At 59.4% G+C, this 106222-nt stretch carries 110 protein-coding genes, 1 tRNA gene and 1 pseudogene; 57 read left to right on the forward strand and 55 right to left on the reverse strand.

Annotated elements, in window-relative coordinates:
• Window positions 1-219 precede the first annotated feature (219 nt).
• Window positions 220-726 (reverse strand): DUF6444 domain-containing protein, encoded by a 507-nt coding sequence (locus tag NDJ10_RS09870; RefSeq protein WP_296161674.1) that lies wholly within the window; start codon window positions 724-726, stop codon window positions 220-222.
• A gap of 276 nt (window positions 727-1002) precedes the next feature.
• Between NDJ10_RS09870 and NDJ10_RS09875 the strand changes: the two genes are divergently transcribed.
• The 7 genes from NDJ10_RS09875 (at window position 1003) to NDJ10_RS09905 (ending at window position 7484) form a co-directional block, all read left to right on the forward strand.
• The gene (locus tag NDJ10_RS09875) at window positions 1003-1251 is read left to right on the forward strand and encodes an AlpA family phage regulatory protein (RefSeq protein WP_296161676.1); all 249 of its coding nucleotides are present in this window, start codon (window positions 1003-1005) and stop codon (window positions 1249-1251) included.
• A gap of 177 nt (window positions 1252-1428) precedes the next feature.
• Window positions 1429-2391 carry a site-specific integrase gene (locus NDJ10_RS09880; protein WP_296161678.1) on the forward strand — a complete coding sequence of 321 codons (963 nt, stop codon included), beginning with the start codon at window positions 1429-1431 and terminating at the stop codon, window positions 2389-2391.
• A 106-nt stretch (window positions 2392-2497) separates the two neighbouring features.
• Window positions 2498-3703 carry a DUF1173 family protein gene (locus NDJ10_RS09885; RefSeq protein ID WP_296161679.1) on the forward strand — a complete coding sequence of 402 codons (1206 nt, stop codon included), beginning with the start codon at window positions 2498-2500 and terminating at the stop codon, window positions 3701-3703.
• 172 nt (window positions 3704-3875) lie between these two features.
• Window positions 3876-4331, forward strand: a complete 456-nt coding sequence (locus NDJ10_RS09890) for a hotdog domain-containing protein (protein WP_296161680.1) — start codon at window positions 3876-3878, stop codon at window positions 4329-4331.
• A gap of 153 nt (window positions 4332-4484) precedes the next feature.
• Entirely contained in the window at window positions 4485-5789 is a 1305-nt protein-coding gene (locus NDJ10_RS09895) for a hypothetical protein (protein ID WP_296161682.1), read from the forward strand.
• 74 nt (window positions 5790-5863) lie between these two features.
• Complete coding sequence (locus NDJ10_RS09900) at window positions 5864-7225, forward strand: metallophosphatase family protein (RefSeq protein WP_296161683.1); 1362 nt, start codon at window positions 5864-5866, stop codon at window positions 7223-7225.
• An 82-nt stretch (window positions 7226-7307) separates the two neighbouring features.
• Complete coding sequence (locus NDJ10_RS09905; RefSeq protein WP_296161686.1) at window positions 7308-7484, forward strand: hypothetical protein; 177 nt, start codon at window positions 7308-7310, stop codon at window positions 7482-7484.
• 112 nt (window positions 7485-7596) lie between these two features.
• Here the strand turns inward: NDJ10_RS09905 and NDJ10_RS09910 are convergent, their stop codons facing one another.
• Both NDJ10_RS09910 and NDJ10_RS09915 read right to left on the reverse strand, forming a co-directional pair.
• Window positions 7597-7950, reverse strand: coding sequence for a hypothetical protein (locus tag NDJ10_RS09910; protein ID WP_296161688.1), 354 nt, complete (start codon window positions 7948-7950; stop codon window positions 7597-7599).
• Window positions 7947-8231, reverse strand: coding sequence for a DUF6516 family protein (locus tag NDJ10_RS09915; protein WP_296161690.1), 285 nt, complete (start codon window positions 8229-8231; stop codon window positions 7947-7949). The genes NDJ10_RS09910 and NDJ10_RS09915 overlap by 4 nt, the downstream gene beginning before the upstream one ends.
• Before the next feature lie 313 nt (window positions 8232-8544).
• Between NDJ10_RS09915 and NDJ10_RS09920 the strand changes: the two genes are divergently transcribed.
• Window positions 8545-11025 carry an AAA family ATPase gene (locus tag NDJ10_RS09920; protein WP_296161692.1) on the forward strand — a complete coding sequence of 827 codons (2481 nt, stop codon included), beginning with the start codon at window positions 8545-8547 and terminating at the stop codon, window positions 11023-11025.
• Window positions 11026-11253: 228 nt separating this feature from the next.
• Here NDJ10_RS09920 and NDJ10_RS09925 read toward each other — a convergent pair whose 3' ends face one another.
• The gene (locus NDJ10_RS09925; RefSeq protein ID WP_296161694.1) at window positions 11254-12324 is read right to left on the reverse strand and encodes an MBL fold metallo-hydrolase; all 1071 of its coding nucleotides are present in this window, start codon (window positions 12322-12324) and stop codon (window positions 11254-11256) included.
• Between the two features lie 544 nt (window positions 12325-12868).
• Here NDJ10_RS09925 and NDJ10_RS09930 point away from each other — a divergent pair.
• Window positions 12869-13294 carry a hypothetical protein gene (locus NDJ10_RS09930; protein WP_296161696.1) on the forward strand — a complete coding sequence of 142 codons (426 nt, stop codon included), beginning with the start codon at window positions 12869-12871 and terminating at the stop codon, window positions 13292-13294.
• 42 nt (window positions 13295-13336) lie between these two features.
• On the opposite strand, the gene NDJ10_RS09935 is transcribed toward NDJ10_RS09930, so the two are convergent.
• From NDJ10_RS09935 to NDJ10_RS09950, 4 genes are all read right to left on the reverse strand, one after another.
• Entirely contained in the window at window positions 13337-14047 is a 711-nt protein-coding gene (locus tag NDJ10_RS09935) for a hypothetical protein (protein ID WP_296161697.1), read from the reverse strand.
• Between the two features lie 85 nt (window positions 14048-14132).
• Window positions 14133-14465 carry a hypothetical protein gene (locus NDJ10_RS09940; protein ID WP_296161698.1) on the reverse strand — a complete coding sequence of 111 codons (333 nt, stop codon included), beginning with the start codon at window positions 14463-14465 and terminating at the stop codon, window positions 14133-14135.
• On the reverse strand, window positions 14462-14770 hold the full coding sequence (locus NDJ10_RS09945) for a hypothetical protein (protein ID WP_296161699.1): 309 nt from the start codon (window positions 14768-14770) through the stop codon (window positions 14462-14464). The genes NDJ10_RS09940 and NDJ10_RS09945 overlap by 4 nt, the downstream gene beginning before the upstream one ends.
• A 268-nt stretch (window positions 14771-15038) precedes the next feature.
• The gene (locus NDJ10_RS09950; RefSeq protein WP_296161700.1) at window positions 15039-15620 is read right to left on the reverse strand and encodes a JAB domain-containing protein; all 582 of its coding nucleotides are present in this window, start codon (window positions 15618-15620) and stop codon (window positions 15039-15041) included.
• A 464-nt stretch (window positions 15621-16084) separates the two neighbouring features.
• Here NDJ10_RS09950 and NDJ10_RS09955 point away from each other — a divergent pair, with 464 nt between their 5' ends.
• Window positions 16085-16306 carry a hypothetical protein gene (locus NDJ10_RS09955; RefSeq protein WP_296161701.1) on the forward strand — a complete coding sequence of 74 codons (222 nt, stop codon included), beginning with the start codon at window positions 16085-16087 and terminating at the stop codon, window positions 16304-16306.
• A 130-nt stretch (window positions 16307-16436) separates the two neighbouring features.
• Here the strand turns inward: NDJ10_RS09955 and NDJ10_RS09960 are convergent, their stop codons facing one another.
• A complete protein-coding gene (locus NDJ10_RS09960; protein ID WP_296161702.1) occupies window positions 16437-17021 on the reverse strand; it encodes a hypothetical protein in 585 nt (194 codons plus the stop codon).
• An 87-nt stretch (window positions 17022-17108) separates the two neighbouring features.
• The gene (locus NDJ10_RS09965) at window positions 17109-17648 is read right to left on the reverse strand and encodes a hypothetical protein (RefSeq protein WP_296161703.1); all 540 of its coding nucleotides are present in this window, start codon (window positions 17646-17648) and stop codon (window positions 17109-17111) included.
• 122 nt (window positions 17649-17770) lie between these two features.
• On the opposite strand from NDJ10_RS09965, the gene NDJ10_RS09970 reads away from it, so the two are divergent.
• Complete coding sequence (locus NDJ10_RS09970) at window positions 17771-18037, forward strand: hypothetical protein (RefSeq protein ID WP_296161704.1); 267 nt, start codon at window positions 17771-17773, stop codon at window positions 18035-18037.
• On the opposite strand, the gene NDJ10_RS09975 is transcribed toward NDJ10_RS09970, so the two are convergent.
• From NDJ10_RS09975 to NDJ10_RS09985, 3 genes are all read right to left on the reverse strand, one after another.
• On the reverse strand, window positions 17997-18197 hold the full coding sequence (locus NDJ10_RS09975) for a hypothetical protein (RefSeq protein ID WP_296161705.1): 201 nt from the start codon (window positions 18195-18197) through the stop codon (window positions 17997-17999). The genes NDJ10_RS09970 and NDJ10_RS09975 overlap by 41 nt on opposite strands.
• A gap of 2 nt (window positions 18198-18199) precedes the next feature.
• Window positions 18200-18376, reverse strand: a complete 177-nt coding sequence (locus NDJ10_RS09980) for a hypothetical protein (RefSeq protein WP_296161706.1) — start codon at window positions 18374-18376, stop codon at window positions 18200-18202.
• Between the two features lie 1161 nt (window positions 18377-19537).
• A complete protein-coding gene (locus tag NDJ10_RS09985; protein ID WP_296161707.1) occupies window positions 19538-19840 on the reverse strand; it encodes a histone protein in 303 nt (100 codons plus the stop codon).
• A 344-nt stretch (window positions 19841-20184) separates the two neighbouring features.
• On the opposite strand from NDJ10_RS09985, the gene NDJ10_RS09990 reads away from it, so the two are divergent.
• Both NDJ10_RS09990 and NDJ10_RS09995 read left to right on the forward strand, forming a co-directional pair.
• Window positions 20185-20472 (forward strand): hypothetical protein, encoded by a 288-nt coding sequence (locus tag NDJ10_RS09990; RefSeq protein WP_296161708.1) that lies wholly within the window; start codon window positions 20185-20187, stop codon window positions 20470-20472.
• On the forward strand, window positions 20469-20879 hold the full coding sequence (locus NDJ10_RS09995) for a hypothetical protein (RefSeq protein WP_296161709.1): 411 nt from the start codon (window positions 20469-20471) through the stop codon (window positions 20877-20879). Before NDJ10_RS09990 ends, NDJ10_RS09995 begins: the two co-directional genes overlap by 4 nt.
• A 209-nt stretch (window positions 20880-21088) precedes the next feature.
• On the opposite strand, the gene NDJ10_RS10000 is transcribed toward NDJ10_RS09995, so the two are convergent.
• Window positions 21089-26077 carry a DEAD/DEAH box helicase gene (locus tag NDJ10_RS10000; protein ID WP_296161710.1) on the reverse strand — a complete coding sequence of 1663 codons (4989 nt, stop codon included), beginning with the start codon at window positions 26075-26077 and terminating at the stop codon, window positions 21089-21091.
• Window positions 26078-26841: 764 nt separating this feature from the next.
• On the opposite strand from NDJ10_RS10000, the gene NDJ10_RS10005 reads away from it, so the two are divergent.
• The 7 genes from NDJ10_RS10005 (at window position 26842) to NDJ10_RS10035 (ending at window position 31599) form a co-directional block, all read left to right on the forward strand.
• Window positions 26842-27156 (forward strand): hypothetical protein, encoded by a 315-nt coding sequence (locus NDJ10_RS10005; RefSeq protein WP_296161711.1) that lies wholly within the window; start codon window positions 26842-26844, stop codon window positions 27154-27156.
• Window positions 27153-27521, forward strand: a complete 369-nt coding sequence (locus NDJ10_RS10010; protein ID WP_296161712.1) for a helix-turn-helix transcriptional regulator — start codon at window positions 27153-27155, stop codon at window positions 27519-27521. Before NDJ10_RS10005 ends, NDJ10_RS10010 begins: the two co-directional genes overlap by 4 nt.
• Window positions 27518-28411 (forward strand): ImmA/IrrE family metallo-endopeptidase, encoded by an 894-nt coding sequence (locus tag NDJ10_RS10015; protein WP_296161713.1) that lies wholly within the window; start codon window positions 27518-27520, stop codon window positions 28409-28411. The genes NDJ10_RS10010 and NDJ10_RS10015 overlap by 4 nt, the downstream gene beginning before the upstream one ends.
• A complete protein-coding gene (locus tag NDJ10_RS10020) occupies window positions 28404-29258 on the forward strand; it encodes a thymidylate synthase (protein ID WP_296161714.1) in 855 nt (284 codons plus the stop codon). Before NDJ10_RS10015 ends, NDJ10_RS10020 begins: the two co-directional genes overlap by 8 nt.
• 86 nt (window positions 29259-29344) lie before the next feature.
• Window positions 29345-30409 carry a nucleotide kinase domain-containing protein gene (locus tag NDJ10_RS10025; protein ID WP_296161715.1) on the forward strand — a complete coding sequence of 355 codons (1065 nt, stop codon included), beginning with the start codon at window positions 29345-29347 and terminating at the stop codon, window positions 30407-30409.
• Window positions 30406-30939 (forward strand): holo-ACP synthase, encoded by a 534-nt coding sequence (locus tag NDJ10_RS10030; protein ID WP_296161716.1) that lies wholly within the window; start codon window positions 30406-30408, stop codon window positions 30937-30939. The genes NDJ10_RS10025 and NDJ10_RS10030 overlap by 4 nt, the downstream gene beginning before the upstream one ends.
• Window positions 30940-30996: 57 nt before the next feature.
• Window positions 30997-31599 (forward strand): AAA family ATPase, encoded by a 603-nt coding sequence (locus NDJ10_RS10035; RefSeq protein WP_296161717.1) that lies wholly within the window; start codon window positions 30997-30999, stop codon window positions 31597-31599.
• 25 nt (window positions 31600-31624) lie between these two features.
• Here NDJ10_RS10035 and NDJ10_RS10040 read toward each other — a convergent pair whose 3' ends face one another.
• The 4 genes from NDJ10_RS10040 to NDJ10_RS10055 all read right to left on the reverse strand — a co-directional run bounded on the left by NDJ10_RS10040 (window position 31625) and on the right by NDJ10_RS10055 (window position 35523).
• Window positions 31625-32629, reverse strand: a complete 1005-nt coding sequence (locus NDJ10_RS10040; protein WP_296161718.1) for a thymidylate synthase — start codon at window positions 32627-32629, stop codon at window positions 31625-31627.
• Window positions 32630-32640: 11 nt separating this feature from the next.
• Window positions 32641-34794, reverse strand: a complete 2154-nt coding sequence (locus NDJ10_RS10045) for a metallophosphoesterase (protein WP_296161721.1) — start codon at window positions 34792-34794, stop codon at window positions 32641-32643.
• A 264-nt stretch (window positions 34795-35058) separates the two neighbouring features.
• On the reverse strand, window positions 35059-35235 hold the full coding sequence (locus NDJ10_RS10050) for a hypothetical protein (RefSeq protein ID WP_296161723.1): 177 nt from the start codon (window positions 35233-35235) through the stop codon (window positions 35059-35061).
• 27 nt (window positions 35236-35262) lie between these two features.
• Window positions 35263-35523 (reverse strand): hypothetical protein, encoded by a 261-nt coding sequence (locus NDJ10_RS10055; protein WP_296161725.1) that lies wholly within the window; start codon window positions 35521-35523, stop codon window positions 35263-35265.
• A gap of 44 nt (window positions 35524-35567) precedes the next feature.
• Here NDJ10_RS10055 and NDJ10_RS10060 point away from each other — a divergent pair, with 44 nt between their 5' ends.
• From NDJ10_RS10060 to NDJ10_RS10085, 6 genes and pseudogenes are all read left to right on the forward strand, one after another.
• The gene (locus NDJ10_RS10060) at window positions 35568-37628 is read left to right on the forward strand and encodes a ParB/RepB/Spo0J family partition protein (RefSeq protein WP_296161727.1); all 2061 of its coding nucleotides are present in this window, start codon (window positions 35568-35570) and stop codon (window positions 37626-37628) included.
• Between the two features lie 70 nt (window positions 37629-37698).
• Complete coding sequence (locus tag NDJ10_RS10065) at window positions 37699-37941, forward strand: hypothetical protein (RefSeq protein ID WP_296161728.1); 243 nt, start codon at window positions 37699-37701, stop codon at window positions 37939-37941.
• A gap of 81 nt (window positions 37942-38022) precedes the next feature.
• Window positions 38023-38430 carry a DUF2384 domain-containing protein gene (locus NDJ10_RS10070; protein WP_296161729.1) on the forward strand — a complete coding sequence of 136 codons (408 nt, stop codon included), beginning with the start codon at window positions 38023-38025 and terminating at the stop codon, window positions 38428-38430.
• Window positions 38427-38672, forward strand: a pseudogene (locus tag NDJ10_RS10075) (RES domain-containing protein); the annotation flags it as partial. The gene NDJ10_RS10070 and the pseudogene NDJ10_RS10075, both read left to right, overlap by 4 nt.
• Window positions 38673-38749: 77 nt before the next feature.
• Complete coding sequence (locus NDJ10_RS10080) at window positions 38750-39346, forward strand: DUF6088 family protein (protein ID WP_296161730.1); 597 nt, start codon at window positions 38750-38752, stop codon at window positions 39344-39346.
• Window positions 39339-40349 carry a nucleotidyl transferase AbiEii/AbiGii toxin family protein gene (locus NDJ10_RS10085; RefSeq protein ID WP_296161731.1) on the forward strand — a complete coding sequence of 337 codons (1011 nt, stop codon included), beginning with the start codon at window positions 39339-39341 and terminating at the stop codon, window positions 40347-40349. The genes NDJ10_RS10080 and NDJ10_RS10085 overlap by 8 nt, the downstream gene beginning before the upstream one ends.
• 37 nt (window positions 40350-40386) lie before the next feature.
• Here the strand turns inward: NDJ10_RS10085 and NDJ10_RS10090 are convergent, their stop codons facing one another.
• Window positions 40387-41565: a phage integrase N-terminal domain-containing protein gene (locus NDJ10_RS10090; RefSeq protein WP_363318703.1), complete on the reverse strand. Its 1179-nt coding sequence runs from the start codon at window positions 41563-41565 to the stop codon at window positions 40387-40389.
• 1222 nt (window positions 41566-42787) lie between these two features.
• Here NDJ10_RS10090 and NDJ10_RS10095 point away from each other — a divergent pair.
• From NDJ10_RS10095 to NDJ10_RS10110, 4 genes are read left to right on the forward strand one after another with little or no spacing between them, the layout of a single operon-like run.
• The gene (locus NDJ10_RS10095) at window positions 42788-43834 is read left to right on the forward strand and encodes a PRTRC system protein D (RefSeq protein ID WP_296161734.1); all 1047 of its coding nucleotides are present in this window, start codon (window positions 42788-42790) and stop codon (window positions 43832-43834) included.
• Complete coding sequence (locus tag NDJ10_RS10100; protein ID WP_296161736.1) at window positions 43831-44133, forward strand: hypothetical protein; 303 nt, start codon at window positions 43831-43833, stop codon at window positions 44131-44133. The genes NDJ10_RS10095 and NDJ10_RS10100 overlap by 4 nt, the downstream gene beginning before the upstream one ends.
• A 2-nt stretch (window positions 44134-44135) precedes the next feature.
• A complete protein-coding gene (locus NDJ10_RS10105; RefSeq protein ID WP_296161738.1) occupies window positions 44136-44435 on the forward strand; it encodes a hypothetical protein in 300 nt (99 codons plus the stop codon).
• The gene (locus NDJ10_RS10110) at window positions 44425-44955 is read left to right on the forward strand and encodes a hypothetical protein (RefSeq protein ID WP_296161740.1); all 531 of its coding nucleotides are present in this window, start codon (window positions 44425-44427) and stop codon (window positions 44953-44955) included. Before NDJ10_RS10105 ends, NDJ10_RS10110 begins: the two co-directional genes overlap by 11 nt.
• 49 nt (window positions 44956-45004) lie before the next feature.
• Here the strand turns inward: NDJ10_RS10110 and NDJ10_RS10115 are convergent, their stop codons facing one another.
• The 4 genes from NDJ10_RS10115 to NDJ10_RS10130 form a co-directional block, all read right to left on the reverse strand.
• A complete protein-coding gene (locus NDJ10_RS10115) occupies window positions 45005-46261 on the reverse strand; it encodes a site-specific integrase (RefSeq protein ID WP_296161742.1) in 1257 nt (418 codons plus the stop codon).
• A 206-nt stretch (window positions 46262-46467) separates the two neighbouring features.
• Window positions 46468-46956 carry a dihydrofolate reductase gene (locus tag NDJ10_RS10120; RefSeq protein ID WP_296161744.1) on the reverse strand — a complete coding sequence of 163 codons (489 nt, stop codon included), beginning with the start codon at window positions 46954-46956 and terminating at the stop codon, window positions 46468-46470.
• A complete protein-coding gene (locus tag NDJ10_RS10125) occupies window positions 46953-47873 on the reverse strand; it encodes a DMT family transporter (protein WP_296161746.1) in 921 nt (306 codons plus the stop codon). The genes NDJ10_RS10120 and NDJ10_RS10125 overlap by 4 nt, the downstream gene beginning before the upstream one ends.
• A complete protein-coding gene (locus tag NDJ10_RS10130) occupies window positions 47837-48670 on the reverse strand; it encodes a thymidylate synthase (protein WP_296161748.1) in 834 nt (277 codons plus the stop codon). The genes NDJ10_RS10125 and NDJ10_RS10130 overlap by 37 nt, the downstream gene beginning before the upstream one ends.
• A 515-nt stretch (window positions 48671-49185) precedes the next feature.
• Here NDJ10_RS10130 and NDJ10_RS10135 point away from each other — a divergent pair.
• Window positions 49186-49812: an RNA polymerase factor sigma-70 gene (locus tag NDJ10_RS10135; protein WP_296161751.1), complete on the forward strand. Its 627-nt coding sequence runs from the start codon at window positions 49186-49188 to the stop codon at window positions 49810-49812.
• Complete coding sequence (locus NDJ10_RS10140; protein ID WP_296161753.1) at window positions 49809-50015, forward strand: zf-HC2 domain-containing protein; 207 nt, start codon at window positions 49809-49811, stop codon at window positions 50013-50015. The genes NDJ10_RS10135 and NDJ10_RS10140 overlap by 4 nt, the downstream gene beginning before the upstream one ends.
• Window positions 50016-50046: 31 nt before the next feature.
• Here NDJ10_RS10140 and NDJ10_RS10145 read toward each other — a convergent pair whose 3' ends face one another.
• Genes NDJ10_RS10145 through NDJ10_RS10160 form a run of 4 tightly spaced genes read right to left on the reverse strand, consistent with a single transcriptional unit; the run spans window position 50047 to window position 52524 of the window.
• Entirely contained in the window at window positions 50047-50520 is a 474-nt protein-coding gene (locus NDJ10_RS10145) for a DoxX family protein (protein WP_296161874.1), read from the reverse strand.
• A gap of 37 nt (window positions 50521-50557) precedes the next feature.
• Window positions 50558-51343, reverse strand: coding sequence for a DNA-binding domain-containing protein (locus NDJ10_RS10150; protein ID WP_296161754.1), 786 nt, complete (start codon window positions 51341-51343; stop codon window positions 50558-50560).
• Window positions 51340-52236, reverse strand: a complete 897-nt coding sequence (locus NDJ10_RS10155) for a DUF692 domain-containing protein (RefSeq protein WP_296161757.1) — start codon at window positions 52234-52236, stop codon at window positions 51340-51342. The genes NDJ10_RS10150 and NDJ10_RS10155 overlap by 4 nt, the downstream gene beginning before the upstream one ends.
• A 30-nt stretch (window positions 52237-52266) precedes the next feature.
• Window positions 52267-52524 (reverse strand): DUF2282 domain-containing protein, encoded by a 258-nt coding sequence (locus NDJ10_RS10160; RefSeq protein WP_296161876.1) that lies wholly within the window; start codon window positions 52522-52524, stop codon window positions 52267-52269.
• 297 nt (window positions 52525-52821) lie between these two features.
• Between NDJ10_RS10160 and NDJ10_RS10165 the strand changes: the two genes are divergently transcribed.
• The 5 genes from NDJ10_RS10165 (at window position 52822) to NDJ10_RS10185 (ending at window position 59563) form a co-directional block, all read left to right on the forward strand.
• On the forward strand, window positions 52822-53664 hold the full coding sequence (locus NDJ10_RS10165; protein ID WP_296161758.1) for an AraC family transcriptional regulator: 843 nt from the start codon (window positions 52822-52824) through the stop codon (window positions 53662-53664).
• A 102-nt stretch (window positions 53665-53766) separates the two neighbouring features.
• Window positions 53767-55143 (forward strand): glutathione-disulfide reductase, encoded by a 1377-nt coding sequence (gor, locus tag NDJ10_RS10170; protein ID WP_296161760.1) that lies wholly within the window; start codon window positions 53767-53769, stop codon window positions 55141-55143.
• A gap of 581 nt (window positions 55144-55724) precedes the next feature.
• Window positions 55725-56294 carry a carboxymuconolactone decarboxylase family protein gene (locus NDJ10_RS10175; protein WP_296161763.1) on the forward strand — a complete coding sequence of 190 codons (570 nt, stop codon included), beginning with the start codon at window positions 55725-55727 and terminating at the stop codon, window positions 56292-56294.
• A gap of 150 nt (window positions 56295-56444) precedes the next feature.
• Entirely contained in the window at window positions 56445-58595 is a 2151-nt protein-coding gene (locus NDJ10_RS10180) for a bifunctional TVP38/TMEM64 family protein/FAD-dependent oxidoreductase (protein WP_296161765.1), read from the forward strand.
• Window positions 58596-58684: 89 nt separating this feature from the next.
• Window positions 58685-59563 carry a DMT family transporter gene (locus NDJ10_RS10185; RefSeq protein ID WP_296161767.1) on the forward strand — a complete coding sequence of 293 codons (879 nt, stop codon included), beginning with the start codon at window positions 58685-58687 and terminating at the stop codon, window positions 59561-59563.
• Here the strand turns inward: NDJ10_RS10185 and NDJ10_RS10190 are convergent.
• The 12 genes from NDJ10_RS10190 to NDJ10_RS10245 form a co-directional block, all read right to left on the reverse strand.
• Window positions 59560-60219 (reverse strand): CDP-alcohol phosphatidyltransferase family protein, encoded by a 660-nt coding sequence (locus NDJ10_RS10190; protein ID WP_296161770.1) that lies wholly within the window; start codon window positions 60217-60219, stop codon window positions 59560-59562. The genes NDJ10_RS10185 and NDJ10_RS10190 overlap by 4 nt on opposite strands.
• Window positions 60194-60841 (reverse strand): ATP-binding cassette domain-containing protein, encoded by a 648-nt coding sequence (locus NDJ10_RS10195; protein ID WP_296161772.1) that lies wholly within the window; start codon window positions 60839-60841, stop codon window positions 60194-60196. The genes NDJ10_RS10190 and NDJ10_RS10195 overlap by 26 nt, the downstream gene beginning before the upstream one ends.
• A gap of 13 nt (window positions 60842-60854) precedes the next feature.
• Window positions 60855-62528: an ABC transporter permease gene (locus NDJ10_RS10200; RefSeq protein ID WP_296161775.1), complete on the reverse strand. Its 1674-nt coding sequence runs from the start codon at window positions 62526-62528 to the stop codon at window positions 60855-60857.
• Window positions 62501-63676, reverse strand: a complete 1176-nt coding sequence (locus tag NDJ10_RS10205; RefSeq protein ID WP_296161777.1) for an ABC transporter substrate-binding protein — start codon at window positions 63674-63676, stop codon at window positions 62501-62503. Before NDJ10_RS10205 ends, NDJ10_RS10200 begins: the two co-directional genes overlap by 28 nt.
• A gap of 90 nt (window positions 63677-63766) precedes the next feature.
• Window positions 63767-64600 (reverse strand): methyltransferase domain-containing protein, encoded by an 834-nt coding sequence (locus NDJ10_RS10210; protein WP_296161779.1) that lies wholly within the window; start codon window positions 64598-64600, stop codon window positions 63767-63769.
• Window positions 64601-64722: 122 nt separating this feature from the next.
• The gene (locus NDJ10_RS10215; protein WP_296161782.1) at window positions 64723-65052 is read right to left on the reverse strand and encodes an OsmC family protein; all 330 of its coding nucleotides are present in this window, start codon (window positions 65050-65052) and stop codon (window positions 64723-64725) included.
• A gap of 628 nt (window positions 65053-65680) precedes the next feature.
• A tRNA-Ser gene (locus NDJ10_RS10220) sits at window positions 65681-65768 on the reverse strand.
• 27 nt (window positions 65769-65795) lie between these two features.
• Window positions 65796-67103: a tryptophan--tRNA ligase gene (locus NDJ10_RS10225; RefSeq protein ID WP_296161786.1), complete on the reverse strand. Its 1308-nt coding sequence runs from the start codon at window positions 67101-67103 to the stop codon at window positions 65796-65798.
• An 80-nt stretch (window positions 67104-67183) separates the two neighbouring features.
• Complete coding sequence (locus tag NDJ10_RS10230; protein ID WP_296161789.1) at window positions 67184-67852, reverse strand: site-2 protease family protein; 669 nt, start codon at window positions 67850-67852, stop codon at window positions 67184-67186.
• Between the two features lies 1 nt (window position 67853).
• Complete coding sequence (locus NDJ10_RS10235) at window positions 67854-68477, reverse strand: L-threonylcarbamoyladenylate synthase (protein WP_296161790.1); 624 nt, start codon at window positions 68475-68477, stop codon at window positions 67854-67856.
• Between the two features lie 4 nt (window positions 68478-68481).
• A complete protein-coding gene (locus NDJ10_RS10240) occupies window positions 68482-69366 on the reverse strand; it encodes a DMT family transporter (RefSeq protein WP_296161795.1) in 885 nt (294 codons plus the stop codon).
• Window positions 69367-69371: 5 nt separating this feature from the next.
• A complete protein-coding gene (locus NDJ10_RS10245) occupies window positions 69372-70250 on the reverse strand; it encodes a 3',5'-nucleoside bisphosphate phosphatase (protein ID WP_296161796.1) in 879 nt (292 codons plus the stop codon).
• Window positions 70251-70296: 46 nt separating this feature from the next.
• Here NDJ10_RS10245 and NDJ10_RS10250 point away from each other — a divergent pair, with 46 nt between their 5' ends.
• Window positions 70297-70965 carry a DUF599 domain-containing protein gene (locus tag NDJ10_RS10250; RefSeq protein ID WP_296161798.1) on the forward strand — a complete coding sequence of 223 codons (669 nt, stop codon included), beginning with the start codon at window positions 70297-70299 and terminating at the stop codon, window positions 70963-70965.
• A 13-nt stretch (window positions 70966-70978) separates the two neighbouring features.
• Here NDJ10_RS10250 and recJ read toward each other — a convergent pair whose 3' ends face one another.
• Together recJ and NDJ10_RS10260 are read right to left on the reverse strand one after the other, a co-directional pair.
• On the reverse strand, window positions 70979-72703 hold the full coding sequence (gene recJ, locus NDJ10_RS10255; protein WP_296161800.1) for a single-stranded-DNA-specific exonuclease RecJ: 1725 nt from the start codon (window positions 72701-72703) through the stop codon (window positions 70979-70981).
• Window positions 72700-73641, reverse strand: coding sequence for a phosphoglycerate mutase (locus NDJ10_RS10260; protein WP_296161802.1), 942 nt, complete (start codon window positions 73639-73641; stop codon window positions 72700-72702). Before NDJ10_RS10260 ends, recJ begins: the two co-directional genes overlap by 4 nt.
• Window positions 73642-73775: 134 nt before the next feature.
• On the opposite strand from NDJ10_RS10260, the gene NDJ10_RS10265 reads away from it, so the two are divergent.
• The 4 genes from NDJ10_RS10265 (at window position 73776) to NDJ10_RS10280 (ending at window position 77047) form a co-directional block, all read left to right on the forward strand.
• On the forward strand, window positions 73776-75032 hold the full coding sequence (locus NDJ10_RS10265; RefSeq protein ID WP_296161805.1) for a lipoprotein-releasing ABC transporter permease subunit: 1257 nt from the start codon (window positions 73776-73778) through the stop codon (window positions 75030-75032).
• Window positions 75025-75714, forward strand: coding sequence for a lipoprotein-releasing ABC transporter ATP-binding protein LolD (gene lolD, locus NDJ10_RS10270; protein ID WP_296161808.1), 690 nt, complete (start codon window positions 75025-75027; stop codon window positions 75712-75714). The genes NDJ10_RS10265 and lolD overlap by 8 nt, the downstream gene beginning before the upstream one ends.
• 67 nt (window positions 75715-75781) lie before the next feature.
• The gene (locus NDJ10_RS10275) at window positions 75782-76171 is read left to right on the forward strand and encodes a hemerythrin family protein (protein ID WP_296161810.1); all 390 of its coding nucleotides are present in this window, start codon (window positions 75782-75784) and stop codon (window positions 76169-76171) included.
• Window positions 76172-76192: 21 nt separating this feature from the next.
• A complete protein-coding gene (locus NDJ10_RS10280) occupies window positions 76193-77047 on the forward strand; it encodes a TatD family hydrolase (RefSeq protein WP_296161812.1) in 855 nt (284 codons plus the stop codon).
• A 13-nt stretch (window positions 77048-77060) separates the two neighbouring features.
• Here NDJ10_RS10280 and NDJ10_RS10285 read toward each other — a convergent pair whose 3' ends face one another.
• The 4 genes from NDJ10_RS10285 to NDJ10_RS10300 all read right to left on the reverse strand — a co-directional run bounded on the left by NDJ10_RS10285 (window position 77061) and on the right by NDJ10_RS10300 (window position 79957).
• Window positions 77061-77618 (reverse strand): lipocalin family protein, encoded by a 558-nt coding sequence (locus NDJ10_RS10285; RefSeq protein WP_296161815.1) that lies wholly within the window; start codon window positions 77616-77618, stop codon window positions 77061-77063.
• A gap of 13 nt (window positions 77619-77631) precedes the next feature.
• Window positions 77632-78396, reverse strand: a complete 765-nt coding sequence (locus NDJ10_RS10290; protein WP_296161816.1) for an amino acid ABC transporter ATP-binding protein — start codon at window positions 78394-78396, stop codon at window positions 77632-77634.
• Between the two features lie 4 nt (window positions 78397-78400).
• Window positions 78401-79054 carry an amino acid ABC transporter permease gene (locus tag NDJ10_RS10295; RefSeq protein WP_296161818.1) on the reverse strand — a complete coding sequence of 218 codons (654 nt, stop codon included), beginning with the start codon at window positions 79052-79054 and terminating at the stop codon, window positions 78401-78403.
• Window positions 79055-79150: 96 nt separating this feature from the next.
• Entirely contained in the window at window positions 79151-79957 is an 807-nt protein-coding gene (locus NDJ10_RS10300; RefSeq protein ID WP_296161820.1) for an amino acid ABC transporter substrate-binding protein, read from the reverse strand.
• Between the two features lie 219 nt (window positions 79958-80176).
• Here NDJ10_RS10300 and NDJ10_RS10305 point away from each other — a divergent pair, with 219 nt between their 5' ends.
• The 7 genes from NDJ10_RS10305 (at window position 80177) to NDJ10_RS10335 (ending at window position 87491) form a co-directional block, all read left to right on the forward strand.
• Window positions 80177-80878: a spermidine synthase gene (locus NDJ10_RS10305; RefSeq protein WP_296161878.1), complete on the forward strand. Its 702-nt coding sequence runs from the start codon at window positions 80177-80179 to the stop codon at window positions 80876-80878.
• Entirely contained in the window at window positions 80875-82659 is a 1785-nt protein-coding gene (locus NDJ10_RS10310) for a GspE/PulE family protein (protein WP_296161822.1), read from the forward strand. Before NDJ10_RS10305 ends, NDJ10_RS10310 begins: the two co-directional genes overlap by 4 nt.
• A 25-nt stretch (window positions 82660-82684) precedes the next feature.
• On the forward strand, window positions 82685-83176 hold the full coding sequence (locus NDJ10_RS10315) for a tripartite tricarboxylate transporter TctB family protein (RefSeq protein WP_296161880.1): 492 nt from the start codon (window positions 82685-82687) through the stop codon (window positions 83174-83176).
• 1 nt (window position 83177) lies between these two features.
• On the forward strand, window positions 83178-84689 hold the full coding sequence (locus tag NDJ10_RS10320; RefSeq protein ID WP_296161825.1) for a tripartite tricarboxylate transporter permease: 1512 nt from the start codon (window positions 83178-83180) through the stop codon (window positions 84687-84689).
• 5 nt (window positions 84690-84694) lie between these two features.
• Window positions 84695-85606: a DMT family transporter gene (locus tag NDJ10_RS10325; protein ID WP_296161828.1), complete on the forward strand. Its 912-nt coding sequence runs from the start codon at window positions 84695-84697 to the stop codon at window positions 85604-85606.
• 28 nt (window positions 85607-85634) lie between these two features.
• Window positions 85635-86429: an SDR family oxidoreductase gene (locus tag NDJ10_RS10330; RefSeq protein ID WP_296161830.1), complete on the forward strand. Its 795-nt coding sequence runs from the start codon at window positions 85635-85637 to the stop codon at window positions 86427-86429.
• A 75-nt stretch (window positions 86430-86504) separates the two neighbouring features.
• Complete coding sequence (locus tag NDJ10_RS10335; RefSeq protein ID WP_296161832.1) at window positions 86505-87491, forward strand: Bug family tripartite tricarboxylate transporter substrate binding protein; 987 nt, start codon at window positions 86505-86507, stop codon at window positions 87489-87491.
• Here the strand turns inward: NDJ10_RS10335 and NDJ10_RS10340 are convergent.
• Window positions 87478-88158: a YceH family protein gene (locus tag NDJ10_RS10340; RefSeq protein ID WP_296161834.1), complete on the reverse strand. Its 681-nt coding sequence runs from the start codon at window positions 88156-88158 to the stop codon at window positions 87478-87480. The genes NDJ10_RS10335 and NDJ10_RS10340 overlap by 14 nt on opposite strands.
• Window positions 88159-88170: 12 nt before the next feature.
• Here NDJ10_RS10340 and purN point away from each other — a divergent pair, with 12 nt between their 5' ends.
• Entirely contained in the window at window positions 88171-88764 is a 594-nt protein-coding gene (gene purN, locus NDJ10_RS10345; RefSeq protein WP_296161836.1) for a phosphoribosylglycinamide formyltransferase, read from the forward strand.
• 23 nt (window positions 88765-88787) lie between these two features.
• On the opposite strand, the gene NDJ10_RS10350 is transcribed toward purN, so the two are convergent.
• From NDJ10_RS10350 to NDJ10_RS10370, 5 genes are all read right to left on the reverse strand, one after another.
• Window positions 88788-89621 carry a hemerythrin family protein gene (locus NDJ10_RS10350; protein WP_296161838.1) on the reverse strand — a complete coding sequence of 278 codons (834 nt, stop codon included), beginning with the start codon at window positions 89619-89621 and terminating at the stop codon, window positions 88788-88790.
• 97 nt (window positions 89622-89718) lie between these two features.
• On the reverse strand, window positions 89719-90924 hold the full coding sequence (locus tag NDJ10_RS10355) for an ABC transporter permease (RefSeq protein ID WP_296161842.1): 1206 nt from the start codon (window positions 90922-90924) through the stop codon (window positions 89719-89721).
• Between the two features lies 1 nt (window position 90925).
• A complete protein-coding gene (locus tag NDJ10_RS10360; protein WP_296161844.1) occupies window positions 90926-91663 on the reverse strand; it encodes an ABC transporter ATP-binding protein in 738 nt (245 codons plus the stop codon).
• The gene (locus NDJ10_RS10365) at window positions 91660-92973 is read right to left on the reverse strand and encodes an efflux RND transporter periplasmic adaptor subunit (protein ID WP_296161845.1); all 1314 of its coding nucleotides are present in this window, start codon (window positions 92971-92973) and stop codon (window positions 91660-91662) included. Before NDJ10_RS10365 ends, NDJ10_RS10360 begins: the two co-directional genes overlap by 4 nt.
• A gap of 26 nt (window positions 92974-92999) precedes the next feature.
• Window positions 93000-94388: an efflux transporter outer membrane subunit gene (locus NDJ10_RS10370; RefSeq protein ID WP_296161847.1), complete on the reverse strand. Its 1389-nt coding sequence runs from the start codon at window positions 94386-94388 to the stop codon at window positions 93000-93002.
• A 149-nt stretch (window positions 94389-94537) separates the two neighbouring features.
• Between NDJ10_RS10370 and NDJ10_RS10375 the strand changes: the two genes are divergently transcribed.
• The 3 genes from NDJ10_RS10375 to NDJ10_RS10385 are packed head-to-tail and all read left to right on the forward strand — an operon-like array spanning window position 94538 to window position 98405.
• Window positions 94538-95809, forward strand: coding sequence for an RsmB/NOP family class I SAM-dependent RNA methyltransferase (locus NDJ10_RS10375; protein WP_296161850.1), 1272 nt, complete (start codon window positions 94538-94540; stop codon window positions 95807-95809).
• A 21-nt stretch (window positions 95810-95830) separates the two neighbouring features.
• Window positions 95831-97021 carry a fatty acid desaturase gene (locus NDJ10_RS10380; protein WP_296161852.1) on the forward strand — a complete coding sequence of 397 codons (1191 nt, stop codon included), beginning with the start codon at window positions 95831-95833 and terminating at the stop codon, window positions 97019-97021.
• A 16-nt stretch (window positions 97022-97037) separates the two neighbouring features.
• Window positions 97038-98405: a sodium-dependent transporter gene (locus tag NDJ10_RS10385; RefSeq protein ID WP_296161854.1), complete on the forward strand. Its 1368-nt coding sequence runs from the start codon at window positions 97038-97040 to the stop codon at window positions 98403-98405.
• 113 nt (window positions 98406-98518) lie between these two features.
• Here the strand turns inward: NDJ10_RS10385 and NDJ10_RS10390 are convergent, their stop codons facing one another.
• The 4 genes from NDJ10_RS10390 to trxB form a co-directional block, all read right to left on the reverse strand.
• Window positions 98519-99586, reverse strand: coding sequence for an ethylbenzene dehydrogenase-related protein (locus tag NDJ10_RS10390; protein ID WP_296161855.1), 1068 nt, complete (start codon window positions 99584-99586; stop codon window positions 98519-98521).
• Window positions 99587-99899: 313 nt separating this feature from the next.
• Window positions 99900-100070, reverse strand: coding sequence for a 50S ribosomal protein L33 (rpmG, locus tag NDJ10_RS10395; RefSeq protein WP_105728403.1), 171 nt, complete (start codon window positions 100068-100070; stop codon window positions 99900-99902).
• A 54-nt stretch (window positions 100071-100124) separates the two neighbouring features.
• Window positions 100125-100358 (reverse strand): 50S ribosomal protein L28, encoded by a 234-nt coding sequence (gene rpmB / locus NDJ10_RS10400; protein ID WP_078363766.1) that lies wholly within the window; start codon window positions 100356-100358, stop codon window positions 100125-100127.
• 171 nt (window positions 100359-100529) lie between these two features.
• A complete protein-coding gene (gene trxB, locus NDJ10_RS10405; RefSeq protein ID WP_296161861.1) occupies window positions 100530-101480 on the reverse strand; it encodes a thioredoxin-disulfide reductase in 951 nt (316 codons plus the stop codon).
• Between the two features lie 64 nt (window positions 101481-101544).
• Here trxB and NDJ10_RS10410 point away from each other — a divergent pair, with 64 nt between their 5' ends.
• The 4 genes from NDJ10_RS10410 to NDJ10_RS10425 form a co-directional block, all read left to right on the forward strand.
• Window positions 101545-103884, forward strand: a complete 2340-nt coding sequence (locus tag NDJ10_RS10410) for a DNA translocase FtsK (protein ID WP_296161863.1) — start codon at window positions 101545-101547, stop codon at window positions 103882-103884.
• A gap of 65 nt (window positions 103885-103949) precedes the next feature.
• Window positions 103950-104633 carry an outer membrane lipoprotein chaperone LolA gene (lolA, locus tag NDJ10_RS10415; protein ID WP_296161867.1) on the forward strand — a complete coding sequence of 228 codons (684 nt, stop codon included), beginning with the start codon at window positions 103950-103952 and terminating at the stop codon, window positions 104631-104633.
• A 26-nt stretch (window positions 104634-104659) separates the two neighbouring features.
• Window positions 104660-105112 (forward strand): AAA family ATPase, encoded by a 453-nt coding sequence (locus NDJ10_RS10420; protein ID WP_296161869.1) that lies wholly within the window; start codon window positions 104660-104662, stop codon window positions 105110-105112.
• The coding region (locus tag NDJ10_RS10425; protein WP_296161871.1) for a replication-associated recombination protein A at window positions 105105-106222 on the forward strand (1118 nt) is incomplete at its 3' end. The genes NDJ10_RS10420 and NDJ10_RS10425, both read left to right, overlap by 8 nt.

Consider the following 106222-nt stretch of genomic DNA (forward strand, 5'->3'; position numbering starts at 1 on the left):
AGTACGGTCACAGGTTCTCTCCTTCTATTGAGCAAGAGCTGCATGAGTTGGTCATCGCCCATAGCATCTTGCGTTGACAAATTGGTTCATTCCGCAAGCAGGTACTAACAAGCACCCCCAGATCGAAGTCTAATGCACATTAGGTGATTTTTGCCGCCAAATGTTCGTCTCTCGGTGCTGGGGCATCAAAAATAGTCCAGATTGCCGAGAGCACCCTGCTTATTCAATTTCTAGCGCTGCGGTGCACTGCACTGACACAGCATGGTTTTGATTGAGGTGCACCATGGCGGCCTGTGCGCGTGGGCCATATTGCACTGTGGCGTTGACTGCGTCAGGGAACTCCCCGGTATGCACATGGACACAACTGCAGATCGATCGCATGGCGCGGTGTTCGGTGACTTCATATGTCACGGTCGGCAAATCAAAGACTTGGCGGGTTTCAGCCACATACGCAAACGGCAGCTTGCCTTGACACGCTTGGCAATGGTCTGGTACGTCGTGAATAACGATTTCGTCGGGCTGTGCCACACATTGTGACAATGTGTTACCCGGGTGTTCCTTGTGTCCACCCGTTGGATTCTGACCTGCAATACGCAAGGACTTCGGCGCGGGTTTGTTCATGCCGTCGCTTGATGGGGGCTTGCTGGAGTTGCGACTATTCATCTTGCGTTGCGATTGCAACTGCTTGACGGCTTCCTGCAATACAGTGATCTGCTCTTGCAGCATCAAAATCAGCGCACCGTTCTCGGCATGGCTTAACTGATTCAGGCTTGATGGGTTTTGTATTGCGTTGGATTATCGACTATCGCCTCAAGGTGGGGGGTGAGTAGTTACAACAATTGCGATAAATTGCAAACATTTCTTCTGCCGCACGCGATGACGGGATTGCCTGACTGCGGGAGTTTTTTTACAGCCTCAACGGCATGCGCAATCCTGCCCTAGCGCAGCCGTGACAGTGCGGGTCAAGTCCTTCCACGGCACATACCGTGAAGAGGCCAGATCATGCCAAAACAAATTTCGTCTTCCACCGCCACTGCGGTGACCTCTTCCATTTCATCGCCTGTGCCAGTATTGCCAGAGACCGGCTTTTTGCGGCAGCCGCAAGTGTTGGTGTTCGTTCCCATTTCAAAGTCTACTTTGTGGAGACGTATCCAAGCGAAGTCCTTTCCGGGGCCCGTGAAACTTTCGGCTCGCGCCACGGTGTGGCGTGCCGAGGATGTTCGGCGCTGGATTTCTGAGCAAGGACAATGACTGCTATTGCGCCCAACGAATGACGCTCGTGCCGTGCCTTGGGGAATGCGGGGCGACTCCGAGGGTTTGGCGCCGAGCTCGGGGTGGCGCCGAAATCCCCCATCTTTCCTGGCAATTTGGCCTGGCGACTCCAGATGAAAAGGTTGAGCATCAAAAAAATCAGGAGGCGTAATCTGTATGAGAAAAAACACCAAACCACATGATCGAAATCAAGACATGGCCGGCGAAAACGAAACGGCAATGCAATCCGTTGGGATGCTCAAAGCAGTGATCAGCGGCGAGACATATGAGGTTGTCGCCGCCAGGTTTGGCAAATCGCGTACCGCCGTCGAAAGACGTATCAAAGTTGTTGCGGCTCAGTTGAGCAAGGTGGTGGGAATTCAGGGACTCAGCGAGGAAGGTGCCGCTTTTGTTCGCCGTCTTCGCATGCACCGGGGTGCTATTCTGACGGCGCTGGAGTCTTTCGAGCCAGGCTCAGCTGGCAGGCCTCATGATACCCGCATCCTCTCTAGCGAGGAAATTGCGCAGGCAGTGTTGCGCATCAAGGGTCGAAGCAGTCGGCCTTGGCATGACATTGCACTGTTCTACTTGCTGTTTGCCACAGGAGCCAGGCCTCTGGAGATTGCTCGATTGGAGGTGCGGGACTACCTTGATGCTGACGGCCGCGTGCGGCGGGAATCGCAGCTGCGCGCTGAAGTGGCCATCACCAAGAAACCCCGGTCTTTGTATTTCACCAGCACTCGACTTGACGAGGTACTGACGCTCTATTTGCAGGAGCGGCTGGCACTGAACTTGGGTGTGCATACGGCCGAGACTTTCCGAGGTCTCGATCCCGGCAGCCGCCTGTTCCTGTCCGCGACGGGTGAAGGTTTCAGGATTACACCTTATGGAAAAGAAGGGCAATTGCGCTTTCTATGCCGCCCCATCCTGGAGACCTATGACAAGCTGTTCCGGTACGCCGAAATCAAAAACGTGTCTGCACGATCAGCACGACGTACTGTGGTGTCCCGACTGTATGAACGCGGTGCCGATGAAGACCAGGTCGGACTGCTGTTGGGTATCAGCGAGCGCAGCGCCGTGCGTGCGCTGCTTTCTCGGCCCAAGCCAACCATTGATGATCTTGTTGACGAACTGATCTGAGGTACCGGGCTCATTCAGTGTCGAAGTCTCGTTGCATTTGACCTTGCATTCATTGGTGCTATAGGCCCTAGGCGATCCAACGTGGTGGCGAAGGAGCTTGTCAAGCATGAACATTCAGCGTTTCTCCATCAAGGGCTGCATTCTTGGCGTCGACGACCCAAAGTTGCAAGCGACACTCGCGCAGATTCACGAGACACCAGAACGTCCCCGCTGCCTGTGCGTGCCGGGCGGCGTGGAGATGTACGTGGCGCACCACCGGCAGTTTGTGATCAAACGCATGCCAGAAACGGGAAGCCAGCACCACCCTGGTTGCCCATCCTACGAACCTGAATTCCGGCAGTCCGGTTTGGGCGAATTGGTTGGCGAAGCGGTGCTTGAATCCGAGTTGGGTTCCATAGAGCTGCGAGTTGATTTTCCGTGGACAAGGACCACAGGACGAGGCGTGCCACGCGGCGAGTCGCAGGACGCGTCCGAGGTGGAAGTGCCACGCCGGCGCATGAGCCTGCGGGCGTTGACGCATTTCCTGTTCGAGCGCGCGGGATTCAATCGTTGGAGTCCGGCCATGGAAGGCAAGCGCAACCAGGGTGTGCTGCACAAGTACTTGCAGGAGGCTGCCGAAAGCATAGTGGTCAAAGGCGTGGCGCTGACTGAGAGGCTGTATGTGCCCGAGCCCTTCAGTGAAGCCGGCAAGGCCGCAACTGCCCAGCGACGTCGCGAGAAGCTGGCGGTATTGCGGCCCCGGGTGGGTCTAAACCCGTTGGCGCTGGTGATCGGCGAGTTCAAGGCGAGCGATGTGACGCCACTGGGGCGCCGGGTGTGGATCAAACACATGCCGGATGCGCCGCTGTTGATGGCAGCCAAGGCTTGGGAACGGATCGAGCGGGTGTTTGCCCCTTTGTTTGAAGCGCGGGATGCCGACGTGGGCCAGAAGGTGCGGCTGATGGTGGTCGCCCTGATTCGTGCACGCCGCGAGCATACCTATGAGATCGATGTTGCGAGCCTGATGCTGACCAGCGAGCACTGGATACCGGTTGAAGGTATTCACGAGTTGCCCTTGGTCCAAGCCCTGGTGGATCAGCAGCGGCGTTTCGTCAAACCCCTGCGTTACGACGCCAGGAGTGCAGCAAGTTTTCCGAATGCTCTTTTGTTGGACGCAGGCGCGTCGCCGGTTCCCTTGCATGTGGTCAGCGCCTATTTGGATCCGAAAGAACAAGCGGCCAAGGCACTTGCTCTGAAATCTGGCGATGACACGCAGTGGATATGGCGCACGAATGAATCGATGCCGGAATTGCCAGCCCGAGCGCGTCCATAGCGCGCTGGCAGACTCCCGGGCATCGGGTCGTGCTGTGCCGTAGGTAGTGCTTCAGCCGATGCCGAAACATCGCTTTTTTCGCGCTGCTTGTTTCTGGAGCGTTTCCTGTACATCCGTGAACATCGTGCTGCTTCGGTTGCCAATGCAACCCCAACCAACCCGACAGCACTTTATGAATCACCAACAGGTAAGCGAGATATGTTTCGAAGAGACCTACACCGTGCCAATCGATCAGACGGCACGTTCACTGTTCACCCGTTTACCGCATGGGAAACACTATGCCGAGACGCTCATCGAGTGTCTGGCCACCGGGTACCTGATCGCGGTTGTCGAGTCAATTTGCATCCGGGAGATGCAGCTGCAGATCGATCCTTCGGCGGAGGTGGTTGTCGGTCGAACCATTCACCTTGAGCATTGTGGCCCGATACCGCCCGGCGCAACGATTCGTCTGCAGGGCTGGGTAGAACGGCTGGGCCAGCGTAGCGCCACGTTTTGCATCAGGGCTTACGACGACCATGAACTCGTTTGCGATGGCAAGGTGACGTTGGTGGCGGCAGACCGTGCATCGATGGAGTCAAAAATTGCGACCAAGGTAAACGATCTTCTGAAGATTGACGTCGTTTCATAGAGGCAGAACAGCCCGGGAGCAGGTGTCTACTTACGAATCGATGAATTGGGCGCTGCTTGCGCCCCACCACGTCAGACAAGCCGGTTGACACAGCCGTTTTGCACGAGAGCATGAATCAGCGAATTCTTTCGCGATTCATGAAGGAGTGCATCCATGTCGAATGCAGTGGTCAAGGTCAATGGCAGCCAGGCTACGCTGCCCACCGTGCTCGGGCAAGGCCTGGCACGGATTCCTACCGGCGGAAAAATCCGCGCCGGTATTAAAGTTCTGACGGCAAAGGCGGCCGCACACCCCGATGCCCGCGCTATTTACGAGCGGGGCATGGCGGAGGGCGAATCGTTTATCCAAATTGAACAGGCGCTTGCCGCAGCACTGCCCCAGCTGAAAGCCCCGCTCATCCCCAAGAACGTGTCCTGGTTCACGGTTCGTGGCCAGGACTTTTCTAACCCAGAGATCGCCCGCCAGATTCTGGAGGCTCACAGCGAAGACCGAGGTGATGGCATCAAACGCCTCTACCGTTTTCCGGTGGTATTTCCCTCCGACTTTTGGCAGGTGGTGATGCCCCACGAACTGGCGGCCTGGGGTGCGGCAGAGAAGCGCAACTGGTCTGAATACTCGCCGGATGGCCGTGTGCGCTACTGCAAGCAGCATGCATCCGTGCCGTTTGATGACACCGGCAAGCGGGTGATTCGTCTGTTTGGCGGGCGCAAGACGATATTGCGTGAGCAGAACGGTGGTTTGTGTGACCCGGAATCCTGTAGTGAATACCAACTTCGCCAGTGCAACCTGACCGGGCGTTTCCTCTTTTTCATCCCGGGCATCCGCTCGATCAGCGCCTTCGAGTTGCATACGAACAGCTTTTACGCCATGAACATGGCGATCCAGAAGTTCGAGACCATCAGCTTCCTGCGCGGAGGGCGTATCTCGGGTTTTCTGGATAGCCAGCGCACGCCGTTTTATTTGACCAAGAAGCTGATGGAGGTGGCGCGTATCGACGAACAGGGCAGAGCGGTGCGGGTGCCGCAATGGATCATTGATCTGGAAGCCCCCGTCGATGTGACGGCGTTGATACGCCACAACGAGGATGAAGGTGCTGTCATCGTGCAGGCTCGGCAGGCGGTTCAGGTGCTGGAAGGTGCCAAGGGTCTGGAAGACGGCGCTGCAGTTGCCAATCAGATGTCCCCAGCAACAGAGCCAGCCGATAGCCAACCCGATGACAAGGTAGATTGGAAAGATATCGCCGTGAAAGGGCCGACGTTCGAACAGGTCAGTGATCGGGCCAAGTCGTATGGCATCGATCGGACCCAGTACGAAGCCTACGCTAACCAGCGCTGGGGCCCTGGCTGGCGCTTGAATGCTTTCGGTCGCCAACGCGCTTATGACGAGCTGGAGCGTTATCGGAACGACCCGAAGGGCTATCTCGACAAGATCGACTGCGCGATACGGGGGCGGGCGTGAGCGGGCAGGAGTCCGTCAAGACCGCGTTTGGCTCCGAGCACGCCCTTGATGATTTGGAAATCAAGGGGAAGCTGTTGAAGCCTTCACATATTTACCAGACACCCGTTCAGGAGTTCGCCATGATCCGTATTGCCCAGTTTTCTGATCTTCACTACAGCGCCAAGAATCTGGTCGAGGCTGACCGGTGCTTTCGCCATGCAGTGGACCGCGCCATCGCTTTGAAGGTCGACGCTGCCGTCGTGTCCGGCGACTCGACGGACCATGCGCTGGACCTGCATTCACCCGCAGTGGAGCGCTTGGCGCGCAACATCCGGCGTCTGGCTGACCATTGCCCGGTGCTGATGCTGCAGGGCACGTTCTCGCATGAACCGCCAGGCGCCCTGTCTATGTTCCGGCTGTTGGGTGGACGCTACCCGGTGCACGTCGCCGACCGGATCGGTCAGGTGGGGCTCACGGCTGACGGGCGTTGGGTGGCGTCGGAAGACTGGCAGTTCATAGTCCTGCCTATTGGGTTGCGGGCCTTGTTTTCTTGCGTGCCAACGGTGAACAAGGCGGCTGTGGCGGCCACCGTGGGTGCCAGCTCAGCGGCAGAAGCTGTGGGGGAGCATCTTGCCCTGCTGCTTCGTGGGTTCGCAGCCAGCAACCAGGCGGCACGTGCACAGGGCCTGCCCACCATCGGGGTGTCGCACGGTACGGTGTTTGGTTGCATTTCAGAGCATGGCGTGCCCATGGCAGGCTTTGACCACGAATTCACAACCGGCGCGCTGTTTGCCGCAGAGGCTCAAGCCTTCATGCTGGGCCACATTCACCGGCATCAGGCCTGGGAGAACAAGACTGCGGCGTTTGAGGGCAGGGCGGGACATCAGTGCATCGCCTATCCCGGCTCCATCGGGCGCTTTCATTACGGCGAGGAGGGTGAGAAGGGCTTCCTGGTATGGGACATCGGCGCGGGCGAGGTGCGCTTCACGCTGGAGCCCACGCCGGCGCGCCGTACCCTTGACATCGTGTTTGAAGGCAAGCCCGATCTGGCCGGGCTGCGTGAAGCAGTCGAGCGGGAAGGCATTGCCGGGGCCTTCGTTCGGGTGCGCTGGACCGTGGCCGACGAGGATCGGCACGAAGTGGACCGCACGGCGATGCAGGCACTGTTGGCGGGCGCAGCGGAAGTCAAGCTCGAAGGACGCATCGTGCCGGTGGTGCGCACACGGGCGGCGGGAATCTCCCAACTTGCCAGCCTCGCGGACAAGGTGCGGGCTTGGGCCACATCTACTGAAGCGAAGCCCCAGCCGCTGCTCGATTGCCTTCAGGTGCTGGCAAGTCAGACGCCAGAAGCGATTGCCGAGCGAATCCTGTGCTGGACTGCGGTGCCCGCAGCGGAAGTCATGACGGAGTTGTCATTGACCGAAGACGCAGAAGCGGAGTCCGCACTGTTGTTCTGACGGGGCCACCCAAGGCGCGAATGGACTTGAACAAAGCCCATCGTGCGCGAGACTGGTTCCATCCTCTATATGGAGCACGATCATGCAAGTACTTTCACTGACCCTCAAGGGGTTTCGGGGCATCCACGATGGTTTGGGGCGTGATGAACTGAGCCTGGACTTCGAACGGTTGGCCGATGGCGCCGAGCTGGTCGCCATCGCTTGCGCCAATGGGCGGGGCAAGACCACCGTTATGGACAATATGCATCCCTTATGTTGATTTTGGTGTGTCAACACAGGACATCTGTCACCTGTGGGCCGACTCAGAATTGCACCGACACATGCTGCGCATGCGAACCGTAACTTCCCTCCTCAGTGTCTTGGTTGCCCGCTCAAGCCGCCTTGAGGTACATGTCGATGTGCATGGAGGTGAAGGGGCACACCACGCCGCCACTTTCGGTACGTTCTACCAGGCCTAGTTCAGCCAGCGTCAGCACGTCCTCATGCACGCGCTTCACATCGCGCCCCACTGCACGGGCCAGTTCCCGCACCGATAGTTCACCCTTACCCTGACAAGCCCGGACAATCTCCCAGCGCTTCTCAGAAAGCTGACCGAAGAAGTGACCAGGGCTCTCAAAGTTTAAGACTTCGCCTTGATAGGTATCGGCCTTGGCTAACTGCCCCGACGCGCGCAAAGCAGCTTGCCAGTCCGATTGCATGGTGATGGTGAGGTAACGATTCATCATGGTGCTCTCCGGGCGGCGACTGCCGCAATAAAGTCTTCAACCAACTGATCTACACCGACAAAGGCGTACGGAAACTCCTGTCCGTCGAGATGACAGTGGTCACCTTTGCCACGCTCATTGTCAAAGCCAACAACGCGCACGCCATTCAGGGCATACACCGCCCGGTATTTGTAGCCATGCTCTGTGGGCGGCACCGGCGCAGGAACCTTCCAGACCACCAGTTCAATCACCCCGCCTTCGGGTGTGATGTTCTTGAACTTGGTAATCAATCGCGCTTGCATGTTGGCAATTATGCCAACAACAGGGCCGATGGTCAATACTTCGAGGGATGCAAGGGAGCCAGTTGGCCCAGGGGTAGGGCGTGCAAGTCTTTATTGGTCAATTTATCGGCCGGCCGACGCCTTGTGCAGCTCCGTTCAATGACGAGCGCCCACTTTCCGTCAATACCTCTGGCTGTTGAGGGCCCCTTGCAGATTTTTGCCGAGGTCACGCCTCGACCCGGCGCAGTCCGAGGCCCCCGATTCCGCCATCATTGGACTTGATAAAACCGCTGCCCATGAGATTCTGATCGGACCTTCACTTTTAAGGCCAACCATGCAACCTCTCTCACTCACCCTCAAGGGCTTTCGCGGCATCCGCGATGGCCTGGGTCTCGATGAACTCACGCTGGACTTTGAACGCTTGGCTGACGGCGCCGAATTGATCGCCATCGCCGGTGCAAACGGAAGCGGAAAAACCACGATCATGGACAACCTCTCGCCGTTTGCCACGCTGCCGAGCCGCGCAGCGATGGCGGGGTCGGGTGGTTTCTCCTACTACGACCATGTTTATCTACCCGAAAACGAGAAAGACCTGACCTGGGCGCACGAAGGCCGCAGCTACCGTTCGCAGGTGGTCATTCGGCTCAACGGCCGACGCAAGACCGAAGCCTTCCTGCACGTGCTCGACGACAGCGGACGCTGGCAGCCAATGCGCCTCGACGACGGCACGGTGTCCGATGGCAAGGTGGAGACCTATACGCGCTGCGTAGAAAACGTCTGCGGTAGCGCCGAGACGTTCTTCACTTCCGTGTTCTCGGCCCAAGGCAAGCGGCAGCTCAACACTTACCGGAACGCCGAAATCAAGACCTTGCTCGCCGACCTGCTCGGACAGGAGGAAATCCGTGCCCTGGGACAGAAAGCGTCGGAGACGGCTCGGCTGCTCAAGGCCGGTCTCATGGCAATCCGACAGGAAATGGCCGGATTGGACGTGGAGGGTGAGCAGCTGAGCGCCGAACAGTATCGGCTCGGCAGCGCGGCTGACCGGGTTACCCAGGGGCTGGCGGTGCGCCTGGAGGCGCAGCACGTGCTCGATACCGCCCAAGCAAGACATGCGCAGTTGATGGCCGGGCGCGAGCAATCGCGGGCCACCGAGGCGCGTCGCGTTCAACTGGTGGCCGAGCGCCAATCCGTGGCCGACGTTGGCTCGCAGACCGAAAGCGCGCTCAAGGCGCAGGACAAGGGAGAGGGCCTGCGTCTCGAACGGCTGGATCAGCGCATTGCCGACCGCGTGCAGCAAGAGCGTACCCGGCGTCAGTCTCTGGCGCAATCGCGGCGGCGATGTCTGGAAATACTCGCCGGGGCCGACGCGGTGCGGCGTGCGGGCAAGCGCCTGCCGTTGGCCGAGCGGGTGCTGTCCCTGCGCAGCGTGCGCACCGGTGCGTGCCGCCTGCAAGCGCAACGGCTGACACAGAGCCAGGGAACTGAGCGCCTGATCCAACAGAAGGTGTCCAGCATCGAGCGGGATGCGGGCCAGGCCGTACTCAAGGCCGACGAGCTTGTCCATCGGTTCGGACTGACCGGGGAGGTGCCTTGTGCTGGAACCGATTTGCAGGGCCGGTGCCGGTTGCTCGGCGATGCGCACGAGGCGCAGGCTCTGGTTCCCAGCGCCCGGGCCCAGATCGTCCACCTGACCCAGGAGAAGGCGCAGGCGCAACGCGACCTGGCCGCTGTCCGCCGACAGAGCGAGGCGCTGATGGGGGCACCACGGGCATTGGCATGGGCCGAGCACCTCGAAGCCATTGCGCGAGACCGCGTTACCCGTCTGTCCGTGCTGGTCGCGAAGGCCGGAGAGTGTGCACAGGCGCAGATGACGTTGGCCGATATTGCACAGGAACTGGCTGCGCTGGGGCACAGCGACGTAGCAGCCAACGGCGCCGAGACATCTGAGGAACGGACCGAACGCCAGCAGATTGCTGCGTCGCGGCGAGCGATTGCGGAACAGTCGGAGCGGCAAGTTCGGCAATCGAGTGCGGCGCTGGCTCGCCTGGATGACGCCCTTGCGGCGCTGCCGACAGCGTATGACGAGCAACGGCTGGTCCAGGCCGCGAAATCATTGTCGGATGCCCGCGCTGAGGTGGCTTCAACCGAACAGTCACACCTGGCGGCCGTGCGGGACGCGCAGAATCTGGAAGCACTGTTGCAGCAGTCGGTCGCACTGGCCACCCGGCGAGAAAAGGTCGATGCGCGCAGGGCCTATGTTGAAAGCGAACTGGGCAACTGGAACCTCTTCGCGCGCTGCATGAGCAACGACGGCTTGATCGCGCTGGCGATCGATGACGCCGGCCCAGCGCTGTCGGTACTGGCCAACGACCTGCTGCTGGCGTGCTATGGGCCGCGCTTTACGGTGTCCATCCACACCCTGCTGGAAACTGCCAAGGGCGAACAGAAGGAAGGCTTCGACATTGTGGTACACGATGGAGAGACCGACGACAGCAAGAGCGTGGGCCTGATGAGCGGCGGCGAACGCACGTTCGTGGAGGTCTGCCTGACTCGCGCGATCGCACTGTACCTGGCGCAGAACACGGGGCGGCGGTATACGACGCTGTTCTCGGACGAGGCGGATGGCGCGCTCGATCCAGAGCGCAAGCGCATGTTCATGGCGATGAAACGCGAGGTATTGCGCCTGGGTGGCTACGAACGCGAGTTCTTTGTCTCGCAGACGCCGCAACTGACGGCGATGGCGGATGCTGTGATCGATCTGGATACGTTGAAAGTCGGGGCCCGGGAGTCAGGATGTGTCGCCGCTGCAGTCTGAACCATTCCGGGCCTACGCGGGTCAACCGATACCCGCGCGTGTTGTGCTTCCCGTCTGTGTCGCCATCGGAGCGGTCTGTGCTGAATCGAGATCACCTGCGGTTTGATGTTGCGATGCACTTGGGCGATCTCGCGTTCACGTCGCTTCAGCTGCATCCGGCTTTCCTGCCAAGCGCGAAGTAGTGGTCGACCAGCGCAGTCAGGATTTGACAGGCTCCCAAGTCGTCGATCAGCGCATCTGATACCGGGCGACACCGGTCTCATCCAGCTCGATTTTTGCCTCGCCGCGATGCAGTAGATAGTTCAGACAGGCCAGGCTCTCGCCCGTGGCCAGGTTCAACAGGCTGCCGTCGGTCTCGCCGATACTGCGCCCAAACAGGGCGGCAAACACATCGATCGCGCGCCTGGGTTCTTTCAGGGTGTGGCGCAAACGGTCCAGTGTGCGCTCCTGCGATGCTGCCAGGTAGTGCAGCCGGGCGTGCAGGCCGCGAAAACAGTCGTTGTGAGATGGCAAGACAAGCACATCGTCGGGCACCTCGCGTTTGATCTTGGCCAATGACTCCAGCCACGCACGCATGGGGTTGGCGTCCGGTTCGGTGGGGTGGACGGATACATTGGAGGAGATGCGGGGCAACACCTGGTCACCCGAGATCAATAATTTCAGATCGACGCAGTACAGGCAGGCGTGCTCGGGCGAATGACCGGTGCCAACGATAACGCGCCAGGTGTTGGCGCCGATCCTGATCTCTTCGCCATCCTGGATGCGCCGATAGCTGTTAGGCAAGGCATGGATATATTTGCCAAAGTTACCAAAGCGGGCCTGGTAGTTTTCTATGGCACTGCTGCTCCAGCCAGCACTGTGGTAGAACGTGACACCATCCTCGGGCGCCTCGCGGCCCGTGTCGGCAGTTAACACGCGGCAGTTCAGGTATTCCAGCTGGGTCATCCACAGACGGCAGTTGAATTTTCGCGTCAGCCAGCCTGCCAGTCCGATATGGTCTGGATGCATGTGGGTGCCAAAAACTCGCGTCAAAGGGCGCTGTTCGTTTGCATTGGCAAATAAATCGCGCCATGCCGCCACGGTTTCGTCGGTACGCATGCCGGTGTCAACCACGGCCCAGCCATCGTCGTCTTCGAGCCCCCAGACATTGATGTGATTGAGCGCCATGGGCAGTGGCATGCGCATCCAGACCACGCCGGGCGCGATCGCGATCACTTTGCCAGCTTCAGGCGGCGATGCGAATGGATAAATGAGTGTCGGCTTCTCAAGCCTGTCGCGTTGAAGCGAGATGTCAGTCATAGGCGGCGACTTTCGCAAGAATCTATCAGAAGGGCAATAGTACCTGTGTTGGTACGTCAGTGTCCTTGCATCCATTGCGAAGGGGGCAGTGGTGGTTCAGCGAGTGCGCTCCCGCAGGAGAGAAGCGGTCCAATGCCTTGGGTGACTCGGCATAACGAGTGTTTGACGCGGGCAGTGGCCTGTATCTGGTCCTAAACTCTGGGCGGCGCTATGCCACGCTATTCTCTGATGAGTCCGATGGACCATTGGATTCTGAGCGCAAACGCATGTTCATGGCGATGAAACGGGAAGTCTTGCGTCTGGGCGGCTATTAACGGGAGTTTTTTGTTTCACAGAGGCCAGAGCTGACGGCCATGGCCGATGTGGTGATTGACCTGGATGCGCAGATCAAGTCAGCGCATGCGGCGCAATGCCTGACCGTTTGATGCGACATCCCAACTTCAGGCTTGGTTTCACTTTTGGCAAAATACGCACAAAGAATTTATCAGCACATCGCGATGACAAGGGAGCCTGTTTGACACCTGAACGATTTCACACCCATTCCATGGGGCCGGATGAAGCGGCCCTGCGCGCTGCATTCCTCCACTGCAGCGCGCTGATGCGACAGCGCAATAGCGCGAACATGGGTTTGGCGGTCCACAACAAAAGCAATCTGGACGGCGTTGTGCGCACCGTCTTCGGCGACAGCGTGGTCAAGGTGCTTGACCGGGACAACAAGCTGGACCTGAAAGGGATCACGATCCACCTGCTGACCGAGAAAATCCAACTCCGCAAGCTGGAAGGTCCGGTCGTGGCTGCCTTCGTTGACCCCCACAAGCTGGACAAGATCGTGTCCAGCGCAGGGGTTACCGACATTGTTTTTGTGCCATGGGCGGCGGAAGAGCTTCCGATCTATTTGGCAGAGCATCCTTTGTCGCAGGAGATTTTTCGCACGCCACCACTCGACGAACCGGTACCCACCATGGTGTGACTCGATGACGAGTGGCTTGTCGGGCATTGCTCTGTTATTGCGCTACTGAAAAATCCGCGGCTCTATCGTTTCTCCCCGCATGAACGCAATGTAGGCGCAGGCCTTGCCCATGTCTTTGAATTGGGCAATCACTTCATTGAGATGAATGACGGCCCAAGGGCGCTCTGGGGTGTCCGATGGCTGCAGGCTGAGGTCTGGCTCCCGGTAGGCAGAGTGACGGTACAGCGTCCGCCCAGATTTCCAGTCGATGATGTTCAGCACGCAAGCCGTGAGAATGGAACCGCCGCCCGACTCGCCTTCTTCTACCAGCAGAGGGACTTTGAGACTACCGCCTGAGCGGCCAATCTTGCCGACCACGTCATATTCATTCAACCACGGTTCTCCAGTGAGGGTGTTGCCCAACACGAGCCGCACTTTATCGCCTGTCCGACGCCGAGATTCAAGGACGGCAGCAGCTTTGGGATCCGTTCCCGGGTCAAAGTAGGTCTGACGGGTCAGGGCTGAGCGGGACCACGCCGAAACCGCATCCTCGTACTTCTTGTACCCGGCGAGCGCCGCGTAATCGTTCGGGGTGAAGAACAAGTCGGCTCGGTTCAGGCGCTGCGCAATCTGATTCGCATGATCGCGGGCATTGTCGAAACCAAAGCAGCTGTAGCCATAGTCGGTGGCGATCACGTACAGTTTCTGCTCGGTGTTGAGGGTAACCTGCTGGGTCGAACGTTCCTTTCCCAGCAGGATGTTGTCAGTTTGCATATCTTGCTCCAAAAGAAACAGGGCGTCGGCCTTACAGCGCGACGCCCTGAGTGACTTGAGACCACCTTGTGGTGGCCGATAAGATTCATCCGGCCAGCAGCACCTCGGGTGGCTGGTTAATGTGGTGTCGGACCATGCGGTTGCCGACATGGAACAACTGGTCCAGGTACACGGCTTCCAACAAGCTGTCGGGTACCTCGATGCCCAGTTCAATCAGCTTGTCCGACACCGTGTTGATATCGGTCCAGTCGCGTTGGGGCTCATGGAGACTGCTGTAGAGGACACATTCCTCCGCTGCAACGCTCGCGTGTTGATGACTCAGCACCTGCAGGAAAAGATCGTTCAGCGGTCGGTCATAGCCGGCGATCACCACGACTTCGTCGCCTTGGTAGCGCGTGCGGACAGAATGCTGACTCACAACGCCTCTCCTGGGATGCCGAAGACCGGAAGCCCATCAATGACGGCCGAATCGGCATCGAACTTCAGCCAGACGATACCGGCCCGTTCCGCCACTTCAAAGACGGCCGCCAAGTCGGCTTCCGTCGGGATGTCGTAGCGCGGCGAACCGACATAGACAAAGCCGCCATGTGCGGTGGGGTAGGCGTTGACCGAGAGGTCGTTGCCCATCAACTTTAGGCGTGTGGCTGGCGTCAGGTGCGTACTCGACAGTGCCGCCAGGGGCTCGGCCTGCTGGCGCAAGCTGGTGACAGTGGATTCATCCATGGGGGACTCCTTGGGGTTGGGGTGATGGGCTCGCTGCACGGCGGGCACGGGACGAACGGCTGAAGTCCATGCCGCAGGCGCGGCAGCGAAACCAGCGCAATGGGCCGAGTTGGCCCAGCAAGGCCCCGAAGTCCAAACAGACGGGGCAATGGGGTGGTGTAGATGCAGGCATCGTTTCTCCTTCATGACATTGAAGGACTCACTAACCCCGCGAGGCTGGTGAGCCCCTCGGGGTAAGAATTCCTTGACGGACACTCAGGTCAAGGCGTCAGATCAGACCGCGTTCGGAAAAACTGAGTACCGTGCCGCCCGCCACAATCATGTGGTCGACCACGCGCACGTCCACCAGGCTCAGCGCCTGCTTCAGCGTCTGCGTCAGGAACTCATCTGCGCGACTGGGCTCCGCATGGCCGCTGGGATGATTGTGCGCAACGACCACGGCAGCGGCGTTGCGGGAAATCGCACCCTTGACCAATTCCCTCGGATAAACGCTGGTCTGAGTCAAAGTGCCTCGGAACAGTTCGACGGCCTCGATCAACTGGAGTTGGGCGGTCAGGTACAGCACCAGAAACACTTCGTGCTCCAGGTTCGCACAGTGCAGGCATAACCAATCCCGCAGCACCTGTGGCGTACCCATGACCGGACCAGTGCACATCTGCGCTTGCAGGTCACGTAAGAGCAATTCGCGGGCCACACCGAGTTTGCGGCTGACTACAGAATCGTTGGCAGCTACCCCTTGGTAGGCTGATTCACTATCACCTACGTGGGGCGCGGTTGCAATGAAATCCCGGGTCGGCGGCGCGAGCAACTCTCGGACCAGATCGGCGCGGGAAAGAAAGGATGGATTCAAGGCGTTCTCCTCTATGGTTAAACAGAAAAGCGGAAACGCCGATCCCGAAGGGAACAAGGTTCCCGCTCGGGATGCGCATGCCAGGGCATGCGCGGTTGGTAAGGCAGGTGTCGACTGCGACGCCGGCAAAGACCGGATGAGCACCCCACGATGGAGTGCACAGAGATCACCTGCAGAGTCTGGCGCAGTGATGGGCGGGGTTCAAGGATGGCCGCCACTACACCACCGGTAAATGTCACCAAAGCCGGAGAGATTTGGGTGGTGTGTTCCGGGGGGCGACTGACTGTCATCGGATGCGTTGCATGGGCGCGACGGGTTGTTCCAGATGGGGCGCCACTCGCAGTGGCGTGACACTGACCTGTGACTGTGGTCGCGGTGGAAATATCTTTATAGCCCACCCCGTAAAACCAGAGACATGCGCGTCAGATTCGGCCAAGATACCCGAAAAACCCATTGAATGGGGTATGACCATGATTCGACTCAACGACCAGATTCGCCTGACCCGCAAGGAAATTGAAGTGTTTACCAAGATCACCGATATCGAACCGGTGGACATTCGCACCTTGGGCGACCTGGAGGCCTATGTCGCACGGTGCAAAGCGCATTACTGGGGTGTTTCGGAGCAAACGGAGTTTGTCCACTGGCTGATTGACCGGGAATACCGGCAGTGCCGCCAGGTCGCATAGCGATGGTGGCTGGGTGGTGTTGCCAGTCCGCGCTCATCGCAATTCAGTATCAAAGATGAGCCTGCCCCACCCCGAAGGGCAAGGCAGGTTCCACGGGGCGTAGCAGGGATACGCCGGGTACGGGACACTTTCAGGCGGCCTTGAGCATCAGGCCGAACAGCTGTTCAATGCGCGAAGCATCGCCCAGTTGCATTGCCTGGCAGACTTTTTTGACGATCGGATCCACCGAAACGTCAACGACATCAGCCGCTTCAACGGTTGCCAGCGCGGCACCCGTTGGCGTCAGCACTTTGAGGGCACCTCTGCCGTTGGTCCAACTGGCTTCGATCGCATGTCCGCGATGGGCATCCAGGCGATCAAGAACCAACTGGACGCCAGCGTCGAAGGCCTCCAGCGTCACGACGTCTTCCAGATCACCGCACGCACGGCTATAGAAATGGACCTTGTACGCCACAGGCGCCAGCGCCTGAATGTCATCAAGACGCAAGTCTGGCATCAGAAAGACAGGCGTCTCAGTCGCACTCACAGGTGCCACCGTCTGGTCTTGTGCAAGGCGGTCCAGTTTCAGCAACAGGGCGTCAGCGTGGTTACGGTCTTGCAGCACGAGCAGGGTGCGCATGGCGAGGATCTCCTGCGTCATGAGTCGCAATTCCTGGACGATGGCGCGTTCAGCGCGTGCCTCGATGGCACGCAGGGTATCAGCAATGGATGTCATGGATGAATTCCTTTCAAAAGGGATGCCGCCAAGCCCCAAGGCAAGTCGACGGGATGGGTTGACGTGCAGCCCACAGGTGTTGACAAATCAGGCCGCCTTGCGGGCAGCCGGGGAAGGGGCCGAATCACTGGCCTGCGCGGTCGCAGCAGCAGGTTCTGCCGGCTCGCCCGTTCTCTGTTGACGGAAGTCCGCCTGCGCCGTGGCAAAGGTGGGCTCTTGGGTCAACTGCCTGGCTTTGGCCATGGCAGGCTCTTTGCCGACATCTCTGCCGGTCTCGGGCAGGCACTCGACGACGATGTCGCCGCTCTGGCGCAGACTTCGACGCCATGCGTTCGGCCATTGGACGAACAGCTGCGTGAACAGCCCACCGCAAAACCAGCGTACGAACATCCCAATCCGTTTGTTGCGCGCCTGTCGGACCTTGTGCGTGCGCAAGGATTCCTTGCAGCACAGGTACAAAGCCAGATGGGAGCGCTTCATGTCGGGATCGGAATCCAGTTGGGCCAGCACTTCGGTAGCGAGGGCAAGGTCGTTGCCAACACGCTTGTAAAAGCTGACCCAGGCTCTTTCTTCCTCGTGCTCGATGCTGGGGCGCTTCGTGCGAGGATGGGGTTTCTCAAGGGACATGGTGTTTCTCCAGATGAAAGAGGGAACACCTTTTCCCCGGCGGGGAGACGGTGGACTCCCCGAGGGCTTGCGAAGATACATGCCACTGATAAGCTCAGTGACAAACAGGAAAGGCCCACACCATGTTTCGTGCAGGCAGCGCGGTAAGGTTCACGCCCAACGAAGTCGAGGACTACCGATCACTCGGTATCGACTTCGCAGGGACGCGAACACAGGACGACATCGAACAGGCGCTGGGCCGGTGGGCCCAGACGCTGTCCGACGAACGTCCTGATCTGCTGGACAAGATCGTCCTGGAGATGGCGAAGGCCAAGGGCGTGCGACTGCCCGCATCGCTGGACCTGGTGGTCAGCGACTTGCCTTCTGCCGGTTCTCCCGGGCAATCCTGATCCAACGGTCGGCGATTTGGTCCAGGTAGACCAGATCGTCGGGCTCAATCTCCCCAGCCTTCCTCAGCCGAGCGATCACTTCCTTGACCAGTTGTGGGTCATCCTTGGCGAGTTGAATCGCCATGGCGGCTACGCGCTTGCGGTAAAGACTGGCCAGCATGGTCAGACTGCCGAAGCACAGGCTTCTACAACCGATGCGTTCTGTTCGGAAACAGACCGGTACGGTTTCAACAATGCGGCCACCACTGGCTTGCGAACCGCGAGCATCCGGGCAAGGCCGGATCCTCCCAGTAGCACGCCAATGGGGCGCGTTTCTCTTTTCACAGGGACTGCGAACATGGTGCTCTCCTTCAGGGTCAGAAGGGGAACACCCATCCCCGGCGGGGAACTTGGAGTTCCCCGTTCGGGAATGCTCGGGCCATAGATGGCCGAGCAGCTTGGTGGCGACACCTTTCGGTATGCCATGAAAACGAAAACCCCCGGTTCTTTCGAACGGGAGCCTTCTATCGATGCCGAACTGCAATGACATGCAAGATGTCACCGCGCACGGCATTGCATGCCGTCAAGCCCGAGGGTTTAACGGCAAGCACAGTGGTCAGCCTGGGGCTGAACGGATCACGAAGCCATGCGCATAAAGCGTATGGCCTGACCAGGCGAAAGCCCGGACTCTTTCAAAGGCAGGTAACGACTGCGACGCCAGTCAGACTGGACTTCAGGAGGACAGGAATCCTCTGATGAAGGCTGTACAGGCGCGATGCCCACGGATAGCCCTTGCAGTGTGGCTCGGGAGGCGGCGAGTGATCAAGGATGTGCCGCAACAGACGGGGCGATACCACCCCGAAGCGCCCGCAACATTGGGTGCTTTTGGGTGGTGCATGACAAGCTCGACAGATTAATTGACGGATACCGACCCTGTGTCCGGGTGTTCATGCAACGTACCTCCGGTTTCGTCACTGGCAGTCTCTGGCCCGGCTTCACCGTGCCGCCTCCCCACCCGCCCGGGTTGCCCCGGCATCTGACGCATGACCTTACAGCTTTGCATGTCCTCAATCACTCACTCTCGTTCGGTCCTTCGTCCTTTTGGCTTGGCCTCATCAGCCACCGACTCGAACTACTACGACCTTTGCTGACTTCTCGCTCCAGCCTGCGCTGTCGCCCTTTCAGGCACAAGGCGAGATCTCCCTAGGTAAGAACGCACTCCTTCATTGCACAACCGCCGGATCTACGCCACTTCGCCTTGATCACGAGAGCTTCGCGGTTTCTGGCCCGCTCGCCCTGCTTGGCAGCGCCTTCTATCCGGTTCTTGTTCATCAGCTCGCAATTTATGCTCCACGCCTCCTTCCCACACTCGGTCACCCTCATGCAGTTGCGCTTCACTTCGTTCGTCGCGATCAACTTACGGCGGGACTTGCACCCGCAGGAGTGCGCCCATGCTGGGCGCACCAAAAGAAAAGGCCCCGAGGGGCCTTTCATATTGGGCAACAGAGCCGCGTATCCAAATTAATTCTTCGCAGTCCGCTTTGCCTTCTTGGCGGAGGCCGCCGCTTTAGGAGCAACCGTTGCCTTGGGCGCTGCAACAACAGGCGCAACCTTCAGTGCGGTGCGTTGATCACGCAGGGCGTTGATTTCGGCTGCGATCTTGTTTTTACGCTCGGTCAGCTTGATGTTTGCCGTCAGTTTGGCAATGGCCTTGGTTGTCTTGGACACAGGGGCCTTCGCAGCGGGTTTTGGCGCCTTCGCGGGAGCCGTTACCTTCTTTGTTGTCGTCGCAGCCTTGGGAGCCACTTTCTTCGCAGTTGCCATTTGTATTCCTATTTTGTTATCTGGCGAATCTATTTTTGCCAGGCAAGTATTGCCCTCAATATTTTGATGCTCTGGAATTTACGTGTCGTCTATGGAGACTGACATGGATTCAATCCAGCTGGTAGATAGTCTTTGCATTGGCCGACAGGAAGATTCAACTGTTCAAGCTCAGGCGGTTCGTGGCGACGGGTCTGCTTTCGCAAACGCATGAGGATCCGGGCTGGTTGACGCGGCAATTCCGGGAAATGAACATCCGCGATGTGGACGACGGGTGATAGGCTAGACCTTGACAAGGAATGCCTTTTAAGATATCTTAAAGATATTCAAAACAAGGAGATTCCATAATGAACACCCGTGCCGCTGCCGACCAGATCGCCTTCCGCTACCGTACCGTCGACAGCGCCACGGGCGTGACGCGCGAAACCGCAAAACGGGTGGCGGAACGCCTGGGCGTTGATGAGACTCAGGCTATCCACATTGCACTGCACACAATGGCCGTCAAGCTGCTGCCGCAGTATGATGCGGATGAGGGGCCGCTGACTGCCGCCCAAGTTCGTCAAATCAAGAAGCGTGTCCCGCAGGGCAAAAAGCGTTCGGTACGCTCCAGCCTGTTTGAGGCCGAGTTGGCATGATGCCTCAGTGGTGGGGCGAACCTACTGCTGGCGAAATTGTTTGGTGCCACTTTCCCGACGATGTCAACCCGCGCCCGAAGCCACGGCCAGCGCTGATTCTGGCGGTATTTGATGACGATGCGCCGCAGTTTCACGTTCGAGTTGCCTACGGTACCAGCCAACGCACGACTACCCTGCACCGAGGCGAATTCACCATCCTGCGTGACCGCAATCTGGCGGCTTATGATGCAGCGGGTCTCAGCTATGACACCAAGTTCGATTTAAAGCAAGCGCTCGATCTGGCATACACGACAGAGTGGTTCTCGGTGCCGCCTGCGGCACCACATGGCCAGACGCCCAAGCTTGGCACCTTGCATCCTTCGCTGGTGCGCGCTGTGCAAGCCGCATTTCAGGCGGCCAATGGGTGAGTCAGGGGGGCTGACGGTCGGCATTGGTTGATCGCTGTCGAAAGTTTTGCAGCTCGTTCTCTGGGCATGCCCAATTTACGGGCAGGCCAGTCGTACCATTGCCAGACGCGGGTTGTCGGCTTGCCGGGACCTGCTTGTCCACAGCCTCTGTGGATAAACAAGCACAAAAAAAGACCCCCATCGCTTTTCAGCCATGGGGGTCAACTTGATCAAGCTGCCTGTCGCACCTCTTCGGCATCAACCTTCGCGCTGCCCGCTTCATCCTTGTCCAGATCAAGCTGCTTGAGCAGCTCTCGCTGACGGGCGAGCAGATTCACCAGACGGCCTTCGTGTTCAAAGGTCCGAGCCAGCTCCAGCCGGATGTCTTCCAGCCGCTTGCGCCGCACCTCCAATTGCACAACTGCATCGGTGTGGTGCTTGACCACCGATTCCAGCGCCGCCATCAGTGCGGCCACGAGGGCGGGCCCTGTTTGGTACGGTTCGGCGTTGTACAGGCAATGGCCTGACAGGTACAGGTTGGGCACTTCCTCGCCGCGTGCCGCAAGGATGCCCAGGTCAAATCCGCCAAACCGGCCGACCACCCGTTCAATCATCCGGGTGCCGGTACGAACCTCTTCTTTCGCTGTTTTTACCAAGCCCCGCAGGACTTCCCCTACGGCATCCGGTCCGGTGACGGGGCGACCCGCCAGTTCGAGGCCAATACCCTGCATGGTTTGCGGCTCAACCCGCTCCACGTCCTGGGCATACAGCGCAATCTTTTTCTCCAGCGCTTCGATCATCATCGGCAACCGGCCCACTTCGCTTTCGTTGGCATAGCGCTGATTGCGCCATACCGAGAAGAGCGTCGAGAGTTTGGCCACTTCCGCATCTACCCCAGCTTTTTCGATGACAAGTGGATTGCCGGACGCCAGGGCTTTCACCTCGGCATACGACAGCGTCGCCAGTTCCACGTCCTCCAGTGAGCGGATACCCTTGTCGCCCTTCATCACCTGGGCAATAAAGCGCGCCTTGGTCTCCAGCGTCTGCCACAGGTAGGCATCGAAGCTTTGTTCCGTCACGTACCTGAATATCTCCACCTCCTCACACTCGTTGCCCTGACGCAGGATGCGCCCCTCTCTTTGCTCGACGTCACAGGGACGCCAGGGCGCATCGAGGTGGTGCAGGGCGCACAGCCGGGTCTGCACGTTGGTGCCGACTCCCATCTTCGCCGTCGATCCGAGCAGCACCCGGACTCGTCCGTCGCGCACCGCCTTGAACAGCGTGGCCTTCTGGATGTCGGTGTCGGCATCGTGCACGAAGGCGATGTCCTTGTCAGGCAGACCTGCTTCGATCAGCCTTTGCCGCAAATCGTCATAGACGCTGAACCCTTTGTCCCCCTTGGGCGATGACAGATCGCAAAACACCATCTGGGCACCGCGGAAGTCCGTACTCCTGCGCCAGATGTCCATCACCTCACCTACGCAGGCGGCCACCTTGCCCTTGGTATCAAACTTGGCCAGCGGTGCCACCAGCCGGAAATCTAGCGCAGCCTTGCGGCCGTCCGTGGTGATTGCCAGCATGTTGTCATCCTGCGGTTTCACGTGTCCGCTGCGGATGGCCTCCGCCCGCAGCACCAGCGTTTCCACAAAGGCCTTGAGTGCCTGGCTGGCCGGGCAGGCCACGATGCGTGCTTTGCCCCCGCGTAATGGCGGGACTGGCAAGTTCAGCATTTCCGCCGTGCGGATGTCGGCCACTTCACCAAACACCGCCATCAACTCGGGCACATTGATGAACCGTGCAAACCGCGTGTGCATGCGGTATCCACTGCCATCCGGTGCAATCTCCAGCGCCGTGACGCTCTCGCCGAACGTGGCGGCCCAGGCATCGAACTGCTGCAAGCCCAGTTCCTCCAGGCGATTGGGCTGCAGGTAGCGCATCATGGTATGGATCTCCGCCATGGTGTTGGCCACCGGTGTCGCCGTTGCGAACACCACTCCGCGCTGCACATGCCCATGGATTTGCATGGTGTAACGGGTCTTCAGGAACAGATCGAATGCCCGTTCCGAGCTGGTCAGGGGCAAACCCGCGACCCGCGTCATCTTGGTGAACCGGTACAGGTTCTTATGTAAATGCGCCTCGTCCACGAACAGGCAGTCAATGCCCAGCAGTTCCCAGGTGAGGAGATCGTCCTTTTTCTGGTCCGCCAGCAATCGTTCCAGCCGGGCCTTCCAGTTCTTCTTCATCGCTTCCAGTTGCTTGACGATCCGGTTGGACTTGTCATTGCTCTTTTCAGCGCGGACGGCCATCTCTAACTCATGAATGATCTCCTTGATAAACGCTTCAGTGAATTGCGGCGACATCTTGATGCGCTCAAAGCTTGAGTGCGTGATGACCACTGCGTCCCAATTGCCTGTGGCGATGCGCGACACCAGCTCGCGCCGACGGTCGCCCTCCAGGTCTTCCTTGCTGGCCATCAAGACCGAGGCATTCGGGTAGAGCCGAACGAATTCTGCCGTGTATTGCTGCAACATGTGGTTCGGGACCACATGGCAAGGCTTGGTGACGAAACCCAGCCGACGCAGCTCCATGCTGGCGATCACGCACACCGCCGTCTTGCCGGCGCCGACCACATGGAACAGTCCGGTGTTGCCGGACTGCACGATGCGCCAGACGGAATCCAACTGGTGCGGGTGCAGCACGAAGCATCGGGAGAACCCCGGCAGCTTCAGGTGGGAGCCATCGAACTGCCGTGGCCGGGTGGCGTTGAACAGGTCGTTGTAAATCCGGCACAGCTTTTCTCGCCGCACCGTGTCCTCAAAGGCCCAGCCCGCAAAGCGGTCTTTGATCAGGCCCAGTTTCTCGCGTGCGGCCAGCGTTTCATCAGAGTTGACGACATACCTGTCCGTCTCGGGGTCCGGGTCGCGTACCGTGGGCACCTGCACGTTCAGTGCGCATTGCACCAGTTCGATGCCGTTCATGCGCGAGGTGCCAAACTCCTGCGTCACCTTCACATTCTGGCGCGCTTCCCACTCGCCATAGCGCACTGACCAGGCTCCGGCCTCGGCCGAATAGCTGACCTGGCAGTCCTTGAGCTCCAGAACTTCCTGGACGAAAGCCTCGACGTCCATGGCGGGAATCCAGACCGCGCCCAGGCGGGGTTCGATGGACGCTGGCGGCAGGTCTTCGGGTTGCACCTGTTCCAGCGCGTCGATATTGCGCCGGTAGGCGCTGCCCGACATCACAGCCTGCTTGAGCTTGGCCTTCACGTTGCCCGACAGGTAGTCGTCGGCGGTTTTCCAATCGCTATCCGCTGGGTCAAGAAAGACCTGTCCGGCCTCGGCCAGCGCCTGCAGCACAGCATCTTCGGGCGCGGCCAGCAATCCGGCCATGTAGGCGGGATCAACCCGGCCACGCCATTGGATGGACGCCGCCAGCGCCTCGGTCGGTTCCCCCGCCGTGGTTGGCTCCACTACCCGTGTCAACGTACGCCGTGTGAACAGCGCCGCTTTCTTGGCGGTGTCCGACTCTTCGTCGTAGTGCTCCAGCGACAGCAGCAGCGGGTAGTCCGGGTCGCGCCGGAACGCCAGCGCATTGGCCCGGGTGCTCAGGCAACCGTATTTCGTGATGAAGCGGTCGTAAGTGCCGTTGAGCAAAGCCCGCAGATGACCCAGTCGCCCGTCCTTACTTTCGGACAACTGGGCATCCAGCAGCGAACGAGCGTAGTCCCGGATCGCGCACATGCCGGTGATCCGGCCTCGTTGTGTGGCGTTGAGCTGGTCATGCACATCGACCATTTCGCTGCCTTCGACCCGGTGCACCCGCCCCTGGTGCAGGCAGTAGCTGCCGGGACGGGCACCGGGTTCGGCGGGTACCACCACGCGCAAAGCAACCGGTTTTCTCAGCTGAGCTTGATAGACATCAGACGGGAGCAGGGCCACCCGTTCGGGTAACGTGGCTTCCAGATCACCGTCGAACACCGCGACCGGCACTTCGTCGTAGCAGTTGCTTTCCTGCCGGATTCGGCCGATGCAGAATTCCGGGTGCTTGGCATACCAGGCATTGATCTGCAGGTATTTCTGGTAACACTGCGGGTCGCGCAGTGCCTCGGGAACGAGGTTGAGGTCCAGCCAGGTGTCGTCGACTGTCTCGGCCCGCTGTCGCTTGCGCAGGAACAGGATGTCGGTCTGCACTTCCGTGGACGCAATGCCTGCGAAGGCACCCCGTGGTAGCCGGATTGCACCCAGCAACTGGGCTTGCGAACCCAGGTAGCGGCGCACGCTGTCATCTTGTGCATCCAGCGTGTAACTGGTGGTGATCAGGCATACCAGTCCACCGGGCCGAACCAGATCCAGTGCTCGGCCAAAGAAGTAGTTGTGGATGCTGAAGCGGGCGTAGGGCCGGTTGCTCACGTCGGCGACCTGGTATTTGCCGAATGGCACGTTGCCGATCACCAGGTCGAACCAGTTGTCGGCGAGTGGGGTCTTCTCGAAAGGAGAAATCCGGACGTCCACACTGCCCGGCGCATACAGCGCCTGCAGCATCTGTCCAGACAAATGGTCGATCTCGACTGCTGTGACGCTGCTTTGCTCGGCGATGGCCGTTGGCATCGCGCCGATGAAATGACCGATTCCGGCAGCGGGCTCCAGAATGCGCCCGCCACTGAATCCAAAGCGCTGCACGGCCTGCCAGATGGCCTCAATCACGTGGACTTCGGTGTAGTGGCTGTTGTTGACCGACGCACGGGCGGATTCGTACTCATCCGGGGTCAGCAGTGCATTCAACTGACGCGCACGTTTGGCCCAGGCCGCGTCTTCGGCTTCGAGGTTGAAGCTGGCGGGCAAGCCGCCCCAGCCGGTGTAGCGCAGCAAGGTGCTGCGTTCGTCCGGGGTAGCCGGGCGATCCTCGGTGTCAATTTGTCGTAGTGTCTTGATCGCTGCCAGGTTCGTCTCGAACTTGGTGACGCTGCCGCCCAGATTGTGCAAGTCGGCGCAGATCAACCGTGGCCACAGGTTGCGGGGTGCTGTTTCTGAGGCGCCGTTGACTACACGCCAGTTGACACGCTGACGGGCGGGTTCGACCGACTCATCAGCAGAACTTTCCTCCATTGAAGAGGCCAGTTTAGAAACCGACGGTTCGGTCTCGGTGAAAAGAGCTGCAGGCTCGGACGGCTCCGGATTGAACCCGGGTAGCCATAGGGACGGCGCGGTATAGCGTGCCATGGGTGTGTTCTCCAAAAAATAGGGGGAACACATCCACCCACTGGGAGACGTGCTCCCCGGTGGGAAGGAATGAGAGGGTCAGGAATGACCACCCGTGTGTGAACGCGAGCACGCCGGGCTTCCGGAGAAGCGGCGGGCTCAATAGACTAAGCAGGAAAGAAATAGTCGACCGTCGGACGACGGCAGACGAATGACTCAAGTGGGGGTAAGAACCCAGGTGCGAATGACAGGCGCTGGGTGGAACGCCAACAGGGAAGGCGGGTAACGACCGCAACGCCTGAGCAGACTCAGGAGAGCTCCGACGAGCGCGCTTTGGCCGAGGCCAAGGTGCGGGATCAGTGTGTCATCAAGCTGGGTTTGTTGCGGAGCTTCACGTGAATTGCCTCCGAAATAGTTGACGCAAATGGCGGTTTGCTGGTGGTAGGCTTGCTACGAGGACTTAGCCTGTACGAGCTAGGGCCTATTTGTTCAGGAAATCACAGCATTGTCGAATCGAATGTGGTAAATCGCGCTGAGGGAGGTATTGCACGCATCGGTTCACTTCGTTCACGCGATGCCGGTGGCTGCGCGTGAACCTATGGAGGAGATCGCTTCGACCGTCAACCCTGTTGCCAAGGTATTTGGCGGTGATGTGTTGAAGACCGCAACGTGGTTCGAAGAGAGAAACCCGTTGTTTGGAGATGTAGTACGAACAACTAGTTTGCGTATATTTGGATTTGTGGTAAGATAATCTTACGGCTGGTAAGTCCAGCGTGGAGACCTGAATGGACGCGAACTTGGTACATCAAAAACTGGTTGAAGTGCTTCAATCAATCCAGTCATCCAGTGGGCTTGACTGCCCGTCAATTGTTGGCACGACAAAGCCGCTTGAGAGCCTTCCGAAGTTTGACAGCAAGATTTGGCCGGTAGCAATCGGTATGCTCGCGGCAGAACTGGGGATCACTATTGCCGATGATGTGAATATTTTTCGACGTGAAAAGAGTTGCATCGCGTTGACCATTGATGAAACTGTCGCTATGGTCATCGCCCTGGCCCAAGCACAAACTCCTGCTGAAGCCAAACAGGCAAATGCGTCATGACTGAATCACAAGATTCCAAGCGTGCTGTGATTGCGACACGCCTGCGTGAAGCAAGAAAAATGGCAGGCGTATCGCAAGGCCAGGTCGCAAAGCTGTTGGGGATGCATCGACCGACCATCTCGGAGATCGAAGCAGGCAATCGGAGGGTATCGGCCGAGGAGCTTTCCAAGTTCGCCGAAATGTATGACGTTACTGTCTCCTGGTTGCTTGCAGAGACTGCTGACCAACTCGAAGTGGATGATCCGCGTCTGCAACTGGCGGCCAGAGAGCTTAGCAAACTCAAGCCCGACGATCTAGACCGACTCCTTCGGCTATTGGCATCCATGCGCGGTTCGGACTCAGATGATGGAGGTTCTGCCACATGAGCGCTTCACATCAATCCTCACCCATGGCCGAGGCTCGAAAGCCGCTTGTCATGAAAGGAATGCAGGCTGCTATAGCAGCACGAACTAAAGCTGGCATTGATCTCAAGAGTCCGACCTGTATTTACGGTTTGTGCGAAAAGCACAGCGTCACCGTGCGCTTCAATGACATCAATATGGAAGGCATGTACGACCGTACGTCTAAGCCACGTATCCATGTGTCGGCTTTGCGGCCGCTCGCAAGGCGTGCATTCACTTGCGCCCATGAATTGGGCCACCACGTGCTTGGGCATGGTTCCACAATTGATGAGTTGCAAGAAGAGCAGTCAAAAAGCGTGGAGCGACCAGCGAATGAGGTCCTCGCTGATGCTTTCGCTGCGTTTGTACTCATGCCAACTCTGGGGCTACGCGAGGCATTCTCCAAACGTGGCCTGGATCCAAATAAGGCTTCTGCCGTTGACATGTACGCCATAGCGTGCAATTTCGGCGTGGGACAGTCGACATTGGTAAATCATCTTGCTTACGGAATCGAGATGATCAGCTCGGCTCAGCGAAACCAATTGGGGAGAGTTACGCCGAAAATGATTCGAACGCAATTGTTGGGCGAAGTGGTGTCTGAACCGTTAACGGTAGCTGATCAGCACTGGAACTCAGCTACGCTAGATGCGGAGGAGGGGGCTCTTCTGCTACTACCCACAAAGGTGGTTGCCGATACTACGATGCTGATGCCTGAAAGGGATCTGGCGGTTGGAAGACTCTTCAGAGCAATACAGCCCGGAATTACGCGCGTCGTAATTCCGGGCACGCCGTGGGCCACATACGTACGGGTCGCTCGTCGGCAGTACGTGGGGTTAGCCCGATTTCGCCACTTGGAGGATATGACCGATGACTAAAAGACAAGCCCCTATAACGGGTCCGCTGCTTATTGACGAATCAGACTTGTCGAGAGCCTGGGCAAAGGCCGTGCTGCACGTTGTAGATCACGCAGGTACCGAAATATCACCACTTATTCTCAGCCTGACTGGCTTTGACGATGCTGGTAATCCAGCTGAATCACAATCTGTGCGCATAGCATTGGATGCATTGTTGCTCGCAAAAGGATTGCGAAATGTTGAAGATGTAGCATTCACCATATTCCCGCAGCGCCTTTGGACGGTTGCGCAAGGTGATCGGGCCCGTCTGTTCAAGTATTACCGTGAAGCCTTTCCTAGATACCAGGCAATGAACCCGAAAGACAACCGCCGTGGTTTGTACTTTGAACGACTGACCCAGTACAAGCGAGGGCCCTGCGACGGCAATCAACTCGAATGGATACTCTCACAGTTCAACGACCGTGAAGGCGTGCGACGATCCATGTTTCAGGCAAGCGTGTTTGACCCAGAGCGAGATCACGTTGCTGATGCCCAACTGCAGTTTCCCTGTCTGCAGCATGTCACATTTGAACCAACAAAGGGAGGATTGGTGATCAATGCGTTCTATGCTACGCAACAACTTTTTGTGAAGGCTTATGGGAACTATCTCGGGATTGCACAGCTTGGCGCCTTCATGGCGCACGAAATGCACATGAAATTGACCCGGATGAACGTGATTATTGGGGTTGCAAAGATTGATCAACGTATCTCCAAAACCGATCCAGCGTTAGGGCCGTTGCTCACTGTTGCTCGCGAGTGTGTATTCCAAAAAACACTAGAAGCCGCAGTGGCAGCAGCGGAAGTTCCAGTTGTTGAGAGGGTAAATTGAAGCACGTAGCAAGTGAGCGCACGGTCATCTGCAAGGCGCCAGATTCACCTGCTATAGCCCAAGTGCAATCCGCACCGCCGTCACATATGTCCCCGCTCAAGTTGAGCGTGGTGTACGACAGCTACTGGCGATTTGCGGTCGAGCGGCAGAACGTCTACTTTCGCCGACTAGCCCATGAACCAGAGCCGTGGACCAATGACCCCATTATCTCCGTGCACAAATTTACCAATGCGTACCGGGCATCCGACAGGGTCAGTCAATACCTAATACGCAACGTTATTTATAGGGATGACTTGCCAAGTTCTGAGTCGGAAGTGCTCTTCCGGACTATGCTCTTCAAGCTCTTTAATAAAATTGAAACGTGGGAACTTCTAGAACACACCTTCGGAGAAATCACGTTTAAAAACTACAAGTTTGAACACTACGATAGAGTTCTGAGTCAGGCAATGAAGGCAGGTGGACGCATCTACTCGGCTGCGTACATCATGCCGCCAGGAGGGTCGGCATTTGGGCATTCCGCGAAGCATCAGAACCACCTGTGTCTACTTGAAAAGATGATGGCCGATGATCTCGCGGGTCAGCTACACAAGATGCGCAGGATGCAACCGGCATTTGAACTGCTAAGAAGCTATCCAACGATCGGGGACTTTCTTGCCTACCAGTTCGTCACTGACATTAACTACACTGAGATCACGGACTTCACCGAAATGGATTTCGTTGTGCCGGGCCCGGGCGCGCGCGATGGGCTTAAAAAGTGTTTTGTAGATGGCGCTGGCCTCAATGACGCTGAACTCATACGCCTCATGGTCGACAATCAAGAGCGAGAGTTTGAGCGGTTGGGAATTCAATTTCAGTCACTGTGGGGGCGCAGACTTCAATTGATCGATTGTCAGAATCTATTTTGCGAAGTTGATAAGTACGCGCGTGTTGCTCACCCCGAGGTATCAGGCATTTCTGGACGAACACGCATCAAACAGAAGTTTTCACCAACGGGTTATCCAGTAAGTCCATGGTATCCGCCGAAATGGGGCATCAACGACAAGATACAGGCGCAGCTTAAGCTTGCCGATCCGATTCGTAATGATCGGAAACCCGGCAGCCAAGCAATGAGCGGGCGTCAAGCAATGCTTAAGTTGGAAAGCGGATCATGAAATTCAATAGCAAAAAGCTTGATGACCGTGAGCGCATCGGTCGCATGACCTCTACTGGGATTTCCCTCGTACCGCGACGTCATATCAAGCACAAGTTGAGGGGGCGATCGCAAACTGACAACACTCAAAAGTCCATGTCTCGACATGGCAATTTGATCGGTCATGGCCTGGATGTTGTCGACGTCGCGGAGTTTTCCCGTTTGCTACGCCTGCCTGCTTGCGCATTCTTAGACCGCTATTTCACGGAGTCCGAACTATTTGCGGCGGGGGAAGGTGTGACCCGAACAGAAAGACTAGCTGGGCGATTCGCGATCAAGGAAGCGGTGCTTAAGGCGTTGTGTATTGGGTGGGGAGACGGCGTCTCCTTTACCGACGTCGAAGTCATCACTCATACTACGGGTGCGCCCTCTGTCGTATTGCATCGCAAGTTAGAGGATCTGCAGAGAGAACGCCACATTGCCGGTTGGCTTGTGAGCTCAAGTCACACAGACGTTGTCGCAGTTGGCAGTGCTATTGCGTTTGGCATGTGAACGGCCGTTGCTGAGACAGAAAAATTCCTCGCGTATCAATTTGAGCATCGGATTTGCATGAAAAACGACGGAGCGCTGTATGTGTTTGAAGGGCCTGATTCGGTCGGAAAGACTACATTGGCCAGACTCCTTACGGAGCAGTTAGTAGCACGCGGTGTTGACTGCGTTCACTTGGCTTTCCCAGGAAATGAAATCGGTACTGTGGGAAATTTAATTTATAGGCTCCATCACGAGCCTCAGCAATTTGGAATTGACAGCTTGTCTGCCACGGCACTTCAAATGCTGCATGTTGCCGCCCACGTGGATGCCATTCAAACCAGAATTCTTCCAGCCTTAGCACTTGGGAAGACCGTCATTTTGGATCGATTTTGGTGGTCGACAGATGTTTATGGCCAACTATGCGGTCTAAATAATACGTTGGTGGAATCGATTATTGCGCCGGAAAAGCATATTTGGGGTGAGACTGTTCCCACTGTAGTTTTCTTACTTGAGCGAAACGCACCATTCGAGTTTCCGGTGTCGGATTACTGGCGCAGATGTACAAGTCTGTATTCACACCTAGCGGATGCGCAATTGGAAAAGCATCGCATTGTTCGAGTGAGCAATGAAGGTGAAATTAGTACGCCACTGTCCATCATCATGCAAGCGGCCATTGCGTGATTCGGTTGAGGAAGTAGAAGTTTTCCTAGCGCTCGGAGCATCGGACTAACCACGCACGCCAAGCCTCCTGAAGTGTAGGATTGAAGCATTTATTGGCGATGATGTGCATTTCATCAGCCCAGGATCGTCGACGAGCGGTATCGGCCGCGACCACATGCATGTAATTGGTCCAGCCCGTGCAGAGTCCAAGCGAATCAACGATGTTTATCAAACGAACTGGCGTTAAAAGGTCTGATCTCATTTCATTCATTGCATGCTCCAAAAGAGGAAGAGTTCTATTGAATTCTTCTCTTGATAGTGCGAGCGAGTCGGTGCTAGTACCGATAGAGGGGACTTCCGACATGGCGCAGCGATCTGCATCATGGTCATACAGGTGCAGGCTGTCGGACACTAGTAAAAATGAGCCGATTCCGACACCTAGCCAACCAGCGATGACTTCCTGCAATGAAGTGAATTGCACAAAGTTGTGGGGAGTGCCAAGAAAAATGTCATTGCTCCGCATGACTTGTAACCACTCGAGTTTTTGTGACCGGATTTTAAGCAGACCCATTAAGTTGCATGGAATATCAGGGTCGCGGCTGGTGCCGTCGGGTAGTGGTAAATCAACTTTACTATCCCAAATCTGAAGTACCGCTTGCCGGGACTCCGGGTTTGCCAACAGGACCTGGTAGACGCGCTCGATTTGATCCAAGCCGAAATGTGTGCGCAATCGAGCGCCGTACGCACCATGATAGGTCTCACCGGATCCGGCGTATTTTGGCAGTGCGGGATTCCAGAAGTTTAAAAAACTTGAATCATTTTTCCCAAGCAAGATCCAAATCACTTCAGCGATTGCAAAGGCTGGGTTGATCGCGGGGCGACGCGACAGTACCCATCGTTGTCGTGGATCCTTGATGCACAGACCACAATGCAATAGCTCACGCATAGGTCCTAGTCGGCTTTCCTCCAGACTCGACTGGTCTGATTGAATCTTAACTAGTGCTTTGCGCCATACGTCATCAGCCGTTATACCTTCAAAATAATGAAACATTCTTGAGGTCCTCAGGCAAGACTTGGTGAAGTCGAATCGGACTGTTCACTTGTCGGCAATGTAGCCTGCAATTTCTTCAGCCATTGCGCATTGCGTGTTTTCCATTTTTTGAATTTCGCATTGGTCTGTGGGGCGCTGAAATCCTCATTATTCTGGCGAATTTCTTTGAGGGCCTCAACTATCTGTATGGGGCCATGAGCAGCAGTCAACCACTGCTCAAGCAACTGCAAACCTTCAATTGCAACAGGGTTCCCATCTTGATGAAATCCATTGGTCGCGTGTTCTAGATCAATTAGGCAGCGCTTCCAATACTTGACACCATCATCAGTTGAGGCCGCTGATGTATCGGCAAGGTAAAGCGCTATTTGCGCGATACGAACTGGATGACTGTCGACCCATTGATCAATGAGAGGTACTGCAACCTTTGTTGGCTGTCGAATGTCGTCGCTTAACCGTGGATATGGAGTGATGGTTGTAATTTTTCCAGGTTTCAGTTGTGTTTCAGCTAGGACTTCTTCCTGAAGGTAACGAAGCTCGGCAACGTTGACCGGCCACCAGTGATTGAATTCCTGCGCACGGTAGTACCCGATGCAATCCAATTCCAAATTTGGCCGCAGACAGAATTGGACTAAACAGAACGAAGCAAAGGAAATTTTTGGCCCAAAATCCCGCCCCGGATCCACCACAAGCGCGATTGTTTTGCTGGTCGGTTCCTTGCTCTTAAGGAGTGTGATGATTCGCTCTATTTGATCAATATTTCCGCCGAACCGCTTAAGGCGGCTTCCATGAATATAGGGGATCCTGCCGTCCATTCGAGATGTCGGCTGCTGCCACCACTTGACTGTTTCTGTAAACCATTCATCCCTTTCGTTGTCATCACCACTGTAGGGGTAGGCAAAAGGAAACGAGCAAGTGCCAGGGGACTCAAATTCAACGGTGCAGGCAATGGATCTTGTTGGATACTTTGCAATCGATTGAATTGACCGCGCATAGACCTTATCCACAGAATCACCATAGATGCTGATTGGCCCCATTGACGCGGGATCATTTTCCCAAAGTTGAATGGGCTTAAGTTCGCTGGACTTTATTTTTTGCCCAGCTTTGCCTATTTCGTAATTACGGATATGGCAGGTCGGTGCATTGGGGATGTTCTTAACTGAAATTAGACGCACGGGCGTGTCCGGCTCTGTACTCGTAGGGCCGAAAGATCCACCAGATATTGTCAGTAGCCGATGTGGACTTTCGATGCCCCCGTCTCGAGAAGTTGGGTATATGTGATCGAAATGTGCTGTCGCGTGATGTTTGTGACCATGGACCACAATATGGAATCCATGCTCCAAGAGAACCTGCCTCAATGCGCCAAGGTTTGTGATGTCTGCACCTGCCTTAAATTCTTCTCGGTCACTTACCGGCAAAAGGTGGTGATGTAGGACCGCTATTCGAAGTGGGATGTCTTGGGTAGCGGTTGCGAGTAGCTTAATCGCCGACAACTGGTTGTTCGATATTCGCGCCATGTCGTAAGACGTCAGTTGCTCCAACGCTTCCATCAGTGGTTTTGGATCCGTTTGTGTGGCCAGAAAGTCTTGTAAGGTTTTGACGTCCTTGTTTTCCGTGGCGCTCAGGCGTATTTGGGACCAATTGGAGCTGTTGATGGGGAATACCGCCCATTTCCTATCTGTCCCAACTAAGACATGCTTATCGAAATCGAGCTTACCTATATCGTGTATTCCGTCCAAGAACGGAACGATTGAAGCCTCACCTGGTGTCATCCATGCGGACTGGAATAGGCGGTATCGTTCAGCCGTGTTCGGTTTGGTTCCAGAAACAATATCGTGATTGCCTGGGGTAGCGACAATTTTTCCAGCATCTATACCTGATTTTTCGAAATGCTTTAGTAGCATGTTTCGAAGGGTCAGTTGCCCATCTGGACTACCTTGAATCGTTCCATCTCCAGAAAAGACTATCGCATCTAACTTGGTCCCACTTGCTTCCAAAGCATCGGCGACCGCTGCAAGTGTTTTTTCTAGCACCTCCTGGCGCAGTGGTTGTTCTACGTCAGCTCCATGCAATTTGATATCTTTTTCTTTGTAGTCCGTTTTGTTTGACAGGTGACAGTCTGTAACGTGCAGAAAGTTTAGATTTTCGACTGAGTGCCGGTTGTCCATGAGCAAGATCATCCTTTGGTTGATTGCGTGGCGTTGGGCAAGCCTCCCCTTCACGCTGGTGCATGTGTTATCCAATTTGGTTGAAGTATGGCCGAAAATGGAGGGCGCGGTGGTCCTGTTTCATAGATGATTTTCAGTGAGGCGCACTGGTCAGCTACTTCAGGCAAAAAATGCGCGATACACATGGTGCGAATGGTGTGTTTTGCGGTGGTCTATTGTGATTCCTCAAGCGGGGTGTAAGGGGATCGGTGGGGTGACCGTGATTCAACTCAAGTGCAAATTGACCAGTCGGAGCAGGGGCTGCGGCAGGGTCTCGCTTGGCTCCGCAACGAGCTGTTCGGTCGGTCCTTTGTTCCAGCACAGTTCGCCTTTCGTATCATCGAACCACAGCAACGCCTCTTTGAATGTGCGTTGCTGGCGCGGAAACGTGACCATTTCCACGAACTGCAGCGTGGTGACCGTCGCTGCCTAGATCCACAGCCATTGGTAAACCGTGGCTTTGGTCGAGAGCGCGGATTGGTCGAGCCGTTTTATTTCCGCAAGATACCCTTGTAGTGCGGAAAACAGGAACAGGACTTCGTACAGCGGCGGCATGGGCAGGGCGGCGGTGGTGCGGAGCAATGCGGAATTCAGGCTGAATTTTGTGACGCGATTTCCCGCGCAACATGCAGCGATGCTATCGCACTGAAGGGCTTGAAGAACGCGCAGCGCATGAGATTCTGAAGGCATGGACAGCACGTCGCTGGTCCCTTTTTAACCCTTCAGGAGTCTCCATGAAATTCTCGAAAGCCGAAATCGAAGCCGTCATCGAAGCATCGCCCCGCACCACCATCCCCTTCAACAAGCTGATCCTGTCGGAAACTTACCAGGCCCGCTCGGCTGGCAGCACGTCGAAGATGAGCATTGCCGAACTGGCGGCATCCATCAAGGAAAGTAATGTCCTGCAAAACCTGATCGTGGTGAAGGGCGCACGCGGTCTGTTCGAGGTTTGTGCAGGTGGTCGCCGCCTTGAGGCGCTAACCCTGCTGGTTGCCAATAGTGACATTCCAGACAACTATCCCGTGCCTGTGCTGATGGTGCCTGCCGACAAGGCACTGATCGCCAGCTTGGCGGAGAACTGCTTCCATATCCCGCTCCATCCCGCCGAGGAATACACCGCCTTTGCCAAGTTGACGGCCCAGGGTAAGTCGGTCGAAGACGTTGCCGCCGCCTTCGGTGTCACACCTCTGGTGGTCAAACGCCGCATGAAGCTGGCCACGGTCTCTCCCCAATTGATGGCTCAGTTCCGGGCCGACAAGATCGGTCTGGACTGCCTGATGGTGCTGGCTTCGGTGGACGACCACCACAAGCAGGAACAGACCTGGTCTGGTGTGCCGACCTGGAATCGCCGTCCCGACTACCTGCGCCAATTGCTTACACAGGGCGAGATTGAGTCTGACAGCGACCCCGTCGCCCGGTACGTGACTGTCAAGGCTTACGAGAAAGCCGGTGGCACCCTGCGCCGCGACCTGTTCAGCGACGACGACAAGAAAGCCTACCTGCTGGATGCAGCACTGCTGGAGAAGCTGGCCACCGACAAACTGCAGAAAAAGGCGAAGCAGGTCGCCGCTGATGGCTGGAAATGGGTCGATGTCCGTGTCCGCTACAACTACGACGAGTTTGTCAAGTACGGCGCACTACGAAAAACCCGGCGCGAGCCCTCCGGACAGGAAGCCGCCAGCCTCTTGGAATTTGAAACCCGACTGGCTGCGTTGAACGACCAGATGGAGGCACTGGCCGAAGCAGAATCGGATGAAAGCGATGAAAATGGCGAATACGACAAGCTCGAAACCGAGTCCGAGAGCTTGCAGGCCCAGATCAAGGCACTGGAAGACACCTTCAACGTCTGGCCTGCTGACCTGATGGTCCAGGCTGGATGCGTGGTCTTCGTTGGCAACGATGGCACAGTGGCCCTCAAGTGCGGTTTGGTTCGTCCCGAAGACCGCAGCGACATGGCGCAGGCGGCGCGGCTGGCAGGCGAGGGCGCTGATGATGAATCGCTGGTGTCACTGCCTTCACCCAAGACCCGCCCAGTCCATTCCGACAAGCTGATGCGCCGTCTCACCGCCCACCGGGTGGCCGCAGTCCAGGCCGAACTGATTGACCGCCCCGACGTGGCGTTGGCCGCGATCACTGCCCATTTGGCCGTGAAACTGCTGGTCGACGGTTTCCGCCGCCACTACGGCAGCGACGATGTTTTGACGATGAGCGCCACCAACACCCATGCAAGTCTGCCGTCCGAAGCTGATGACATGAAGACCAGCGCAGCATGGCAGAAGATGGACACCGAGCGCGCAGCCTGGGCGGCTCGACTGCCGGAATCGGTAGATGCAATCTTTCCGTGGGTGCTGGCGCAGGAGCCCATCACTGTGCAGCAATTGCTGACCTTCCTCATTGCTTCGACCGTCACCGGTGTCTACGGTGTGGAGCGAAGCAAGCAGAGCACCGATGCGCTGGCTGTTGCATTGGGACTGGACATGAGCAAGTGGTGGTCGGCCACCGGCCCATCGTATTTCAACCACGTGTCCAAGGGCCGCATTTTGGAGGTCGTGACCGAAGCCGTCGATGCCAATGCCGCCAGTCCGCTGGACACACTCAAGAAGGATGCAGCCGTGACAGGCGCCGAACAGACCGTGGCGGGTACGGGCTGGTTGCCCACCGTGCTACGGGTCGGGATGTCTGAGAAGGTCAACCCGTCTGGAGATAGCGACGAACCGCCTGTGGCAATTGGCGAAGAGCATGTGGAACCGGACGGCGCAACACAGTGGGCGCAGGAGCCCGCGTTGGCCGGGTAACCAGAAGTCGGCAGTCAGCAACCCTGCGGAGGTTTGCCCAGGCGGACTGACACGGGGAGCGTGTCAGACCATGAGTTTTGAACTGTTGCAACGGAGGTTTCAAATCATGCAGAGAAAGTGGAACGTGCACGTGATCCGGGAAGGCCGGTCGCAGTACATCGGCGAGGTGAGCGAATCCAGCGAGGAAATGGCGCGTTGCGCGGCGCTGTCCCGGTTCGGTGTTGGCGCGGACGAGATCGACACCGAGGAGTCTCCGCCGCGCTGCGTGGCGATCTACCCCGATGACGACTTCGAGGTGTCGCCCGCAGCATAGGGCGATAACCACAATAGCCGTAGTGCGTCATAAGTGCAAAAATAGTGCATAATTTGACTGATAATCGTATAGGAAGAAAGTATGTTCCCTGCAACCCTTCAGGTTTCTCCTGCCTTGAGTCACGGTTTCGATGGCTTCATTGATTTCCTGCGTGACCAGGAAGCGGGGGCGTCTACGCTGTCGCCGAAGCGATTCGGCGACGTGTTGAGCATCGACATCCAGACGCTTGCCACCCAGGCACACGTCCATCGCAACACCATCAGCCGGGCACCGGCATCGGAGAGCGTGCAGAAATTTCTGCGCGAGGCGCTGCGCGTAATGCGCGCGGCCCATGACCTGTCCGGCGACGTCACCCGCGCCATCTTTTGGTATCGCAACGAGCCCTTGCCCCCGTTTGGCTACAAGACAGCAGAGCAACTGGTATCGGAAGGGCGCACTGAGGATGTTCTGCGCTATGTGGAGTCGCTTGAAGCGGGTGCCGCAGGATAAAGCTGACCGCGTTGGCCGACGTCACGGCTTACCGGATGCCTGTGCCCCGATGGGCCGTTGCACCAACCAGCGGGGCGGGGGCGGCCAAGCATGGCGGGAGGGCCAACCGACCCGGCGTGGAGGCACTCTATCTGGCAATGGAGACGGAAACGGCCGTTCGCGAATACCAGCAGGTTTCCACGCTGCTGCCTCCGGGCACGTTGACGAGTTACCGACTGACGGCAGCGCCGGTGGTCGATTTCTGACCTGCTTTCAAACACTGACGTCTTGAAAAGTGTCAGAAATAAGAAGATAATTCTACCAATTAAGAGCCATCGCCATGCAAACCCTCGCCAAACAAGTACTGGAGCACGCCTCCCGGTTGCCGGAAGGCACGCCTTTGGCCGCCAAAGAACTGCTGCACCTGGGCAGTCGAGCTGCGGTGGACCAAGTGCTGTCGCGTCTTGTGGGTCGCGGTACTCTGCTGCGCGCAGGCCGAGGCATCTATGTCCTGCCCGTCGAGAGTCGCTTCGGCACCCGTGCGCCTTCAACTGTCAAGATGGTTGAGGGTCTGGTAAGCCAGCGCGGGGAAACTATCGTGTCTCACGGCGCTGCCGCTGCCAATGCGCTGGGCTTGACCACGCAGGTGCCAATGCGGGCGGTATATCTCACATCCGGGCGCAGCCGCCAGTTGAAGCTGGGCGCACAAATGGTCGAGTTCCGGCACGCGCCGATCTGGCAATTGATCTTTCCAGGTCGAGCTGCCGGTGATGTGGTGCGAGCATTGGCCTGGTTGGGGCCAGAAAAAACCGCTGAGGCGATTCGGAAGTTGCGTTCCAAATTGCCATCGTCCGAGTTGGAAGAGGTCGCCTCGGCACGCGCCCGCCTGCCAACCTGGATGGCCCAAGAGGTCAGTGCTCTGGTGGCCCATGGTTGAGTTTTTCCAACTCTCCTCCGCAGAACGCCTGGAAGCGCTGAATACGGCAGCCAACACATCCGGCATTCCGCCGCACTTGCTGGAAAAAGACATCTGGGTGATTTGGACATTGCAACACCTCTTCACTGGCCCTTACGCGCAGCATCTCGTTTTCAAGGGCGGTATATCCCTGTCAAAAGCCTACGGTGTTGTCCGTCGCTTCTCCGAAGACGTGGACTTGACCTATGACATCAGGGCCATCGCAAGTGATTTGATGGGCGACACGGGTTCGCCGTTGCCGGCCAGCAAGAGCCAGGAAAAGAAATGGAGCAAAGAAATCCGTGCGCGCCTGGCAAGCTGGGTTGATGCCGAGATCGTGCCCCGGCTCAAGCAAGACCTTGCGTTGCAAAGTTTACCGGCAGTGGTACGGGCCGAGGGCGACAAAGTTTTTGTTGATTACGAACCGTTGACCAAAGGGACGGGCTATGTCCCACCGTCTGTCATGCTGGAATTCGGTGCCCGCTCCACGGGTGAGCCCAGTGAGCTACGCACCATCCGCTGTGACGCGGCCAAGCATCTACAAGGAGTCGAGTTCCCCACTGCAACGCCACAGGTCATGCGGGCTGAGCGAACCTTTTGGGAAAAGGCCACGGCTATTCACGTCTTTTGCGCCCAGGGTGAGTTCCGTGGCGGTGACCGCTTCGCGCGTCACTGGCATGACGTGACCCGGCTTGACGCTGCCGGTTTCGCGAATGCCGCCATCGCGGACAAGGCACTCGCTCAAGCAGTTGCCGATCACAAGAGTATGTTCTTCGCAGAGAAGAACCCCAAAGGCGATGTCATCGACTATCACGCGGCCGTCTCCGGTGGGCTCCAACTCGTACCGGGTGACGGGGCGTTGGCCAAATTGGCCGCTGATTATCAGCATATGGTCGATGATGGTTTATTCCTTGATGACGTCGAACCTTTCGAGGGTTTACTGGCGCGATGCCGAGTCATCCAGCAGAAGGCCAACGCAACCTGATCACCGGAATAGAACGCCATCCGAAAAGACCGCCACTTTATTCTTGCGGATGTGAATTGGTTTCTTTTCTGGCCGCTGATCTACCAGCGCCCTGTTGATTGACCGACGCAGCTCCCAGATACGCCCCCGAAGCTCGAATCCGCGCATGTCCTGCCAGTTCGGACACGGCCCGTCTCGCCGCCAGGTCCAGATCTGGCGGCAGCGGCCCACCGCCTCGCACCGGCGGCGGTTGACCCGTCTGGTCGCCGAAGAACTGGATCAAGACTTCATGGCGTAGGCCGTGTGCCGTCACGCCCAGTTCCCGAAACGTGATCCCGAATTTCTCCAATACGTAGTCAAAGCGCCGCAGGTTCTGTTTCAGATCATTGGCAGGGTCCCCCAAATAGGCATCCCGGTTGCATACCAGGCCTTGGGCGAGATCGACCGCCGCCAACCGGGCAGGGCTGTCCAAAGGTATAAAGCGAACCCGCCCGCCCTTGCCCTTGATCCTCACATACCGATCCGCTGCCTTGCTGTCGATGGGTAGTCCCGTTTCGCGGAAAGGCAAGACGTGCTCAAAGGGCCGGAACTGGATGGACTCCTTGCGTCGCAGCCCCATGGCATTGATCAATCGCAGCGAAGCGCCGACATACCGGTCGTAGGCGCAGACCCGCTCAATGAGTTCCTCAATATCGATTCCGGCGGCAGACCAGCTCTTGTCCCGCTGCGCATATTCATGCCGCTGGTATTCCTCCAAGCTCAGGCCGTAATGCGCTGGCCCCCGCACAAAGCCATGCTTGCCCATCCACATGCCCAAGCCGCGTAGGAAACTCAGGTAGGTTTGAATCGTGGCAGGGGCCAGATGCTCTTTTTGCCAGACTTGCACCATCGCATGAATGTGTTTCTGTCCCAGGTTGCGTGGATCGGGAATCGTGTTGAACCCTGCTTTGGCTTTCAGGTCACGAAAGAACCGCCGAAGGAACTGGGCGCGTTCATAGCGCGTCTTGTGGGAAACGGTTTTCTCCAGCGAGGTGTGCAGGGTGTTGAAGAGTTCCAGCAGTACCTCCAGCACTTTGAGTGGTGGCGCCTTGCCAGGCTGGTAACACGCGAGAATTTCTTCGGTGGTCTTGCCGGCCCACTGTAGGCGGCGCACGGGTTGACTGGCTGCCATGCGGCCAGGACTTACCGAGCCTTGAGGTCGGCGAAGAGAAGTTTCAAAAGAAGGTCTGTTTTTCATGGCGTTATGTTCCAGGGTCGACCGCTCGCCGCCCGAACGGCCAGCCGGTATTGAAAATTGCGTGGAATCCCAAGGGGGTCGCCTGTCGGGCGGATTCCGTCGCCCAGCAGGTCAGTGATCAAAAACTCTGGCGCCGCACCCGACCACCGATGTGCGGCACCTACCCAAGGTTTTGCCAGCCAGCGCTTCTGCGCTGGCCAGCTCGGTCTTCCTTAAAAATGAAACATGTGATCCGTCCCACCTGTGCATTTCTACAACCATGGGGTTGGCGATGCCCACCCACCTCAAGGGCGGCAAAGGGCATCCGTGACAAGGTCAAGCCCTGCACGTACTGATGGATCAGTTCTGGATTCGTAGCGCCATCCACTCGCATGGGTCCACCCCTGACCGAAAGTCCAGGGCGGTGCCGAGTTTGTGAGCGGGAACGCGCGGGGAGCCTAAAGAGGCAAACACAACCGCGCGATGCGTAAAACGCGTGCTCAAAGGATGGCGGGAACAGGGGTGCGGCATCAGGTGCCGACCGGGTGCTCGAAAACCGTGGCGCGTTTCAGGGAACGCCCAGCGAAAAGTGCTGGCAAGGCCACAAGGGGTTGCACTACAAAAAAAAACGAGGCCATCACCTCAGGGGTTGATAGCTAATTCCGGTTCAAGGACCGGAGTTTGGGGCAGGTAACGACTGCGACGCCTTGCGCTCCTCGATGGAGCAGGGCCAGGACGGCCCTCGGAAACCTGTAGTTGACGCTGACCCAGAGGATGAGTCAAGCAGGCGTGCCGGAAATGGTGTTGATTTCCCGGTGGTTTTGGGTGGCGATTGAACGACCGGGATGTGCCTGTGAGCCGAGTTTATTGTCCCGAAGGGATTGAAAGTGAGGCTGCATGCGGGCTTGACAAGGGAAATTGCTGCCTCTGGTCTCGGACGGGACCTTGACCGGGTTAATGGCCGGTTCGCAGGGCTGGGCCACGGAAATAGCACAAATCGGCGTGATCCGCGCAAATCACGCCCTTGACAGCTCGGTTTGCGGTGAGACCGTGGTTCGACACGCAGTGCTCTTTCAAGGGGCTGACGAAATGGTCTCATTTCAGTGCGAACTGACATCGCTGTATTTAGACCCAGGCCAGACCTGATCCCGAAATCGGACGGTTTGAAGGGGACTTTTGCGTGGATGGACGGCATCGGGCCACCGATGCTGATCGACCTGTAACCCTGAATTGGAGTCTTTTTATGGAACTGATCATTCGAGCCGTGGACGTTGGCTACGGCAACACCAAGTACGTCGCGGGTATCTCCGGTGACGACATCCGCTGCGCCAGTTTTCCTTCACTGGCTTATCCCTTTCCGCGCGACCCATCCACCACCCTGGGTGCGGATCGCCGCAAAACCGTCGCCATCCCGATTGGCGGGATGTTCTACGAGGTGGGGCCGGACGTGATGCTGGCCGCCGACACCTTTCGTGCCACGCAGATCCACGACAACTTTATTGACACCCCGGAATACCTGGCCCTGGCACGTGGCGCACTGCGCATGATGAAGGTCGACACCATCGACCTGCTGGTGGTGGGGCTGCCGGTGGCCATGTTTGCCTTGAAGAAGGCCGCACTGGAAAAATTGATGACTGGCCCCCACGACGTGGGCAATGGCAAGACCGTGTTGGTGCGCAAGGCGCTGGCCATGGCCCAGCCCAACGGAGCGTTGATCGACTATGCCTCGCAGCATGACAAGGTGGTGGCAATGGAGAACGAGCATAGCCTGGTGATCGATCCTGGTTCGCGCACCTTCGACTGGCTAGTGGCGCGGGGTATGAAGTTGTCGCACAAGCGCAGCCATTCAGTTAACCGCGGGGTATCGGACATCCTGCAGGTCATTGCGGATGACATCAGTGCAGAGATTGGCCGACCTTACAACCAGTTGGACGCCATCGATCTGGCCTTGCGCACCAACAAGAATTTGATGATCTTCCAGCGAACCTACAGTCTGGCACGCATGAAGCCGGTGGTGGAAAGTGTCACCAAGCAGGCCGTGGGGGCGATGATGCGCCGTATCGGGGAGTTCTATGACGTCCAGCACGTCATTCTGGTGGGCGGTGGTGCTTTTCTGTTCAAAAAGGCGGTGAAGGAGGCGTTCGCGACGCATCAGATTCTGGAAGTGAAAGAACCGATGTTCTCGAATCTGCGGGGTTACCAGATCGCAGGTACGAATTACGCCGCCACAGCGATGCAAAGTCCCGGCCGTGCGGCTCGCACAACGCGATTGGAAGGAGAGGGCGCATGAGCCGGGACCAAGAAACAAACAGTGAGCCGGTGCGTCTGCTGTTTGAGATGACGCGGGAGGACAACCCGCGCCTCTACGACGACCTGATCCGGTTCAACAAGGGCACGAAGCGGGTGAACCGCTTGCGCTTTTTGGCTCATGAGGGGTTGATGGCACAGAACTGGATGCTGATGCCGGTGGCGGGTACCTTATCTCAAGCGACTGCATCAGCGTTGCACGCGCCCTCGAAGGTCAATCCCGCCGTTGCAGGGCATGTCGTCCAGGCGTTCGATGTGCCAATGCTCGATGGGGATGACTGATCATGGCGCCAGTGAAGAAACATGGACGCCGGAGAGCGTCAGTCAGCGCGTCAGAACTGGCGCAGATGGGCGTGTGCGAGCGGCTGGTGGTGTTTGAACATCGCTATGGCAAGCGGCGAACCGTTGAACAGCAGCAGGCAATCAAGCGCGGACGACGGGCGCACGCGCGCTTTTATCGGGAGGGGCATATGGACTGGACCCGCTGGTGGCGTTATTTCATTGTTTTCCTGATATTTGGGCGCTGGCTAACTTTGTGTGTCGCGAAGTGGTTTCAAGTCAGGAAACCGCATCATGAGACTTGACCATGCAGCCGTTATTGGCGTGGGCGCGCTCGCGCTCGTCCTTTGGTGGTGGCGCAGCAGGTCAGATCCACGCCGGGCAAGGTTGCCGCCAGAATTGAGAAGCGCCTGCCTGGTCTATTCGGAACGGTTGTTCAAATCCGCCGGGCCAGTGTCAATTTCTGCCAGGGTGGATAAGGTTTATCGCAATGCGGCAGGTGTGTTGGTGCTGGTTGAGCTGAAAACCAGGGAGAAGAATCGGACGTATCAGTCGGATGTCATTGAATTGTCGGCGCAGCGCGTGGCATTGATGGCACATACGGGAGATGCTGTCGCGGATTTCGCCTATATTGTGATTGAGCGGCCAGATGGCTTCCGAATGGGTTGTCATCGAGTGAGGCTCATGGCACATGCTGATGTAATTTCTCTGGCGATAAGGCGAGGGGATCTGTTTGCTGGGAAGGTTGAGCCTCAGGCCATCTGTTCATCGGGTCTGTGTCGGAAATGTGCGTTTGTTCGACCGTGTGATCCGCCTTGGCGGTGAATGATCTGGCGCATGTCAACCCGCAGACATGCCCATCTTGATAATTGCGTCACGCTACTTTTAAGGGTACGACATTCCAAGGCGTCCCACTTTCGCAAGCAGCGATGAAAGCGGCCCATCGCTCCAATGCGACCCTGCGTTCGGGAATTTCTTCCCGAACGTCGTAGATCGCTTCCATCCCTTTTAGGGTATGGTTCAATGCAATTTCGGATATCTCGCGCGAGATTCCCATGTTGCGCATGTGTCCCTTGGCGGTGCTTCGCGTGTCGTGTGGGGTGAACTTACGGATCTCGATATCGCCCCGTTCGAATGCTCTTGCGATGGCCGCCCAGAGTGTTGTTTCGCCAACGTGGATATCTCCAAGCCGTCTCCGCCTGCGCTCCACACGTGCAGGCAATATCCATGGAGAGTCACCAGCGAGATCCTGCAGGTCTTTGAACCAACCGACAACGGTTGGCGTTAGCGGCACGAGGAAGCCGTTTCGTGTCTTGACCGACTCATCGGGAACCCACCAGGTTCCACGGTCTAAATCAATGTGCTCCCACCGGGCCTTCGCCAGCTCAACGGACCGTACGCAGGTTGCCAAGAGAATGCGAAAGGCCAGGGCATTCTCAAGGCCAATGTCATCGATATTGGCGAGTAGCGTGCGGAGCTCTTCCTCGGTAAGCATCACACGCTTGCGAACAGGGGGGCGCTGCCCCATCAAGGCAACCAAGTCAATACCAGCTGTCGGATTGGAGTCAATCAGACGTTTGCCGCAAGCATGCGCAAACAACAGTTTGCACGAAGTCAGGATACGCTTTGAGATGGTCCAGGAGCGTTTGGCCGATTCCAAGACGTGCACGATTTCTGCCGGGGTGACCTGCTGTACTTCGAGGGAGCCGAGCTTGGGCAGGATGACCTTTTCGAAATCCCACTTGCGGTAGTAGATGGTTCCTTCGGCGAGATGGGGCGTGACGAGTTTTTTTCCTTTGTAGTCAGCTATGAGTGCGCGGACGGTCCATGCCATCTTGGAGCGCATCTTCTCAACTTTTTTCTCGACTGCCGGGTCGTTGCCTTTGTCGACTTCCACGCGATTTGCGCGTGCAAGTTGCCGTGCCTTCGCAAGCGAAAGGTCAGGGTAGTTGCCGAGTGTCAGTTCTTTGCGCCGCCCAGCACCTGTCCGGTAGCGAAGCACCCAACTGGCCGTGCCTGAGTTTGAGAGTGTGAATGTCAGGCCGCCGCCATCCGAGCGAGCGAGTGGCGCGCCTTTGTTTATCCAATGTCGTATCTGGACATCGTCGAGCAGGTTGACTTGAGTTCCCATGGTGATGCTTGAGGTTGGGTAGCTGGTAGCGTCAGTATAGACGCTAGCTACCCACCTAGCTACCCATTTTGGCCGTGCTTCAATGAAACGTCTTGGGATGGAGTTATTTGTAACTTATTGATAAATATATGTATTTAGCTTTATTGTGGGATTTCTTGAGCCTATATGGGATGCTAATTGATGTTCCAGGTGGCTAGTTTCATGGTTCAAGTCCCCTTTTGGTAGGTCACAAAACTGTAGCCCAGACCCGTGCTGCCAAGGTGGGATTCGCGGGCAATTTCCTTCCACTCTGGTCCAAAACTGGGTGCCAAGGCATCACCCTCAAAATCGGCATCAAGCTCGGTCACGACCGCAGTGCTGGCCAGCGCCAGCGCCTGGGCGTAGAGCTCGGCGCCACCGATCACCCAGGCCGTGCTGTCAGGGGGGCAGGCGGCACAGGCGGCTTCGAGGGAATTGGCCACCACCGCGCCATCTGCCGTCCAGGCGGGCTGGCGCGTCACCACCACATTGAGGCGCCCGGGCAGGGGGCGGAATCTGGGCGGTAACGAGTCCCAGGTTTTGCGGCCCATGATCACCGGGCAGCCCAGCGTGCTGCGCTTGAAGTGCGTCAGGTCCTCGGGCAGGTGCCAGGGCAAGGCGTTGTTGTTGCCAATGACACCATTGCGGGCACGGGCCAGGATCAGATTCAGTTTCATAAGGTTTTCACGGTTGGGCGCGGTGGCAGCAGCACGGCAGCAATGGCGCCCATGACGCACAGTACCGCCACCAGGTCTGGCCAGCCGGGTATTTCGTTGACGATCAGGGTCGCGCTCAGGGTGCCCACCATCGGCACCGCCATCACGCTCATGGCGCTGGTGGCGGGTGGTAAATGGCGGGCCAGGCCGAACCAGATGACCTGGGCAAATCCGTAGTTGATGAGTGCGCCATAGGCAAGGCTGGCCCACACCGGGGCAGAAAATTGCCAGCTGGGCCAGGGTTCAAGCACGGCCGCAAAAAGCCACAGGCAGATGCTGGCCAGAACCAGCATCCAGACCGTCAGCGTCTCCATCGGGATCGTCAGGCGCATCCTGCGCATCAGCAGGGTACCAGCAGCCCAGCACAGGGCGGCCAGCTCCATCCAGACAATGCCAAGCGGTTTGCCACGCAATGCCGTGAGTTCGTTGAAAGTGAGCAAACCAATGGTCAATGCCACTGCCACCATGGCAAAGACAATGCGCCGGGTCAGTTTTTCCTTGAACAGCAGCACACCCAGCAGCACGGTCCAGATGGGCATGGTGAAGCCCAGAATGGCGGCGCGTCCGCTGGCGAGCTCTTTCACACCCAGGATCGACAGCGTGTGCCAGCCCAGCATGTTGGGCAGCCCCAGGGCGATGATGCTGCGCCATTCGGCATGTTGCGGCCACATGCGCACGCCTTTGAACCGGTAATAGCTGTACAGCCACAGGGCACCAAAGCTCATGGTGATGGCGCGAAAGTACAGCGGTGAGAGCTCGCGCAAGCTGTACTTCATCATGGGCCAGTTGATGCCCCACATCAGCGTGAGGGCAACCAGGCCCCAGATCTGGCGGCGGCTGATCACACCGCCACCGGGGCCTTGATGGCGGGGTGGCACTGGTAGCCATTCACCGCAAAGTCTTCATAGACGTAGTCAAAAATCGAGGTCGGCCGGCGTTTGATTTCCAGCGTGGGGTAGGCAAACGGCTGGCGGCCCAGTTGCAGTGCCACCTGTTCGGCATGGTTGCTGTAGATGTGGCAGTCGCCGCCGGTCCAGATGAAGTCGCCGACGTCCAGGTCGCATTGCTGCGCCACCATGTGCGTCAGCAGTGCATAGCTGGCGATGTTGAAGGGCACGCCCAGAAAGATGTCGGCACTGCGCTGGTACAGCTGGCAGCTCAATTTGCCTTTGCCGCCCAGTTCGGTTGCCGGAGCCACGTAGAACTGGAAAAAGGCATGGCAGGGCATGAGCGCCATCTTGTCGAGTTCGGCCACGTTCCAGGCGCTGACCAGCATGCGGCGCGAGTCCGGGTTGCTTTTGAGGGTCTGGATGACCTGGCTGATCTGGTCGATGTGACCGCCGTCCGGCGTTGGCCAGCTGCGCCATTGCACGCCATAGACCGGCCCCAGGTCACCTGTGTCGGGGTTGGCCCATTCGTCCCAGATCGTGCAGCCGTTGTCTTGCAGCCATTTGACGTTGGAATCACCCCGTAAAAACCAGAGCAGCTCAACGATGATGGCGCGCAGGAACACCTTTTTGGTGGTGACCAGCGGAAAGCCCTGGGCCAGGTCAAAGCGCATCTGGTGGCCGAAGACACTCTTGGTGCCGGTGCCAGTGCGGTCGGACTTGAAAACACCATGGGTGTCCACATGGCGCAGCAGATTTTCGTATTGGGAGCTGTGTGATTGGGACATGACAAGAATAAGAAAACACTTTTTAAAGTTAACGTGAAAGAACAGCGTCATTGCGAACGCAGTGAAGCAATCCATGACTTCCGACGGCATGGACTGCCGCGTTGCGCTCGCAGTGACGGGTTTTCTTTCATGATTCGGGGCAGCTTGGAGGCCATGACACTTGGTGCGCCATGTTAACGGAGATGCCCTGCTGCGTTGCGGCTGAAAGCAGACGCTCGCCTGGGTCAGCAAACTTTTTCCCGCTATGCACCAACGTGTCTTGTCACGGCATGTCGTTCGCGTCGAGGCAGGCCTGCGGGTGTAACAAACCGGCTTGTCGTCACGACTAAGTGGCATGCCGTCAAAACAGAATGCACCCATGAAAAAAAGAGACTGGTTTGGGTCGGCGGGTGATTTGGTCGATCTTTCTGAGTCCTTGATGCGTAAAAATTTCCTGGCTTCAGGCAGTACTTTCCCTACGGCAAAGCAAGCTACAGTGCGGTCAGTAATGAATTGACACCACGGGGAAATCAATGATGGGGACTTTGACAAATGAAGGCACGACTCCGGCGGCGTCCGAAGCATCCATCCTGACTGACGCGGCATTTCTGACTGACTTGCGGCGTCAGATGCTGAAGTTCGCCACGCTGCAACTCTCCAACAGCCATGCGGCAGAAGATGCCGTGCAGGAGGCGCTGGTTGGTGCGTTGAAAAATGCCAGCTCTTTTGCTGGCCGCGCCGCCTTGAAAACCTGGGTCTTTGCAATCTTGAAAAACAAGATTGCGGATAACTTGCGACAGAAACAGCGCATGGTCGATGCCAGCAGCCTGCTCAGGGAAGATGAAGAAGACGAAGACTTTTCTAAGCTCTTTGATCAAAAAGGCCACTGGCAGGCCGATGAAAGGCCAGCCACCTGGGGCAACCCGCAAGACGCCTTGCATCAAAACCAGTTCTGGAAAGTGTTCGAGATATGTCTGGAAGCGCTGCCCGGCAACCAGGCCCGGGTGTTCATGATGAAAGAATTTGTCGAGCTTGACGCAAATGAAATTTGCAGCACGGTGGGCATCACCACCACCAACCTGAATGTGATGTTGCACCGATCACGCCTGCGTCTGCGGGAGTGTCTGGAGAACAACTGGTTTCTGAAGGAAGAACGCGCATGATGAACTGTGAAAAAGCCACCCGATTGATTTCCGAGTCGCAGGAGCGGACGCTGTCGCTCACGGAAACCATCAACCTGAAGATGCACGTCATGATGTGCGCGGGGTGCAAGAACTTCAGCCTGCAAGTGCCGTTTCTCCGCAAGGCCATGAAGGCGTATGCCAGGGGCTTTGACGAAGGTCGGAATGACGAAGTCAAAAAATAGAGCTGGTACGGCTTCCTTGTGGCCTGGGGAGCTACTGGAAATGCTTTGCAAGCCAGTGGTCGAGCGACAGCTTGCCCGGCCCGTGCACCATCAGGTACAACAGCACGGCGGCCCAGGTGCCATGGGTGGGGTAGGCATCGGGGTAGACAAACAGCTGGATCGTCATCGTCATACCCAGCAAAGCCAGGGCTGACAGGCGGGTGGCCATGCCGAACAAAATCAGCAGCGGGAAAAAATGCTCGGCAAAGGCGGCCATGATGGCGGCCATTTCGGGTGGAATCACGGGCAAACGGTATTCATCCCTGAACAGGTCGACCACCGAATCTGACAGACGCGGCCAGCCCAGAGTGAATTCGCGGCTGACGATGTCGATCTCAAGGCCCTGTATTTTCGTCTGGCCCGACTTCCAGAACACCGCTGCAATGGAGAAGCGTGCGACAAACGCCAGCAAGGTATTGGGAACGTGCGTGCAGAGGCTGATGAACTGGCGAATCAGTCTGGGCATGAGCCCGGCATCAGCCACGGCTGTGGCGCTTAATGATTCAGTGCTTGTGTTCATGGCAGGGTACTCCGGTGATGATCTGGGTAATGAGCTGCCAGCGCAGCAACAAGGCCAGGGCGTGGCTTAAATCAAATTCGGGATCAATACCGCTTGCCGTATCCGTGGCAGCCATCACCGTCTGACCGGTTTGCAGGGCGCTGACAAACGTCGCCGAGCTGGTGACCAATGCCTGGGTGACCACGTCGAGCCCGTTTCTGAAAACCAGCGCTGCCTGCGCTTGATCCGGATCAACTGTTGAGAGGCATAGCGTGCCCTGATGCGCTGCCCACAGCGAAAAAACGGCAAACCGGGACTCAATGAGCTGCACCGAGGGGTGCAACATCAGCTGCAAAGAAGTCAATTTGTCCGGATCAGCGAGCGCAGACTGCAGGGCTTCGACTTGAAGTGGGTCCACATCAGCCGCGTGATAGGCCAGAACCCGCGCCATTTCAAGGCGCGCCACATCGGCCAGATATGGCACCGAAGCGGCGGGCGGGAAGGCGCCCGCAAAATCAGCAAAGTCGTGTCCATAAAACGCCATCAGGCGCGAGCGTGGCGGGTTCGCCTGGATAAATACCTGCGCCATGGCCCGGAAAAATTCTTCGCCCACCAAAGCCTGCACGACGGGAAAGGTGTCGGCCAGTGCGTCAACCAGGGACACCATGACGTTGTTGCGATAGACCGCGAAACGCGTTGCAGGGTCAGAGCCGTTCCAGGTGCTCAGGCCACCGGGGCAAGGAAGCTCCGGGTTCAGCAGGGCAGCAGCAAAAGCGCTTTGACTGCTCATGCCGTCACCTCTTCGGTGCGCAACGCAAGCAACTGCTGATCGGCCAGGTGTGCCTCGGCCAACAAAACCGGCCAGGCCGGCACATCGTTGTCACGCTCCAGCAGGGTGGCCACCGGGCCCGTCAAGCCCAGCGTGAAGGCATACAGGTCCCACACCGCTTGGGCGACGGGCGCGCCGTGGCTGTCAATCAGCAGCAGGTCGCCGTTGCCATCTTGCGCCCGGGCAAAACCAGCGAGGTGAATTTCACCCACTTGCGCCAGCGGCAGCGCGCGGATGGCGGCGTGCGCGTCACGCCCGTGGTTGATGCTGCTGACATAGACGTTATTCACGTCCAGCAACAGACCGCAGCCGGTGCGGCGCAGCACCTCACTCAAGAAAGCGGCTTCGTCCCAGGTGGAGGCCGTGAATTCCAGGTAGGTGGCCGGGTTTTCCAGCAACATGCGCCGGCCCAGATGTGACTGGACCTGGTCAATGTGATCACACACGCGCTGCAAGGTGGCGGTGTTGTAAGGCAGTGGCAGCAAGTCGTTCAGGAACGCGGGGCCGTGGCTGGACCAGGCCAGATGCTCTGAAAACGATTGCGGCTGGTAGCGTGCCAGCAGTACCGCCAGCGCATCCAGATGGTCCATGTCCAGCGCTGCATCGGCCCCGATGGACAAACCTACCCCATGAATGGAGAGCGGGTAATGTGCGCGAATGCGGCTCAGGTAATGGTGATGGGGCCCACCGGGCACCATGTAGTTTTCGGCGTGGACTTCAAAAAAACCAATATCTGGCTGCGTCGCCAATATCTCCTGAAAATGTGCGGGCTTCAAGCCCACACCGGCCCGCGCGGGCAATGACTTGGCGCGAGCGCCCCGAGACGGCAATGCCATGTTGACCGGGCTTGTCATGTCAGGCGCTCCGCTTGCAGTTCGGGAAGATCAGGCCTTGACTTCCTTGAAGGCCTTCAGCTGGCCAAACCCGGTGGGCGAGGTTTTGGACACTGTTTTTTCACAAGTGCCTTTTGGAACCAGCGACCAGGCATTGCCCTGAAAATCAATTTTCGATGTGCCTGCGCAGGTTGTGCCGGCACCGGCGGCGCAATCATTTTTGCCTTTCAAGGCAACGCCGAAGCACTTGTCCTTGTCGGCCATTTGCGCGGCGGCAGGGGTAGCGGCAATGGTCATGGCGGCGCTCATGGCCAGAGCCAGGCCGGCAGCGGATACGTAACGTGCAGTGGTGGTCTGAGCTTTCATTTTGAATGTCCTTTTACAAGTTAAAACGTGGGTTGGGTGCAGCACGGAACACGGCTTTTGTTCTGCGCTGCTTCTGTAGTCGTGGGCTGGCGCTGCTTTCTTACAGTCGCGGTTGATTTCTTGCCATGACGGCCCCATGGTTTTTTCTTGTTGATCGACATACCCGAACTTATCGGCAGATACGATACGAAAAGTGTTTAAAAGAATCACATGGATAGCCATTCGTATCAAAATCACGCCATGGACAAACTCACTTCCCTGCTCTCGCATTTTTCCCTGCACGCTGGTGTTTTCTATACCGGCAACATCTGCGGCATCCACGACTTTGCGCAAGACAGCGCGCGTGGACACATTCATCTCATCAAGCGCGGACCGGTGCACGTCATTGGTGTCAGGCAGGAAAATTTCGAGATCACCGAGCCTACCTTGTTGTTTCTGCCACGTCCGGATACGCATCGACTTGTGGCGGATGACCGTACCGGGGCCGACGTGGTGTGCGCCACAGTTCAGTTTGGCGGCGGCGGCCGCAACCCCATTACCGATTCATTGCCCAATGTGGTAATGGTCAGGTTGACGGCACTGGCCGGGGTCGAGGCGCTGCTGGGCCTGATGTTTGACGAAGCCTTTGCTGAGCACAATGGGCGCCAGGCGGTGCTGGACCGCTTGTGCGAAGTGCTGATGATCCGCCTGCTGCGCCACTGCATTGAACAGGGTCTGACGCAAGGCGGCACCCTGGCCGGGCTGGCCGATACTCGGCTGGCCAAAGCGCTTGCCGCCATGCATGCTGACCCGGCACAAGCGCGTGATTTGTCCAGCATGGCGGCACTGGCCGGCATGTCGCGTGCCCGCTTTGCCGTGCGATTTCGTGCGGTTACCGGCGAAACGCCAGCTGACTACCTGGCGTCGTGGCGTGTCATGACGGCGCAGGGTCTGCTCAAAAAGGGGCGGCAACTCAAGCATGTGGCTAACGATGTGGGCTACGGCAGCGCCAGTGCGCTGACACGGGCTTTTGTGCGCAAGCTGGGCTGCTCGCCCACTGAATGGCTCAAAGGTGAGCAGGAAGCCCGGACCAACCCGGCCTGAGACGCTCGACCCCTACAACGAGACGCCGGGTTTGGATTCCTTCACCCGGTCTGTCATCATGGCGGCATCCCGCGCTGCGGCGCATAGCACCTCAGGAAACAAATGACTTCATACGACTATCAACTCTTTGTCATGGGCGGCGGCTCGGGTGGTGTGCGCGCAGCGCGCATTGCCTCCAGCCTGGGCGCACGCGTGGCCATTGCCGAGAGCTTTCGTTATGGTGGCACCTGCGTCATTCGCGGTTGCGTGCCGAAAAAACTGCTGGTCTACGCGGCCCACTTTGCCGAAGACTTTGCCGATGCGCAGGGCTTTGGCTGGACGGTGCCGCCCGCAGAGTTTTCCTGGCCCCAACTGATCGAGGCCAAAAACAAGGAAATCACCCGCCTGAGCGGGCTGTATGAAAACAACCTGAATGGGTCCAGGGTCGAAGTAATGCATGGTGCAGCACGCCTGCTGAATGCGCACACGGTGGCGGTGAACGGGCATAAGATCACGGCCGAACACATCCTGGTAGCCACTGGCGGGACACCCTTCATGCCGCAAATTCCGGGCATTGAACACGCCATCACTTCCAACGAGGTGTTCGATTTGCCGCAGCTGCCGCGGCGCGTGCTGATTGTCGGTGGCGGCTACATTGCGGTGGAATTTGCCGGCATCCTCAACGGTCTGGGCGCGCGGGTCACCCTGTGCTACCGGGGTGAACAGGTGTTGCGTGGCTTTGACGACGACGTGCGCGCGCACCTGTTTGAGGAGATGGTCAAAAAAGGCATTACCGTGCTGCTGCACCAGGACGTCACGCGCATCGACAAATTGAACGATGTCAGCCTGTCCGTGTCAGTCACCGGCATACAAGGCATACCGCTTGAAGTGGATGCCGTGCTGTACGCCACCGGGCGTGTGCCCAACACCCGGGGCCTGGGTTTGACCGAAGCCGGCGTGGCGCTGGACGAGGCGGGCGGCGTCAAGGTGGATGCCTTTGGTCAAACCAGCATCCCCAGCATTCACGCGGTGGGCGATGTCACCAACCGCATTGCGCTGACACCGGTGGCCATACGGGAAGGCGCAGCGCTGGCCAACACCCTGTTTGGGCCAACTCCCGTAAGCGCTGACCTGACCACGGTGCCGTCGGCCGTGTTCAGCCAGCCGCCCATCGGCACCGTGGGACTGACCGAGGTACAAGCATTGGCCCGGTATGGCGAAATCGACATCTACCGCAGCACATTCCGCAACATGCGCCACACCCTCTCGGGACGCGACGAACGCACCCTGATCAAGCTGGTTGTGGACACGGCCAGCCAGCGCGTGCTGGGCGCGCACATGGTGGGCGCAGACGCACCCGAGATCATCCAGGGCCTGGCCATTGCGATCCGCATGGGGGCCACCAAAGCCGACTTTGACGCCACCGTCGCGCTGCACCCCTCGGCGGCCGAAGAATTTGTGACCCTGCGCGACAAGATCACCCGTCAACGCGAAGCCTGAACAAGCTTCGGCGCAGAACCGCGTGCACGATCAGCAGCAGTGCAGCAGCCCGAATGCCGCCGCCTGAGCCGCGTTCCGAACTCAAGTGGGTGAATTCATGGGTGGTGCCGCGGCATCGTCGGAATCATCACACGGATCAAGCGTACCGATGTTCGTGCCCATCCTGTGAATCAGGTTGAGCTGTTCTTCCACATGACGGCAATTGCCACACATGCTCAGGTGAACCTGCAGCCGAAGCTTGTCAATCAGGTCCAGTGGTTCGTATGAACGTACCGCTGGGAACATTACCAAAAGGGGGGAGCCGCGCTACCGCAATGCCAACATGAATTATTGCTTATGAAAATTCCCGGTATCACCGGTCATTCCGGCATGGGCAATCTGTCGGATGTTGCAGCCATTGCCGTTTTCATACTCCGCAATGCGGCTGAGCGTTGACATAACTGGAACGGTTAAACACTCAAACGAGACGTTTGGTCCACGCCAAACGCTTCCGCTTGCCTAACATTGGCTATCGCGAAATGAGCCAGGAAATTCCTCTTTGGCACTTTGGTTTTAGCGTTGTTCAACAGGAGAAACTTGCCATGCCCACGACCCCAATTGTCAAAAATCTGCAGTCGATTAACCATGCCCAAGCCCAGGGCAAACCAAAGGAAATTCTCGACCTGGCCCTCAAGCAGGTCGGCTTCATTCCCAACATGTACGCCAACATGGCCAACGCGCCGGGCGTGCTGAGTACCTACTTGCACGGTTACGCTTTGTTCCGTGGTGAATCCGGCCTGAAGCCGGCCGAGCAGGAAGTCGTCTTTCTGGCGGTCAGCCAGGTCAACGGCTGCAACTACTGCACCGCGGCGCACAGCATGATCGCGGACAAAATGTCGGGGGTACCTGCCGATGTGCTCAAGGCCATTCGCGCGCAAACCGCCATTCCCGATGCCAAACTGGCCACGCTGTACGCCACCACTGTCGCCATGGTCAACAGCCACGGCCAGCCCAGCGCCGAGACCGTGAGAACCTTCCTGGCCGCGGGCTACCAGGAAACCGACCTGATGTACCTTGTGCTGGCCATTGCCGTCAAGACCCTGAGCAACTTCAGCAACCACCTCTTTGCCACCCCCGTGGACGAGCGCTTTGCGGCCTACAAAGTTGATTGAGAACTGCCGCCCATAACCCACGGATTTGTGCCTGAAAGTTTCGAGCGGTTCATCGGCTCAACAGCGCTGTTCCTGCTTGTTGGTCGGGATTTTTGTGCTGCTGTGCTGGCAGGCATTGCCTCTGGCAAGTTGGATGAAAATGGGCGACCCATGAAAAAACTACTGATTCTTGTCACCGCTGCCCTCCTGGCCTTCGGCTTCTTTGCCCTTGAGCTGGACCAGTACCTGACCCTGGACGGCATGAAAGCCAGCCTCGGGCAATTTGAGGTGCACCGTGCCGCGTCGCCTCTGGGTGTGGGTCTGACGTTTTTCGCTGTGTACGTGCTTGCCACTGCGCTGTCGCTGCCGGGAGCCGCCATTCTGACCCTGGCCGCTGGTGCCCTGTTTGGTCTGTCCATGGGCACCTTGATCGTGTCGTTTGCGTCCAGCATCGGGGCCACACTGGCGTTTCTGGCATCGCGCTACCTGTTGCGTGATGCCGTTCAGGCACGTTTTGGCAATCGCCTCAAAGCCATCAACGAAGGCATGGCCAAAGAGGGCTCCCTGTATTTGTTCACCCTGCGCCTGGTACCCGTATTCCCGTTTTTCCTGGTCAATTTGCTGATGGGCCTGACGCCCATTCGTACCCTGAGCTACTACTGGGTCAGCCAGCTGGGCATGCTGGCGGGCACATTGGTGTATGTGAATGCGGGCACTGAACTGGCCAAGGTCACCAGCTTGTCGGGGATTGTGTCGCCCGGCCTTTTGCTGTCTTTTGCACTGCTCGGCGTTTTTCCCATGCTGGCCAAAAAGTTCATGACGATGTTGCAGGGGCGCCGGGTCTATGCCAAATGGCAGCGCCCGCAAAAGTTTGACCGCAATCTGGTGGTAATTGGCGGTGGCGCGGCAGGTTTGGTCACCGCCTACATTGCAGCAGCCGTCAAGGCCAGGGTGACGTTGGTGGAAGCGGACAGGATGGGCGGCGACTGCCTGAACTACGGCTGCGTACCGAGCAAGGCCCTGATCAAGTCCGCCCGCATTGCCAACCAGATGCGCCACGGTGAAAACTATGGCTTGAGCGCGGCTGAGCCCAGGTTCAGCTTCAGCAAGGTGATGGCCCGCGTGCACCAGGTGATTGCCACCGTGGCGCCACACGACAGCGTGGAACGCTACACCGAACTCGGCGTGGAAGTGCTGGCAGGCCATGCCCGCATCGTCGATCCCTGGACGGTCGAGATCACATTGAACGATGGCGGTACCCAGCGCCTGACCACACGTGCGATCGTGATTGCTGCCGGTGCCCGCCCGTTCGTGCCGCCCTTGCCGGGTCTGGATGAGGTTGGCTTTGTGACCAGCGACACGCTGTGGGATGAATTTGCCAAGCGCGAATCGCCGCCAGCGCGTCTGGTGGTACTGGGCGGCGGGCCGATTGGTTGCGAACTGGCGCAGAGCTTTGCCCGTCTGGGCTCCCAGGTGACACAGATCGAGATGGCACCGCGCCTGATGATCCGCGAAGACATCGAGGTCTCCGATCTGGCCCGCGAATCGCTGGCACGGGACGGTATTGACGTGCTGACCGGCCACAAGGCCTTGCGCTGCGAGCGTGAGGGTGAGCGCAAGTTCATCGTCGTTGAACACCAGGGGCAGGAGAAACGCATCGAATTCGATGCCTTGCTGTGTGCCGTGGGACGTGTTGCCCGTTTGCAGGGTTATGGCCTGGAAGAGCTGGGCATCCCGACCCAGCGCACTGTCGTGGTGAACGACTACCTGGAAACGCTCTACCCCAACATCTATGCGGCCGGCGATGTGGCGGGTCCGTACCAGTTCACCCACACGGCCGGCCACATGGCCTGGTACGCAACAGTGAACGCACTGTTTGGCGACTTCAGGAAGTTCAAGGTGGACTATTCCGTAGTGCCCTGGGCCACCTTTATTGAGCCCGAAGTGGCCCGTGTCGGCCTCAACGAACAGGAGGCGAAAGAAAAGAATACCCCTTATGAAGTCACCCAATACGGCCTTGACGACCTGGACCGCGCCATCGCCGACGGTACGGCACACGGCTTTGTCAAAGTGCTTACGGTGCCGGGCAAGGACCGCATTCTGGGTGTGACCATCGTTGGCGAACATGCGGGCGACCTGCTGGCCGAGTTCGTGCTGGCCATGAAGCATGACTTGGGCTTGAACAAGATTTTGGGCACGATTCACACCTACCCGACACTGGCCGAAGCCAACAAATACGTGGCCGGTGAATGGAAGCGCGCCCACGCACCGCAAAAGGTGCTGGCCTGGCTGGCGCGCTTTCATGCCTGGAAGCGGGGCTAGCCAAACCATGAAGTGCTCTACCATCGTGCCGTTCTCAATGAAGCCTTGGCCGTCCACCCCTGCCCCTTCGTCAACCTGAGGATTCATCCATGTCCGCCATCCGTCTGGCCCTGCTCACCCTGGTGACGATGCTGTGTTTTGCCGGCAACTCCGTGCTGTGCCGGCTGGCGCTTCGGCAGACGTCCATTGATGCGGCCAGCTTTACCACGGTGCGCCTGGTCTCGGGTGCCTTGATGCTGGTTTTGCTGGTTTATGGCCGGCATCACTTTCGGGGCGTGGTGTCCGTCGCATCAGGCCGCATGAACGGTTTAGGTGGCAACTGGCTGTCTGCGCTGGCCCTGTTTGTTTATGCCGCTGCCTTTTCTTTTGCGTACCACAAGCTGTCAACCGGCATTGGCGCCTTGCTGCTGTTTGGCGCGGTGCAGGCCACGATGATCCTGACCGGCTTGTGGCTGGGTGAGCGGCTCAACACCCGCCAGGTGATTGGCTTGCTGCTGGCCCTGGCCGGGCTGGTCACCATCCTGTCTCCCAGCCTGGAAGCGCCACCCCTGGGGAGCGCCTTGCTGATGCTGGCCTCGGGTGTTGCCTGGGGCGTGTATTCGCTGCGCGGGCGCGGTGTGGCTGACCCGACGGGCGAGACGGCCGGGAACTTTTTGCGGGCCGCACTCATGTCGGCGCTGCTCAGTGGGGTGCTGCTGGCGCAACAACAACTTGATACTTTGGGCCTGCTGTATGCGATGCTGTCCGGGGCGGTGACCTCTGGCCTGGGTTACGCCATCTGGTATGCCGTGGTGCCGCGGCTCACCAGAACCCGCGCGGCCACGGTGCAATTGAGCGTGCCGGTGCTGGCGGCACTGGCCGGTGTGCTGTTTGTGCAGGAGCCCATCACCCTGCGCTTGCTGCTGACCTCGGCGGCTGTGCTGGGCGGCATTGCCCTGGTGGTACTGAACAAGCACACCGCAGTTTAGGGCTGCCTTGGTGAACCAGGCTTCGGCGGTGTCGGCTTGAACAGACGGATGCCTGCCGAAATCCGGCTCACCGTGGTGAGTGCGCACAGCCCGGCAAAGCCATAAGCCAGCACGTCAAACCAAGTAGGCACCAGACACATCAGCACAAAGACCGCGATGGTCTCGGTACTTTCGGTTAATCCACCAAGGTAATAAAACCCCTTGTTGGGATAAGCCGTGCTGCTGTTCCCGCGTTTGGCTGCCAGCACGGCAAACGCCAAAAAAGTACAGCCGGTGCCGATGAAGCTGTAAATCAACACGGCCGATGGCAAGCCGTTGTGCGCCGGATCGGCCAGGGCGAACGCTAACGGGATGGCGGCGTAGAACAGAAAGTCCAGCGAAATATCCAGAAAAGCGCCGCGATCGGTGGGCTGGGCTTGCCGTGCCATGGCGCCATCCAGGCCATCGGCCAGGCGGTTGAGCATGATGCTGACAATGGCCCACTGGGAATGGCCCAGCGCAATCAGGGGAATGGCCGAGAGGCCGAGCAGAAAGCCGCCCCAGGTCAGCTGATCGGCGCGCAAGCCGACCGCGATCAGCTTGCCGGCCAGACGCTGCAAAGGCCGCTGCAACGCGGAGTTCAAGGCGCGGTCAAACATGCGCTTGCTGCCAGTCACTGATTTCAACCACCCGCCCGCCCGGCGGCACATCGGCCGGGTCGTGGGTGACCAGCAGCGTGGGGATGCGTTGGTGCGTAATTTGGGCAAAGACAAAACTGCGAAACTGCAACCGCAAGGCCGCGTCGAGCTTGGAAAACGGCTCGTCGAGCAGCAGCGCCTGCGGCTCGGCCAGCAGCGTGCGCATCAGGCTGACACGGGCGCGCTGCCCGCCCGAGAGCGTGGCCGGGTCACGATCATGAAAACCATCCAGCCCCATCTCGGCCAGTGTTTGTGCCACACGCTGGCGCCGCGCCCGGGCACCGGTGAATCTGGCCGGCAGGGCAAAAGCCAGGTTTTGTCCCACACTCAGGTGCGGGAAAAGCAAATCGTCCTGAAACAAAATCCCAATGCGCCGCGCCTCGATGGGCAAGGTGTCGCGGCGACTTTCGTTCAGCCATAGCTCACCCGTGGCGGCAAAGGCCGGGTCCAGGTCACCGATCATCCAGTTCAGCAGTGTTGATTTGCCTGAGCCAGAAACCCCGGCGACGGTGACGATGTCTCCGTTGTCGACGACCAGGGACAAGTCCGCAAAGAGCGATTTGCCGCCAAGCGAGAGCGTCAGGTTTGATATTTTCAGCATCGTGTTGCCTTCATTATCGGAGCTCCTTGCGCTGCCGGCTTGCCCAGTACGGTAGCAGCGCTGCCAGCGCGAAACCGGCCAGTGGCAAGGCAATTTGCAGCAGCGCCTGGACCGCCAGCACGCGCCGGTTGCCGCCTGCGCTCAGGGCGACGGCCTCGGTGGTCACGGTGGCAAAGCGGCCACCGCCAGCAAACAAGGTTGGCAGGTATTGCGCCACACTGACGGCAAAACCCACCGCCAGCGACGCCATGATGGGGCGAAACAGAATCGGCCATTTCACACACAGGCAAGCCCGCAGGCGGGAACAACCCAGCGCCCTGGCACTGCGCATGAGGCGCGGGTCAAACGCGCGGTAGGCACCCATGAGCGTGAGCACCATGTAAGGCAGCACCCACAGCAGATGGCTCCAGACCAGCGCCACGGCGGTGCCATCCAGGTGCAGGTGCAGCAAGGCGGCGTACTGCCCCGCCACCAGAGGCAAGGCCGGCACGATCAGCGGCAGGTACAGCAACGCGTTAAAACGCTGCGGCCCCCACTCCAGCCAGACGAGCACGGCTGGCAGACACAGCAGGCTGGCCGCCAAAGCGAGCCAGAGCGTGGTCCAGAAAGGCGCCCAGTCGGCCTGTTGCCAGCTTTGCAGTGACACGGCTTCGGGCCACAGCGCCGGGAAGAACCAGGCCTGCGCCACCGACCAGAGCAGCAGCACCGTCACCACCGCATACCCCGTGAGGAACAGCGGTGTATGCAGGTTCAGCCAGGGCCACATGGGCGCCAGCGGGCGCAAGGGTTTGCGCTGGCCCGTGGGGTAAGGCCGGCACCGCTGCACCAGCCACCAGAGCCCGCGCGCCGCCAGGGCGCCAAGCAGCAGCATGGCCAGCAGCAGGATGGCGGCGGCGCTGCCCCTGGCTTGCAGCGCGGCGTCGGGGTCGGTCAGCCAGCGCCAGATCAGCACCGCCAGCGTTGGCGGGGTGCCTGGCCCCAGGATGATCGCCATGTCGACCACCGACAAGCCATAAGCCAGCACCGCCACCATCGGCCAGACCAGGCGCGGCAACAATTGCGGCCACAAAATCAGGACCCAGGCTTGCACCCGGTTGTACCCCAGCGACCGGGCCATCACCATCTGGCGCGCCACCGCTTGCTCACCCAGCACCGCCGCCAGCACCCACAGCAAAAACCAGCTCTCCTTGATGGCCAGCGCGAGCGCCAGACTCAGGCCATGGGGGTCTTGCACCGTGACCCAGTCGGGTGGACTGCTCCAGCCCACCAGTTGCGCCACCCCGCGTGCCAGCCAGCCAGAAGGCGCCAGCAAAAAAAACAGGCCCACCGCAAAGGCAGCATGGGGCACCGACAACAGCAAAGGCAAGCGCCGCTGCAAGCTGAGCCACAGGGCACCCGGGTAATGCAGGGTGGCCAGCAAGGCGGCAAAGCTGCACGCCAACGCCGTGCCCAGCAGGGTCGATGTCAGCGTGGTGCGCAAGGCTTGCGGCCACTGGGTATCCAGCCACAGGGCGTGCCACACGGAAGGCTCGGCGGCGGGCAGCAAGGCCCACCAGAGACCAGGCAACAAGGGGCCAAATATCAGCGCGACGGGCAAGGCAGCCAGCCATTGGCTGGGCCAGCTGTCACGGGCGTGAATGGGCTGCGGCAAAGGGCGCTCTAGCGTGTGCCGTAGCGTTTCAGCCACTCGGCCTCCAGCGCCTCCACCCAGCTGGCGTGTGGTTCAGCCAGCGTGGGCACGGCCTCGCTCAGTGCGCCTGGTGCCGTCTTGCGGATCAGGGCTTGTGACGCGGCGGGCAGCTTGCTGACATCAAGCACCGTGCCATCGCCCCAGACGCTGATGTCGGCCTTGCGGGTTTGCGCCTCGGCTGACAGCAGGAAGTTGGCAAACACCTGGGCGCCCGCCTTGGCCTTCGCGTTGACGGGAATAGCCACAAAATGCACGTTGCCGATAGTGCCGCCAGTAAAGCCAAAACTGTAGGCGCTGGTGGGCAATTGCTTGCTGGCGATCAGGTTGGCCGCTTCGTTGGGGTTGAAGGTCAGCGAAACCTTAAGCTCGCCATCGCCGAGCATACGGTGCATTTCCGCGGCACTGGCGGGAAAGCTTTTGCCATGGCGCCACAGGCTGGGGTGCAACTGGTCCAGATAGGCCCACAGTGCTTGCGTTGCGCTAGCGAACGCCCCGGGACTTACCGCTTGCTGCAATAGCGTTTTGTTGGGAGCCAGCTCCAGCAGCAGTTGCTTGACGAAGGTGGTGCCGTGAAAATCAGGGGGTTTGGGGTAACTGACGCGCCCCGGGTTGGCTTGGGCAAAACTGAGCAAGTCGGCCGCAGAGCGCGGCGGCACTGGCGTTTTGGCGCGGTCGGCAATGAACGTGAGCTGCGCCGTGCCCCAGGGTGACTCATAGCCTTCGGTGGGCACCGAAAAATCGCTGTGCACCGGCTTGTTCAGGTCCACCAGGCCCCAGTTGGGCAGGTTTTGCGCCCAGGGGCCAAAGAGCAGGCCCTCATTTTTAAGCTTGCGGAAGTTCTCGCCATTGACCCACATCAGATCGATCGAGCCATCGGTCTTTCTGCCGGCCGCGACTTCGGTCTGCACCCGCTTGACCACTTCTGCGGTGTCGGAGATTTTGACGTGGCGCACGTCAATGCCGAAGCGTGTGTTGACCTCTTTGGCCGCCCAGGTGAGGTAGGCGTTGGTGGCCTCACTGCCGCCCCAGGCATTGAAATAAACCGTCTGGCCTTTGGCCTCGTTCTGAATCTGTGACCAGTCGGCGTGGGCCAATAGGGACACGCCCATGCTGAGTGCGAGGGTGGCGAACCTTGAAAGCTTCATGCAGGAGAACTCCAGAAATGGTTGATTTTCATACATGGTCGGGGCCGGCACCCAAAACCTTACACCCGGCGATTTTCAACCCGCTGTCGTTCACGCTTTCTTTTCGGCAACTATCTCAATCGGAGCAATCATATTGCGAGAAATGTTCTCGATCATATTTTTGACTTTGATTGGCGCAGTGCTACCCATAAGTATATGTAGACCCAAGGGAGGAGGGCCCTTGGCGTTCGCTACCTTTGCCTGAAGCTGCGCGAAGAATTCAAGCGCAAAGTCACGTCTGTTCCGTTCCGCGATGACCTTCAACCCCGCACGCTCCAACGCAGCTTTGTATGCCGCCACCGAGGCCAGGGAACTCCCTTCTGGCTCCGCCGCCCACGGCACCGGAAATGTGAGTTCGCCGTCGTTGACGCGCATGACGTCGTAGATTCCGATCTTCGCGCCTGGCCGTACGACCCGATGGAGCTCTGACATCAGGAGCTCCTTGTCCGCGATGTTCATGCCGACATGCAGCATGTACGCGCGGTCGAATGTCTCATCCGGATGGGGCAATGCGGTGGCGTTCCCGACCTGGAGGGTGATCTTGTCGCTCAACCCGACCCATGTGCACAGCACATTGCCTGTCTCCACATACTCTCGTGTCAGATCCACCCCGGTCACCCGGCACCCGTATGCGTGGGCCGCGAACCGGCTCCCTCCGCCGAGGCCGCAGCCCACGTCCAACACGTGATGGTTCGCACCAATGTCGAGTTGATCAAGGAAACTCTGGGTTGCAACTCTTGCGCCGATATGGAACTCATCCACAGGCCCCAGATCGTCGATGTTGACACTGGCGACGGTCTTCCCAAGTTTCGCAATGCCGTCACTAATGGCATTGAGAAGCCCTCCATGTGTGTAGTGGCTCGCTACCAATTCTTCGTCTGTCATGGATGTACTCCTTTTGACTTTTGATTTAGCGACGGCGCCCATTCGACGCAGAGGCCTTCTGGAGACCAAGATTTCCTACTTGGGTCACCGATGATGGCTTCTCTGACACATCACGTGTCCCGTTAGGCGTCACTGCGCGCCAAACCCGATGTGGTGAAGGTCGTCTTGACCGGTGGGGGCGACTTGAGCGTCTGCTGAACAATGCAACACCGCTTCGCTGCCAGTTTCAGCTTCTCAAGCAACTCTGGCGGCGTGCCCTCTTTGGCTCTGAAGTGAATGTGGCGGGCCATTGTCTGGAAACCGACCGGCACACTCGGATCGACAGCCATGGCGCCGCGTACATCGACGGTGGCGGTCACGTTGACCTCCAGGCTGGTGAGTTCAATACCGAGCAAGTTGGCGACCAGACGCATGGTCGAATCCTGGCAGGCAGCCAGGGCAGCGCACAGCATGTCTCCGGGGGGCCGTCATGCGGCCCCCCGACGGCAGCATGCGTGCCAATGGGCACGAGTACGCCACAACCCTCCATGGGTTCGACTCTTGAGTGGAATGGGTCGGCTGGCAAGTCGCCGCAGGTCCGCGCATGATCGGTGACCAGTGCGGCGGCCGGCGTCACCTTGTAGGTGGCTCTCAGAGGCTTCTGCGCAGCATAGACGATGGCTTCCATGCAGACTCCTTTGGTTTGTGAGGCCTGACGAATGCAGACGACAAAACCCGGTCGATACATCCTGGTTTGACAGATACATCTGTTGAACAAAAACCCAGAAAACCGTTTGCGCATTGGGTTTGCGAGCCATACGCGGTACGAAAAAACGGATATGAATTTTTCATATAACCCGGTTCTCCCTTGTTGCAGTCAACTTACTTGCTTGACCAAGTGCGTGAGCGGATTCGGTATTTGCACTATAGCCTCAAACCGGGAAAGCGCTTATTGCTGTATTGGATACGTTTTTTCATACGTTGGGGTGCGGCGCATGGCTGACATCCAAATCCAGACGTTTATTTCTGCTGGGCAGGATCACGGGATGGCAATCGCCAAAAAGAAAACCCCAAGTAAATCAATTACTTGGGGTTGAATATTGGCGGAGAGAGTGGGATTCGAACCCACGGTACCTTGCGGTACGCCTGATTTCGAGTCAGGTACATTCGGCCACTCTGCCATCTCTCCGCGAAGCCGCGAATTGTACAGTGCCGACTAGCCTGGTTTGGCTTCCTTGGCAATTTGCAGGGCGTGCAAAGCGGCCGCAATGTCAGATTCTGTGACATCCGGGCCTTTTTCCAGCGCCACCGGGCTGCTGTGCAAGGCGGTGATGCCCGCTGTCTGCAGGGCGGCAATGGTTTGTCCGGCCACTTTGGGTGATGCAAAGGCGCCGCTTTGCAGCAGCAGGTGGCCTTCGGCGCTTTGCAGCTTGAAGTAAAACTGGCCGTCGCTTTCACGGTATTGCTTGAACACGGGCAGCGCCACTTTCACCGTTTTGGCGGTGGTGCTGGCATGGGTTTGCAAGGGGCGCAGACCGACGGCATGGCGTAGCTGGCCCATGAACGGGGTGGCGATGGCGCGGGCTTTGGCGGCTCCGGCCTGCAGGATGGCTTCAATTTTGGCCGGGTTGTCTATCAGGGCCTGGTAGGTCGCACGCATTGGCGCAATTTCCTGGTCAATGCGCTCAAACACCAGTTGCTTGGCGTCGGCCCACGAAATGCCCTTGGCATAGGCCTGGCGCAGCGCTTCGGTCTCGGAGGCATTGGCAAAGGCCTGGTAAATCTGGAACAGCGCCGAGCCTTCCACTGCCTTGACCTCGCCGGGCGGGGTGGAGTCGGTCACGATGCTGCCGATGAGTTTTTTGAGTTGCTCGCGCGGCGTGAACAAGGGGATGGTGTTGTCGTAGCTCTTGCTCATCTTGCGGCCGTCGAGGCCGGGCAGGGTGGCAACATGGTCTTCAATGGCCGCTTCGGGCGCCACAAAATGGTCGCCATAACGGTGGTTGAAGCTGTGTGCCATGTCGCGCGCCATTTCGATGTGCTGCACCTGGTCGCGTCCCACCGGCACCTGGTGCGCTTTGAACATCAGGATGTCGGCGCCCATCAGCACGGGGTACATGAACAGGCCCACATTGACATCGGCGTCGGGGTCGTTGCCGGCGGCCGTGTTTTTGTCGACTGCCGCCTTGTAGGCATGGGCGCGGTTGAGCACGCCCTTGCCCAGCACGCAGCTTAAAAACCAGGTGAGCTCGGGGATTTCAGGGACATCGGACTGGCGGTAAAACACCACCTTGTCTGGGTCCAGGCCGCAGGCCAGCCAGCTGGCGGCAATTTCCAGCGTGGAGCGCTGGATGCGTGCCGGTTCGTCCACCTTGATCAGGGCGTGGTAGTCGGCCAGAAAGTAAAAACTCTCGACGCCAGGGCGCAAGCTATGGCGTACGGAAGGGCGCACCGAGCCCACGTAATTGCCCAGATGCGGGGTGCCCGAGGTGGTGATACCGGTCAGAAAACGTTCGATACGCATGGAAAAAAGTTGAATGAAAAGTCAAGAATACATGGACTGCCGCGCTGCGCTCGCAGTGACGAAGTCTGGGTTCATCGCGTTCAGCCCACCAGCCAGGCCAGCGGGGTCAGCAGCAGCTTGATGAGCTGGTAGGTCAGGCCCATCAGCGGGCGCAGCCACAGGTTGCTGACCACGCCGGCCAGTACCAGCGCCATCACAATGAAAAAGCCCCAGGGTTCCACGCGCGACACCAGCATGGCCTGGCGGTAGGGCAGCAGCCCCACCAGGATGCGGCCGCCATCGAGCGGCGGCAGCGGAAACAGGTTGAACACTGCCATCACCACATTCACCAGCACGCCGCCTTGGGCCATTTCAAGCAGAAACGGCTCGTTGATGTCAGCGCCTCGAAACAGGTACAGCAAGGCGCCCCAGACCAGCGCTTGAAAGAAGTTGGCTCCCGGCCCGGCCAACGCGACCCAGACCATGTCGCGCTTGGGGTTGCGCAAATTGCCAAAGCGCACCGGTACCGGCTTGGCGTAACCAAACAAAAAAGCGCCCGAAGTGGCGAAGTACAACATCAGCGGCATCAGGATGGTGCCCACTGGGTCGATGTGCGGCAGCGGGTTGAGCGTGACGCGCCCCAGTTGGTAGGCGGTGTTGTCGCCAAAGTGTTTGGCGGCGTAGCCGTGCGCGGCTTCGTGCAGGGTGATGGCCAGCAACACCGGAATGGCGTAGAGGCTGACGGTTTGGATCAGGTGGGCAAAGTCCATATCAAAGGCCCAGGGCGGCCAGCGAACCGCGCCCCTCACGGATAACGACGGGTTCGCCGCCGGTCAGGTCGACCACGGTGGTGGGTTCGCGTGGGCAGGCGCCGGAGTCGATGATGGCGGCAATGCGGCCCTTGTAATGGACGCGGATCTCGTCGGCATCGTTCATGGGTTCAAGCTCGCCCGGTGCGATTAGGGTGGTGGCCAGCAGTGGCGTGCTGTAGAGTGCCAGCAGTTCCTGCAGCACCTTGTGCTCGGGCACGCGCAGGCCGATGGTCTTGCGCGACGGGTGGCTCAAGCGTCGCGGCACTTCCTTGGTGGCTTCCAGGATGAAGGTGTAGGCGCCTGGTGTGGCCGCCTTGATCAGCCGGTACTGCTGGTTGTCCACCTTGGCGTAGTTGGACAGCTCCGACAAGTCGCGGCACAGCAGCGTCAGGTGGTGCTTGTCATCCACGCCACGGATGCGGCGCAACTTGTCGGCGGCAGCTTTGTCGTCCAGATGGCACACCAGTGCGTAGCTGGAGTCGGTGGGCACGGCCAGCACCTCGCCTTTGTCCAGCAGGGCGGTGGCCTGTCTGAGCAGGCGCAGTTGCGGGTTGTCAGGATGGATTTCAAAAATTTGCGGCATGGCGTTATTGTCGCAGTCCGGCGGCCTCACGGGCCGACAGCATGGCGTTGCCCACACCGCTGGCAGCAATCACGGCAATCCCGGCCCAGGCCAGGCCGTCGGGCACATGGCGAAACACCAGCCAGCCCAGCACCGTGGCAAAGGCGATTTGCATATAGAGGTAGGGCGTGAGCACCACGGCATTGGCGCGATTGAAGGCGCGGATCAGCATCAGATGGCCAAAAGTGGCCAAAAAACCGACCATCACAAACCAGTACCAGTAGCTCAGCAGGGCGGCGCTGTCCCAGCTGAACAGCATGATGGGCGTCATCACCAAGGCCCCCACCAGACCGGTATAGAAGTGCGTGGTGTAGGGGTTTTCGTCGCCGCTGAGTCGGCTTGTCAGTACCTGAAACCAGGCGTAGGCGATCACCAGAACCACCGGGAACAAAACCGCCCAGCCAAAGACCTGGCCCCCTGGGCGCACCACCAGCAACACTCCCAGCAGCCCCAGACTCATTAACACCCATCGCCTTGGCGACACGTGGTTTTTCAGTGACCAGGCGGCCATGGCGACGGCAGCCATGGGTGAGAGCATGACCATGGCCGTGAATTCACCGACAGGCAAATACTGCAAGCCATAAAACCCGCAGGCGCTGGTGACCAGCAGCAGCACCCCGCGCAGCATCTGAAAGCGCGGATTTGGCGTGGCAAAGAGGCGGGCTTTTTGTACCGGGAAACGCAGCGTGAAGGTCACCAAGGCTTGAAACGCGTAGCGAAACCAGAGCAGCATGAGCAGGGGCACCAGTTGGGTGGCGTGCTTGGTCACCGTGTCACCCAAGGCAAAGGCGAGTGTCGCCAGAATGATCAGAAAAATACCGCCGGCCTGCCGGCTTTTCCAGAATGACATGGGGTTCAGGCCTGTGCTGGAATGGGGGCGCGTTGGATGCGATCGGCCAGCAAGTCCCACACCGGTGTCAGCTGGACCGGCAGGTCCGGCAAGGTGCCGAGTTCGGTGCGGCTTTCATCCGGGCTGTGAAAGTCGCTGCCGCGCGAGGCGGCCAGGCCAAACTCCAGTGCGATCGCCGCGTAGTTGGCGCTCTCGGCGGCTGAATGGCTGCCGGTGACCACTTCGACGCCTTGCCCGCCGTGTCCCTTGAATTCGGTGAACAGCGCCAGTTCTTCGTTGGCGCTGAATTTGTAGCGCGCCGGGTGGGCAATCACGGCCATGCCGGCGGCCTGGGTGATCCAGCGCACCGCGTCTTTCAGGCTGGCCCAGTGGTGCTCGACAAAACCCGGCTTGCCTTCGGTGAGGTATTTGCGAAACACCTCGTAGGTGTCTTTGCAGACGCCTGTTTCCACCAAATAACGGGCGAAGTGGGTGCGTGAGATCAGGTTGGGGTTGCCGACGTATTTCAGGGCGCCCTCAAAGGTGCCCTGGATGCCGACACGGGCCAGGTCGGCGGCCATTTCCCGGGCCCGCTGCGAGCGCCCGCCCCGGGTTTGCTGCAAACCCTCAGCCAGTGAGGCGTCGTTGACATCAAAACCCAGGCCGACGATGTGCACGGTCTGGTGCAGGAAAGTGACCGAGATTTCAACCCCGCTCAGGTAGTCCAGCCCGCAGGCGGCTGCGGCTGCGGCAGCACGGGCCTGGCCGCCGATTTCGTCGTGGTCGGTCAGCGCCCACAAGGTCACGCCCTGGGCTTTGGCACGCTGGGCCAGTTCTTCGGGGGTGAGGGTGCCGTCAGAGACAACGGAATGGCAATGCAAGTCGGCGTTCAGGGGGGCGTTCATGATCTGATTCTAGGGTGACTGGCAAAATGGGTTCATGTATGAATTCATGACCACGCACGCAACCGATCTATTGTCTTTTGTGGCCTCGGCCTGCATGGTGCTGCTGTACCAGCATTACTTGCGATGGCGCACCCGGCGTGACCCGGCTTCCAGTGCCCAGGACGTCATGCTGGCGGCACGCGCGGCCTGGGTGGAGAGTGTGATGCGCGAGCGGCGCGATATCTTGGCGGTGCAAACCTTGCGCAACTCCACCATGTCGGCCAGCTTCATGGCTTCTACTGCCGTGTTGCTCATCATTGGTGTGCTCACTCTCAGTGCGCAGGGCGACAAGCTTTCCGGGACCTGGCATGCGCTCAATTTTCTGGGGCGGGCGGGAGCAGAAATGTGGCTGTTCAAACTTCTGATGATGTTGTTTGACCTGTTGTTTGCGTTTTTCTCATTTTCCATGTCGGTACGGATTTTTCACCACATCGGTTATTTGATCAACGTGCCACTGGACTCGGCCAATGAAGCGGTTCAGATCAGGCGGGTCGGGGCGCAGCTCAACCGGGCCGGCATTTACTACCGCATCGGCATGCGTTCTTATTACTTCACGGTGCCGCTGTTGTTCTGGTTGTTCGGGCCGCTCTGGTTGCTGGGCGCCACGATCGCGACGGTATTTTTCCTGTTCCACCTGGACCGGGCGCCCCGGCGCGATACCGACCTGATGGGATAGCCCCGGCGCAAGCTCAGAGTTCGGCTGCCTCGACAAGAAAACGCACCCGGCGCTCACCGCGCCAATTGTCCACGTCCAGCCGGAACGCCAGTTTGACGCGACTCGGCAGCGGCTCGGTGTGGCCAAACCAGATGCCGTCGACCGGTTCACCGCGGTGTTTCAGCTTGAGTGACAGGTGTTTTTCAGCCACCAGGCGCTGCGACACCACTTCGAGCTCTTCGCTGAAGGTCGGTGCCGCAAAGCCCTGACCCCAGACTTCGTGGTGCAGCGTGTCCACTAGGTCAGGGCGGCGGTATTCGGGCTTGAGTGCGCCGTCGGTGTCGAGGCGGCGCGTCAGGGTGGCGGCATCGAGCCATTCCTGGGCGACCTCGCTCAAACCCTGCTCAAAGCGGTCCAGCTGGTCTTCGTTCAGGGTGCAGCCGGCCGCCATGGCGTGACCGCCAAAGCGCAGCAACACGCCAGGGTGGCGTTTGGCCACCAGGTCGAGCGCGTCGCGCAGGTGGAAGCCGGGAATGGAGCGGCCCGAACCCTTGAGTTCGTGACCGTGACCGGCGGCGCCACTGCTGGCAAAAACAAAGCTGGGGCGGTGAAACTTGTCCTTGAGGCGCGCGGCCACAATGCCGACCACGCCTTCGTGAAAGTCGGCGTCGAAGACGCAAATGGCCGGCGGAGCTTGTGTCGTGTCTTCAAACAGCGACTCGGCCACGATGAGCGCCTGTTCGCGCATGCCGCCTTCAATCTCGCGGCGTTCGCGGTTGATGGCATCGAGCGCTTTGGCCAGCTCCAAAGCGCGCCCGGCGTCGTCGGTGAGCAGGCATTCAATGCCCAGGGTCATGTCGGACAAGCGCCCGGCGGCGTTGATGCGCGGCCCCAGGGCAAAGCCGAAGTCAAAGGTGGTGGCGGTTTTGACTTCACGCGAGGCCGCTACAAACAGGGCCGCCAGCCCGGCCGGCAGCGCCTGGGCGCGCACCCGTTTGAGCCCTTGTGCCACCAGGCGGCGGTTGTTGGTATCCAGCTTGACCACGTCGGCCACCGTGCCCAGTGCCACCAGCGGCAGCAGGGTGTCCAGTTTGGGCTGGTTGTGGGCGTTGAATAGCCCGCGCTGGCGCAACTCGGCGCGCAGCGACAGCAGCACGTAGAACATCACGCCAACGCCGGCGATGGATTTGCTCTCGAAGCTGCAGCCGGGCTGGTTCGGGTTGACGATCACGTTGGCGTCGGGCAGTTCAATCCGGCCATTGCGCAGGGCCGGCAAATGGTGGTCGGTCACCAGCACCTGCAGACCCAGTTCGCGGGCCCGGGCCACACCGTCGAAGCTGGCAATGCCGTTGTCCACCGTGATCAGCAGGTCGGCGCCGCTGGCCTTGACGCGTTCGGAAATCGGCGGGGTCAGGCCATAACCATCCTGTACCCGGTCGGGCACGATGTAGTCCACATGCCGGGCACCAAGCAGGCGCAGGCCACGCAGGCCGACCGCGCAGGCGGTGGCACCGTCGCAGTCGTAATCGGCCACGATACAGAGTTTTTTGTCATCACGAATGGCGTCGGCCAGCAGCAGCGCCGCCTCGCGCGTGCCCTGCATGCTGGCGGGGGGCAGCAATTTGGCCAGCGCATCGTCCAGTTCCTGCGGGTTTTGCACCCCGCGTGCCGCATAAAGTTGTGCCAGCAAGGGATGAACGCCAGCCTGCTCCAGCGCCCAGATGGTTCTGGGCGGGGCGTCTCGGACCATGATTTTCATAATTGTTCGAGTGTGCCCTGGATCGGCGGGGGGTTGAAAAGTTGCCTGATTTTTTGCTTCAGGGTGGGTGGCTGGTGAACCCAGCTTTGGGCGTGACGTTCGCCGCACAGCGTGAGCTGGACCGTGTCGCCACGGACTTGGGCGTCAAGCAGTTGTCTGATCTGGCTGGCGTCAAGTTGGTGCCAGGCGCTGGCCCAGCCGGTCCAATCGTCCTGGAGCGCAGGCTCACGCAGCGCAGTGACAACGACAGGCCGGGCAGAAGCCGGGCCGGATAGGCTGACCGGCGCGCCGGTGCCGCTGAACCAGATGGCGTTGGCCGCCAGGGCGCCGCGTCGCTCGCGGGCATCGTTGACCGGGTGGGTGTAGAGCAGCATCTGCATTTCGCTGACCAGCCGGATCAGCCCGCTGGCCTGGGCCGCCGTGGGCATCCAGGGTGACAAATTCCGACCCAAAACGCGGTCGGGCGAGGCGCTTGGCAGGCCGTCTAAGACCGCCCCGTGCGCCAGCCAGCGCCCGGGCTCATGCGGGTACAGCGTGATGCCGTCCTGTGCAAAAAAAGGTTTCATGGCGACCAACAGGGTGTCTGACTCTTCGGCACTCAGATCCTGCATCGGCAGCTGGCGCATGGTGACCTCATGCGTCGTGGCCTGCCAGTGGCACAGCGTCACGAAAGCCCAGGCGCCTTGCAGGTGCGCCAGCTCCGGGTATTTCTGCGCCTGCAATGCAGCCCAGGGAATCAGCCCGTCGGACACGGCCAGTCCCAGGGCACGGGCCAGTGCGCGTTCGTGCGGTGGCGACCAGCTGAGCTCGCCGCCCTCGTCCAGCGCCTCCGCGTTCAGGCGGCTGATCAGCTTTTGCAGGTTGGGTACTTTCAGCGTGGCCAGCGTGGCCTGGCAGCCTTCGGCATGGCTGGCGGCATAGGGAATCAGCAGGTGCATGGGAAGCGGCGGCTTAAGCCGGAAGGTACGCGAAGTCGCATGGTGCTGTCCTGTCAAATGAGTCTGGCCCGCATTATCCAGGAGAGTTGGCTTGGGAGTCCGATGGCCTTCGGCTGCAATGCCACAATGCGGGCATGCAACTCCCCTATGAACTCATTCTTGGCTGGCGTTATACGCGGGCCGGCCGCGCCACCCGGCGCAACGGGTTTATCTCGTTCATTTCGGGCGTCTCGATGCTTGGTATTGCCCTGGGCGTGGCGGCCTTGATCATCGTGCTGAGCGTGATGAACGGTTTCCAGAAAGAGGTGCGTGACCGCATGCTGGGCGTGGTTTCGCACATCGAGATTTTTGCTCCCAACGGTGAGGCCCTGCCCGATGCGGCGCGCACGCTGACACAGGTTCGCGCCAACCCGGCCGTGATTGGCGCGGCCCCTTTCATTGCCACCCAGGCCCTGCTGGCCAGGGGTGAGGACATGAAAGGGACGCTGGTGCGGGGCATTGATCCGGCGCGTGAGGGTGAGGTGACCGATCTGGCGTTGGAACTCAAGAACACCGGCTTGAACCGCTTGATTCCCGGCGAGTTTGGCGTGGTACTGGGCGCCGAACTGGCGCGCAGCCTGGGGGTGATTGCGGGTGACAAGGTGACGCTGGTGGCACCCAGCGGCCAGGTCACGCCCGCCGGGGTGGTACCGCGCCTGAAGCAGATGACGGTGGTGGGCACTTTTGACTCGGGCCATTTTGAATACGACTCGGGTCTGGTGCTGATGCACATCGAGGATGCGGCGCGCATCTTCCGGCTCGAAGGCCCCAGCGGCGTGCGTGTCAAGCTGCGCGATCTGCACCAGGCCCGGGAGGTGGCGGCGCAATTGGCAGGCAGCCTGACTGACAACTTGCTGATACGCGACTGGACGCGGCAAAACCGGACCTGGTTCGCTGCCGTGCAGCTCGAAAAACGCATGATGTTCATCATCCTGACGCTGATCGTGGCAGTGGCGGCTTTCAACCTGGTCAGCACGCTGGTGATGACGGTGACCGACAAGCGTGCCGACATCGCCATTCTGCGCACGCTGGGCGCCAGCCCGGCCAGTATCATGGGCATCTTCGTGGTGCAGGGTGCCATGGTGGGCGTCATTGGTACGCTGGCTGGCCTGGCGCTGGGTTTGGGCGTGGCCTTCAACATCGACGTGATCGTGCCGGCGCTGGAGCAGTTGCTGGGGGCCAGCTTTTTGCCGCGTGACATCTACCTGATCAGCCGCATGCCGAGCGACCCACAACAGGCCGACATCGTTCCGATTGCGGTGATTTCCCTGGTGCTGGCCTTTGTGGCCACGCTGTATCCGAGCTGGCGTGCCAGCCGCGTCAACCCGGCAGAGGCCTTGCGTTATGAGTGAAATTGTGCTGAGCGCCCGGGATTTGACGAAACGCTTTACCGAGGGACGGCTCGATGTGACGGTGCTGCAAGGTGTGGACCTGGACGTGCACGCAGGCGAGACGCTGGCCATTGTGGGCGCTTCTGGCTCGGGCAAAAGCACTTTGCTGCATTTGCTGGGCGGACTCGATGCGCCCACCACGGGTTCGGTGCTGCTGCATGGCCAGGACCTGGCGCGGCTGGGCGAAGCCGAGCAGGGCCGTCTGCGCAACCGGTACCTGGGTTTTGTCTACCAGTTCCACCACTTGTTGCCTGAATTCAGCGCGCTTGACAACGTGGCCATGCCGCTGTGGATCAGGCGCATGGCGCACGCCGAGGCCGCGCAGATGGCCACCCAAATGCTGGCCAGCGTGGGTCTGGCGGAGCGCTTGCAGCATCGCCCGGCCGAACTCTCTGGTGGCGAGCGTCAGCGCGTGGCCATTGCTCGCGCGCTGGTGACGCAACCGGCCTGCGTGTTGGCCGATGAGCCCACCGGCAACCTGGACCGCAGCACCGCGCATGGTGTGTTTGACCTGATGCTGGAGCTGGCGCGCACCCAGGGCACGGCATTCATTGTGGTCACCCACGACGAGGCGCTGGCAGCCCGCTGCGCCCGCCAGCTCCGGCTGGTGCAGGGCAAATTGACCGAAGGCAGTTCGTTGTAGCCAACCAGGTCAAGGTTTTTTTATTTATCATTTGCACGAAGCAAACATGTTTTTTTGAGGTGTCAGGATGGCGCTTGAATGGCAGACAAGTTACAAAATTGGCGACGCCGACGTCGACGCCCTGCAGGAAAAACTGTTCGCGCTGACCAATACCTTTCTCGCGTCCGATGACCTGACGGTCTTGCGCTCCACCATCGTCAGTTTGTGCAAGCAGGCGCGGGCCCAGTTCGAGCGCGAAGAGGCCTTGATGCGCCGCGTCAACTTTCCCGGACTGGAAGAGCACCTGGCGCAGCATCACACGCTGCTGGACCGCTTGATCGGTCGCAGCATGGATGTGGGCAAGGGCTATATGAACAAGCCGGCCATTGCCGCGCTGATGCAGGACTGGTGCGAGCGCCATGTGCCCGAAGAAGACGCCCGGTTGCGGCAGTTTCTGGCAGCGACCCAGTCTGCTTGAGCCGTGCGGTTGGGCGTCATGATGTTCATCGACACCCACTGCCATCTGGATGCCCCGGAATTTGGTTCAGCAGGTCCGGCTATCCGGGCCGAGGCTGCACGCCATCAGGTGGCCTTGTGTGTGCTGCCGGCGGTCGAGATCGCCAATTTCGAAGCCGTGCGCACACTGGCCCAGGCTGGCGGCGATAGTTACGCGCTGGGCATTCATCCGCTGTACGTGAAGTCGGCGCAAGACGAGGATCTGGACCGGCTCGACGCCGCGCTGCAGCGCTACCGGGGCGACCCGCGCCTGGTCGCGGTCGGTGAAATCGGGCTTGACCTGTGGGTACCGGAACTGTGCATTGAACCCTTGCGCTCACGTCAGCAACACTTCTACCTGGCGCAACTCAGGCTGGCGCGCCAATACGGTTTGCCGGTGCTGCTGCATGTGCGTCGTTCGGTGGACCAGGTGCTCAAGGGCTTGCGCACCGTGGCGCGCACTGACTGGCACGGCATTGCGCACGCTTTCAATGGCAGCGTCCAGCAGGCCCAAAGCTTTATCGATCTGGGCTTCAAGCTGGGTTTTGGCGGTGCTGTGACTTATGACCGCGCCCTGCAATTGCGCCGCCTGGCCGCCAGCCTGCCGCTTGAGTCCATCGTGCTGGAAACCGATGCCCCCGACATGCCGCCGCACTGGCTCTACAAAACCAGCCAGCAGCGCGAGGCCGGGGCGGCGCAGGGCGTCAATTCACCGGCCGAACTGCCGCGCATTGCTGCGGTGCTGGCCGAACTGCGCGGGCTCAGTGTGGCCGAACTGGCCTCGGCGACCACGCGCAATGCATTGACGGCGTTGCCAAAGCTGGGTGCGTTGGTTGCCACAGAAAAAAGAGGCGAATGACCGCCGGGTGCGATCAATCGCCTTGCTGCGGCGAGAGTTCCAGCTTGTTGATGTCAAAGCCTTTTTGCGTCAGGCGTTCGAGCAGGGCCTGGTAGCTTGGGTGGTCAACTTTCGGGGTGCGTGACAGGACCCAGAGGTAGTCACGTTGGGGCTCAGCCACGGCGGCCAACTGGTAAGCTGGGTCCAGGTCGATGACCCAGTAGTCGCCCCAGACCGCCGGAATAAATGACAGCCAGGCCGGCGCAAAGCGAACTTCGAGCTTGGGGGAGTTGGCCTCTCCCTGTTGCCTGGCGGCGCCAACGGCTTCGCTGGTCTGGCCGTCTGCCAGCCGGCAACGGTTCACCACCTGCAACAGGCCGTCACTGCGCAGGCTGTAGCTGGCCTGCGTGTTGGCGACACATTTCTTCTGGAAGCTGTTGGGGTATTTGGCAATTTCATACCAGTGGCCCAGGTAACGCGGTACGTCCAGGGTGGCAATGGTGGTGAGCGGCGGGAGGGGTGCCGGCGCCGTTTGTGCCAGGGCGCCGATGCCGTTCAGGCAGAGTGCGGCGACAACAAGTCTGGTTTTCATTTTCAACAAGCCCTCAGAGCATTTTTTGTAAAAACGCCTGGGTGCGGGGGTGCTCGGGTGCGGCAAACAGTTCGCGCGCCGGACGCGCCTCGACGATGACCCCGCCGTCCATGAACACGGCGCGGCCTGCCACCTCACGGGCAAAGGCCATCTCATGCGTGACCACCAGCATCGTCATGTGCTCTTCGGCCAGGGCGCGCATGGTGTTGAGCACTTCGCCGGTGAGCTCGGGGTCGAGCGCCGAAGTTGGCTCGTCGAACAGCATGATGTCGGGCTCCATCGCCAGCGCCCGCGCAATGGCCACGCGCTGCTTCTGGCCACCCGACAGGCGCGACGGATAACTGTCGCGTTTGTCGAACAGGCCCACCTTGCGTAGCAGGGCCTCGGCCTTGGGCACGATCTCATCGAGCCGCGCGCCTTTCACCGTCAGCGGCGCCTCGATGATGTTCTGCAAAACGGTCAGGTGCGGGAACAGGTTGAAGTGCTGAAACACCATGCCCATCTTGCGGCAGACACGGCTGATATCGACGGCTGGCACGTAGTGACAATGGCCCTGGGCGTCGGTTGTCACCAGTGCTTCGCCCTCGATGGCGATGCTGCCGCGATGGATGGTTTCGAGATGGATCAGACAACGCAAAAAGGTGCTCTTGCCCGAGCCGGACGGCCCGATGACCGCAATGACCTCGCCCTTGTCGACGTTGAGCGAAACCCCCTTGAGCACTTCCACCGCGCCGAAACGTTTGTGCACGTCAACGGCCTTGATCATCAGCGGGTTCATCGGGCTATTCGTCATAGACAGCGTATTTCTTTTCCAGACGCTGGAAGCCGTAGGTCAGCACCAGGGTCATGATGAGGTAAAAAGCGGCCGCCACCACGAAGGGCATGGTCGTGAAATCGCGCTGCACAATGCCGCGCGCCGCACGCAGCAGGTCGTTCATGGCCAGCACGTAGATCAGCGAGGTGTCCTTGACCAGCGTGATGGTCTCGTTGCTCATGGGCGGCAGGATGCGTTTGAGTACTTGCGGCAGCACGATGCGGCGCATGGTTTGCGGATAAGTCAGGCCCAGCACTTTGGCGCCCTCGTACTGGCCCCGGTCGATCGACTGGATGCCGGCGCGGAAAATTTCCGCAAAATAGGCCGAGTAGTTCAGCACGAAGGCGACGATTGCCGAAGGAAAGTCCGGCAAGCGCACGCCGATGACCGGGATGAAGGGCAGGGCAAAGTAGATGAACAGCATCTGCAGCATCAGCGGCGTGCCGCGCATCAGCCAGATATAGCCGTTGACCAGCGCGCTCAGCAAGGCAAAGCGCGAAATCCGGATCAGGGCCAATGCCAGACCCAGCGGCACCGCCAGCACGAAGGTCATCAGGAAGACCTGAAGCGTGACGCCGCTGCCCTGCAACAGGGGCGGCAAGATGTCGGCAAGGTAGTTCATGGGAAGAGGTCAGAGCCCGGAAATAAAAATCCGGCCAGGTAGGCAAGCCTACCAGATGGCCGGATGCCGGTGGCAGTCCCGCAGAAGCAGGCTGATTTATTTCTTGACGATGTCCTTGCCAAACCACTGGGTTGAAATTTTGGCGGCGGTACCGTCGGCCTTCATGTCGTCAAGCGCCTTGTCCAGCTTGGCGGCCAGTTCGGTGTCATCCTTGCGCGTGCCCACACCGTAGTCTTCGGTGCCGAAATGCTCGTCCAGCACGCGGTACTCGCCAGGTTTCTTGCCGGTGTAATAGCGCCCGACGATTTCATCCACCACCAGCGCATCGAGACGGCCAGCCGAGAGGTCCATCAGCGCCGTCACGTTGTCGCCAAATTTCTTGATTTCCTTGATCGACTTGGCGGTTGCCTCATCTTTTTGAATGGCATCCACGGCGCTGCTGCCGTCCTGCACGCCGACCACCTTGCCAGTCAGCTGCGCTTTGGCCTTGATCGGCGATTTCTCGGTCACCACGACGATCTGGCGGTTTTCCAGGTAGGGCTTGGTGAACAGGATGTTGGCTTTGCGTTCCTCGGTAATCGTCAGGCCGTTCCACAGCACATCGATGCGCTTGCCATTGAGTTCGGATTCCTTGGCGCTCCAGTCGATCGGCTTGAAGCTCACTTCAACGCCCAGGCGTTTGCCGGCTTCCTTGGCCAGATCAATGTCAAAGCCGACCAGCTCGTTCTTCTCGTCGCGAAAACCCATGGGTGGGAAGTTGTCATCCAGACCAATGACGATGGCCTTGGCAGCGACCGGTGCCGGTGCAGGTGCCGCCGTCACAGGCTCTTCTTTCTTGCCGCAACCCGTGACTACCAGGGCAGCCATCAGGCCTGAGATCAACCACAAAGCGTGTTTTTTCATTTGTTTTTCCAGTTGTGAAAGGGATGGGCGGAAGGGTCAGGTAGCAGGCGAGGGCATCGGTTGGAACACCTTGCAGCGCCGTTGCTACTTGGTAAAAACCCTAGGATTTTAGCGCCTGCCACGGTGCGAAGGCGTGTGGTATCGATTGGGGATAATTGCGCCATCTTGAAAAAACACCACCACGCTCTTCCCGAAGTCAATTTCTCGGACGATGGTCCGATGCGCCACCTGCACCTGGGCACCGAATGGATCCAGGGCTCGATGTACCTGGCCGAGCCCAATGCCCTGGTGCATGAGTACATCCAGCGCATGATGGCCTGGCTGCTGTTTGTGCCACCCGAGTCGGTCAAGGACCGTCAGGCACTGCAACTGGGGCTGGGCGCAGGTTCGCTGACCAAGTTCTGCCACAAGGAATTACGCATGAAAACCAGCGTCATCGAACTCAACCCGCAGGTGCTGGCGGTCTGCAAGGGCTGGTTCAAGCTGCCAGCAGAAAACCCGCGTCTGCAGGTGGTGCTGGCCGATGCTGCGCAGGAAATCCAGAACCCCAAATGGTGGGGCACGGTGGACGCCTTGCAGGTGGATTTGTACGACCACGAAGCCGCCGCACCGGTGCTCGACAGCCTGCCGTTTTATAACCATTGCCGGCGCCTGTTGACCCCCGAGGGCTGCATGACGGTGAACTTGTTTGGTCGTGCGTCGAGCTTTGTGCGCAGTGTCGAAAAAATGTCGGCGGCTTTTGGCAAGGAGGCCATCTGGGCCTTCAAGCCGACACGCGAAGGCAATACCGTGGTGCTGGCGCAGCACACGCCGAGCCGTCCCAGACGCGATGTGTTGATGGCGCGCGCTGACCGCATTGAATTCGAATGGGGCCTGCCGGCCAGCAAATGGGTACGGGTGTTCAAGCCCATGCTGTCATGACGCAAGGCACCCACAACCCCTCGCCAAGCCGGAAACCCGAAGGCCCGCTCGACTGGCGCAACCTGGTGTTGTGGCTGCAGACGGACGGCCTCATCACGGCCCAGGAAGCGCTGCGCATCCAGTCGCGCTGCGCCCAGGCCGAAAGTGTGCAGCACCCCCTGCTGCGTCTGGTGAGTGTTGGCGTGCACCGCGCCAGCGACGACAAGGCCATGGCCATGGAGGCGCTGGTGCAATGGCTGGCGCCGCGCGCCGGCCTGGCTTATTTGCGCATTGACCCGCTCAAGGTCGATGTGGCCAAGGTGGCCGACACCATGAGCCCGGCCTACGCCGAGCGCCACAGGATTTTGCCGGTGCAGGTCACGACCCAGGAAGTGGTGGTGGCGACGGCCGAGCCTTATCTGACCGACTGGGTGGCCGAAGTCGAGCGCCAATCGCGCCGCAGCGTGCGCCGGGTGCTGGCCAATCCGCAGGACATTGCGCGCTATACCGCCGAATTTTTTGCGCTGGCCAAGTCGGTGCGTGCTGCCAGCAAGGCAGGCGGTCATGCCGGTTCCAGCTTTGAGCAGCTGGTCGAACTGGGCAAGAGCAACAGGCAGCTCGACGCCAACGACCAGAGTGTGGTGCAGGTGGTTGACTGGCTCTGGCAATACGCCTTCGACCAGCGCGCCAGCGACATCCATCTGGAGCCGCGTCGCGAGCAGGGCGTGATCCGTTTTCGCATCGACGGGGTGCTGCACCCGGTGTACCAGATGCCGATGGGCGTGCTGGGCGCCATGACGGCGCGCATCAAGCTGCTTGGGCGCATGGACGTGGTCGAAAAGCGTCGCCCGCAGGACGGCCGCATCAAGACGCGCAACCCCGGTGGCGACGAGGTCGAAATGCGCATCTCCACGCTGCCCACCGCGTTTGGCGAGAAGATGGTGATGCGCATCTTTGACCCCGACACCACGGTCAAGGAGCTGGATGCGCTGGGTTTCTCAGTGCACGACGCGCAGCGCTGGGAGGCGCTGGTGAAGCGCCCCAACGGCATCATTCTGGTGACCGGCCCGACCGGCTCGGGCAAGACCACCACGCTGTATTCCACGCTGAAGCGGGTCGCCACCGAAGAAGTCAACGTGAGCACGGTGGAAGACCCGATCGAGATGATCGAGCCCGCGTTCAACCAGACCCAGGTGCAGCCGCAACTCGACTTCGGCTTTCCCGAGGGCTTGCGCGCCCTGATGCGCCAGGACCCCGACATCATCATGGTCGGCGAGATCCGCGACCAGGCGACGGCCGAGATGGCGGTGCAGGCGGCGCTCACCGGGCACCTTGTGTTCTCCACACTGCACACCAATGACGCACCTTCGGCGATCACCCGGCTGCTGGAACTGGGGGTGCCTGCCTATCTGATCAACGCCACCCTGCTGGGTGTGCTGGCGCAACGTCTGGTGCGCACCTTGTGTCCCCATTGCAAGCTGCCCGATCCGGCCGCTACGCAAGAGACGCTGGCCGAGGTGGTGAAACCCTGGCAGCTTGACGCCGCTTACAAACCGTTCAAGGCGGTGGGTTGTGTCGATTGCCGCATGACCGGGTTCATGGGCCGTATGGGGCTCTACGAGTTGCTGGTGGTGAGCGAAGCCTTCAAGGAAAAGATCCATCGCGAACCGAGCGTGGATGCACTCAAGCGACAGGCCATTGCCGACGGCATGCGCCCGCTCAGGCTGGCCGGTGTGCTGCGCGTGGCAGAGGGACTGACGGTGATCGAAGAGGTGCTGGCATCCACGCCGGCACTGGTTTGAGTGGCTGCGCCATGATGTTGACGGGATTACAGTGAAAAACACCAAAGACTTTTACGCTGGTTTGCTGTTCACGGGGGTGGGCAGCGCCTTTGCCTGGGGCGCATTGGACTACCAGGTCGGCAGCAGTGCGCGCATGGGACCCGGTTACTTTCCGTTGCTGCTGGGGGTGTTGTTGGCGTTGCTGGGCGCGGCGATGATGCTGCGTGCGGTACGTTCTCAAGCGGATCGGCTGGATACCATGGGGCCCTGGGCCTGGAAACCGCTGGTCGCCATCATTGCTGCCAACCTGCTGTTTGGTGTGGCACTGGGCGGCCTGCCGCGCCTGAAACTGCCGGCACTGGGCTTGATGCTGGGTATTTACGGGTTGACCTTTGTCGCCTGCCTGGCCGGCGAGCGTTTCAAGTTCAAGGAGGCTGCGTTGCTTGCCACGGCGCTGGCGGCCTTGAGTTACCTGGCTTTTGTGTTGCTGCTGAAATTGCAGTTGCCGGTGTGGCCGGTGTTTCTGGCGGGGAATTGACGTGGAATTGATCAACCACCTGGCGCTTGGTTTTGGCGTGGCGTTCACGCCGCTGAACCTGATGTACGCGTTTGTCGGCTGCCTGCTGGGCACCTTGATTGGGGTGCTGCCCGGCATCGGGCCGCTGGCCACCATTGCCATGCTGCTGCCCGCTACCTACGCGCTGCCGCCCACCTCGGCCCTGATCATGCTGGCGGGCATTTATTACGGTGCGCAATATGGCGGCTCCACCACCGCCATTCTGGTCAATCTGCCGGGTGAAGCCTCATCCGTGGTGACGGTCATTGACGGTTACCAGATGGCGCGCCGGGGCCGCGCCGGGCCGGCGCTGGCGGCAGCGGGCATCGGTTCGTTCTTTGCAGGCTGTGTGGGCACGCTGGTGCTGGCCGCCTTTGCCGTGCCGCTGACCGAGGTGGCTTTCCTGTTTGGCCCGTCCGAATACTGCGCATTGATGTTGTTGGGGCTGGTGGGGGCGGTGGTATTGGCTTCCGGCGACTTGCTCAAGGCCTTTGGCATGATCCTGCTGGGTCTGTTGCTGGGTTTGGTGGGCACCGACGTGAATTCGGGCGTGGCACGCTTCAGCTTCGACATCCCGGAGTTGACCGACGGCATTGGTTTCATCGTGATTGCCATGGGCATTTTTGGCTATGGCGAGATCATCAGCAACCTGAGTCACCCGGAGAGCACGCGCCAGGTGTTCACGGCCAATGTGCATGGCCTGATGCCCGGCCGTCAGGACTTCAAACGCATGTGGCCAGCCATTTTGCGGGGTACCGGCCTGGGCTCGGTATTGGGTATATTGCCGGGTGGCGGCGCGGTGATGAGCGCCTTTGCCGCCTATACGATCGAAAAAAAGACCACGTTGCAGCCGGGTGAAGTGCCGTTTGGCGAGGGCAACATCCGTGGCGTGGCAGCCCCCGAGGCGGCCAACAACGCGGCCTCGCAAACCTCCTTCATTCCGCTGCTGACGTTGGGCATACCACCCAACGCGGTGATGGCGCTGATGGTGGGTGCCATGACCATTCACAACATCCAGCCCGGTCCGCAGGTCATGACCAGCAACCCCGAGCTGTTCTGGGGCCTGATCGCCTCGATGTGGATTGGCAATGCCATGCTGATCGTGCTGAACCTGCCTCTGATCGGCATCTGGATCAAGCTGCTGAGCGTGCCCTACCGCTGGCTATACCCAGCCATCGTGCTGTTTTGCGCCATCGGCGTGTACAGCACCAACAACAACACCTGGGACATCTGGATGGTTGGTCTGTTTGGCGTGATCGGTTACGTGTTCATCAAGCTGGGCATGGAGCCGGCGCCGCTGCTGCTGGGCTTTATTCTGGGCCCGATGATGGAAGAAAACCTGCGCCGCACGCTGCTTCTGTCACGCGGCGACTGGAGCGTGTTTGTGACCCGACCGCTGTCTGCCGGCCTGTTGCTGGCGGCGCTGGCGCTGTTGGCCCTGGTGCTGGTGCCCGCCTTCAAGCGCACGCGTGAAGTGGCATTTGTGGAAGATTAGCGCTGATGCAACATGTTCATTTGCCGCCCAGGGAACTGGCCGCCGGCCTGATCCTGGCCACGCTGGGCGCTATGGCCTTCAGCGGCAAGGCCATCATTGTCAAGCTGGCCTACCGCTACGGCGTCGATGCGGTCACGCTCATCATGTACCGCATGCTGTTTGCGTTGCCCATTTTTGCCGTCATGGCCTGGTGGGCCAGCCGCGGCAAGCCAGCGCTCACCCGGCACGACTGGTGGGGCGTCCTGGGGCTGGGGTTTACCGGCTACTACCTGGCCAGTTTTCTGGATTTTGCCGGGCTGGCGTACATCAGTGCCTCGCTGGAGCGGCTTATCTTGTACCTCAATCCGACACTGGTATTGTTGTTGGGGCTGGTGCTGTACAAGCGCCACATCAGCCGCCGCCAGGCGCTGGGCATGACCATCAGCTATTGCGGCGTGATCCTGGTGTTTGGTCATGAGATCAATTTTGCCGGTGCCGATGCCGCTCTGGGGGCGCTGCTGGTGTTTGGCAGTGCGGTCAGTTACGCCATTTACCTCAGCTTCAGTGGTGAACTGGTGCAGCGGCTGGGCTCCCTGCGGCTGGTCGGGCTGGCCACCAGCGTGGCCTGCGTGCTGTGCATTGGCCAGTTTGTGATGCTGCGGCCGATGCATGCCGCGCTTGTGGCGCCCGAGGTGATCTGGCTGTCTGTGCTGAACGCCATCCTGTGCACGGCCGCGCCGGTCTTGATGGTGATGATGGCCGTTGAGCGTATTGGCGCCGGCGTGGCGGCCCAGACCGGCATGGTCGGGCCGATGTCGACCATTCTGATGGGTGTGTTGCTGCTGGGGGAGCCTTTCACAGCCTGGGTGGCCGCCGGCACGGCGCTGGTGGTGGCGGGCATTTTTGTCTTTACCAGTCGCCCTCGGCAACTGGTGTAATTGGCATTATTTTGACAAGGAGATGGTGATGGATTTGGGAATTTCGGGTAAATGGGCGTTGGTGTGCGGGGCCAGCAAGGGCCTCGGGCTGGGCTGCGCCAGGGCGTTGGTGGCTGAGGGCGTGAATGTGCTGATGGTGGCGCGCGGGGCCGAGGCCTTGCAAGCCGCTGCGGCGCAGTTGACCCAGGCCTGCGCCAACCAGAACGGGGTGACGGTGCAATGGCTGGCAACCGACATCACCACCGAGGCGGGTCGTGCCGCGGTGCTGGCGCAGCGCGCTGACTTTGATATTCTGGTGACCAATGCCGGCGGTCCGCCGACCGGTGACTTCCGCAATTTTGAGCGGGAGGACTGGATCCGTGCGCTGGATGCCAACATGCTCACGCCCATTGCACTGATCAAAGCCACGGTGGATGGCATGGCGGCACGCGGCTTTGGCCGCATCGTCAACATCACCTCGGGCGCGGTCAAGGCGCCGATCGATGCGCTGGGCTTGTCCAACGGCGCGCGCAGCGGACTGACCGGATTTGTCGCGGGTCTGGCGCGCAGTGGCCTGGCCGCCAAGGGGGTCACCATCAACAACCTGCTGCCCGGCGCCTTTGACACCGAGCGCCTGCAGTCAATCTTTCAGGGCGCCGCCGCCAAGTCGGCGCAGTCGCCGGACGTGGTGGCAGCTGCCCGGCGCAACACCATCCCGGCCAGGCGTTTTGGTTCGCCTGATGAGTTTGGTGCCATTTGCGCCTTTTTGTGCAGCCAGCAGGCCGGCTACATGACCGGGCAAAATGTGCTGGCGGACGGTGGAGCTTATCCGGGTACGTTCTAATCAGTTGGGGTCAGAGCACGTCGCTGCGCGAGTGGTCTGACCCGCAAAGGCTCAAGTCAATTTCAGGAATTGCAAATGTTTCAGGTTAAAAAGTTTCAAGGGTTGCGCGGCCTGTTCAAAACCCTGGCCCTGAGTGCCTTGCTGGCTGCGGGCTGGGCACAGGCGCAGAGTGGTCCGGTCAAGCTGATGGTGGGTTTCCCGCCCGGCGGCGGCACCGATGCGATTGCCCGCATCCTGGCTGACAAGCTCAAAGATCAGTTGGCCGTGCCGGTGCTGGTGGAGAACAAGGCGGGCGCCGGTGGCCAGATTGCGGCGCAGGCGCTCAAGGCGGCCGCGCCCGACGGCAACACGCTGTTTTTGTCGCATGACCACAGCATCACGATTCTGCCTTTGGTGGTGAAAAATCCGGGCTATGACCCTGCGCGTGACTTTGTGCCCGTGGCCGGTTTTGCCACCTTTGCCAATGGCCTGGCGGTATCAGGCGGCACGCCTGCCACAAGCATGGCCGAGTATGTGGCCTGGGTGCAAAAGCAGGGTGCGGGGCAGGACACCGTGGGCGTGCCGGCGCCGGCCTCGGTGCCCGAGTTTCTGGTCAAGGTGATTGGTCAGAAGTACAAGCTCGATCTGCAATCGGCTCCCTACCGGGGCAGCGCACCCATGATGGCTGACATGCTGGGCAACCAGATTCATGCCGGGGTCGGCTCGTTGCCGGACTTTATTGAAAACCAGAAAGCCGGCAAGATTCGCATGGTCGCGGTGTTGGGCGGTCAACGCCAAGCCGCCTTGCCTGACGTGCCCACTTTTGCCGAGCTGGGCCTGGCGGGCTTCGAGGATCTGCCTTATTACGGCATTTTTGCGCCCAGGGGCACGCCGCAAGCAACGCTTGACAAGCTGGGCAGCGCCGTGGCCAGGGTCATTGCCTTGCCCGAGGTGCGCGAGCGCCTGACCACCATGGGCTTGAGCGTGGGCTACATGACATCCGCGCAACTGGCCAGCCGCGAACGGGCTTATGCAAAAACCTGGGCGCGCATCATTCAAGACAGCGGCTTCAAGCCGCAGTAACAGACACGCCCAGCTCGGCGCAGAGCTTGAGCACCATGGCCTGCAATTGCGCCACCTCGGCTTCCAGTTGCTCAATGCGCGCCAGGGTGCCGGGTGTGCCGTCTGTTGTACGGGTACTGCCGGACTGGGCGAACTGCGCTTCGTCTACCGGGCCGCACAGCAAATGAGCCCAGCGCTGTTCGCGGGCACCGGGCGCGCGGGCCAGCTTCAGCACCAGCGGGCCGCCTTTTTCTTCAGAGCGGTCCTGCAATTCCTCCAGAAAGCCCTCGACTGAGGAGATGTCGGCAAATTTGTACCAGCGCTCGGTGTTCAGGCGCAACTCCCCTGCGGTTTGTGGGCCGCGCAGCATCAACAGGCCCAGCAAGACCGCCGACTGCTCGGGCACACCCACGCCGCGCTGGAAGTTGTGTTCGTAGCGCGTTACCCGCCCGGCGGTGTTGGCGCGCACCAGGTTCTGGGCCATCAAATTGTCCAGCGCGCTGGCCACATCGGCCTCGCTCAGGTCCAGCACCGGGTCGCGGCTGCTTTTCTGGTTGCAGCCCAGCATCAGGGAATTGAGCGACAGCGGGTAGCTGTCGGGCACGGTGCGGGCTTTTTCCATCAGGGTGCCAAGCACGCGGGCCTCGATGGGTGTCAGGGTCAGGGGAGCCGGTTGCGTCAAAGTCATAATTCGGTCTTCATGAAAAATATCGTTATTTTGATCTCTGGCGGCGGCTCCAACATGGCCGCCATTGTGAAAGCCGCTCAGCGCGAGCGCTGGGCAGAATGCTATGGTGCCAGGGTCGCCGCCGTTGTCAGCAACAAGGCCGAGGCCAAGGGGCTGCAATTCGCCAGCGCAGAGGGCATTGTCACCGAGGTGCTGGACCACAAGGCTTACCCAAGCCGCGAGGCTTTCGATGCCGCGCTGGCGCAGGTGATTGACCGCTATGACCATCCCGACCAGCCGGCGCTGGTGGTGCTGGCCGGCTTCATGCGCATCCTGACGCCCGGTTTCGTCAATCGCTATGCCGGGCGCCTGGTCAATATCCACCCTTCGCTGTTGCCCGCCTTTGCCGGTTTGCATACCCACCAGCGGGCGATTGATGCCGGTTGCCAGGTGGCCGGAGCCACGGTGCACCTGGTGACTGCCGAACTGGACCACGGTCCGATCCTGGCGCAGGCCGTGGTGCCGGTGCTGCCGGGTGACACGGCAGCCACGCTGGCGGCGCGGGTGCTCACGCAGGAGCATTTGATCTACTCAAAGGCAGTGGCTCAATTGCTTCGAAAAATATAGCAATTCAGAGGGCGTCGCGATTTTTATTGGATCGCGTTGGCAAATCGGGCCAAGTCGGAGTCTGCCGTCTCCATATGTTTCAGGAACCAGTCCCCGAGGAACTCCTCCAGGTCGGTTTTCACCAGGTTTTCGTTGGCGATCTTGAGCGAAATCGTGTTGAGCCTGGCAATCAGTTCGTGATGTTCTTGCGTATGGGTTTCGACGTCCGGAAATTGCAGGCGCCGCATCAGTTCTTCCTCGTACGAGAGGTGCGTGCGCATGTACTGGAAAAGGCGCATGGCAGAGATCACCTGCCCCTCATGTGAGGTGGCGGCCAGGAGATAGGCCGCACGTTTGAACAACTCCCGGTGTTGTTCGTCAATCGCCTGGTCACCAACCCTGTAGCTGTCTTTCCATTCGAGTCGCGTCGAGAACTGGCTGATTTCGGACTCCACCCAATCCAGCGCGCTGATATAGTTTTCAAACACCTGGCTTTTCAAGCCGGCATCAAGATAGCACCGCAGGAATTCGGGCCCCATCAACTGGCTACCGTCGATGTTGGGCTCGAAAACCAGGGCAACAACCGGCCTTGTTTCGGGATTTTCATACCTTGATTTCAGATAGGCAGCCAAATTCTGCATGCCTGCGGCTGGGATCAACGCGCTTTGCTGGAAGGTGACGATCTGTCCCCAACGGCCCTGTTGCGTCAGTCTCTGGATAAATCCGGTGATGGTGGGGGGAATAGCTTCCACAATTTCCTTGAACGGTCCCCTTACCGTCGTATGCAGAATGCGCCCTTTCACGCGGTACTCGATCTGATCGTGTACCTTGAACGGTGTTGTGGGTATGGTGTCCGACGGACCCTTGTTGAAGCCCATGTGTCAATTATCCTGCTATTTTTGGCTCACGATTGTGAGCCAAAAATGCGACCAACACTTCAGAAAATGAAAGGCAGAGCCAGGCGAACGCCTGACATCACTCATGCCGCAGCGCTTCAATCGGGTCCAGCCGCGCGGCCCGGCGCGCCGGGAAGTAGCCAAACAGCACACCAATGCCGGCCGAAAACACAAAGGCCAGCCCGTTGATGCCGGGATTGAACACAAACGGCACCTCCATCACGCGGGCCAGGGCGACTGACGCGCCGGTAGCGAGCAGGATGCCCATCACGCCACCCAGGGCCGACAGCACCACGGCCTCTATCAGGAATTGCATCAACACCTCGCGTTCCAGCGCGCCAATGGCCAGGCGCAGGCCGATCTCGCGGGTGCGCTCGGTGACACTGACCAGCATGATGTTCATGATGCCGATGCCGCCCACCAGCAGGCTCACGGCGGCCACCGCGCCCAGCAGCGTGGTCATGACCTTGGTGGTGCTCGAAAAGGCTTCGCCGAGCTGTTTGGTGTCGAGCACGTTGAAGTTGTCTTCATCCGACTCCGCGAGTTTGCGGCGTTCACGTAGCAGTTGGGTGATGGCCGCTTTGATGCGCTCGGGGTTGGCACTTTCCTGCATCGACACCATCAGGGTGTTGACCCGTGTGTTGCCGGTGATGCGTCGCTGCAAGGTGTTCAGCGGCATGAAGACCAGGTCGTCCTGGTCGTTGCCGAAGGCCCCTTGCCCCTTGGAGTCCAGCACGCCTATGACTTCACAGCTGATCTGCTTCACCCGAATGGACGCGCCCACCGCTGTTTGACTGCCAAACAGTTCACGGCGCACGGTTTCACCAATCAGGCAGACACCCGAGCCGGCGACCTGTTCCTCCATGTTGAAGAGGCGACCATCGGCGAGCTTCCAGTTGCCGGTGAGCATCCAGTCCTGGGTGCTGCCGATCACGCTGCTGCTCCAGTTGCGGCCTTCGAGCACCAGTGTCGCCCCGCTGCGCGCCTCGGGGGCCACGGCCAGCAGGCCGCTGACCTGCGACATCAGCGCCTGGGCGTCTGCGGCCTTGAAAGACGGCGCACCGCCGCCACCGCCGCCCATCATGCGCTGACCAGGGCGTACCTGCAGTAAATTGGTTCCCAACCCGGCAATCTGGTTTTGAATCGCCAGGGTGGCACCGTTACCCACGGTAACCATGGTGATGACGGCGCTGACGCCAATCACGATGCCAAGAATGGTCAGAAAGGAGCGCAGCAAATTGCGCCGGATCGAGCGCATGGCCAAAAGCAGGGTGCTGAGCCACATGTCAAGCCACCCCCAAAGCTGCGCTGTGCTGCAAGGCCGTCGGGTGCATGTTGCGCGTGTCGCTGTCGACCACACCATCGACAAAATGCACGATGCGCTTGGCGAAGGCCGCCATGTCCGCTTCATGGGTGACCATCAGCACCGTGATGCCGTGGTCGACGTTGAGGCGCCAGAGCAGTTCCATGATTTCCAGGCTGCGGTGAGTGTCCAGGTTGCCGGTGGGCTCGTCGGCCAGCAGCACCGCCGGCTCGGTCACGATGGCGCGGGCAATCGCCACACGCTGTTGCTGGCCGCCCGAGAGCTCGGCCGGTGTGTGGTGTTCCCAGCCTGCCAGACCCACCGAGGCCAGTGCTTTTTTGGCAGCGGCGTGGCGTATTTTGGTAGGCTCACCCCGGTACAGCAGTGGCAATTCCACATTTTCCTGGGCGCTGGTGCGGGCCAGCAGGTTGAAGCCCTGAAACACAAATCCAAGGTAGCGCCGGCGCAATAGCGCGCGCTGGTCGCGGCTGAGGGTTTCCACATGCACGCCGTTGAACAGGTATTCGCCTGTGGTCGGGGTGTCCAGACAGCCCAGGGTGTTCATGGCCGTGGATTTGCCCGAACCGCTGGGCCCCATGATGGCGACAAAATCACCCGCTTCGATGGCCAGATCCACCCCCTTGAGCGCCTGCAGGGCGGTGGCGCCTGCGCCGTAGGTTTTGGTGACGGCCTTGAGTTCAATCAGGGGCTGGGTGCTCATGACTTGCCGGGCGCCGGACCGCTGCGCTGGTCGGTGATGACGGGCATGCCCTCGGTCAAATCACCTGCGGTGATTTCGGTCATGCGGCCGTCGCTGATGCCGGGTGTCACGTTGACCGCCACGGGCGCACCGTCACGCAGCACCCAGACCTGTTTGGCGACGCCGCCGCTGGCTTTTTTAGCCGCCCGCGGCATGCGTGGCATGACGCTGGCCATGATGTTGCTACCGGATGGGGCCGTTGCCCCGTTGGTTTGTGGTGTGAACCGCAGCGCCGTGTTGGGCACCAGCAGCACATTCTTGCGCTCGACCGCGGTGATGGTGCTGGTGGCCGTCATGCCCGGGCGCAGGCTCAGGTCATCGTTTTTGACTTCAAGCAGGGTTTGGTAGGTGACCACGTTGTCGGTGATGGTCGAGCCATAGGCGACGCGGGTGATTGATGCCGGAAAACGTCGGCTGGGAAAGGCGCTCACGGTGAAGCTGGCGGGCTGACCAAGCTTGACGCGACCCACATCGGCCTCATCCACGTTCACCTGCAAGCGCATCTTGCGCAGGTCTTCGGCGACGGTGAACAGCGTGACTGCCTGCAACGAAGCCGCCACGGCATTGCCTGGATCGACCGAACGTGTCAACACCACACCGTCGGTGGGCGAGCGGATCGAGGCCTTGGACAGGTTGGTCTCGTCGGTGGCCAATGACGCACGGGCTGAATTCACATTGGCGCGGGCGCTGGATTCGGCTGCGACGGCGCGCTCATGCGCGGCGCGGGCGCTGTCGAGTTCGGCCTTGGACGGCACCTTGCCGCCGGACAGCCTGGCCACTTCTTCAAGCCTTGCCAGGCTGGCGCGGCTCTCGGTCACCGTGGCTGCCGCTTGCGCCAATTGCGCCTGCGCACTGGCCAGCGCGGCGCGGGAACGCTGCACCTGGTCGCTGAGCTTGGCGGTGTCCAGCGCCACCAGCACCTGGCCTTTCTTGACGAAGTCATTGACATCCACCAGCACGCGCAAGACGGTGCCCGAAAGCTCGCTGCCGATGTTGACCGAGCGCGTCGGTTGCAACGTGCCATTGGCTGTGACGGTCAGGGTCAGGTCGCCCCTGCTGGCGGGCTCGGTGATATAGCTGGGAGCGGCATTGCGCTGCTGGCCTTGTTGCCAAAACACATAAGCGCCAGCGATGGCGATGATTCCCGCCGTGGTGGCCCAGAGTGCGCGGCGGCGCCACCATACCGGCTTGTCCGGTTGTTGCAAAAGTGTTTGCAGGTCACTGGGTTCAGGACGATTGGTTTGGGGATTTTTGGGCGCGGGCTCGGTCATATGGTTGCTCTCTGTCTTGTTCATCATCACCAGCCGCCGCCCATGGCCTTGATCAGCCTCACGTGGCCGCTACTGAGCTCGGCTTGCAGGCTGGCCACGCTGTCTTGTGCGCCCAACAGGGTGCGCTGGGTTTGCAGCACGGTCTGGAAATCAATCAGCCCGCTGTTGTAACGGTTTTGTGCCAGCAGGGCGGCGTTGTCAGCGGCGCTGGCGGCTTGCTGCAGGTGGCGCAATCGTTCGCGGTCATGCTGCAAGGCGATCAGGGCGTCTTCCACTTCCTTGAGGGCCGTCAGCAGGATGTTTTGGTAGGTGGCACGGGTTTGCGCCAACACCGCTTGCTGGGCGCGGACCTGGGCTTTGGCGGCGCCACCGTCGAGGATGGGTACCGACATGCTGGCCAGGATCTGCGTGGCCACTGCCGCGCCGTTGTTGAGACCTGCCAGCGTCAGCGCGGTCAGGCCCAGCGAACCGCCCAGCTTGAATTTGGGCAAACGGGCGGCCTCGGCGGCATCGACCGCTGCGAGCGCGGCGGTGATACGTTCTTCGGCGGCACGCACATCGGCGCGCTGGCGCAGGCTGTCTGCCGGAATTACATCGGCCGCTTGTGCGGCTACTTGCGGAATGGGCAGGGTGGCCGTCAGCAGGGCGTCGAGTTCATGCGGTCGTTGACCGGTGAGCACGGCCAGACTGTGCCTTGTTTTGGCAAGGCTGCTTTGCAGTGCCGGCAGCTGCGCTGCGGTCTGGGACACGGCGGTTTGCGCCTGCTCGACTTCGAGCGAGGTGACCAGGCCGGCTTGCGCGCGCCATTGGGTGATTTGCAGGGTCTCCTGCTGGCTGCTCAGGTTGTGCTGGGCGATGCCCAACTGCGCCTGCAAACCGCACAGCTGAATGTAGGCCAGGGCGACTTCGGCGGTCATGCTCAATTGCACGTCGCGCAAACTGGCCTTGGCCGCCTGCAGGTCGGCTTCGCTGTTGGCCAATGCGCTGCGGTTGGCGCCAAACACGTCAAGCTCCCAGCTGGCGTCGAGTCCGCCCCTGAAGTTGACGCTGGACTCGGCACCGTCCGCAGTGTTGCGCTGCGCCGAGCCGGACACCGTCAGGTTGGGTCGGGTGGCGGCCAGTTTGACATCCCGCAGCGCGCGTGCCTGGAGCAGCGCAGCCTGGGAGCTGAGGATGGTGGGGTTGGCCCGCATGGCGCGGGTGATCAGTTCAGTCAGCAAGGGGTCGTGAAAGTCACGCCACCAGGTGGCTTCAGTGAGTCCCTGGAAGGCGTTGGCATCTGGCGTTTCCTCGATGTTCAGGTTGGCGCAGCCGCTCAGCAGCAAGCCCAGTGACAGCGCCATGATGCAAGCCAGCGGTGTGGGTCGGCGCGCCGGGGTGGGGCGGGACAGGGGGTGTTTGGGGCGCAGAAACATCGGATGGTTTTGTGCTTTTGAAGACGGATAGGTCACCAAGTTTGGGTCAGCATCAATGATGGGTTGAGGCTATTGTGCAACTTCATTTTGCCAGCCCCGATTCCGAGCGGTGAAGTTGCGTAAAGTTCCCGTGGGACAATCGCCCCCCTATGCATCCAAAAGCCCTGCTTGACGCCTGTTCAGAACTGGTCCGTCTTTCCCTCAAATTTGACCACCCGGCCGACGCCATCGTGTCGCGATTTTTTCGTGAACACCGTGGTCTCGGGCCGCGTGAACGCGCCACCCTGGCCGAGACGGTCTACACCGTCTTGCGCAAAAAACTGTTGTTTGACCATTTTGCGCCCTCTGGCAGCGGCCCCAAAGAGCGCCGCCTGGCCATTTTGGGTTTTTATGGCCCTGGCGACTTCTTGCGCAGCGCCCTGACCGAGCAGGAGGTCAACTGGCTCGATCAGTGCGAAAAAATCAGGCCTGAAGACCTCATGGAGCGCCATCGCCACAACCTGCCCGAGTGGTTGGTGCAGCCGCTCAAGGACCAGTTGGGCGATGAGTTCTGGCCTCTGGTGGAGAGCTTCAACAAGGGCGCCGGGCTGGATCTGCGCGTCAACGCGTTCAAGGCCAAGCGTACCGATGTGCAAAAAGAGCTGGCTGCCCTGGGTATCAAGGCCGTGTCGACACCCTATTCGCCCTGGGGGTTGCGCATTGCTGGCAAGCCGTCACTCAACAAAATGGAAGCTTTCAAGCGCGGCGATTTTGAAGTGCAGGACGAGGGCTCGCAACTGCTGGCCATGCTGCTCGATGCCAAGCGCGGCGAGATGGTGGTCGACTTTTGTGCCGGTGCCGGCGGCAAGACGCTGGCCATTGGTGCGGCCATGCGCAGTACCGGGCGCCTGTATGCGTTTGACACCTCGGCCGGACGGCTCGACGCCTTCAAGTCGCGGCTGGCGCGCAGCGGCTTGTCCAATGTGCACCCCGCCGCCATCGCCCATGAGCGCGATGACCGTGTCAAAAGGTTGGGCGGCAAGATTGACCGCGTGCTGGTGGACGCGCCCTGCACCGGCATGGGCACGCTGCGGCGCAACCCGGACCTCAAATGGCGGCAAAACCAGACCGCGGTCGATGAAATGACCGTCAAGCAAACGGCCATTCTGCAAAGTGCGGCGCGCTTGCTGAAACCCGGTGGCCGCCTGGTGTATGCCACCTGCAGCGTGCTGCCACAGGAAAACGAGGCCATTGCGCTGGCTTTTTCCGAAGCCAATCCCGACTTTGTGCCGCTCGATGTGGGCCAGGTCCTGGTAGGGCTTAAAGTTGAGAATGCTGAAAATTTGTGCAGTGGCGGCGATAATCAGCAACGATTTTTGCGGCTGTGGCCGCATCGTCATCACACCGATGGCTTCTTTGCTGCAGTTTGGCAGCGTCAATAAAACGATTCACGAGATAAATCAATGGCTTCATTGTTGGATTGGGCGGCGAGCGGGTTCTGGCACCTGAGCGCCTGGCAGTTGGTGCTTTTTACCCTGGGCATGACGCATGTCACCATGCTCAGTGTCACCATCTTCCTGCACCGTCACCAGGCCCACCGGGCGCTGGATTTGCACCCGATTGCCTCGCATTTTTTCCGCTTCTGGTTGTGGCTCACCACCGGTCAGGTAACCAGGGAATGGGCGGCCATTCACCGCAAGCACCATGCCAAATGCGAACAGCCCGACGACCCGCACAGCCCGCATGTGCATGGCATCAAAACCGTGTTGTTGCAGGGCTACGAGTTGTACCGCAAAGAAGCGCAAAACAAGGAAACCCTGGCCCGTTTTGGCCATGGTACGCCCAACGACTGGATCGAACGCCATCTTTACACCCGGTTTTCCTTCGCCGGTGTGGCACTGATGCTGCTGCTTGACCTCGCACTGTTTGGTGTCGCCGGCCTGGCCGTGTGGGCGGTGCAAATGGCCTGGACGCCAGTGATGGCGGCCGGCATCATCAATGGCGCAGCGCATTATTGGGGCTACCGCAATTTTGAGGCATCCGATGCCAGTACCAACCTCTCCCCCTGGGGCATCCTGATTGCGGGTGAGGAACTTCACAACAACCACCACACCTACCCGACCTCGGCCAAGCTGTCGGTCAAGCCTTATGAATTCGACATAGGCTGGCTGTACATCAGCCTGCTGGAGCGGCTGGGTTTGGCCAAGGTTAAAAAAACTCCCCCGCGGCTGGCTTTCGGTGTCTTGCGTCCGGTGGCGGACGAGCAAACGCTGGAAGCCCTGATTCAAAACCGTTATGAATTGATGGCGGGTTACGCCCGCGGCATGCGCCAGGCTTTCAATCACGAGCTTGTGGCCTTGAAAGCGCGCAGTGCCGATGCCTGCGTCCTCAAGGCGGCGCAACACTGGCTGCACCGTGATACCGAAAAAGTGCCGGCTGCCGAGGCGGTGCATCTGGCGGTGGTGCGCGCGGCGTCGCCGGTACTCGACAAAATGGTGCTGATGCGCGAAGAACTGCGTCAACTGTGGCTGAACCGTTCGCATACACGGGAACAACTGGCCGCAGATCTGCAGGCCTGGTGCCAACGTGCAGAGGCCAGCGGCATTGCTGCCTTGCAGGAATTTTCATTAAGGCTGCGCGCGGCCCACGCCTGAGCGAAAGATCGGACAGGTGACGCAATACGCGCACGGCCTGAAACGGGTCGGTTTTACTTCCGGGTTTGGCGTTTTGGCAGCCACACTCGGCTCGGCGGTCGGTCTGGGCAATATTTGGAAATTTCCGTATCTCACGGGCGCCAACGGCGGTGCGGGCTTCTTGCTGGTTTATTTGCTGGCGACACTGCTGGTCGGTCTGCCTGTGATGATTGCGGAGATCACGCTCGGACGGGTGGCCAAGGCCAATCCCATTTCCACCCTGCAGGCCTTGGCGCCCAGGCGGCAGCCGTGGTGGCTGGTCGGTGTTGCCGGCATGTTGGCGGCTTTCCTGATCCTGTCTTTTTATTCCGAAGTGGTGGCTTGGGTCTTTGCTTATGTGGTCAAGGCGGCACGCGGCTCCATCCTCAGCAGCGATCGGCAGGTCACCGAGGCCGCCTTTGGCGCGCTGATCAGTGATCCGCTGCAATCGTTGTTGTGGCAGTGGGGCGTGCTGGTTTTCATTGGCAGCATCCTGCTCCTGGGTGTGACCAAGGGGATTGAAGCGCTGACCAAGAAGCTGATGCCGCTGCTGTTCCTGCTGCTGTTGTTGCTGTGTCTGGTCAGCCTTTCCCTGGACAAGGCCGCTGATGGCCTGGCGTTCCTGTTCAAGCCCGACTTCAGCAAAATCACCGCGTCTGTGGTGCTGACTGCGATGGGCCTGGCGTTTTTCAAGTTGTCGATCGGCATGGGCACCATGATGACTTATGGCAGTTATTTTCGGGATGAACAGAACATTCCGCTCACGACCTTTCGTGTCATGACGGCCGATCTCTGCGTTTCGATGCTGGCTGGCATCGCCATATTTCCGGCGGTCTTTAGCTTCGGCTTTGAACCGGCGGCGGGTCCGGCGCTGGTGTTTATTACCATTCCGGCCGTTTTTTCCCAGATCCCGATGGGTCAGTGGCTGATGGTCGTATTTTTTGTGCTGGCGGCCATAGCCGCAACCGGCGCGATGCTGTCCTTGATGGAAGTGCCGGTCGTCATCCTGAACGAGCGATTAGGCCTTTCACGGCCCAAAGCCACGCTGCTGACCCTTTTCCTGCTGGTTCTTGTGGGCTCAGGTTGCGCGTTGAGCAACAGCACGCTGGCCCATTTCAAACTGTTTGGCCTGACCCTGTTTGATTTGTTCGATTTTGTGTCGTCGAACATTATCTTGCCGGCCGGGGGTATTTTTATTGCGCTGTTCGTCGGCTGGGTGTGGGGCATCGACAAATTCAGGCTGGCACTGACCAATCACAGTCAACTGCACAATGAAAAACTGGTGCAGGCCGTGTTTCTGTTACTGCGCTACATCTCGCCGCTGCTGATCCTGATCGTGATGCTCAAGGGCTTGAATGTTTTTTAGAGCCACCCAGAACGCAAAAAGCTGATCCTTGGATCAGCCTTTTTGACGTGCTCAGCGCAGCACCTACCCTGCGACGTGAAGGCAGTGGCCAGCCACTGCCTTCTGCCCGGGGCCTACTTCTTGCCAAAAACCAGATACATTGGGTCGTCTGACGTGGCGTGGCGTACCTGTGCATTGTCAAAGGCGGCAAAACCAAAGCCGTAACGTGCCGACAGGTTCGCGAACTGCACGTCGAACTTGCTGCCGGTCACCAGTTTGCGGCTGATCACCGAAGTGTGCATGCCGTTGGCATAGGAGTTCGCGGTGCGTACGTCGCCGCGGTCGGTACCCGTCAGCGGGTTGGTGATGATCGATGCCACTTCGTCGCCGACCTTGAATTTGCTGTCGTCAAATGCAACCTCGTCGCCGCGTTTGATGTAGTAAGTACCGCCCGCATTGGCGGCCTTGGCTTCGCGATTCATGAAGGCAGGTTTGCCGTTAACCAGCGCGACATTGGTGTATTCGCCGCCTTGCGGGCCTGGATCACCCTTGCGACCCGCGTTGGGTGCCGTCTTGGGGTCATAACGGGTGTCATCGGTGTACTGGTCATCCACAAAGCCCATGGGGCCGGTACGCTGACCTTTCATGTGCCACATGTCCAGCAGCTGGCCCGGTAAGTTGGTGTATTTGTTGCCATAGGGCTTGGTCTGCCCCTCATGGCAGGCCATGGCGCAACCTTCATTGTCAAATTGCTTGGCAGTTGCCTCGTTGGTCGGCCAGAGCATGGCCCACTTGTCTTCGTAATACATGTTGTCGTCGCCGCCCTTGTCGGTCGGGTCCGCCAGTTTCTTCCAGGAACCATCAGCCTGCTTCTGATACGGAAAGCGCCGCACAGAATTGGTTGGATCCTTGTATTGAATCAGCATGTAGAGCATGTCGTTGGTATAGGCTGCCTTCACTGTGACGGTGCTGTCGCCTTTTTCGCCTGGCTTGGCGCCGAAGTTGGCACCACCCGTCAGCGCTGCCGAGATGGGGCTGGCCTTTGCCCAGACCGGGTCAGACGCGCCAGCGGCCATATCGGGTGCGGTGCCCGTGAAGGTGGCGACAAGAGTGTCGGCAGGCACCTTGTTTTGCACCGATTGGCAACCTGCCAGAGCCAGTAAGGCCGTACCCATCACTGCGGTAAAAAGTTTCGCTTTCATGCTTGTGTTCCTCAGTTAAGAAAAAAAACTTCTCTCTTTACCAAAGACGTGAACCCAGGCATTGCTGCGTTCGGTCCATCGGCCAAGAGATGGCACCACTCTAGGTGGGCATTGTTGGTGACGGATTGATTTAAATCAAGGAAAACCGGGTCGACAGCTGGATGTACGCATTCTCTGATTTAAATCAAGTAGGCCAGCAGACTGGACTTTTTGCAGGAGGCTTCCCCGTTTCAGGCTGATTCTGGCGTCAATCAGATTCAGCAGGCGTAAAAAAGCCCGCAGTCTGCGGGCTTTTTACTGAAAGAAAACCGAATTACTTCAGTTTGATTTCCTTGTAATCCACGTGCTTGCGAGCTTTGGGATCAAATTTCTTGATCAGCAATTTCTCGGGGGTGGTTTTCTTGTTCTTGTCGGTCGTATAGAAGTGACCGGTGCCGGCTGTCGATTCCAGCTTGATTTTTTCGCGTCCGCCTTTGGTAGCCATGATGTTTCCTATTAATTAGTTGAGGACAGAACTAAAGGTCTGCCCCGCAATGTTTCAAGCTTGACCACGTGCGCGCAGGTCAGCGAGCACAGCGTCGATACCATTTTTGTCGATCAAACGCAGACCGGCGTTCGAGATCCGCAGGCGAACCCAGCGGTTTTCAGACTCCACCCAGAAACGGCGGTATTGCAGGTTCGGCAGGAACCGGCGCTTGTTTTTGTTGTTGGCATGGGAAACCGTGTTCCCAACCATCGGGCCTTTGCCCGTGACTTCACATACGCGTGCCATGTGGACACTCCGATACTATTAAACGGCCCTGACTGACGCCAGAGACCTCACCTCGCCAAGAAAAGGGTGGCGGTAACCCGTCTGCAGCCCAATCCCTCACGGGGTAAGCAGCAAAGCCCGGCATTATAGCCGTCTTCGGTAAGAACGATTGTGGCTGCTCTGTGTTCGCGTTCAGGCTTGCTCCAGAAAACGCTGCGCGTCCAGTGCCGCCATGCAACCGGTGCCAGCGCTGGTGATGGCCTGGCGGTACACATGGTCCTGCACATCGCCCGCTGCAAAAATGCCCGGCACGCTGGTCTGGGTGGCAAAACCCTGGTTACCGCCCTGGGTGACAAGGTAGCCACCGGTCATATCCAACTGGCCCTGGAAAATCTCGGTGTTGGGCGCGTGGCCAATGGCAATGAAGCAACCTTTGAGGGTGAGGTCTTGCGTGACGCCGGTGTTGACGTTTTTGATCCGTACGCCGGTGACGCCGCTGGCATCGCCCAGCACTTCATCCAGCGCGTTGAAGGTCTTGAGCTCAATCTTGCCGGCGGCCACCTTGTCCATCAGTTTGTCGATCAGGATGGGCTCGGCGCGGAACTTGTCGCGGCGGTGAATCAGAACCACTTTGGCCGCAATGTTGGACAGATACAGCGCTTCCTCGACGGCGGTGTTGCCGCCGCCGACCACGCAGACGTCTTCGCCGCGGTAGAAAAAGCCATCGCAGGTGGCGCAGCCTGACACACCCCGGCCCATGAAGGCTTCTTCTGACGGCAACCCCAAATATTTGGCCGAGGCACCCGTGGCCAGAATGAGCGCATCGCAGGTGTAGGTGCCGCTGTCACCGGTCAGGGTAAACGGGCGTCTGGAAAAATCAACCTTGTTGATATGGTCGAACACAATCTCGGTCTTGAAGCGTTCGGCGTGTGCCAGAAAGCGTTGCATCAGGTCGGGGCCCTGCACGCCGTCCACATCGGCAGGCCAGTTGTCGACATCGGTGGTGGTCATCAACTGACCGCCCTGGGCGATGCCGGTGACCAGCAGCGGTTGCAGGTTGGCGCGTGCGGCGTAAATGGCGGCGGTATAGCCGGCCGGGCCAGAACCCAGAATCAATACTTTGGCGTGTCGTGTGTCTGTCATGTTGAACCTTGGAAAGTGGAGGCTTGTGCCGTGTATATTAAGCGTGAGTTTAAAGAAAACGGAAATGACTTATTCACTCAACACATTTAATGCTTCAGAGGCAGCCACGGCGCGTCATGGACTGATCCGCTTTGCCTCGGAAATTGGTTTGTTCCTCGGATTCGTGCTGCTGGCCCTGTGGATCATGGCGCTGCTCACTTACACGCCACAAGATGCTGCCTGGTCCACTTCAGGAACGAGTGCGGTCGCGCTTAACCTGGCTGGGCAATTGGGCGCCTGGGTGGCCGATGCCAGTTATTACCTCTTCGGGTTTTCGGTGTGGTGGTGCGTGGCCGCAGCGGTGCGGGTCTGGCTGAGTGCTTTGGCGCACTGGTTGCGTGGCCATGCGGTGTGGGTGCTGGACGATGCGCCAGGAAGCGCCGTCAAGGTCGAACGTATCCGGCGGCATGTCACGTTTTGGGGCGGCCTGGCCTTGCTATTGGGTGGCAGCGTGATGCTGGAATGGTCCCGTTTTTACAGTCTGGAGGTCCAGTTACCGGGGCATGTGGGCGGTGTTTTAGGATTTTTGCTGGGGCCATTGAGTGTGCATTGGCTGGGTTTTGTGGGCTCGGCCTTGACCGCCATCGTGGCGGGCGTGGTGGGCGCTGCGCTGGTTTTCAGGTTTTCCTGGGGGCATCTGGCCGAGCGGCTGGGCGCCTGGCTGTATTCAAAAATTGAAAACCGGCGTGAACAACTTGAGTTGAAACAGGATTTTTCTTTGGGTCAGGAAGCGGCACGGGCCCGGGAAGAGGTTTTGGTCGAAGAGCGCCAGGAACGCCAGGAGCATCCTGCCAAAACCGTACTGGTTGAGCCCTTGGTGGCTGATCCACCCAAGAGCGTACGGGTGGCCAAGGAGCGCCAGAAACCACTGTTCCATGAGTTGCTCGATACCAAGCTGCCCCAGGTTGATCTGCTTGATGTGGCGCAGCTGCGGCAGGAAACCGTGGCGCCCGAAACCCTGGAGATGACCAGCCGCCTGATCGAGAAAAAGCTGCGTGACTTTGGTGTGGCCGTGACCGTGGTGCTGGCGCAACCCGGCCCGGTTATCACCCGCTACGAGATCGAACCTGCCACCGGGGTCAAGGGGTCGCAGATTGTGGGCCTGGCGAAAGATCTGGCGCGCTCTTTAAGCCTGGTGTCGATCCGGGTGGTGGAAACCATTCCTGGCAAGAACTACATGGCGCTGGAGCTGCCCAACGCCAAACGGCAAACCATCAAGCTCTCGGAAATTCTGGGCTCCAACGTTTACCACGAAGCCAAGTCGATGCTGTCCATGGGGCTAGGCAAGGACATCATCGGCAACCCGGTGGTTGCCGATCTGGCCAAAATGCCGCATGTGCTGGTGGCGGGTACCACGGGATCAGGCAAGTCGGTGGGCATCAACGCCATGATTCTGAGCCTCTTGTACAAGGCTGAGGCGCATGACGTGCGCTTGCTGATGATCGACCCCAAGATGCTCGAAATGTCGGTGTACGAGGGTATTCCGCACTTGCTGTGCCCGGTGGTCACCGACATGCGCCAGGCCGCCAATGGCCTGACCTGGTGCGTGGCCGAGATGGAGCGACGCTACAAATTGATGAGCAAGATGGGGGTGCGCAACCTGGCGGGCTTCAACATCAAGATGGACGAAGCCAAGGCGCGTGGTGAATACATTGGCAACCCGTTCAGTCTGACACCGGAAGAACCCGAGCCGCTGGACCGCTTGCCGCACATCGTGGTGGTGATCGACGAGCTGGCCGACCTGATGATGGTGGTGGGCAAGAAGATCGAAGAACTCATCGCCCGGCTGGCGCAAAAAGCCCGCGCCGCCGGCATTCACCTGATTCTGGCCACCCAGCGCCCCAGCGTCGATGTGATCACTGGCCTGATCAAGGCCAATATTCCAACCCGCATTGCATTTCAGGTCAGCAGCAAGATCGACAGCCGCACCATTCTGGACCAGATGGGTGCCGAGGCGCTGCTGGGCATGGGCGACATGCTTTACATGCCCAGCGGCACCGGTTTGCCGATTCGCGTGCATGGCGCCTTCGTCAGTGACGAAGAGGTGCACCGGGTGGTGACTTACCTCAAGAGCCAGGGTGAGCCCAATTACATTGAGGGTATTCTGGAAGGTGGTACGGTTGATGGCGACGACGATGCCATGGGCGAAGGCGGCACCGGCGGCGAGAAAGATCCGCTGTACGACCAGGCCGTCGAAGTGGTGCTGAAAAACCGCAAAGCCAGCATTTCGCTGGTTCAACGCCACCTCAAGATCGGCTACAACCGGGCCGCCCGGTTGGTGGAGGACATGGAGAACGCTGGTTTGGTGAGCCCCATGAGCACCAGTGGCCAGCGTGAAATCCTGGTTCCGGCCCGCAACGAATGACCTGTGCCTGGCCTGTCATTGCGATTGCCGCGTCGCTGCGCTCCTTTCCATGAACGGTAATTGGCATGATCAATGAAAAAAGGACACTTGTGAAACGATTTTTAATCACGTTATGTCTCGTTGCCGCTGGCGCCGCTTCAGCCAATGCCGGCGGCTTGAAAAGTCTGGAGAATTTTGTCAGGACCGTCCAAACCGGCAAGGCAGATTTCACCCAGGTGGTGACCTCGCCAGCCCGTGAAGGGCAGGCGCCAAGGGTCAAAACCTCCAGCGGCCGCTTTGAATTTGCCCGACCCAATCGTTTCCGTTTTGACTATGCCAAACCTTTTGTGCAAACCATCGTGGCCGATGGTCAGACGCTGTGGTTGCATGATGTCGACCTGAACCAGGTCACCGCACGCAAGCAAGCGGCGGTGCTGGGTGCAACGCCAGCGGCCCTGATCGCCTCGGCAGCCGATGTACGCGCCCTGGAAGCTGATTTTGTGCTGGCGGATGCACCAGACCAGGACGGCTTGCAGTGGGTGCTGGCCACGCCCCGGTCCAGGGACGGCCAGTTGCAGTCGGTGCGGGTGGGTTTCAGGGCCACAGGTGATACCGCCGCTGATGCCGGCGCACTGGCCGTGCTCGAAATTCTGGACAGCTTTGGTCAGCGTTCGGTGTTGACGTTCAAGCAAATGCAGCACAATCCGGCCTTGGCAGCGTCGGCGTTTGTCTTCAAGCCGCCAGCCGGAGCGGATGTGATCAGGCAGTGACCCACTGCTTTGACAGAATTTACCCCATGACATCAGGCTCTCCTCCTCTGGCCGAACGCCTGCGCCCCAAAACCCTGGCCGAAGTGGTGGGGCAGCGGCATTTGTTGGGCGAAGGTATGGCGTTGCGCCTGGCGTTTGAGTCGGGCCAGCCCCACAGCTGTATTTTCTGGGGACCGCCAGGCACCGGAAAAACCACCATCGCCCGTCTCATGGCCGACGCGTTCGATGCCCAGTTCATCACCATCAGCGCCGTGCTGGGCGGGGTCAAGGACATCCGCGAAGCGGTGGAAAAAGCGCAATTGGCCCAGCAACAAGGGCGGCGCACACTGGTGTTTGTCGACGAGGTGCATCGCTTCAACAAATATATAAAAGTCATTGCAAATCAACGACTTAAAAACATATTTTGTGCCGTTTTTGTGCCTTGGCACAACTTTCAGGCTCGTAGCAGCATGATTTTAGGGCGGGTTCAACATGGCTGACCTGTTCGAAAAATCGCCTGTTGCCCCCTTGGCTGAAGCGCTGAGACCTAGGGTGTTGGACGAAGTGATTGGGCAGTCACACCTGCTTGGGGAAGGTAAGCCCCTGAAGCTTGCCTTCCAGTCTGGCAAACCGCACTCAATGATTTTCTGGGGGCCACCAGGGGTCGGCAAAACCACGCTGGCAAGACTGACCGCCAAAGCTTTTGCCTGTGAGTTCATTGCATTGTCGGCGGTGTTCTCTGGGGTCAAAGACATCCGTGCAGCGATGGAACAGGCCGAGCAAAACCTTGCCCAAGGTAAGCACACCATCTTGTTCGTGGATGAGATTCACCGATTTAATAAGTCACAACAAGATGCGCTGCTGCCTTATGCGGAATCCGGGCTCGTAACCTTCATCGGTGCGACAACAGAAAATCCTTCGTTTGAAGTCAATTCTGCTTTGTTGTCCCGATCTCAAGTCTATGTTCTGAAGTCTCTGACGGACGATGAGTTGAAGGAACTGTTCGTCAGGGCAAGAGAAACGGTACTGGGTCATCTGACCTTTGACGAGCTGTCCATTGAAACACTTGTCGGTTACGCGGATGGTGATGCCCGTAGATTCCTGAACCTGCTGGAACAGTGCAGTACGGCAGCCGGGGCTGCTGGGGTAACGAACATTGATGCGGACTTCATCAAGAATGCTCTGTCATTGAACTCGCGGAGGTTTGATAAGGGCGGGGACAACTTCTATGACCAGATTTCCGCCCTGCACAAATCAGTCAGGGGTTCAAATCCTGACGCTGCCCTTTATTGGCTGTCCAGAATGCTGGATGGTGGGGCAGACCCAAGATACTTGGCTCGTCGCATTGTTCGCATGGCTTGGGAAGACATTGGGTTAGCCGATCCAAGAGCTATGCAGATCGCTAACGATGCAGCCCTGACTTATGAGCGCCTGGGTAGTCCAGAAGGTGAATTGGCACTTGGACAGGCAGTGATCTATCTGGCGATTGCTGCCAAGAGTAATGCAGGCTACATGGCCTACAACAAGGCGCGTGCCTTCGTGAAGCAGGACAAGAGCCGAGAAGTTCCCGTTCATCTTAGGAATGCTCCTACCAAACTGATGAAGGAACT

Source organism: Rhodoferax sp. (assembly GCF_023700745.1).
GTDB lineage: Bacteria > Pseudomonadota > Gammaproteobacteria > Burkholderiales > Burkholderiaceae_C > Rhodoferax.

Coding starts and splice junctions, on each gene's coding strand:
- NDJ10_RS09870 (WP_296161674.1), bottom strand. CDS start 726: ATGCTGCAAGAGCAGATCACTGTATTGCAGGAAGCCGTCAAGCAGTTG.
- NDJ10_RS09875 (WP_296161676.1), top strand. CDS start 1,003: ATGCCAAAACAAATTTCGTCTTCCACCGCCACTGCGGTGACCTCTTCC.
- NDJ10_RS09880 (WP_296161678.1), top strand. CDS start 1,429: ATGAGAAAAAACACCAAACCACATGATCGAAATCAAGACATGGCCGGC.
- NDJ10_RS09885 (WP_296161679.1), top strand. CDS start 2,498: ATGAACATTCAGCGTTTCTCCATCAAGGGCTGCATTCTTGGCGTCGAC.
- NDJ10_RS09890 (WP_296161680.1), top strand. CDS start 3,876: ATGAATCACCAACAGGTAAGCGAGATATGTTTCGAAGAGACCTACACC.
- NDJ10_RS09895 (WP_296161682.1), top strand. CDS start 4,485: ATGTCGAATGCAGTGGTCAAGGTCAATGGCAGCCAGGCTACGCTGCCC.
- NDJ10_RS09905 (WP_296161686.1), top strand. CDS start 7,308: ATGCAAGTACTTTCACTGACCCTCAAGGGGTTTCGGGGCATCCACGAT.
- NDJ10_RS09910 (WP_296161688.1), bottom strand. CDS start 7,950: ATGATGAATCGTTACCTCACCATCACCATGCAATCGGACTGGCAAGCT.
- NDJ10_RS09915 (WP_296161690.1), bottom strand. CDS start 8,231: ATGCAAGCGCGATTGATTACCAAGTTCAAGAACATCACACCCGAAGGC.
- NDJ10_RS09920 (WP_296161692.1), top strand. CDS start 8,545: ATGCAACCTCTCTCACTCACCCTCAAGGGCTTTCGCGGCATCCGCGAT.
- NDJ10_RS09925 (WP_296161694.1), bottom strand. CDS start 12,324: ATGACTGACATCTCGCTTCAACGCGACAGGCTTGAGAAGCCGACACTC.
- NDJ10_RS09930 (WP_296161696.1), top strand. CDS start 12,869: ATGGGGCCGGATGAAGCGGCCCTGCGCGCTGCATTCCTCCACTGCAGC.
- NDJ10_RS09935 (WP_296161697.1), bottom strand. CDS start 14,047: ATGCAAACTGACAACATCCTGCTGGGAAAGGAACGTTCGACCCAGCAG.
- NDJ10_RS09945 (WP_296161699.1), bottom strand. CDS start 14,770: ATGGATGAATCCACTGTCACCAGCTTGCGCCAGCAGGCCGAGCCCCTG.
- NDJ10_RS09955 (WP_296161701.1), top strand. CDS start 16,085: ATGACCATGATTCGACTCAACGACCAGATTCGCCTGACCCGCAAGGAA.
- NDJ10_RS09960 (WP_296161702.1), bottom strand. CDS start 17,021: ATGACATCCATTGCTGATACCCTGCGTGCCATCGAGGCACGCGCTGAA.
- NDJ10_RS09965 (WP_296161703.1), bottom strand. CDS start 17,648: ATGTCCCTTGAGAAACCCCATCCTCGCACGAAGCGCCCCAGCATCGAG.
- NDJ10_RS09970 (WP_296161704.1), top strand. CDS start 17,771: ATGTTTCGTGCAGGCAGCGCGGTAAGGTTCACGCCCAACGAAGTCGAG.
- NDJ10_RS09975 (WP_296161705.1), bottom strand. CDS start 18,197: ATGCTGGCCAGTCTTTACCGCAAGCGCGTAGCCGCCATGGCGATTCAA.
- NDJ10_RS09980 (WP_296161706.1), bottom strand. CDS start 18,376: ATGTTCGCAGTCCCTGTGAAAAGAGAAACGCGCCCCATTGGCGTGCTA.
- NDJ10_RS09985 (WP_296161707.1), bottom strand. CDS start 19,840: ATGGCAACTGCGAAGAAAGTGGCTCCCAAGGCTGCGACGACAACAAAG.
- NDJ10_RS09990 (WP_296161708.1), top strand. CDS start 20,185: ATGAACACCCGTGCCGCTGCCGACCAGATCGCCTTCCGCTACCGTACC.
- NDJ10_RS09995 (WP_296161709.1), top strand. CDS start 20,469: ATGATGCCTCAGTGGTGGGGCGAACCTACTGCTGGCGAAATTGTTTGG.
- NDJ10_RS10000 (WP_296161710.1), bottom strand. CDS start 26,077: ATGGCACGCTATACCGCGCCGTCCCTATGGCTACCCGGGTTCAATCCG.
- NDJ10_RS10005 (WP_296161711.1), top strand. CDS start 26,842: ATGGACGCGAACTTGGTACATCAAAAACTGGTTGAAGTGCTTCAATCA.
- NDJ10_RS10010 (WP_296161712.1), top strand. CDS start 27,153: ATGACTGAATCACAAGATTCCAAGCGTGCTGTGATTGCGACACGCCTG.
- NDJ10_RS10015 (WP_296161713.1), top strand. CDS start 27,518: ATGAGCGCTTCACATCAATCCTCACCCATGGCCGAGGCTCGAAAGCCG.
- NDJ10_RS10020 (WP_296161714.1), top strand. CDS start 28,404: ATGACTAAAAGACAAGCCCCTATAACGGGTCCGCTGCTTATTGACGAA.
- NDJ10_RS10025 (WP_296161715.1), top strand. CDS start 29,345: ATGTCCCCGCTCAAGTTGAGCGTGGTGTACGACAGCTACTGGCGATTT.
- NDJ10_RS10030 (WP_296161716.1), top strand. CDS start 30,406: ATGAAATTCAATAGCAAAAAGCTTGATGACCGTGAGCGCATCGGTCGC.
- NDJ10_RS10035 (WP_296161717.1), top strand. CDS start 30,997: ATGAAAAACGACGGAGCGCTGTATGTGTTTGAAGGGCCTGATTCGGTC.
- NDJ10_RS10040 (WP_296161718.1), bottom strand. CDS start 32,629: ATGTTTCATTATTTTGAAGGTATAACGGCTGATGACGTATGGCGCAAA.
- NDJ10_RS10045 (WP_296161721.1), bottom strand. CDS start 34,794: ATGGACAACCGGCACTCAGTCGAAAATCTAAACTTTCTGCACGTTACA.
- NDJ10_RS10055 (WP_296161725.1), bottom strand. CDS start 35,523: ATGCCTTCAGAATCTCATGCGCTGCGCGTTCTTCAAGCCCTTCAGTGC.
- NDJ10_RS10060 (WP_296161727.1), top strand. CDS start 35,568: ATGAAATTCTCGAAAGCCGAAATCGAAGCCGTCATCGAAGCATCGCCC.
- NDJ10_RS10065 (WP_296161728.1), top strand. CDS start 37,699: ATGAGTTTTGAACTGTTGCAACGGAGGTTTCAAATCATGCAGAGAAAG.
- NDJ10_RS10070 (WP_296161729.1), top strand. CDS start 38,023: ATGTTCCCTGCAACCCTTCAGGTTTCTCCTGCCTTGAGTCACGGTTTC.
- NDJ10_RS10080 (WP_296161730.1), top strand. CDS start 38,750: ATGCAAACCCTCGCCAAACAAGTACTGGAGCACGCCTCCCGGTTGCCG.
- NDJ10_RS10085 (WP_296161731.1), top strand. CDS start 39,339: ATGGTTGAGTTTTTCCAACTCTCCTCCGCAGAACGCCTGGAAGCGCTG.
- NDJ10_RS10090 (WP_363318703.1), bottom strand. CDS start 41,565: ATGAAAAACAGACCTTCTTTTGAAACTTCTCTTCGCCGACCTCAAGGC.
- NDJ10_RS10095 (WP_296161734.1), top strand. CDS start 42,788: ATGGAACTGATCATTCGAGCCGTGGACGTTGGCTACGGCAACACCAAG.
- NDJ10_RS10100 (WP_296161736.1), top strand. CDS start 43,831: ATGAGCCGGGACCAAGAAACAAACAGTGAGCCGGTGCGTCTGCTGTTT.
- NDJ10_RS10105 (WP_296161738.1), top strand. CDS start 44,136: ATGGCGCCAGTGAAGAAACATGGACGCCGGAGAGCGTCAGTCAGCGCG.
- NDJ10_RS10110 (WP_296161740.1), top strand. CDS start 44,425: ATGAGACTTGACCATGCAGCCGTTATTGGCGTGGGCGCGCTCGCGCTC.
- NDJ10_RS10115 (WP_296161742.1), bottom strand. CDS start 46,261: ATGGGAACTCAAGTCAACCTGCTCGACGATGTCCAGATACGACATTGG.
- NDJ10_RS10120 (WP_296161744.1), bottom strand. CDS start 46,956: ATGAAACTGAATCTGATCCTGGCCCGTGCCCGCAATGGTGTCATTGGC.
- NDJ10_RS10130 (WP_296161748.1), bottom strand. CDS start 48,670: ATGTCCCAATCACACAGCTCCCAATACGAAAATCTGCTGCGCCATGTG.
- NDJ10_RS10135 (WP_296161751.1), top strand. CDS start 49,186: ATGGGGACTTTGACAAATGAAGGCACGACTCCGGCGGCGTCCGAAGCA.
- NDJ10_RS10140 (WP_296161753.1), top strand. CDS start 49,809: ATGATGAACTGTGAAAAAGCCACCCGATTGATTTCCGAGTCGCAGGAG.
- NDJ10_RS10145 (WP_296161874.1), bottom strand. CDS start 50,520: ATGCCCAGACTGATTCGCCAGTTCATCAGCCTCTGCACGCACGTTCCC.
- NDJ10_RS10150 (WP_296161754.1), bottom strand. CDS start 51,343: ATGAGCAGTCAAAGCGCTTTTGCTGCTGCCCTGCTGAACCCGGAGCTT.
- NDJ10_RS10155 (WP_296161757.1), bottom strand. CDS start 52,236: ATGACAAGCCCGGTCAACATGGCATTGCCGTCTCGGGGCGCTCGCGCC.
- NDJ10_RS10160 (WP_296161876.1), bottom strand. CDS start 52,524: ATGAGCGCCGCCATGACCATTGCCGCTACCCCTGCCGCCGCGCAAATG.
- NDJ10_RS10165 (WP_296161758.1), top strand. CDS start 52,822: ATGGACAAACTCACTTCCCTGCTCTCGCATTTTTCCCTGCACGCTGGT.
- gor (WP_296161760.1), top strand. CDS start 53,767: ATGACTTCATACGACTATCAACTCTTTGTCATGGGCGGCGGCTCGGGT.
- NDJ10_RS10175 (WP_296161763.1), top strand. CDS start 55,725: ATGCCCACGACCCCAATTGTCAAAAATCTGCAGTCGATTAACCATGCC.
- NDJ10_RS10180 (WP_296161765.1), top strand. CDS start 56,445: ATGAAAAAACTACTGATTCTTGTCACCGCTGCCCTCCTGGCCTTCGGC.
- NDJ10_RS10185 (WP_296161767.1), top strand. CDS start 58,685: ATGTCCGCCATCCGTCTGGCCCTGCTCACCCTGGTGACGATGCTGTGT.
- NDJ10_RS10195 (WP_296161772.1), bottom strand. CDS start 60,841: ATGCTGAAAATATCAAACCTGACGCTCTCGCTTGGCGGCAAATCGCTC.
- NDJ10_RS10205 (WP_296161777.1), bottom strand. CDS start 63,676: ATGAAGCTTTCAAGGTTCGCCACCCTCGCACTCAGCATGGGCGTGTCC.
- NDJ10_RS10210 (WP_296161779.1), bottom strand. CDS start 64,600: ATGACAGACGAAGAATTGGTAGCGAGCCACTACACACATGGAGGGCTT.
- NDJ10_RS10215 (WP_296161782.1), bottom strand. CDS start 65,052: ATGCTGTGCGCTGCCCTGGCTGCCTGCCAGGATTCGACCATGCGTCTG.
- NDJ10_RS10225 (WP_296161786.1), bottom strand. CDS start 67,103: ATGCGTATCGAACGTTTTCTGACCGGTATCACCACCTCGGGCACCCCG.
- NDJ10_RS10230 (WP_296161789.1), bottom strand. CDS start 67,852: ATGGACTTTGCCCACCTGATCCAAACCGTCAGCCTCTACGCCATTCCG.
- NDJ10_RS10235 (WP_296161790.1), bottom strand. CDS start 68,477: ATGCCGCAAATTTTTGAAATCCATCCTGACAACCCGCAACTGCGCCTG.
- NDJ10_RS10240 (WP_296161795.1), bottom strand. CDS start 69,366: ATGTCATTCTGGAAAAGCCGGCAGGCCGGCGGTATTTTTCTGATCATT.
- NDJ10_RS10245 (WP_296161796.1), bottom strand. CDS start 70,250: ATGAACGCCCCCCTGAACGCCGACTTGCATTGCCATTCCGTTGTCTCT.
- NDJ10_RS10250 (WP_296161798.1), top strand. CDS start 70,297: ATGACCACGCACGCAACCGATCTATTGTCTTTTGTGGCCTCGGCCTGC.
- recJ (WP_296161800.1), bottom strand. CDS start 72,703: ATGAAAATCATGGTCCGAGACGCCCCGCCCAGAACCATCTGGGCGCTG.
- NDJ10_RS10260 (WP_296161802.1), bottom strand. CDS start 73,641: ATGCACCTGCTGATTCCCTATGCCGCCAGCCATGCCGAAGGCTGCCAG.
- NDJ10_RS10265 (WP_296161805.1), top strand. CDS start 73,776: ATGCAACTCCCCTATGAACTCATTCTTGGCTGGCGTTATACGCGGGCC.
- lolD (WP_296161808.1), top strand. CDS start 75,025: ATGAGTGAAATTGTGCTGAGCGCCCGGGATTTGACGAAACGCTTTACC.
- NDJ10_RS10275 (WP_296161810.1), top strand. CDS start 75,782: ATGGCGCTTGAATGGCAGACAAGTTACAAAATTGGCGACGCCGACGTC.
- NDJ10_RS10280 (WP_296161812.1), top strand. CDS start 76,193: ATGTTCATCGACACCCACTGCCATCTGGATGCCCCGGAATTTGGTTCA.
- NDJ10_RS10285 (WP_296161815.1), bottom strand. CDS start 77,618: ATGAAAACCAGACTTGTTGTCGCCGCACTCTGCCTGAACGGCATCGGC.
- NDJ10_RS10290 (WP_296161816.1), bottom strand. CDS start 78,396: ATGAACCCGCTGATGATCAAGGCCGTTGACGTGCACAAACGTTTCGGC.
- NDJ10_RS10295 (WP_296161818.1), bottom strand. CDS start 79,054: ATGAACTACCTTGCCGACATCTTGCCGCCCCTGTTGCAGGGCAGCGGC.
- NDJ10_RS10300 (WP_296161820.1), bottom strand. CDS start 79,957: ATGAAAAAACACGCTTTGTGGTTGATCTCAGGCCTGATGGCTGCCCTG.
- NDJ10_RS10305 (WP_296161878.1), top strand. CDS start 80,177: ATGCGCCACCTGCACCTGGGCACCGAATGGATCCAGGGCTCGATGTAC.
- NDJ10_RS10310 (WP_296161822.1), top strand. CDS start 80,875: ATGACGCAAGGCACCCACAACCCCTCGCCAAGCCGGAAACCCGAAGGC.
- NDJ10_RS10325 (WP_296161828.1), top strand. CDS start 84,695: ATGCAACATGTTCATTTGCCGCCCAGGGAACTGGCCGCCGGCCTGATC.
- NDJ10_RS10330 (WP_296161830.1), top strand. CDS start 85,635: ATGGATTTGGGAATTTCGGGTAAATGGGCGTTGGTGTGCGGGGCCAGC.
- NDJ10_RS10335 (WP_296161832.1), top strand. CDS start 86,505: ATGTTTCAGGTTAAAAAGTTTCAAGGGTTGCGCGGCCTGTTCAAAACC.
- NDJ10_RS10340 (WP_296161834.1), bottom strand. CDS start 88,158: ATGACTTTGACGCAACCGGCTCCCCTGACCCTGACACCCATCGAGGCC.
- purN (WP_296161836.1), top strand. CDS start 88,171: ATGAAAAATATCGTTATTTTGATCTCTGGCGGCGGCTCCAACATGGCC.
- NDJ10_RS10350 (WP_296161838.1), bottom strand. CDS start 89,621: ATGGGCTTCAACAAGGGTCCGTCGGACACCATACCCACAACACCGTTC.
- NDJ10_RS10355 (WP_296161842.1), bottom strand. CDS start 90,924: ATGTGGCTCAGCACCCTGCTTTTGGCCATGCGCTCGATCCGGCGCAAT.
- NDJ10_RS10360 (WP_296161844.1), bottom strand. CDS start 91,663: ATGAGCACCCAGCCCCTGATTGAACTCAAGGCCGTCACCAAAACCTAC.
- NDJ10_RS10365 (WP_296161845.1), bottom strand. CDS start 92,973: ATGACCGAGCCCGCGCCCAAAAATCCCCAAACCAATCGTCCTGAACCC.
- NDJ10_RS10370 (WP_296161847.1), bottom strand. CDS start 94,388: ATGTTTCTGCGCCCCAAACACCCCCTGTCCCGCCCCACCCCGGCGCGC.
- NDJ10_RS10375 (WP_296161850.1), top strand. CDS start 94,538: ATGCATCCAAAAGCCCTGCTTGACGCCTGTTCAGAACTGGTCCGTCTT.
- NDJ10_RS10380 (WP_296161852.1), top strand. CDS start 95,831: ATGGCTTCATTGTTGGATTGGGCGGCGAGCGGGTTCTGGCACCTGAGC.
- NDJ10_RS10390 (WP_296161855.1), bottom strand. CDS start 99,586: ATGAAAGCGAAACTTTTTACCGCAGTGATGGGTACGGCCTTACTGGCT.
- rpmG (WP_105728403.1), bottom strand. CDS start 100,070: ATGGCTACCAAAGGCGGACGCGAAAAAATCAAGCTGGAATCGACAGCC.
- rpmB (WP_078363766.1), bottom strand. CDS start 100,358: ATGGCACGCGTATGTGAAGTCACGGGCAAAGGCCCGATGGTTGGGAAC.
- trxB (WP_296161861.1), bottom strand. CDS start 101,480: ATGACAGACACACGACACGCCAAAGTATTGATTCTGGGTTCTGGCCCG.
- NDJ10_RS10410 (WP_296161863.1), top strand. CDS start 101,545: ATGACTTATTCACTCAACACATTTAATGCTTCAGAGGCAGCCACGGCG.
- lolA (WP_296161867.1), top strand. CDS start 103,950: ATGATCAATGAAAAAAGGACACTTGTGAAACGATTTTTAATCACGTTA.
- NDJ10_RS10420 (WP_296161869.1), top strand. CDS start 104,660: ATGACATCAGGCTCTCCTCCTCTGGCCGAACGCCTGCGCCCCAAAACC.